This window comes from Paraburkholderia aromaticivorans, from assembly GCF_012689525.1.
In the GTDB taxonomy this organism is placed as follows: domain Bacteria; phylum Pseudomonadota; class Gammaproteobacteria; order Burkholderiales; family Burkholderiaceae; genus Paraburkholderia; species Paraburkholderia aromaticivorans_A.
In genome coordinates this window covers 1,835,811-1,945,457 of record NZ_CP051516.1, presented here as the reverse complement: position 1 = coordinate 1,945,457, position 109,647 = coordinate 1,835,811, and the positions used below count along the sequence as shown (strand labels likewise).

The 109,647-nt window shown below is 62.0% G+C and carries 126 protein-coding genes and 1 pseudogene (2 of these 127 running past the window's edge); 41 read left to right on the top strand and 86 right to left on the bottom strand.

Features of this window, described 5'->3' with window-relative positions:
* From HF916_RS36870 to HF916_RS36855, 4 genes are all read left to right on the top strand, one after another.
* On the top strand, nucleotides 1-780 hold the 3' portion of the coding sequence (locus HF916_RS36870) for a zinc-dependent peptidase (RefSeq protein WP_168793700.1). The gene continues 54 nt to the left of window position 1, outside the view; the window shows 780 of its 834 coding nt (coding positions 55-834); its start codon lies beyond the left edge, outside the window; it ends in the stop codon at nucleotides 778-780.
* Nucleotides 781-1,018: 238 nt separating this feature from the next.
* Nucleotides 1,019-1,285, top strand: a complete 267-nt coding sequence (locus HF916_RS36865) for a type B 50S ribosomal protein L31 (RefSeq protein WP_168793699.1) — start codon at nucleotides 1,019-1,021, stop codon at nucleotides 1,283-1,285.
* Between the two features lie 296 nt (nucleotides 1,286-1,581).
* Nucleotides 1,582-3,339, top strand: coding sequence for an ArnT family glycosyltransferase (locus HF916_RS36860; protein WP_168793698.1), 1,758 nt, complete (start codon nucleotides 1,582-1,584; stop codon nucleotides 3,337-3,339).
* 2 nt (nucleotides 3,340-3,341) lie between these two features.
* Entirely contained in the window at nucleotides 3,342-4,721 is a 1,380-nt protein-coding gene (locus tag HF916_RS36855) for an MATE family efflux transporter (RefSeq protein WP_168793697.1), read from the top strand.
* Between the two features lie 182 nt (nucleotides 4,722-4,903).
* Here the strand turns inward: HF916_RS36855 and HF916_RS36850 are convergent, their stop codons facing one another.
* Together HF916_RS36850 and HF916_RS36845 are read right to left on the bottom strand one after the other, a co-directional pair.
* The gene (locus tag HF916_RS36850) at nucleotides 4,904-5,353 is read right to left on the bottom strand and encodes a carboxymuconolactone decarboxylase family protein (protein ID WP_168793696.1); all 450 of its coding nucleotides are present in this window, start codon (nucleotides 5,351-5,353) and stop codon (nucleotides 4,904-4,906) included.
* A complete protein-coding gene (locus HF916_RS36845; protein WP_168793695.1) occupies nucleotides 5,305-5,799 on the bottom strand; it encodes a MerR family transcriptional regulator in 495 nt (164 codons plus the stop codon). Before HF916_RS36845 ends, HF916_RS36850 begins: the two co-directional genes overlap by 49 nt.
* 322 nt (nucleotides 5,800-6,121) lie before the next feature.
* On the opposite strand from HF916_RS36845, the gene HF916_RS36840 reads away from it, so the two are divergent.
* A complete protein-coding gene (locus HF916_RS36840; RefSeq protein WP_168793694.1) occupies nucleotides 6,122-6,712 on the top strand; it encodes a ComEA family DNA-binding protein in 591 nt (196 codons plus the stop codon).
* 219 nt (nucleotides 6,713-6,931) lie between these two features.
* Entirely contained in the window at nucleotides 6,932-7,360 is a 429-nt protein-coding gene (locus tag HF916_RS36835) for a YidB family protein (protein ID WP_168793693.1), read from the top strand.
* A gap of 141 nt (nucleotides 7,361-7,501) precedes the next feature.
* Here HF916_RS36835 and clpB read toward each other — a convergent pair whose 3' ends face one another.
* Entirely contained in the window at nucleotides 7,502-10,099 is a 2,598-nt protein-coding gene (gene clpB, locus HF916_RS36830; RefSeq protein ID WP_168793692.1) for an ATP-dependent chaperone ClpB, read from the bottom strand.
* Between the two features lie 119 nt (nucleotides 10,100-10,218).
* The gene (locus HF916_RS36825; RefSeq protein ID WP_168793691.1) at nucleotides 10,219-10,719 is read right to left on the bottom strand and encodes an Rrf2 family transcriptional regulator; all 501 of its coding nucleotides are present in this window, start codon (nucleotides 10,717-10,719) and stop codon (nucleotides 10,219-10,221) included.
* 305 nt (nucleotides 10,720-11,024) lie between these two features.
* Here HF916_RS36825 and HF916_RS36820 point away from each other — a divergent pair, with 305 nt between their 5' ends.
* Nucleotides 11,025-11,570 carry a group III truncated hemoglobin gene (locus HF916_RS36820; RefSeq protein WP_168793690.1) on the top strand — a complete coding sequence of 182 codons (546 nt, stop codon included), beginning with the start codon at nucleotides 11,025-11,027 and terminating at the stop codon, nucleotides 11,568-11,570.
* A 155-nt stretch (nucleotides 11,571-11,725) separates the two neighbouring features.
* Here HF916_RS36820 and HF916_RS36815 read toward each other — a convergent pair whose 3' ends face one another.
* From HF916_RS36815 to HF916_RS36790, 6 genes are all read right to left on the bottom strand, one after another.
* Nucleotides 11,726-12,202: a molybdenum cofactor biosynthesis protein MoaE gene (locus HF916_RS36815; protein WP_168793689.1), complete on the bottom strand. Its 477-nt coding sequence runs from the start codon at nucleotides 12,200-12,202 to the stop codon at nucleotides 11,726-11,728.
* 42 nt (nucleotides 12,203-12,244) lie between these two features.
* Nucleotides 12,245-12,502, bottom strand: coding sequence for a molybdopterin converting factor subunit 1 (gene moaD, locus HF916_RS36810; RefSeq protein ID WP_012432823.1), 258 nt, complete (start codon nucleotides 12,500-12,502; stop codon nucleotides 12,245-12,247).
* Nucleotides 12,503-12,532: 30 nt separating this feature from the next.
* The gene (locus HF916_RS36805; RefSeq protein ID WP_168795769.1) at nucleotides 12,533-13,786 is read right to left on the bottom strand and encodes a molybdopterin molybdotransferase MoeA; all 1,254 of its coding nucleotides are present in this window, start codon (nucleotides 13,784-13,786) and stop codon (nucleotides 12,533-12,535) included.
* 241 nt (nucleotides 13,787-14,027) lie between these two features.
* A complete protein-coding gene (gene thrC, locus HF916_RS36800; RefSeq protein WP_168793688.1) occupies nucleotides 14,028-15,482 on the bottom strand; it encodes a threonine synthase in 1,455 nt (484 codons plus the stop codon).
* An 8-nt stretch (nucleotides 15,483-15,490) separates the two neighbouring features.
* Complete coding sequence (locus HF916_RS36795) at nucleotides 15,491-16,822, bottom strand: homoserine dehydrogenase (RefSeq protein ID WP_168793687.1); 1,332 nt, start codon at nucleotides 16,820-16,822, stop codon at nucleotides 15,491-15,493.
* 97 nt (nucleotides 16,823-16,919) lie between these two features.
* A complete protein-coding gene (locus HF916_RS36790; RefSeq protein WP_168795768.1) occupies nucleotides 16,920-18,170 on the bottom strand; it encodes a pyridoxal phosphate-dependent aminotransferase in 1,251 nt (416 codons plus the stop codon).
* A 404-nt stretch (nucleotides 18,171-18,574) separates the two neighbouring features.
* Here HF916_RS36790 and HF916_RS36785 point away from each other — a divergent pair, with 404 nt between their 5' ends.
* The 12 genes from HF916_RS36785 to HF916_RS36730 all read left to right on the top strand — a co-directional run bounded on the left by HF916_RS36785 (nucleotide 18,575) and on the right by HF916_RS36730 (nucleotide 32,137).
* On the top strand, nucleotides 18,575-18,949 hold the full coding sequence (locus HF916_RS36785; RefSeq protein ID WP_168793686.1) for an Mth938-like domain-containing protein: 375 nt from the start codon (nucleotides 18,575-18,577) through the stop codon (nucleotides 18,947-18,949).
* 408 nt (nucleotides 18,950-19,357) lie between these two features.
* The gene (locus HF916_RS36780) at nucleotides 19,358-21,109 is read left to right on the top strand and encodes an ArnT family glycosyltransferase (RefSeq protein ID WP_168793685.1); all 1,752 of its coding nucleotides are present in this window, start codon (nucleotides 19,358-19,360) and stop codon (nucleotides 21,107-21,109) included.
* A 25-nt stretch (nucleotides 21,110-21,134) separates the two neighbouring features.
* On the top strand, nucleotides 21,135-21,506 hold the full coding sequence (locus tag HF916_RS36775) for a DMT family transporter (protein ID WP_168793684.1): 372 nt from the start codon (nucleotides 21,135-21,137) through the stop codon (nucleotides 21,504-21,506).
* A 248-nt stretch (nucleotides 21,507-21,754) separates the two neighbouring features.
* The gene (locus HF916_RS36770; protein WP_168793683.1) at nucleotides 21,755-22,906 is read left to right on the top strand and encodes a DegT/DnrJ/EryC1/StrS family aminotransferase; all 1,152 of its coding nucleotides are present in this window, start codon (nucleotides 21,755-21,757) and stop codon (nucleotides 22,904-22,906) included.
* Nucleotides 22,907-22,912: 6 nt separating this feature from the next.
* The gene (locus HF916_RS36765) at nucleotides 22,913-23,956 is read left to right on the top strand and encodes a glycosyltransferase (protein ID WP_168793682.1); all 1,044 of its coding nucleotides are present in this window, start codon (nucleotides 22,913-22,915) and stop codon (nucleotides 23,954-23,956) included.
* Entirely contained in the window at nucleotides 23,953-24,888 is a 936-nt protein-coding gene (locus HF916_RS36760) for a formyltransferase (protein ID WP_168793681.1), read from the top strand. The genes HF916_RS36765 and HF916_RS36760 overlap by 4 nt, the downstream gene beginning before the upstream one ends.
* The gene (locus tag HF916_RS36755; RefSeq protein ID WP_168793680.1) at nucleotides 24,885-25,931 is read left to right on the top strand and encodes a bifunctional UDP-4-keto-pentose/UDP-xylose synthase; all 1,047 of its coding nucleotides are present in this window, start codon (nucleotides 24,885-24,887) and stop codon (nucleotides 25,929-25,931) included. The genes HF916_RS36760 and HF916_RS36755 overlap by 4 nt, the downstream gene beginning before the upstream one ends.
* A 10-nt stretch (nucleotides 25,932-25,941) precedes the next feature.
* Entirely contained in the window at nucleotides 25,942-26,835 is an 894-nt protein-coding gene (locus tag HF916_RS36750; RefSeq protein ID WP_168793679.1) for a polysaccharide deacetylase family protein, read from the top strand.
* Between the two features lie 141 nt (nucleotides 26,836-26,976).
* Complete coding sequence (locus tag HF916_RS36745; RefSeq protein ID WP_073426815.1) at nucleotides 26,977-27,438, top strand: peroxiredoxin; 462 nt, start codon at nucleotides 26,977-26,979, stop codon at nucleotides 27,436-27,438.
* A 353-nt stretch (nucleotides 27,439-27,791) separates the two neighbouring features.
* Nucleotides 27,792-29,642 carry a PhoH family protein gene (locus HF916_RS36740; RefSeq protein ID WP_168793678.1) on the top strand — a complete coding sequence of 617 codons (1,851 nt, stop codon included), beginning with the start codon at nucleotides 27,792-27,794 and terminating at the stop codon, nucleotides 29,640-29,642.
* Nucleotides 29,643-29,847: 205 nt separating this feature from the next.
* Nucleotides 29,848-31,101 (top strand): NlpC/P60 family protein, encoded by a 1,254-nt coding sequence (locus tag HF916_RS36735; protein WP_168793677.1) that lies wholly within the window; start codon nucleotides 29,848-29,850, stop codon nucleotides 31,099-31,101.
* A 229-nt stretch (nucleotides 31,102-31,330) separates the two neighbouring features.
* Nucleotides 31,331-32,137, top strand: coding sequence for an SDR family oxidoreductase (locus tag HF916_RS36730; RefSeq protein ID WP_168795767.1), 807 nt, complete (start codon nucleotides 31,331-31,333; stop codon nucleotides 32,135-32,137).
* Nucleotides 32,138-32,195: 58 nt separating this feature from the next.
* On the opposite strand, the gene HF916_RS36725 is transcribed toward HF916_RS36730, so the two are convergent.
* The gene (locus HF916_RS36725; protein WP_168793676.1) at nucleotides 32,196-33,206 is read right to left on the bottom strand and encodes an inorganic phosphate transporter; all 1,011 of its coding nucleotides are present in this window, start codon (nucleotides 33,204-33,206) and stop codon (nucleotides 32,196-32,198) included.
* Nucleotides 33,206-33,832, bottom strand: coding sequence for a DUF47 domain-containing protein (locus tag HF916_RS36720; protein ID WP_012432805.1), 627 nt, complete (start codon nucleotides 33,830-33,832; stop codon nucleotides 33,206-33,208). The genes HF916_RS36725 and HF916_RS36720 overlap by 1 nt, the downstream gene beginning before the upstream one ends.
* Nucleotides 33,833-34,289: 457 nt before the next feature.
* On the opposite strand from HF916_RS36720, the gene HF916_RS36715 reads away from it, so the two are divergent.
* Together HF916_RS36715 and HF916_RS36710 are read left to right on the top strand one after the other, a co-directional pair.
* Nucleotides 34,290-34,616 (top strand): hypothetical protein, encoded by a 327-nt coding sequence (locus tag HF916_RS36715; RefSeq protein ID WP_168793675.1) that lies wholly within the window; start codon nucleotides 34,290-34,292, stop codon nucleotides 34,614-34,616.
* On the top strand, nucleotides 34,616-35,104 hold the full coding sequence (locus HF916_RS36710; RefSeq protein ID WP_168793674.1) for a hypothetical protein: 489 nt from the start codon (nucleotides 34,616-34,618) through the stop codon (nucleotides 35,102-35,104). Before HF916_RS36715 ends, HF916_RS36710 begins: the two co-directional genes overlap by 1 nt.
* 60 nt (nucleotides 35,105-35,164) lie before the next feature.
* Here HF916_RS36710 and HF916_RS36705 read toward each other — a convergent pair whose 3' ends face one another.
* Complete coding sequence (locus HF916_RS36705) at nucleotides 35,165-35,701, bottom strand: hypothetical protein (RefSeq protein WP_168793673.1); 537 nt, start codon at nucleotides 35,699-35,701, stop codon at nucleotides 35,165-35,167.
* A gap of 92 nt (nucleotides 35,702-35,793) precedes the next feature.
* Between HF916_RS36705 and HF916_RS36700 the strand changes: the two genes are divergently transcribed.
* The gene (locus tag HF916_RS36700) at nucleotides 35,794-36,381 is read left to right on the top strand and encodes a hypothetical protein (protein ID WP_168793672.1); all 588 of its coding nucleotides are present in this window, start codon (nucleotides 35,794-35,796) and stop codon (nucleotides 36,379-36,381) included.
* 104 nt (nucleotides 36,382-36,485) lie between these two features.
* On the opposite strand, the gene HF916_RS36695 is transcribed toward HF916_RS36700, so the two are convergent.
* From HF916_RS36695 to HF916_RS36680, 4 genes are all read right to left on the bottom strand, one after another.
* On the bottom strand, nucleotides 36,486-36,623 hold the full coding sequence (locus tag HF916_RS36695) for a hypothetical protein (protein WP_168793671.1): 138 nt from the start codon (nucleotides 36,621-36,623) through the stop codon (nucleotides 36,486-36,488).
* A gap of 65 nt (nucleotides 36,624-36,688) precedes the next feature.
* A complete protein-coding gene (locus HF916_RS36690; RefSeq protein WP_168793670.1) occupies nucleotides 36,689-36,916 on the bottom strand; it encodes a hypothetical protein in 228 nt (75 codons plus the stop codon).
* Between the two features lie 112 nt (nucleotides 36,917-37,028).
* Entirely contained in the window at nucleotides 37,029-37,208 is a 180-nt protein-coding gene (locus HF916_RS36685) for a hypothetical protein (protein WP_168793669.1), read from the bottom strand.
* Between the two features lie 265 nt (nucleotides 37,209-37,473).
* Nucleotides 37,474-37,797 (bottom strand): hypothetical protein, encoded by a 324-nt coding sequence (locus HF916_RS36680; protein ID WP_168793668.1) that lies wholly within the window; start codon nucleotides 37,795-37,797, stop codon nucleotides 37,474-37,476.
* A gap of 11 nt (nucleotides 37,798-37,808) precedes the next feature.
* On the opposite strand from HF916_RS36680, the gene HF916_RS36675 reads away from it, so the two are divergent.
* Nucleotides 37,809-38,237, top strand: coding sequence for a hypothetical protein (locus tag HF916_RS36675; protein ID WP_168793667.1), 429 nt, complete (start codon nucleotides 37,809-37,811; stop codon nucleotides 38,235-38,237).
* Between the two features lie 308 nt (nucleotides 38,238-38,545).
* Here HF916_RS36675 and HF916_RS36670 read toward each other — a convergent pair whose 3' ends face one another.
* The 23 genes and pseudogenes from HF916_RS36670 to HF916_RS36565 all read right to left on the bottom strand — a co-directional run bounded on the left by HF916_RS36670 (nucleotide 38,546) and on the right by HF916_RS36565 (nucleotide 54,742).
* Complete coding sequence (locus HF916_RS36670; protein ID WP_168793666.1) at nucleotides 38,546-38,893, bottom strand: hypothetical protein; 348 nt, start codon at nucleotides 38,891-38,893, stop codon at nucleotides 38,546-38,548.
* 78 nt (nucleotides 38,894-38,971) lie between these two features.
* Nucleotides 38,972-39,460 carry a hypothetical protein gene (locus HF916_RS36665; protein WP_168793665.1) on the bottom strand — a complete coding sequence of 163 codons (489 nt, stop codon included), beginning with the start codon at nucleotides 39,458-39,460 and terminating at the stop codon, nucleotides 38,972-38,974.
* Nucleotides 39,461-39,604: 144 nt separating this feature from the next.
* Nucleotides 39,605-39,790, bottom strand: coding sequence for a hypothetical protein (locus HF916_RS36660; RefSeq protein WP_168793664.1), 186 nt, complete (start codon nucleotides 39,788-39,790; stop codon nucleotides 39,605-39,607).
* 1 nt (nucleotide 39,791) lies between these two features.
* Complete coding sequence (locus tag HF916_RS51170) at nucleotides 39,792-41,519, bottom strand: hypothetical protein (RefSeq protein WP_240975824.1); 1,728 nt, start codon at nucleotides 41,517-41,519, stop codon at nucleotides 39,792-39,794.
* A 99-nt stretch (nucleotides 41,520-41,618) separates the two neighbouring features.
* The gene (locus HF916_RS36650) at nucleotides 41,619-41,810 is read right to left on the bottom strand and encodes a hypothetical protein (RefSeq protein ID WP_168793663.1); all 192 of its coding nucleotides are present in this window, start codon (nucleotides 41,808-41,810) and stop codon (nucleotides 41,619-41,621) included.
* Complete coding sequence (locus tag HF916_RS36645) at nucleotides 41,807-42,127, bottom strand: helix-turn-helix transcriptional regulator (protein WP_168793662.1); 321 nt, start codon at nucleotides 42,125-42,127, stop codon at nucleotides 41,807-41,809. Before HF916_RS36645 ends, HF916_RS36650 begins: the two co-directional genes overlap by 4 nt.
* Nucleotides 42,128-42,891: 764 nt before the next feature.
* Nucleotides 42,892-43,317, bottom strand: coding sequence for a hypothetical protein (locus HF916_RS36640; protein WP_168793661.1), 426 nt, complete (start codon nucleotides 43,315-43,317; stop codon nucleotides 42,892-42,894).
* Nucleotides 43,318-43,386: 69 nt separating this feature from the next.
* Nucleotides 43,387-43,518, bottom strand: a pseudogene (locus tag HF916_RS52160) (hypothetical protein); the annotation flags it as partial.
* A 132-nt stretch (nucleotides 43,519-43,650) separates the two neighbouring features.
* Entirely contained in the window at nucleotides 43,651-43,872 is a 222-nt protein-coding gene (locus tag HF916_RS36635) for a hypothetical protein (RefSeq protein ID WP_168793660.1), read from the bottom strand.
* A gap of 1 nt (nucleotide 43,873) precedes the next feature.
* Nucleotides 43,874-44,554 carry a hypothetical protein gene (locus tag HF916_RS36630; protein ID WP_168793659.1) on the bottom strand — a complete coding sequence of 227 codons (681 nt, stop codon included), beginning with the start codon at nucleotides 44,552-44,554 and terminating at the stop codon, nucleotides 43,874-43,876.
* Between the two features lie 232 nt (nucleotides 44,555-44,786).
* Entirely contained in the window at nucleotides 44,787-45,188 is a 402-nt protein-coding gene (locus tag HF916_RS36625) for a hypothetical protein (protein ID WP_168793658.1), read from the bottom strand.
* Complete coding sequence (locus tag HF916_RS36620; RefSeq protein WP_168793657.1) at nucleotides 45,185-45,382, bottom strand: hypothetical protein; 198 nt, start codon at nucleotides 45,380-45,382, stop codon at nucleotides 45,185-45,187. The genes HF916_RS36625 and HF916_RS36620 overlap by 4 nt, the downstream gene beginning before the upstream one ends.
* A gap of 251 nt (nucleotides 45,383-45,633) precedes the next feature.
* Nucleotides 45,634-46,368, bottom strand: coding sequence for a hypothetical protein (locus HF916_RS36615; protein ID WP_168793656.1), 735 nt, complete (start codon nucleotides 46,366-46,368; stop codon nucleotides 45,634-45,636).
* Nucleotides 46,369-46,582: 214 nt separating this feature from the next.
* Nucleotides 46,583-46,774 (bottom strand): helix-turn-helix transcriptional regulator, encoded by a 192-nt coding sequence (locus tag HF916_RS36610; protein ID WP_168793655.1) that lies wholly within the window; start codon nucleotides 46,772-46,774, stop codon nucleotides 46,583-46,585.
* Nucleotides 46,775-47,271: 497 nt separating this feature from the next.
* The gene (locus HF916_RS36605) at nucleotides 47,272-48,402 is read right to left on the bottom strand and encodes a tyrosine-type recombinase/integrase (RefSeq protein ID WP_168793654.1); all 1,131 of its coding nucleotides are present in this window, start codon (nucleotides 48,400-48,402) and stop codon (nucleotides 47,272-47,274) included.
* Nucleotides 48,403-48,733: 331 nt separating this feature from the next.
* Nucleotides 48,734-50,122 carry a replicative DNA helicase gene (locus tag HF916_RS36600; RefSeq protein WP_168793653.1) on the bottom strand — a complete coding sequence of 463 codons (1,389 nt, stop codon included), beginning with the start codon at nucleotides 50,120-50,122 and terminating at the stop codon, nucleotides 48,734-48,736.
* 134 nt (nucleotides 50,123-50,256) lie between these two features.
* Complete coding sequence (gene rplI, locus HF916_RS36595) at nucleotides 50,257-50,709, bottom strand: 50S ribosomal protein L9 (RefSeq protein ID WP_168793652.1); 453 nt, start codon at nucleotides 50,707-50,709, stop codon at nucleotides 50,257-50,259.
* A 27-nt stretch (nucleotides 50,710-50,736) separates the two neighbouring features.
* Nucleotides 50,737-51,012, bottom strand: coding sequence for a 30S ribosomal protein S18 (gene rpsR / locus HF916_RS36590; protein WP_012432802.1), 276 nt, complete (start codon nucleotides 51,010-51,012; stop codon nucleotides 50,737-50,739).
* 2 nt (nucleotides 51,013-51,014) lie between these two features.
* Nucleotides 51,015-51,314: a primosomal replication protein N gene (priB, locus tag HF916_RS36585; RefSeq protein WP_007182110.1), complete on the bottom strand. Its 300-nt coding sequence runs from the start codon at nucleotides 51,312-51,314 to the stop codon at nucleotides 51,015-51,017.
* A 50-nt stretch (nucleotides 51,315-51,364) separates the two neighbouring features.
* Nucleotides 51,365-51,739 (bottom strand): 30S ribosomal protein S6, encoded by a 375-nt coding sequence (rpsF, locus tag HF916_RS36580; protein WP_168793651.1) that lies wholly within the window; start codon nucleotides 51,737-51,739, stop codon nucleotides 51,365-51,367.
* A 288-nt stretch (nucleotides 51,740-52,027) separates the two neighbouring features.
* Nucleotides 52,028-52,963 (bottom strand): anti-sigma factor family protein, encoded by a 936-nt coding sequence (locus tag HF916_RS36575; RefSeq protein WP_168793650.1) that lies wholly within the window; start codon nucleotides 52,961-52,963, stop codon nucleotides 52,028-52,030.
* Nucleotides 52,953-53,687, bottom strand: a complete 735-nt coding sequence (locus HF916_RS36570; protein ID WP_168793649.1) for an RNA polymerase sigma factor — start codon at nucleotides 53,685-53,687, stop codon at nucleotides 52,953-52,955. Before HF916_RS36570 ends, HF916_RS36575 begins: the two co-directional genes overlap by 11 nt.
* Nucleotides 53,688-53,827: 140 nt before the next feature.
* Complete coding sequence (locus HF916_RS36565; protein ID WP_168793648.1) at nucleotides 53,828-54,742, bottom strand: LysR family transcriptional regulator; 915 nt, start codon at nucleotides 54,740-54,742, stop codon at nucleotides 53,828-53,830.
* Nucleotides 54,743-54,946: 204 nt separating this feature from the next.
* Between HF916_RS36565 and gcl the strand changes: the two genes are divergently transcribed.
* From gcl to HF916_RS36545, 4 genes are all read left to right on the top strand, one after another.
* Nucleotides 54,947-56,722 (top strand): glyoxylate carboligase, encoded by a 1,776-nt coding sequence (gene gcl, locus HF916_RS36560; protein WP_168793647.1) that lies wholly within the window; start codon nucleotides 54,947-54,949, stop codon nucleotides 56,720-56,722.
* A 113-nt stretch (nucleotides 56,723-56,835) separates the two neighbouring features.
* The gene (gene otnI, locus HF916_RS36555; protein ID WP_168793646.1) at nucleotides 56,836-57,645 is read left to right on the top strand and encodes a 2-oxo-tetronate isomerase; all 810 of its coding nucleotides are present in this window, start codon (nucleotides 56,836-56,838) and stop codon (nucleotides 57,643-57,645) included.
* Between the two features lie 95 nt (nucleotides 57,646-57,740).
* Entirely contained in the window at nucleotides 57,741-58,649 is a 909-nt protein-coding gene (locus HF916_RS36550) for a 2-hydroxy-3-oxopropionate reductase (protein ID WP_168793645.1), read from the top strand.
* A 555-nt stretch (nucleotides 58,650-59,204) separates the two neighbouring features.
* Nucleotides 59,205-59,606: a DUF3597 domain-containing protein gene (locus tag HF916_RS36545; RefSeq protein ID WP_168793644.1), complete on the top strand. Its 402-nt coding sequence runs from the start codon at nucleotides 59,205-59,207 to the stop codon at nucleotides 59,604-59,606.
* Nucleotides 59,607-59,766: 160 nt separating this feature from the next.
* On the opposite strand, the gene HF916_RS36540 is transcribed toward HF916_RS36545, so the two are convergent.
* The 6 genes from HF916_RS36540 to HF916_RS36515 all read right to left on the bottom strand — a co-directional run bounded on the left by HF916_RS36540 (nucleotide 59,767) and on the right by HF916_RS36515 (nucleotide 66,202).
* Entirely contained in the window at nucleotides 59,767-60,810 is a 1,044-nt protein-coding gene (locus tag HF916_RS36540; RefSeq protein ID WP_168793643.1) for an asparaginase, read from the bottom strand.
* 221 nt (nucleotides 60,811-61,031) lie between these two features.
* Nucleotides 61,032-61,958 carry a CysB family HTH-type transcriptional regulator gene (locus HF916_RS36535; RefSeq protein WP_007182122.1) on the bottom strand — a complete coding sequence of 309 codons (927 nt, stop codon included), beginning with the start codon at nucleotides 61,956-61,958 and terminating at the stop codon, nucleotides 61,032-61,034.
* An 83-nt stretch (nucleotides 61,959-62,041) separates the two neighbouring features.
* Complete coding sequence (locus HF916_RS36530) at nucleotides 62,042-63,100, bottom strand: sulfate/molybdate ABC transporter ATP-binding protein (protein WP_168793642.1); 1,059 nt, start codon at nucleotides 63,098-63,100, stop codon at nucleotides 62,042-62,044.
* A complete protein-coding gene (gene cysW, locus HF916_RS36525; protein ID WP_168793641.1) occupies nucleotides 63,100-64,119 on the bottom strand; it encodes a sulfate ABC transporter permease subunit CysW in 1,020 nt (339 codons plus the stop codon). Before cysW ends, HF916_RS36530 begins: the two co-directional genes overlap by 1 nt.
* Nucleotides 64,116-65,018, bottom strand: coding sequence for a sulfate ABC transporter permease subunit CysT (gene cysT, locus HF916_RS36520; RefSeq protein WP_168793640.1), 903 nt, complete (start codon nucleotides 65,016-65,018; stop codon nucleotides 64,116-64,118). Before cysT ends, cysW begins: the two co-directional genes overlap by 4 nt.
* A 143-nt stretch (nucleotides 65,019-65,161) precedes the next feature.
* Complete coding sequence (locus HF916_RS36515; protein ID WP_168793639.1) at nucleotides 65,162-66,202, bottom strand: sulfate ABC transporter substrate-binding protein; 1,041 nt, start codon at nucleotides 66,200-66,202, stop codon at nucleotides 65,162-65,164.
* Between the two features lie 313 nt (nucleotides 66,203-66,515).
* Between HF916_RS36515 and lexA the strand changes: the two genes are divergently transcribed.
* The 3 genes from lexA (at nucleotide 66,516) to HF916_RS36500 (ending at nucleotide 68,353) form a co-directional block, all read left to right on the top strand.
* A complete protein-coding gene (gene lexA, locus HF916_RS36510; RefSeq protein WP_168793638.1) occupies nucleotides 66,516-67,166 on the top strand; it encodes a transcriptional repressor LexA in 651 nt (216 codons plus the stop codon).
* Between the two features lie 71 nt (nucleotides 67,167-67,237).
* Complete coding sequence (locus tag HF916_RS36505; protein ID WP_106307789.1) at nucleotides 67,238-67,582, top strand: hypothetical protein; 345 nt, start codon at nucleotides 67,238-67,240, stop codon at nucleotides 67,580-67,582.
* Between the two features lie 108 nt (nucleotides 67,583-67,690).
* Nucleotides 67,691-68,353 carry a DUF2939 domain-containing protein gene (locus tag HF916_RS36500; protein WP_168793637.1) on the top strand — a complete coding sequence of 221 codons (663 nt, stop codon included), beginning with the start codon at nucleotides 67,691-67,693 and terminating at the stop codon, nucleotides 68,351-68,353.
* Nucleotides 68,354-68,402: 49 nt separating this feature from the next.
* Here HF916_RS36500 and HF916_RS36495 read toward each other — a convergent pair whose 3' ends face one another.
* A complete protein-coding gene (locus HF916_RS36495; protein WP_012432786.1) occupies nucleotides 68,403-68,867 on the bottom strand; it encodes a universal stress protein in 465 nt (154 codons plus the stop codon).
* A gap of 288 nt (nucleotides 68,868-69,155) precedes the next feature.
* Here HF916_RS36495 and nodI point away from each other — a divergent pair, with 288 nt between their 5' ends.
* Together nodI and HF916_RS36485 are read left to right on the top strand one after the other, a co-directional pair.
* The gene (gene nodI / locus HF916_RS36490; RefSeq protein WP_168793636.1) at nucleotides 69,156-70,070 is read left to right on the top strand and encodes a nodulation factor ABC transporter ATP-binding protein NodI; all 915 of its coding nucleotides are present in this window, start codon (nucleotides 69,156-69,158) and stop codon (nucleotides 70,068-70,070) included.
* 89 nt (nucleotides 70,071-70,159) lie between these two features.
* A complete protein-coding gene (locus HF916_RS36485) occupies nucleotides 70,160-70,987 on the top strand; it encodes an ABC transporter permease (RefSeq protein ID WP_168793635.1) in 828 nt (275 codons plus the stop codon).
* Nucleotides 70,988-71,073: 86 nt separating this feature from the next.
* Here the strand turns inward: HF916_RS36485 and HF916_RS36480 are convergent, their stop codons facing one another.
* Entirely contained in the window at nucleotides 71,074-71,496 is a 423-nt protein-coding gene (locus tag HF916_RS36480) for a hypothetical protein (RefSeq protein WP_012432783.1), read from the bottom strand.
* Between the two features lie 341 nt (nucleotides 71,497-71,837).
* The gene (locus HF916_RS36475) at nucleotides 71,838-72,800 is read right to left on the bottom strand and encodes a LysR family transcriptional regulator (RefSeq protein WP_168793634.1); all 963 of its coding nucleotides are present in this window, start codon (nucleotides 72,798-72,800) and stop codon (nucleotides 71,838-71,840) included.
* A gap of 226 nt (nucleotides 72,801-73,026) precedes the next feature.
* Between HF916_RS36475 and HF916_RS36470 the strand changes: the two genes are divergently transcribed.
* A complete protein-coding gene (locus HF916_RS36470; protein ID WP_168793633.1) occupies nucleotides 73,027-74,430 on the top strand; it encodes a M20 family metallopeptidase in 1,404 nt (467 codons plus the stop codon).
* 75 nt (nucleotides 74,431-74,505) lie between these two features.
* Nucleotides 74,506-75,789 (top strand): MFS transporter, encoded by a 1,284-nt coding sequence (locus tag HF916_RS36465; protein WP_168793632.1) that lies wholly within the window; start codon nucleotides 74,506-74,508, stop codon nucleotides 75,787-75,789.
* 221 nt (nucleotides 75,790-76,010) lie between these two features.
* Here HF916_RS36465 and HF916_RS36460 read toward each other — a convergent pair whose 3' ends face one another.
* The gene (locus HF916_RS36460; protein WP_168793631.1) at nucleotides 76,011-77,063 is read right to left on the bottom strand and encodes an NADP(H)-dependent aldo-keto reductase; all 1,053 of its coding nucleotides are present in this window, start codon (nucleotides 77,061-77,063) and stop codon (nucleotides 76,011-76,013) included.
* 156 nt (nucleotides 77,064-77,219) lie between these two features.
* On the opposite strand from HF916_RS36460, the gene HF916_RS36455 reads away from it, so the two are divergent.
* Both HF916_RS36455 and HF916_RS36450 read left to right on the top strand, forming a co-directional pair.
* On the top strand, nucleotides 77,220-77,432 hold the full coding sequence (locus tag HF916_RS36455) for a DUF3820 family protein (RefSeq protein ID WP_168793630.1): 213 nt from the start codon (nucleotides 77,220-77,222) through the stop codon (nucleotides 77,430-77,432).
* A gap of 206 nt (nucleotides 77,433-77,638) precedes the next feature.
* Nucleotides 77,639-77,884 carry a hypothetical protein gene (locus HF916_RS36450; RefSeq protein WP_168793629.1) on the top strand — a complete coding sequence of 82 codons (246 nt, stop codon included), beginning with the start codon at nucleotides 77,639-77,641 and terminating at the stop codon, nucleotides 77,882-77,884.
* 185 nt (nucleotides 77,885-78,069) lie between these two features.
* Here HF916_RS36450 and cysC read toward each other — a convergent pair whose 3' ends face one another.
* Both cysC and HF916_RS36440 read right to left on the bottom strand, forming a co-directional pair.
* On the bottom strand, nucleotides 78,070-78,609 hold the full coding sequence (cysC, locus tag HF916_RS36445; protein WP_168793628.1) for an adenylyl-sulfate kinase: 540 nt from the start codon (nucleotides 78,607-78,609) through the stop codon (nucleotides 78,070-78,072).
* A complete protein-coding gene (locus HF916_RS36440; protein WP_168793627.1) occupies nucleotides 78,606-80,195 on the bottom strand; it encodes a tetratricopeptide repeat-containing sulfotransferase family protein in 1,590 nt (529 codons plus the stop codon). Before HF916_RS36440 ends, cysC begins: the two co-directional genes overlap by 4 nt.
* A gap of 351 nt (nucleotides 80,196-80,546) precedes the next feature.
* Between HF916_RS36440 and HF916_RS36435 the strand changes: the two genes are divergently transcribed.
* From HF916_RS36435 to HF916_RS36425, 3 genes are all read left to right on the top strand, one after another.
* Nucleotides 80,547-80,894, top strand: a complete 348-nt coding sequence (locus HF916_RS36435) for a hypothetical protein (protein ID WP_168793626.1) — start codon at nucleotides 80,547-80,549, stop codon at nucleotides 80,892-80,894.
* A 345-nt stretch (nucleotides 80,895-81,239) separates the two neighbouring features.
* A complete protein-coding gene (locus HF916_RS36430) occupies nucleotides 81,240-81,551 on the top strand; it encodes a hypothetical protein (RefSeq protein ID WP_168793625.1) in 312 nt (103 codons plus the stop codon).
* A gap of 108 nt (nucleotides 81,552-81,659) precedes the next feature.
* Nucleotides 81,660-81,956, top strand: coding sequence for a hypothetical protein (locus HF916_RS36425; RefSeq protein WP_168793624.1), 297 nt, complete (start codon nucleotides 81,660-81,662; stop codon nucleotides 81,954-81,956).
* A 108-nt stretch (nucleotides 81,957-82,064) separates the two neighbouring features.
* On the opposite strand, the gene HF916_RS51575 is transcribed toward HF916_RS36425, so the two are convergent.
* The 12 genes from HF916_RS51575 to HF916_RS36365 all read right to left on the bottom strand — a co-directional run bounded on the left by HF916_RS51575 (nucleotide 82,065) and on the right by HF916_RS36365 (nucleotide 89,776).
* Nucleotides 82,065-82,892 (bottom strand): patatin-like phospholipase family protein, encoded by an 828-nt coding sequence (locus HF916_RS51575; protein WP_168793623.1) that lies wholly within the window; start codon nucleotides 82,890-82,892, stop codon nucleotides 82,065-82,067.
* Nucleotides 82,889-83,398, bottom strand: a complete 510-nt coding sequence (locus HF916_RS36415; RefSeq protein ID WP_168793622.1) for a hypothetical protein — start codon at nucleotides 83,396-83,398, stop codon at nucleotides 82,889-82,891. The genes HF916_RS51575 and HF916_RS36415 overlap by 4 nt, the downstream gene beginning before the upstream one ends.
* Nucleotides 83,399-83,408: 10 nt before the next feature.
* On the bottom strand, nucleotides 83,409-83,741 hold the full coding sequence (locus HF916_RS36410) for a hypothetical protein (protein WP_168793621.1): 333 nt from the start codon (nucleotides 83,739-83,741) through the stop codon (nucleotides 83,409-83,411).
* Nucleotides 83,738-84,052, bottom strand: a complete 315-nt coding sequence (locus tag HF916_RS36405) for a hypothetical protein (RefSeq protein ID WP_168793620.1) — start codon at nucleotides 84,050-84,052, stop codon at nucleotides 83,738-83,740. The genes HF916_RS36410 and HF916_RS36405 overlap by 4 nt, the downstream gene beginning before the upstream one ends.
* 110 nt (nucleotides 84,053-84,162) lie before the next feature.
* Nucleotides 84,163-84,378: a hypothetical protein gene (locus HF916_RS36400; RefSeq protein WP_168793619.1), complete on the bottom strand. Its 216-nt coding sequence runs from the start codon at nucleotides 84,376-84,378 to the stop codon at nucleotides 84,163-84,165.
* Nucleotides 84,375-85,613 carry an SGNH/GDSL hydrolase family protein gene (locus HF916_RS36395; protein WP_168793618.1) on the bottom strand — a complete coding sequence of 413 codons (1,239 nt, stop codon included), beginning with the start codon at nucleotides 85,611-85,613 and terminating at the stop codon, nucleotides 84,375-84,377. Before HF916_RS36395 ends, HF916_RS36400 begins: the two co-directional genes overlap by 4 nt.
* A 3-nt stretch (nucleotides 85,614-85,616) precedes the next feature.
* Nucleotides 85,617-86,540 (bottom strand): hypothetical protein, encoded by a 924-nt coding sequence (locus HF916_RS36390; RefSeq protein WP_168793617.1) that lies wholly within the window; start codon nucleotides 86,538-86,540, stop codon nucleotides 85,617-85,619.
* A gap of 3 nt (nucleotides 86,541-86,543) precedes the next feature.
* Complete coding sequence (locus HF916_RS36385) at nucleotides 86,544-86,852, bottom strand: hypothetical protein (RefSeq protein WP_168793616.1); 309 nt, start codon at nucleotides 86,850-86,852, stop codon at nucleotides 86,544-86,546.
* The gene (locus HF916_RS36380; protein ID WP_168793615.1) at nucleotides 86,849-87,199 is read right to left on the bottom strand and encodes a hypothetical protein; all 351 of its coding nucleotides are present in this window, start codon (nucleotides 87,197-87,199) and stop codon (nucleotides 86,849-86,851) included. The genes HF916_RS36385 and HF916_RS36380 overlap by 4 nt, the downstream gene beginning before the upstream one ends.
* A gap of 106 nt (nucleotides 87,200-87,305) precedes the next feature.
* The gene (locus tag HF916_RS36375) at nucleotides 87,306-87,872 is read right to left on the bottom strand and encodes a glycoside hydrolase family 19 protein (RefSeq protein WP_168793614.1); all 567 of its coding nucleotides are present in this window, start codon (nucleotides 87,870-87,872) and stop codon (nucleotides 87,306-87,308) included.
* A gap of 79 nt (nucleotides 87,873-87,951) precedes the next feature.
* Nucleotides 87,952-88,347 carry a hypothetical protein gene (locus HF916_RS36370; RefSeq protein ID WP_168793613.1) on the bottom strand — a complete coding sequence of 132 codons (396 nt, stop codon included), beginning with the start codon at nucleotides 88,345-88,347 and terminating at the stop codon, nucleotides 87,952-87,954.
* 65 nt (nucleotides 88,348-88,412) lie between these two features.
* Nucleotides 88,413-89,776, bottom strand: a protein-coding gene (locus tag HF916_RS36365; RefSeq protein WP_168789116.1) for an IS3 family transposase whose coding sequence is annotated in 2 segments (ribosomal slippage) — nucleotides 88,413-89,314 and nucleotides 89,314-89,776 — 1,365 coding nt in all. Because the reading frame shifts where the segments join, the coding sequence is not laid out codon by codon here.
* Between the two features lie 210 nt (nucleotides 89,777-89,986).
* On the opposite strand from HF916_RS36365, the gene HF916_RS36360 reads away from it, so the two are divergent.
* Both HF916_RS36360 and HF916_RS36355 read left to right on the top strand, forming a co-directional pair.
* The gene (locus tag HF916_RS36360) at nucleotides 89,987-90,280 is read left to right on the top strand and encodes an XRE family transcriptional regulator (protein WP_168793612.1); all 294 of its coding nucleotides are present in this window, start codon (nucleotides 89,987-89,989) and stop codon (nucleotides 90,278-90,280) included.
* Between the two features lie 2 nt (nucleotides 90,281-90,282).
* Complete coding sequence (locus HF916_RS36355; RefSeq protein WP_168793611.1) at nucleotides 90,283-90,996, top strand: hypothetical protein; 714 nt, start codon at nucleotides 90,283-90,285, stop codon at nucleotides 90,994-90,996.
* Between the two features lie 7 nt (nucleotides 90,997-91,003).
* Here the strand turns inward: HF916_RS36355 and HF916_RS36350 are convergent, their stop codons facing one another.
* The 22 genes from HF916_RS36350 to HF916_RS36240 all read right to left on the bottom strand — a co-directional run.
* The gene (locus HF916_RS36350; RefSeq protein WP_168793610.1) at nucleotides 91,004-92,113 is read right to left on the bottom strand and encodes an acyltransferase family protein; all 1,110 of its coding nucleotides are present in this window, start codon (nucleotides 92,111-92,113) and stop codon (nucleotides 91,004-91,006) included.
* A gap of 239 nt (nucleotides 92,114-92,352) precedes the next feature.
* Nucleotides 92,353-93,324, bottom strand: coding sequence for a hypothetical protein (locus HF916_RS36345; RefSeq protein ID WP_168793609.1), 972 nt, complete (start codon nucleotides 93,322-93,324; stop codon nucleotides 92,353-92,355).
* Between the two features lie 7 nt (nucleotides 93,325-93,331).
* Nucleotides 93,332-93,922, bottom strand: coding sequence for a YmfQ family protein (locus tag HF916_RS36340; protein ID WP_168793608.1), 591 nt, complete (start codon nucleotides 93,920-93,922; stop codon nucleotides 93,332-93,334).
* A 3-nt stretch (nucleotides 93,923-93,925) separates the two neighbouring features.
* Nucleotides 93,926-95,089 carry a baseplate J/gp47 family protein gene (locus HF916_RS36335; protein WP_168793607.1) on the bottom strand — a complete coding sequence of 388 codons (1,164 nt, stop codon included), beginning with the start codon at nucleotides 95,087-95,089 and terminating at the stop codon, nucleotides 93,926-93,928.
* Nucleotides 95,089-95,544: a phage GP46 family protein gene (locus tag HF916_RS36330; protein ID WP_168793606.1), complete on the bottom strand. Its 456-nt coding sequence runs from the start codon at nucleotides 95,542-95,544 to the stop codon at nucleotides 95,089-95,091. The genes HF916_RS36335 and HF916_RS36330 overlap by 1 nt, the downstream gene beginning before the upstream one ends.
* Nucleotides 95,541-96,140, bottom strand: coding sequence for a phage baseplate assembly protein V (locus HF916_RS36325; protein ID WP_168793605.1), 600 nt, complete (start codon nucleotides 96,138-96,140; stop codon nucleotides 95,541-95,543). The genes HF916_RS36330 and HF916_RS36325 overlap by 4 nt, the downstream gene beginning before the upstream one ends.
* Complete coding sequence (locus HF916_RS36320) at nucleotides 96,137-97,144, bottom strand: phage baseplate assembly protein (protein WP_240975823.1); 1,008 nt, start codon at nucleotides 97,142-97,144, stop codon at nucleotides 96,137-96,139. The genes HF916_RS36325 and HF916_RS36320 overlap by 4 nt, the downstream gene beginning before the upstream one ends.
* Before the next feature lie 66 nt (nucleotides 97,145-97,210).
* The gene (locus HF916_RS36315) at nucleotides 97,211-98,647 is read right to left on the bottom strand and encodes a DNA circularization protein (protein WP_168793603.1); all 1,437 of its coding nucleotides are present in this window, start codon (nucleotides 98,645-98,647) and stop codon (nucleotides 97,211-97,213) included.
* Nucleotides 98,644-100,476, bottom strand: a complete 1,833-nt coding sequence (locus HF916_RS36310) for a phage tail tip lysozyme (RefSeq protein ID WP_168793602.1) — start codon at nucleotides 100,474-100,476, stop codon at nucleotides 98,644-98,646. Before HF916_RS36310 ends, HF916_RS36315 begins: the two co-directional genes overlap by 4 nt.
* 106 nt (nucleotides 100,477-100,582) lie before the next feature.
* Nucleotides 100,583-100,888: a phage tail assembly protein gene (locus HF916_RS36305; protein ID WP_168793601.1), complete on the bottom strand. Its 306-nt coding sequence runs from the start codon at nucleotides 100,886-100,888 to the stop codon at nucleotides 100,583-100,585.
* A 3-nt stretch (nucleotides 100,889-100,891) separates the two neighbouring features.
* Nucleotides 100,892-101,275 (bottom strand): phage tail tube protein, encoded by a 384-nt coding sequence (locus tag HF916_RS36300; RefSeq protein WP_168793600.1) that lies wholly within the window; start codon nucleotides 101,273-101,275, stop codon nucleotides 100,892-100,894.
* Between the two features lie 64 nt (nucleotides 101,276-101,339).
* Nucleotides 101,340-102,854 (bottom strand): phage tail sheath subtilisin-like domain-containing protein, encoded by a 1,515-nt coding sequence (locus HF916_RS36295; RefSeq protein ID WP_168793599.1) that lies wholly within the window; start codon nucleotides 102,852-102,854, stop codon nucleotides 101,340-101,342.
* Entirely contained in the window at nucleotides 102,855-103,121 is a 267-nt protein-coding gene (locus tag HF916_RS36290) for a DUF2635 domain-containing protein (RefSeq protein WP_168793598.1), read from the bottom strand.
* A gap of 10 nt (nucleotides 103,122-103,131) precedes the next feature.
* Nucleotides 103,132-103,686: a hypothetical protein gene (locus HF916_RS36285; protein WP_168793597.1), complete on the bottom strand. Its 555-nt coding sequence runs from the start codon at nucleotides 103,684-103,686 to the stop codon at nucleotides 103,132-103,134.
* Complete coding sequence (locus HF916_RS36280; protein ID WP_168793596.1) at nucleotides 103,683-104,000, bottom strand: head-tail joining protein; 318 nt, start codon at nucleotides 103,998-104,000, stop codon at nucleotides 103,683-103,685. The genes HF916_RS36285 and HF916_RS36280 overlap by 4 nt, the downstream gene beginning before the upstream one ends.
* Nucleotide 104,001: 1 nt before the next feature.
* Complete coding sequence (locus HF916_RS36275; RefSeq protein ID WP_168793595.1) at nucleotides 104,002-105,039, bottom strand: major capsid protein; 1,038 nt, start codon at nucleotides 105,037-105,039, stop codon at nucleotides 104,002-104,004.
* A gap of 70 nt (nucleotides 105,040-105,109) precedes the next feature.
* The gene (locus HF916_RS36270) at nucleotides 105,110-105,766 is read right to left on the bottom strand and encodes a head decoration protein (protein ID WP_168793594.1); all 657 of its coding nucleotides are present in this window, start codon (nucleotides 105,764-105,766) and stop codon (nucleotides 105,110-105,112) included.
* Between the two features lie 41 nt (nucleotides 105,767-105,807).
* Complete coding sequence (locus tag HF916_RS49995) at nucleotides 105,808-106,416, bottom strand: hypothetical protein (RefSeq protein WP_206002042.1); 609 nt, start codon at nucleotides 106,414-106,416, stop codon at nucleotides 105,808-105,810.
* Between the two features lie 65 nt (nucleotides 106,417-106,481).
* Nucleotides 106,482-107,366 carry a S49 family peptidase gene (locus HF916_RS36255; RefSeq protein WP_168793592.1) on the bottom strand — a complete coding sequence of 295 codons (885 nt, stop codon included), beginning with the start codon at nucleotides 107,364-107,366 and terminating at the stop codon, nucleotides 106,482-106,484.
* Nucleotides 107,363-109,015 carry a phage portal protein gene (locus HF916_RS36250; RefSeq protein WP_168793591.1) on the bottom strand — a complete coding sequence of 551 codons (1,653 nt, stop codon included), beginning with the start codon at nucleotides 109,013-109,015 and terminating at the stop codon, nucleotides 107,363-107,365. The genes HF916_RS36255 and HF916_RS36250 overlap by 4 nt, the downstream gene beginning before the upstream one ends.
* Nucleotides 109,015-109,284, bottom strand: coding sequence for a gpW family head-tail joining protein (gene gpW, locus HF916_RS36245; RefSeq protein WP_168793590.1), 270 nt, complete (start codon nucleotides 109,282-109,284; stop codon nucleotides 109,015-109,017). The genes HF916_RS36250 and gpW overlap by 1 nt, the downstream gene beginning before the upstream one ends.
* Nucleotides 109,285-109,289: 5 nt before the next feature.
* Nucleotides 109,290-109,647 carry the 3' end of a terminase gpA endonuclease subunit gene (locus tag HF916_RS36240; protein WP_168793589.1) on the bottom strand. Its footprint extends 1,736 nt past the window's final position, so 358 of the gene's 2,094 nt are visible here — the last part of the coding sequence; its start codon lies beyond the right edge, outside the window — the gene reads right to left on this strand; its stop codon occupies nucleotides 109,290-109,292.

The window sequence follows — 109,647 nt, the reverse complement described above, 5'->3', positions numbered from 1 at the left end:
CGCGACTACGCAATCGACGATTGGCTCTGGCAAGCCACGCTCGACGTCCTGCCATTCCTCGCGCACCTCGATGCGCCGGACCTCGTGCGTTTGCGCGAACTGACGAGTCTGTTCCTCGCGCAAAAGGAATTTTCGACCGCGCACGAGCTGGAGCTCACCGACGCGATGACCGTGGCGATCGCCGCCCAGGCGTGCTTGCCGGTGCTGAACCTGAGCCTCGATCTGTATCGCGGCTGGGTCGGCGTGATCGTCTATCCGGGCGAGTTCGTGATCCGCAAAACCGTCGAAGACGAAGACGGCGTGGTGCACGAAGTCGAACAGGACGCAAGCGGCGAGGCATGGGAAGGCGGGCCCGTGGTGCTGTCGTGGGAAGACGCGCAGATGACGGACGGCACGGACGCCTACAACGTCGTGATTCACGAATTCGCGCACAAGATCGACATGCTGAACGGCGAAGCGGACGGCCACCCGCCGCTCATGCGCCGCTGGCACGCCCCGCTCGATTCGCAGGCTTGGGCCGACGTGTTCGACCACGCTTACGACCACTTCTGCGCCAAGGTCGACGCGGTGCCGGAGCGCCGCTGGGCGCGCTTCGAGCGCGACTCGCTGATCGATCCGTACGCGGCGGATCATCCGTCGGAATTTTTTGCCGTTTGCAGCGAAGCGCTATTCGTCCAGCCGCAGGCGTTCGAAGCCGAGTATCCGCAGCTGTACCGGCTGCTCGCGCAGTATTACCGCCAGGATCCGGCGCGGGTCGGTGTGACGTTCACGTCCTCCTGACGCGCAACGCCCGCCAGGCAAGGGCGGCCGCCCAGCGCGCGGGCCGGCCGCGAGCGGGCAAGACAGGCGTTAAAACGGCACGCACTGCTAGCAAAAAGCCACCGCAAAAGTCGTCAAGCGACTGATTTTCTGGCATAATCGCCGTTTTTCGACCATAGGCAAGTGGCTCGCGCCTAGATGCGGATCGTTTAAATACGGCCGCACGCGGGTTGGCTACCGCCAGATTAAAGGAAAGACCATGAAAGAAGGCATTCACCCGGATTACCGCGAAGTCCTGTTCATCGACATGTCGAACGACTTCAAGTTTGTGACGCGCTCGACCATCCTGACGCGTGAAACCGCCGAATTCAACGGCAAGACCTACCCGCTCGCCAAGATCGAAGTGTCGTCGGAATCGCATCCGTTCTACACCGGCCAACAAAAGATCATGGACACGGCAGGCCGCGTCGAGAAGTTCAACAAGAAGTTCGGCTCGCGCGCTACCGGCAAGGCAGCAGCGAAGTAATACCTGGCTCGTCGCCGGCGCTGGCCGGCAGCGAAGCAGGAGCAAAAAGGGCAGCGCGAGCTGCCCTTTTTTGTCGCCTGGCGGATCGTCCATAGCCAATGCCGCGGCGACAAACGCACGAGCACGGCGCGGCGCCAATACCGTGCTACAGCTTTCCCGACGACGTTGCGAGCCGTTACCGGCCGTGACGCGCATCGCACGGCACGACTACAATGCCGGATGCTCCAAATTGGCCATTCCAGCCGGACATGCCGTCCGGTCCCGGGTGCACCGCTTATCCGATATCCACATACCGCATGAGACCTGTCGTTCGCCTCACTGCCTCAGCGACCAGTGCGTTGCCACGCTGGCTGCTGCTGACCATCTGTATCGTCTACGCATCGTTCGGGCTATTCGGCCGCGATCCGTGGAAGAACGAGGATGCAGCTGGCTTCGGCGTCATGTGGACCATGGCGAACGGCGGCGCGCACGACTGGCTGCTGCCGAATCTGGTCGGCAAATACCTCACTGAAGACGGTCCGTTCGGCTACTGGCTCGGCGCCGGCGCGATCCGCGCGCTCGCGCCGTGGGTCGACGCGAGCAACGCCTCGCGCGTCTTCACCGGCCTGATGTTCTGCGCGGGCTGCGCGTTCGTCTGGTATGCCGCTTACCTGCTCGGCCGGCGCGCCGAAGTCCAGCCGTTCAAATACGCATTCGGCGGCGAGCCGGAACCGCGCGACTACGGCCGCACGCTCGCCGACGGCGCGCTGCTGATCCTGCTCGCCTGCTTCGGCCTCGCCGAGCGCGGCCACGAAACCACGCCGCAGCTCGCGCAGTTCTTCGGCATCGCGATGCTCGTGTACGGGCTCGTGCGCATGATCGACAAGCCGATTCAGGGCGCGCTCATCTGGGGTCTCGCCATCGCGCTCGTCGTCCTGGCCAGCAGCCCGGTGCTGGTCGGCGCGCTGCTGCTCGGCACCCTGGCGATGACCCTGATCGTCCGCGAAACGCGCTCGCGCTGGCTGCTGCTGGCGGGTCTGCCGGTGGCGCTCGTGCTGTCCGTGGCGTGGCCGATCGCCGCGCTCGCCGCCTTCCCCGACGACGCCGTCTGGTACCTCAATCAATGGGTGCACGTCAGCTTGAGTTCGTTCGCCGGGCCGCCCGGCTCGGTCGCGGGCTATGCGCTGAAAAACCTGCCGCTTTTCACGTGGCCGGCGTGGCCGCTGGCACTCTGGGCGTGGTTCAGCTGGTCGGGGCTGCGGCGCGCGCCGCACGTCGCCATTCCGCTTTCGGTGATCGGGCCGCTGTTCGTGCTGGTCGTGCTGCAGAGCCATCAATCGAACCGGCTGTACATGCTGCTGCTGCCGCCGCTCGCGGTGCTGGCCGCGTTCGCGCTGCCCACCCTCAAGCGCGGTGCGATCAACGCGATCGACTGGTTCGCGCTCCTGAGCTTCACGATTCTCGGCAGCTTCGTCTGGCTGGTCTATATCGCGGGGCTGACCGGCTTCCCGCATCCGCTCGCGCGCAACCTCGCGCGTCTCGCGCCGGGCTTCGCGCCGCAGTTCAAGATCCTGTCGTTCGTGTGCGCGGTTGCCGTGACGATCTGCTGGTTCGTGCTGGTGCAGTGGCGTCTCGCGCGCCATCCGAAAGTCTTGTGGCGCAGCGTGGTGCTTTCGAGCGCCGGCACCACCTTGATGTGGGTGCTGCTCATGACGTTATGGTTGCCGGTCGTCAACTACAGCCGGACCTATAAGGACGTCGCCGAACAGATCGCCGCCCATCTGCCGGACGACTACACCTGCATCTCGCCGGTGCGCCTCGGCAATGCGCAGATCGCGACCTTCGCCTATTTCGGCGACATGCACTTCTCCTTCGACCAGGACTGCGACGTGATTCTGCGTCAGGATACGCAGGACTACGGCGAACCGAGCGCAATGTCCGACTTCGTCTGGAAGCTGGTGTGGGAAGGCCGCCGCGTGGCTGACCGCGACGAACGCTTCCGTCTGTACGTGCGCATCGACCGTCCGAAGCCGCCGGTCGTCAAACGCCGCAGCTGGCACAAGAAGTCCGACTGAGCATGTTCGCCGACGTACGGAAAATCGCCGGCCTGGCCTGGCCGGTCCTGATCGGCCAACTGGCGATCATCGCATTCGGCGTGATCGACACGGCGATGGTCGGCCGCTACTCGGCTGTCGATCTGGCCGCGCTAGGCCTCGGCTCGTCGATCTATATCTCCGTGTATATCGGCCTGACCGGCATTCTGACCGCGCTGCAACCGATTACCGCGCAACTGTACGGCGCGCGCCGCTACATCGAGATCGGCGAGGAAGTTCGCCAGTCCTTGTGGCTCGCGCTGGCGCTGACCGTGATCGGCTTTTTGATTCTGTTCTTCCCGGGCCCCGTGTTGCAGGTGGCGCGCGTGCCCGAGGCGCTGCACGACCGTACCGTCGCGTACCTGCGGATTCTGGCCTTCGGCTTGCCGGCCGGCCTCGCTTTTCGCGTCTACAGTTCGATCACCAATGCGGTCGGCAAGCCGCGGCTCGTGATGATCCTGCAGATCGGCGCGCTGCTGCTCAAGGTGCCGCTCAATACGTGGTTCATCTTCGGCGGGTTCGGCGTACCGGCGCTCGGCGGGCCGGGTTGCGCGCTCGCCAGCACCACGATCAACTGGGGGCTGGCCGCGCTCGGCATGCTGCTGCTGACGCGCGTCGACGTCTTCAGGCCGTTTGCGATTTTCGCGCAGTTCTGCTGGCCGGTCTGGCGGCGCCAGGCGGCGCAACTGCGGCTGGGCATTCCGATGGGCCTGTCGTACCTGATCGAAGTCACCTCGTACACGTTCATGGCGCTCTTCATTGCGCGCTTCGGTACGACGACGCTGGCCGGCCACCAGATCGCCGGCAATATCGGCGCGGTGCTGTACATGACGCCGCTGTCGATCGGCATCGCTTCGTCGACGCTGGTCGCGCAGGCGCTCGGCGCACATCGTCCGGAAGCGGCGCGCACGCTGTCGCGTCACGGCATCATGATGGCCGTGGCGATCGCCTGCTGTTACGGCGCGATCGTGCTGGTGCTGCGGCCGTACATCATCGAAGGCTATACGCCGAATGCGCAGGTCGTGGCGGCGGCGTTGCCGCTGGTGTTGATCGTCGCGTGTTATCACCTGTTCGATGCCTTGCAGATCACCACCGCGTTCGTGCTGCGCGCCTACAAGGTGGCGGTCGTGCCGACCGTGATCTACGCGGTGGCGCTGTGGGGCGTGGGGCTCGGCGGCGGCTACGTGCTCGGCTTCAACGTGACTGGCGTCACGCCGGAATGGCTGACCGGCGCGCGCGGCTTCTGGGTGGCGAATACCGCGAGCCTGGCGATTGCGGGCATTGGTTTGCTGATGTATTGGCGTGTGGTGAGCAAGCGGTATTTGCCTGCCGAGGCGGTGCTTCGGGTCGATTCGGCGGCTTGACGGGGCTATTGCAGGCGGCAAAATGGCCGGCTGTCTCGCTGATAAACCGCGTTTTGATCCCGGCCGCACGCCCGCTGTCAAAGTGGTTAGTAATAATTGACCGTTAGTTGCGTTACTAACTCTTTAAAAAGCGGCCACGCAAAGCAGCCGCTTGCCCTACCCTTGCCGTCGCCTCGCGGACATCAACCCGCGTGGGCTTCCTGCTCCGGCGCCCGCGCCGCGCTCGCCGATTGTGCGTGATGCACCGCCTGATCATGGCGCTCGAAGATCTCGCGCGCGGCAAACAACGCATTCAGCGCCGCCGGAAAGCCCGCATAGAGCGCCATCTGCATGAACACTTCGACGATCTCCTCGCGCGTGCAGCCGACGTTCAACGCCGCCTCGATATGCACCTTCAACTGCGGCTGCGCGCAACCGAGCGTGGCCAGCGACGCGATCGTGGCAATCTCACGCGCGCGCAGATCGAGCTGTGGCCGGCTGTAAATATCGCCGAAGCCGAATTCGATCAGCAGACGGCCAAAATCCGGCGCGATCGGCGCGAGCGCGGCGATCACCTGTTCGCCGGCCGAGCCGTCGATCTGCTTCAGTTTGTCCCAGCCTCGGGTGTAGCGATCGTTGTGTGCGTGGTCCATGGTGAGTCCTCTTCCGAATGTGAATGCGCCTGGGTTTCGTCGGTCTGTCGTGTCGAGTGCGCCACGGCGGGTGCGCGCCCGGCCGCTTCGTAGTACGCGATCTTGTCGACGATGGCGCCGAGGTTGCTCTGCAACTCGGCGATCCGCGCCAAAACCGCATCCCGATGCGCCACCAGCATGTCGCGGCGCGCGCCCACCGTCGGCTGGCCTTGCGCGCGCAGCGCCGCGAACGCCTGCATGCCGGCGATCGGCATGCCGGTCGCCTTGAGCCGCATCACGAACCGCAGCCAGTCGAGATCGGCCGGCGAATACAGCCGATGCCCCGCCTGCGTGCGGCCGACCGCGCGAATCAGCCCGGCCTGTTCGTAGTAACGCAGCGTATGCGTCGAGACGCCGATCGTTTCAGCGACCTGCCCGATGGTGAGTGCTTTCGAGATATTCGACATAACGGAACTCAGGTTAGGACTTCGAGTGCACTCTAAGTCAAGCGCGTCTTGCTGTCATTTGTCTGTGCCGTCATTTTTTATGGCGCGTGGATTTGATCGATAAACTCATAACAGCCTAATTACGCGGCAAAAGGTTTAAATCTTGTCCACACTGATTTACTTGTCACGAATCGATCGGTATAAATCGTCCGCGTTCGCAAATAAGGGCGCGCAATTTGTTCTATGCTTAAGCGCAGTGAAAGCTGACAGGATGCTGTCGTCCGAGTTTTGTAAGAGTCGTCCCTTGGCGGCTAACTTTTTTGCCCACAATGGAGTGCTTGCCATGCTGAAGAAGCTTTTAATGCTTTGCGTTGCTTTGGCTTTGTCGCTGTCGGCCGGATTTGCGGCGGCCGTCGAAGTGAATTCCGCCGATCAGGCGGCGCTCGAATCGGTCAAGGGTATCGGCCCGGTGCATGCGAAAGCGATCATCGACGAACGCACCAAGAATGGCCCGTTCAAGGACGCCGACGATCTCGCCACGCGCGTCAAGGGCATCGGCGCGAAATCGGTGACCAATCTCGAAGCGGCCGGCCTGACGATCAACGGTGCATCCACGCCGCCGAGCGGCGCCAAGCCCGCCACGAAGCCGAGCAGCACGGCCAGTACGAAGGCAGCGCCGGCCGCCGCGCCTGCGGCGACTACCGCGGCGCCAGCCACGGCCGCGACCACGACACCGGCCGCGCCGGCGGATGCTTCCGGTGCGGGGGCGTCGAAGTCGAAGAAGAAGAGCAAGGCCGCAGCGTCCGAGGCGGTAGCGGCTTCCGCGCCGGCCACCGCGGCGGCACCGGCTAACGCCTCCGACAGCAAGGCTGCGAAAAAGAAGGCGAAGAAGAGCAAGGCCGCATCGGCAGCGGCGGCCTCGGGCGGTGCCTGACCGCACGAAACGAGGACCGGACAGAATGAAACGGAGTACGAAACAGGATTGAGCGCCGGCAGCGCAACGGCCCCGGTGATACGCGCGTGCTCCCCACGCGAATGAACCCGTCGGCGCCGTCTCGCCGCCGCCCGCCTTCCTTCCACGGCGCCGCGCAACCGCGCGGCGTTTTCACCCGCTGACCCGTCACGCACGTGTCGGCATTCAAGAGAGACCGTCATGAGCCTACTCGACACACTCGGTTCCCTGGTTGGCAAATCCCCCGAAGGCGATGGCCAGCAAGCCCTGGTTTCGGCCGCACTCGAATTCGTCAATAACCAGCCGGGCGGCCTGAACGGCCTGATCGACCGTTTCAAGGAAAAAGGCCTCGGCGACGTCGTGACGTCGTGGGTCAGTAACGGCGAAAACCAGCCGATCGCGCCCGACGCACTGCACAGCGTGCTCGGCTCGGACACCGTCACCAACCTAGCGGCGAAGGCTGGCGTGCAGCCGGATCAGGTCACCGGCCTGCTGTCGCAGATTCTGCCGCACGTCGTCAACGCGGCCACGCCGGAAGGCGAAGTGCCGGCTGAAGGCAAGCTGAACGCCACCACCGTGCTCGGCGCGCTCGGCGGCCTGTCGGCATTGTTCGGCAAGGGCAACGCGTAACAACGCGGCCTCGCCTGCCCGTTTGCGTGATCAGAGCGGGCAAAAAATAAGCGGCAACGAAGTCACCTTCGTTGCCGCTTTTTAACGTCGTCGGGAATGGCTCGACTGCTGCCGCTACCTTCCTCGAAGAACGCGTTTCGCTTAATGCACGACGCGTTCGAACACCAGCTTGCCTTCTTCCAGTTCGACCGGAATCACGTCCTTCGGACCGAACTTGCCGGCGAGTATCAGCTTGGCGACCGGATTCTCGATCTCCTGCTGGATCGCGCGCTTCAACGGCCGTGCGCCGAACAGCGGATCGTAGCCGACCTTGCCCACATGCTCGAGCGCCGAGTCCGACACCACCAGTTGCATGTCGAGCTTGGCCAGCCGATCATGCAGACGTTGCAACTGGATCCGTGCGATCGACTGGATATTCGAGCGGTCGAGTGCATGGAACACCACGACGTCGTCGATCCGGTTCAGAAACTCGGGCCGGAAGTGCAGCTTCACTTCCTCCCAGACCGCGTCCTTCACCGCTTCCTGCGGCTCGCCGACCATCGCCTGGATCACTTGCGAACCGAGGTTCGACGTCATCACGATCACCGTGTTCTTGAAGTCCACGGTACGGCCCTGCCCATCGGTCATGCGGCCGTCGTCGAGCACTTGCAGCAGCACGTTGAACACGTCCGGATGCGCCTTCTCGATTTCGTCGAGCAGGATCACGCTATACGGCTTGCGACGCACGGCTTCCGTCAGATAACCGCCTTCTTCGTAGCCGACGTATCCCGGCGGCGCACCGATCAAACGCGCGACGCTGTGCTTCTCCATGAATTCGCTCATGTCGATGCGGACCAGATGATCTTCCGAATCGAACAGGAACGACGCCAACGCCTTGCACAGCTCGGTCTTGCCCACGCCGGTAGGACCGAGGAACAGGAACGAACCATACGGCCGGTTCGGATCCGACAGACCCGCGCGCGAGCGGCGGATCGCATCGGCCACCGCGGTGATCGCTTCGTCCTGGCCGACCACGCGCGCGTGCAGCTTCTCTTCGATCTGCAGCAGCTTTTCGCGCTCGCCCTGCATCATGCGCGACACCGGAATGCCGGTGGAACGCGACACGACTTCAGCAATTTCTTCCGCACCGACCTGCGTGCGCAAGAGGCGCGGCCGCGTCGGATTGTTCTGCTCGTTCGCCTCGGCCTTGGTCACTTCCTTCAACTGCGCTTCGAGACCCGGCAGCTTGCCGTACTGCAACTCGGCGACTTTCTCCAGCTTGCCTTCACGTTGCAGGCGGATGATTTCCGCGCGCGTTTTTTCGATCTCTTCCTTCAGTTGCGCGCTGCCCTGCACCGCGGCTTTTTCCGCCGTCCAGATTTCTTCGAGGTCCGAATATTCGCGATTCAGCCGCTCGATTTCTTCCTCGATCAGTTGCAGACGCTTTTGCGACGCTTCGTCTTTTTCCTTCTTGACGGCTTCGCGCTCGATCTTCAACTGGATCAACCGACGGTCGAGCCGGTCCATCACTTCCGGCTTCGAGTCGATTTCCATCTTGATCTTCGAAGCGGCTTCGTCGATCAGGTCGATGGCCTTGTCCGGCAGGAAACGATCCGTGATGTAGCGATGCGACAGTTCCGCCGCCGCCACGATCGCCGGGTCGGTGATATCGACGCCATGGTGCAGTTCATACTTTTCCTGCAGACCGCGCAGGATCGCGATGGTCGCTTCCACCGTCGGTTCGTCGACCAGCACTTTCTGGAAGCGGCGTTCGAGCGCGGCATCCTTTTCGATGTACTTGCGATATTCGTCGAGCGTGGTCGCGCCGACGCAATGCAGTTCGCCGCGTGAAAGCGCCGGCTTCAGCATGTTGCCCGCGTCCATCGCGCCTTCGGCCTTGCCCGCGCCGACCATGGTGTGAATTTCGTCGATAAAGACGATGGTCTGGCCTTCGTCTTTCGCGATGTCGCTCAGCACGGCCTTCAGACGCTCTTCGAACTCGCCGCGATACTTGGCGCCGGCCAGCAACGCCGCCATATCGAGCGACAACACACGCTTGCCCTTCAGTGTTTCCGGCACTTCGCCGTTGACGATGCGCTGCGCCAGACCTTCGACGATCGCGGTCTTACCCACGCCCGGTTCGCCGATCAGCACCGGATTGTTCTTGGTGCGGCGTTGCAGGATCTGGATCGAACGACGGATTTCATCGTCGCGGCCGATCACCGGATCGAGCTTGCCGGCCCGCGCGCGCTCGGTCAAATCCACGGTGTATTTCTTCAGCGCTTCACGCTGGCTTTCGGCGTCCTGGCTATGCACCTGCGAGCCGCCGCGCACCGCGGCGATCGCGCTTTCCAGCGACTTGCGCGACAAGCCGTGCTGACGCGCGAGACGGCCGGCCTCGCCTTTGTCGTCCGCGACCGCGAGCAGGAACATCTCGCTCGCGATGAACGTGTCGTTGAGCTTTTGTGCTTCCTTGTCGGCCTGGTTCAAGAGACCGGTCAGCTCGCGGCCGATCTGCACGTTGCCGTCCGTGCCCTGCACTTGCGGCAGACGCGTCATGGCGTCGCCGAGCGCCGTTTGCAGCGCCTGCACATGCACGCCGGCGCGCGAGAGCAACGAGCGCGCCGAGCCGTCGTGTTGGGCGACGAGCGCCGACAGGACGTGAACCGGTTCGATGTATTGATTGTCGTGGCCGACGGCCAGACTCTGGGCATCCGCCAGTGCTTCCTGGAATTTAGTGGTGAGTTTGTCGATTCTCATCAAGAGACCTCCAATTTTCGATTACCACCAAAATGAGGCGTTTTATCCAGCTTTCAAGCGTTTTTTTGCCTCAAGCAGCAACTATTTAACATTTGACGCGAGAGAAATGCCGGGCGCATTCAGGCCGGAGACGTCGAGTCGCCGCCGGCCGGCGCGACCGGCGTGATCGGAATGACGTTGCTCAAGCCGAGCAGTGCGGCCAGCGGGCCGTGCGGCTGCGCCACCTCGCCAATGGTATGACGGTCGAGTTCGGCGAGGAAGGCATTGCGCGCCGCCTCGAGCGCGCCTCGCAAACGGCATTGCGCCGTAATGACGCAACCTCGGCGCTCGCCATGCTGGTCCGGAAAGCAACCGACCAGCGCAAAATCGCTTTCCGTCGCGCGCACGATTTCGCCGACTGTCAGCGCATTCGTCTGCTCGGCGAGCCGCAGGCCGCCGTTGCGGCCGCGCACGGTCTCGACCCAGCCGAGTTCGCCGAGTTGCTGCACGACTTTCATCAAGTGGTTCTTGGAAATGCCGTACGCGTCCGAGATGTCCTGGATCGTCGACAACCCTTCGCCACGAACGGCGAGGTAAAGCAGAACGCGTAGTGAGTAATCCGTATAGTCGGTCAGTCTCATGAGTGCAGGTATCGCAATGAGCGCAAGCCGCGATCCGGGAGATAACCGCGTCGATGCAAGGGTTGCCGTGGGCCGTCGCTTCGCCCTAAGATGCAGGCGCCACGCATATTTTCCAGTTCTGCGCAGACAGGCGGAGTACGTGATTCGGCAGTAATGGTAACGTTTCCTGCCTGGGGCATTCTTACGAAAAGCGGGGTATTCGCATCCTACTTCCGTCCGTTCGGGCTCAATTTGAGGCCATTCCTGACGCTCCGTGGCGCCATGGGGCGATACGCGATGAATCGCCGCACTTTTTTGGAATTTGCATGAACCCGTCCTTCCCTGCCGCGCCGGTGGTCGAGCGCGCCGCCGAGCCCACCGAGGCGAATATCCGCGATCTCGTCTACGGCTTCTACGACCGCGTGCGGGCCGATACGCTACTCGGCCCGGTCTTCGACGCGACGCTGGCGGGCCGCTGGGACGATCACCTGCCCAAGATGTGCACGTTCTGGGGCAGCCTCGTGCTGGGCGCGAAGCAATACCGCGGCAACGTGCAGCAGGCGCACCAGCCGCTCGAGGGAATCGAGCCGCAGCACTTCAGCCGCTGGCTGTATCTGTTTCTGGATACGGTCGAATCGCGTTATCAGCCGGCGGCGGCGGTACGCTTCATGGAACCGGCGCTGCGTATCGCGCAGAGTCTGCAGTTGAGCCGTTTCGGCTGGGACTACAAGATTCCGGAGGAACAACAGGCGCTGCTGGACCGCGTCGCGCCGAAACGGCGTCCGCGCGACGGAGAGGATGCCGCTCACGCGGCGCGCCCGTCCGGCGAGCCGTTTCCGACGCGGATTGTCGGCCGGGCGCGGGACGAATGAGCTGGGTTCAGGTTTCAGGGCCGCTTCAAGCCTTACGGCGGGCCGGCCTTCAACGCGCCCGAGCGGCTACGTCTTACGAGCGCTTGAGAACGGCGCGAGAGACGTCAAGACGCTTGGCCTGACCCGCGGAATCCGGCAAACCTGAACCGTTGCGCCTACTCCGCCGTCCGATTGTCCGAGTCAATCCCCCAGCGGGCGAGCGCCGCATCGTCGGTGACGCGGGCATCGACCCAGCGCTCGCCGGCCTCGGTCTTCTCTTTCTTCCAGAACGGCGCCTGGGTCTTCAGATAGTCCATCACGAATTCGCACGATGCGAAGGCTTCCCCGCGATGTACGGCCGTGGTCGCCACCAGCACGATCTGGTCGAGCGGATAGAGCTTGCCGACCCGATGCACGATCGACACCTCGATGCCCGGCCAGCGCTCGCGCGCGCTCACGATGATCACTTCCAGCGACTTCTCCGTCATGCCGGGATAGTGTTCGAGCTCCATCGTCTCGATCGTGCTGCCGTCGTTCAGATCGCGCACGGTGCCGATGAAGCAGGCCACGGCGCCGATCTTCGGATTGCGCGCGCGCAATGCGGCGACCTCGGCGGTGAGGTCGAAGTCTTCCGTCTGGACGCGAACGGGCATCTCGGGCTCCTATGCGGTTAAGCGGCGCGGCCGCATGGTGACTCAGCCGCCGGTGACGGGCGGAAAAAACGCGACTTCGCAGCCTTCGGTCACGCGGGTGCCGGCGCCGGTCATCACGTGGTTGCAGGCCATGCGCAGCGCGCGGCCTTCAGCCAGCGTGTCGGCCCAGATGCCACCGCGCACGCGCAGCCATGCGCGCACATCGCCGACCGTCGCGATGCCGTCGGGCAGATCGACGGTTTCGTCGGCCAGGTCGAGCGCTTCACGCACGCTCGCAAAATATCGGAGTTGAATCTTCATCGGGGTGCCGCCGGCGGTTGCCGGCCTCGCTCAGTTCAGCAATTCGGAAAAAGGTATGAAGCGCACGGGCTCGCCGGCACTGATCGCGTGATTCGGCGGATTGTCGATCAGGCCGTCGCCCCAGACCGTCGACGTCAGCACGGCCGAACTCTGATTCGGAAACAGGTCGAGGCCGCCGGCCGGGTTGATCCGCGCGCGCAGGAATTCGTTGCGGCGGTCGGCCTTGCTCTGCGTGAAATCCGCCCGCAGCGACAGCGCGCGCGGCGCGACCGTCTGCACGCCGGCCAGGCTCAGGATGAATGGACGCACGAACAGCAGGAAGGTGGCGAAGCTGGATACCGGATTGCCCGGTAAACCGATAAAGAAGGTTTCAGCCGAAGCCGAAGCGGATGCCGCCCCCGCCGCGCTCTCACCGCGCTGCGCCGCACGCCGCACCGCGCCGAACGCGAGCGGCTTGCCCGGCTTCATCGCGATCTGCCACATCGCAAGCCGCCCCTCCGCTTCCACGGCGGGCTTCACGTGATCTTCCTCGCCGACCGACACGCCGCCGCAGGTCAGGATCAGGTCGTGCGCCTCGGCGGCTTCGCGCAGCGTCGCGCGGGTCGCGTCGAGCTTGTCCGCGACGATGCCGTAGTCGGTGACCTCACAGCCGAGCTTCTCCAGCAGGCCGCGCAGCGTGAAACGGTTCGAGTTGTAGATTGCGCCCGGCTTCAGCGGCTCGCCGGGCATGGTCAGTTCGTCGCCCGTGAAGAACACGGCGACCTTGACGCGCCGCCGCACCGCGAGTTCGGCGCAGCCGACCGAGGCGGCGAGTCCCAGCGCCTGCGGCGTGAGCCGCGTGCCCGCCGGAAGAATGACCGAGCCGCTGCGGATATCCGCGCCCTGCGCCGTGATCCATTCGCCCGGTTGCGGACTGTGCAGGATCGCGACGTCCGCGCCGGCGGCGTCGGTTTGCTCCTGCATCACGATCGCGTCCGCGCCGGGGGGGACCGTGGCGCCGGTGAAGATTCGCGCGGCCGTGCCGGGCTTCAGCGGCTCCGGCGCGTGACCGGCGGGAATCCGCTGCGAGACCGGCAAGCGGCTGTTGCCCGGCGCCGTCAGGTCCGCCGTGCGGATCGCGTAGCCGTCCATTGCACTGGTGTTCATCGGCGGGACGTCGAGCGGCGACGTGACGTCGGCCGCGAGCACGCGGTTCAGCGCTTCCAGCGTGGGGATCGACTCTGTGCCGGCAATCGGGCTCGCTGCGCTGAGGAGAGTCGCCAAGGCTTCGGCGGTGGCGAGCATCGGCGCGCGGGGCGTGGGTGTGGACATCTCAGGTCTCGAAGCCGCAGGATAAAAGAATATTGTAGCGGTCGAAGCAGATAGCCTGGGTGGCTCGGCGTTATGGGGGGATTTCTTGGAGTTTGAGCGCTGCCGCGAGGGTTCGCGGCAAGCGTCGTTTTGCGTCAAGCGCGTGGAGCGTGTCGGACAGGCTGCGTGAGCCCTGGACAACGCGCTCACGCTTCATGTCGACGGCGACGGCGACTTAATGAGCGCCCGCGTTCGCCACAACGAAGTCCTTCACGCGCTGCACGTCCGCCGGCAGCACTTCGAAACGCTGCGGCAGCGACTCGAGGCCCGAGAACGCCGCCGGCCGCTCCGGCTCGCGCAACAGCGCCTCGCGGATCGTCTCGCCGAACTTGATGGGTTGTGCCGTCTCCAGCACGATCATCGGAATGCCCGGCTGCAGATGTTCGCGCGCCACCTTCAGGCCGTCGGCCGTGTGCGTGTCGATCATCGTGTCGTAACGCTCGAACACGTCGCGGATCGTGTCCACGCGGCTGTCATGGCTGCTGCTGCCGGACACGAAACCGAACTCCTGCACGCGCGCGAAATCGCCGCTCGCCGCGAGGTCGAAGCCACCCTTCTCTTCGACGTCGCGGAACAGTTGCAGCACGCGCGCGGGATCGCGGCCGAGCAGATCGAACACGAAACGCTCGAAATTCGACGCCTTCGAAATGTCCATGCTCGGGCTGCTGGTGTGATACGTCTCGGCCGCCTTGCGCACGCGGTAAATGCCGGTGCGGAAGAACTCGTCGAGCACGTCGTTTTCGTTCGTCGCCACGACCAGCTTCTCGATCGGCAAGCCCATCATGCGCGCGATATGACCCGCGCACACATTGCCGAAGTTGCCCGACGGCACCGTGAACGACACGCGCTCGTCGTTCGACTTCGTGGCCGCGAAGTAGCCCTTGAAGTAGTACACGACCTGCGCCACGACCCGCGCCCAGTTGATCGAGTTGACCGTGCCGATCTTGTACTTGGCCTTGAACGCGTGATCGTTCGAGACGGCCTTGACGATGTCCTGCGCGTCGTCGAACACGCCTTCCACGGCGATGTTGAAGATGTTCGGGTCTTGCAGGCTGTACATCTGCGCGGTCTGGAACGCGCTCATCTTCTTGTGCGGCGACAGCATGAACACGCTGATGCCCTTCTTGCCGCGCATCGCGTATTCCGCGGCGCTGCCGGTGTCGCCCGAAGTCGCGCCGAGAATGTTGAGCGTTTCGCCGTGCTTGGCCAGCGCGTATTCGAACAGGTTGCCGATCAACTGCATCGCCATGTCCTTGAACGCGAGCGTCGGACCGTTCGACAGTTCCAGCAGCGACAGCGGCGCGCCGTTTTCGACGCCGAGCGTCTTCAACGGCGTGATCTGCGCGGCGCTTTCGTCGTCGCGCACATTGCAGTACGTGGCCGCCGTGTACGTCTTGCGCGTGAGCGCGCGCAGGTCTTCGGCGGGAATGTCGTCGCTGAATTTGGACAGGATCTCGAAGGCGAGATCCGCGTACGGCAGCGTGCGCCAGCGCGTCAGTTCGTCGGCGCTGACGCGCGGATATTCCGCGGGCAAATACAGGCCGCCGTCTTTCGCGAGACCGCCGAGCAGGATGTCAGAGAAGGTGTGGCGCTCGCCGGCTCCGGCGCCGCGCGTGGAGAGGTAGTTCATAGTTCGGCCTAGTTCAGCGCTTCCATGCGCAGCTTCGTGACTTGCGAGACAACGGTCTTCAGCGCCTCGATCGTTTTGATCGCGGCGTTGACGTTCTTCTCAACCGTTTCGTGCGTAATCAGGATGATGTCGGTTTCGCCCTTGCCGTTCGCGTCGACCTGCTCCGATTCCTTCTGCAGCAGCGCGTCGATCGAAATGCCAGTGTCGGCCAGAATGCGCGTGATGTCGGCCAGCACGCCGGTCACGTCCGCCACCCGCAGACGCAGGTAGTAGCCGCTCGTGATTTCGTCGATCGGCAGGATCGGGGTGCTCGACAGGCTATCCGGCTGGAACGCCAGATGCGGCACGCGATGCTCCGGGTCGGCCGTGTGCAGACGCGTCACGTCGACCAGATCGGCCACCACCGCCGACGCGGTCGGCTCAGCGCCCGCGCCCTTGCCGTAGTACAGCGTGGTGCCGACCGCGTCGCCGTGCACGACGACCGCGTTCATCGCGCCTTCCACGTTCGCCAACAAGCGCTTTTCCGGAATCAGCGTGGGATGCACGCGCAATTCGATGCCCTTGTCGGTGCGGCGCGCGATGCCGAGCAGCTTGATGCGGTAGCCGAGTTCCTCGGCATATTTGATGTCGATCGCCGCGAGCTTGCTGATCCCTTCGACGTAAGCCTTGTCGAACTGCACCGGCACGCCGAACGCGATCGCGCTCATGATGGTCGCCTTGTGCGCGGCGTCCACGCCTTCGATGTCGAAGGTCGGATCGGCTTCGGCGTAACCCAGTTCCTGCGCCGCTTTCAATGCGGTCGCGAAATCGAGCCCACGATCGCGCATTTCCGAAAGAATGTAGTTCGTCGTGCCGTTGATGATGCCCGCGATGTACTGGATGCGGTTGGCCGTCAGACCCTCGCGCAGCGCCTTGATGATCGGAATGCCGCCCGCCACCGCCGCCTCGAACGACACCATCACGCCGTTGGCGCGCGCCGCTTCGAAGATCTCCGTGCCGTGCACCGCGAGCAGCGCCTTATTGGCCGTGACCACGTGCTTGCGGTTCTTGATCGCGCGCAGAACGAGGTCGCGCGCCACGCCCGTGCCGCCGATCATTTCGGCCACGATATCGATCGACGGGTCGTCGACCACCGCGTTGAAGTCATCGGTCAGCGCCACTGTGCTGGCTTCACTGCCGAGCGCCGCGGTCGCTTTAGCGGGATTGCGCACGGCAATGCGCGCAATCTCGATGCCGCGGCCCGCGCGGCGTTTGATTTCTTCCTGATTGCGGCGCAGTACCGTGAAGGTGCCGCTGCCTACCGTGCCGAAGCCCAGCAGTCCAACTTTGATCGGTTCCATGCAGCGTGTGTTTTCGAGTAGATGATTAAAAGGAAACGGGTGGCGCCTTGCGGACGGCGCGACGCGGTGGGAGCCGCGTCGTACGCTCTATTGTGCGCTAGGCAGTGTGACGCTTGCGGTAACCGTCGAGGAAGCGCGCGATCCGGTTGATGGAATCCGCGAGATCGTCCACGTTCGGCAGGAACACGACGCGGAAGTGATCCGGCGTTTTCCAGTTGAAGCCGGTGCCCTGCACGAGCAGCACGCGCTCTTCCAGCAGAAGGTCGAGGATGAACTGCTGGTCGTCCTGGATCGGATACACCTTCGGATCCAGACGCGGGAACATGTACAGCGCCGCTTCGGGCTTCACGCAGCTCACGCCGGGGATGGCCGTCAACATGTCATACGCGAGTTCGCGCTGTTTGTACAGACGCCCGGTCGGCACGATCAGGTCGTTGATGCTCTGATAGCCGCCGAGCGCGGTCTGGATCGCGTACTGGCCCGGCACGTTCGGGCACAGGCGCATGGACGCCAGAATGCCGAGCCCTTCGAAGTAGTCTTTGGCGTGACGGCGGTTCTCGCCGGCGGTCAGGCCGGAGATGGACATCCAGCCGGCGCGATAACCGCACGAACGGTAGCTTTTCGACAGGCTGTTGAACGTGACGGTCAGCACGTCTTCGGAGAGCGCCGCCATCGACGTGTGCTTCTTGCCGTCGTAGACGATCTTGTCGTAGACCTCGTCGGCGAAGATCACGAGGCCGTGCTGGCGGGCAATCTCGATCAGGCCGAGCAGCAGTTCGTCCGAATACAGCGCGCCGGTCGGATTGTTCGGGTTGATGACCACGAGCGCGCGCGTGTTCGGCGTGATTTTCGCGCGAATGTCGTCGAGGTCGGGCATCCAGCTATTCGATTCGTCGCAGATGTAGTGCACCGGCGTGCCGCCCGACAGGCTTACGCCGGCGGTCCACAGCGGGTAATCGGGCGCGGGCAGCAGCACTTCGTCGCCGTCGTTCAGCAGGCCTTGCAGCGCCATCACGATCAGCTCGGAGGCGCCGTTGCCGATGTAGATGTCGTCCAGCTCCACACCGTGCACGCCCTTTTGCTGCGTGTAATGCATGATCGCCTTGCGCGCGGCGAACACACCTTTGGAATCGGAATATCCCGACGAACCCGGCAGATTCAGGATCATGTCCTGAATGATTTCGTCCGGCGCGTCGAAGCCGAACGGCGCGAGATTGCCGATGTTCAGCTTGATGATGCGGTGGCCCTCTTCTTCGAGCCGCTTCGCGTGTTCGAGGACGGGCCCGCGAATGTCGTAGCAGACATTCAACAACTTGTTGGATTTGAGAATCGGTTTCACGGCGGGCACTTCATCCTGGTTGATGGCTGGGGCGAACAGGCGTGCGTTCCTCAGGCGCACCAGCGGTGAATTGCACCGGTACAGCTGCGAGAAGAACCACACGACAAAAGCAGACGAAAGCGGCCGAAAGCGGGCAAAACCAGGCGGGTAGCCGGTGGGCCGCACCCGTGAACTCATTGCGGCTTGTGGCGGCACATGAGCGGGGGGCGCCGCAAGGCGGCTAAAAAGTTATAATTTAGCGGATTTTGGCCGACTTCCGCAATGCACCAACCGCAACGGCAAGCCTTTTCGACTGCTTCTGTCCCGCTTGTGCCCCATGCGCGTGTCCGACTCGCGTCGAATCGCCCTGCCCCGGCTGCACCGGTCAGGCCGCCCACACGCATGATGTCTCACGACGACTTCGGAAAACCAATTTGAAACTACATCAGGATTCGAGCGGCGCCCTCAACACCGTCACCGGCTACGGCGCCGACTATGTCGAAATCAATCTGGTGCGCCACTCGGGCAGCATTCTCGTGCTGCCGGACGCGCCGGTCATTCCTTGGCCCGTCTCCTCGTTCGAGCAGTTGAGCGCCGAGCACTTCGCCATGCTGGTCGACGCCGCGCCCGAAGTGGTCGTGTTCGGCAGCGGCGAACGGCTGCGCTTTCCGCATCCGCGCCTGACCGCCGCGCTCACCGCGAAGCGCATCGGCGTCGAAACGATGGACCTCAAAGCCGCCTGCCGCACGTACAACATTCTGATGGCCGAGGGCCGCAAGGTCGCGGCCGCGCTGCTGATCGAGGCCTAGAGCCGGGCCGCGATGCCCTGCGCGCGTATGGGTTGCGGTGCGCGTGCAGGCCGCCCCGCGCCGTATCCGGGGCGTTCGCGCCGCCGGGCTGAACTGCGCGCCCTGGCCGCGTCACGGCCGATAACGTACACTGCGCGCCATTGATCGCCAGACCGGCAGCCTGAGCACGATCGCGCGCGCCGGCAGCGATCTGTCGACGGAAGGTGAAGCAACCGCCGCCGTCGAGGCTGGCGGCGCATGGCAAGGCAACCAGATCGTGGCGCGGACAGTCTCATACACGCGCGCCCCGAGGATGACCGTCCGGCAAAGCGCCGGCCGCCTCACGGACAGCCACCCGCCCGACCGGTCGCCATTTCCGAACAACACCGCTTCGCCGCCTGCGCGGCGTCGCCACAAAGGTTGAAATCCATGAACGATACGCCGTCCAGGCTACCGCTCAACCGCACCACGATTCTGCTGCTGGTGCTGGCCCTTGCCGTGATCTGGTTCGTGCCGCTCGGCTGGCGCCATCTGCTGCCGAGCGACGAAGGCCGCTACGCCGAAATGGCGCGCGAGATGTTCGTCACCGGCGACTGGATCACGCCGCGCTACAACGGCTACAAGTATTTCGAGAAGCCGCCGCTGCAAACCTGGGCGAACGCGCTCACGTTCGCGTGGTTCGGCATCGGCGAATGGCAGGCGCGCCTCTACACGGCGCTGACGGGCTTTGCCGGCGTGCTGCTGGTCGGCTTCACCGGCGCGCGCGTGTTCAACGCGGCGACTGGCGTGTTCGCGGCGATCGTGCTGGCGACTTCGCCGTACTGGAACCTGATGGGCCACTTCAACACGCTCGACATGGGCCTGTCGTTCTGGATGGAGCTGACGCTGTGCGCGCTGATGCTCGCGCAGCGCCCCAACCTGCCGACCGGCAGCGTGCGCGGCTGGATGTGGGTGTGCTGGGGTTCGATGGCGCTGGCCGTGCTGTCCAAGGGTCTCGTCGGCGTGATCCTGCCGGGCGCCGTGCTCGTGCTTTACACGGTGATCGCGCGTGACTGGGCCCTGTGGAAGCGCCTGCATCTGATCGGCGGCCTGATCGTGTTCTTTGCGATCGTCACGCCGTGGTTCGTACTGGTGCAGCAGCGCAACCCGGAATTCCTGAACTTCTTTTTCATCGTTCAGCAGTTCAATCGCTATCTGACGCCTGAGCAGAACCGTCCGGGGCCGTTCTACTACTTCGTGCCGGTGATGATCGTGGGCTTTCTGCCGTGGCTCTCGGTGACGCTGCAAAGCGTGCGCCACGCGTGGCGTCTGCCGCGCCAGCCGAACGGCTTCGCTCCAGTCACGTTGATGCTGACGTGGACCGTCTTCATCTTCCTGTTCTTCAGCGCGTCGCACTCGAAGCTGCTGTCCTACACGCTGCCGATCGCGCCGCCGATCGCACTGCTGATCGGCATGTATCTGCCGCTCGTCACGCGCGACCAATTGCGCCGCCATCTTGCCGGTTATGCGCTCTTCCTCGTCGTGGCCGCGTTCGCCGCATTGTTCATGGCGCGCTTCGGCAGCGCCCGCAATCCGGCCGAACTGTACGCCGAATACCGCACGTGGGTGCTGGCGGCGCTCGCCGTCGCTTTCGTGCTGACGCTGGCCGCGCTGTGGCTGAACCGCCGCAGCCGGGCCGGCAGCCTCGGCGCCGTCGCCACCTTCGGCGCGGCGTGGCTGCTGCTCGGCACCATCGCCGGCACGGGTCACGACGTGTTCGGCCGGCTCAGCTCCGGCGCGCCGCTCGCGCCCGCCATCAAGACCGAGATCGCGAAGTTGCCGGCGGATACGCCGTTTTACTCGGTCGGCGTGCTCGACCACACGATGCCGTTCTATGTCGACCACACCATGATCATGGTCGAGCATCCCGACGAACTGGCGTTCGGCGTGTCCGTCGAGCCGCAGAAATGGATTCCCGCCGTCGATGCCTGGATCGAGCGCTGGAAGGCCGACCGCTACGCGCTCGCGCTGCTCCCGCCGCCGACTTACGACCGCCTCCTCAAGGAAGGCCTGCCGATGCAGGTGATCGCCCGCGACTCGCGCCGCGTGGTGGTGGAAAAGCCGATGGCCACGCCCACGGCGCCCGGCACGCCGGCAGCCGAAGCGCCGGCACCGACGCCAGTAGAAAAAGCACAACAATGACCCCATATCAGGATCTAACCGTTCGATGAACCCGATTTCCCTCTTTTGCATTCTTGCAGGCGTCACGTTGAACGCCGGTGCGCAGTTGCTGCTCAAAGCCGGTACGAATGCCGTTGGACACTTCGAATTCACCCGTGCGAACATCCTGCCCATCGCCTTTCGCCTGGCAACCCAGCCGCCGATCATCGGCGGCCTGACCTGTTATGTGATCAGCGTGGCAGTGTGGGTCATCGGGCTGTCGCGGGTGGACGTGTCGATCGCCTATCCGATGCTGTCGCTCGGCTACATCGTCAATGCGTTCGCGGCGTGGTACCTGTTCGGCGAAGTGCTGTCGGTACAGAAGCTGATCGGCATCGGCATCATCCTGGTGGGCGTGGTGGTGCTGGCGCGCAGCTAGTTGCCGCGGTCCGGGGCAACGGTGTGCCGGACACAATTTATTACTGTTTATCGCCAGCGCCGACTGAGAAGATGCAGACGGCAAAAGATACCGTAAGCGGACAACCCGCCCGCCCAAGGAATCCGTAAGGTTGGCCACGGTATGCTGTGCGGTTGCGCCCTTTTTTGCCGCGGCCCGGGTTTGCGCACATAGTGTGTGGTGTACTTCGCGCCCTTCGGGTTGCGCCCTTTCAATCGAGCGAAGCATTCATGACCCAGTCAACAGTCCCGTTCTTGCCTTTTGTCAAACCCGAGATCGATGAGGAAACGATTCAGGGCGTCGCCGACGTGCTGCGCTCCGGCTGGATCACCACCGGTCCGCAGAACCAGAAGTTCGAAGCGGCGCTTTCCGAGTTCTGCGGCGGCCGTCCGGTGCGCACGTTCAACTCCGGCACGGCGACGCTGGAAATCGGCCTGCGTATCGCCGGCGTGGGCGAAGGCGACGAAGTCATCACGACACCGGCCTCGTGGGTGTCGACCAGCAACGTGATCTATGAAGTCGGCGCGACACCGGTGTTCGTCGACATCGACCCGGCCACCCGTAATATCGACCTCGACCTGCTCGAAAAAGCCATCACGCCGCGCACCAAGGCGCTGCTTCCGGTGTATCTGTCGGGCCTGCCGGTGGATATGGACCGTCTGTACGAGATCGCCCGCGCCCACAAGCTGCGCGTGATCGAAGACGCCGCGCAGGCGTTCGGCTCGACGTGGAAAGGCGAGCGCATCGGCAAGCTGGGCGACATGGTCTCGTTCAGCTTCCACGCGAACAAGAACCTGACCTCGATCGAAGGCGGCGCGCTGGTGCTGAACAACGAGGAAGAAGCGATCCTCGCGCAGAAATACCGGCTGCAAGGCATCACGCGCACCGGTTTCGACGGTATGGACTGCGACGTGCTGGGCGGCAAGTACAACCTGACGGATGTCGCCGCGCGTGTCGGCCTCGGCCAGTTGCCGCATCTGGAGCGCTTCCTCGCGCAGCGCAGAAAGCTCGTGCGCGCGTATTTCGCGGGTCTGGAAGGCGGCGCGGCGCTGAAACTGGGAGTCGGCCTGCCGTTTGCTGACCATGAAAACAGCAACTGGCACATGTTCCAGATCACGCTGCCGCTCGACAAACTGTCGATCGACCGCGCCGGCTTCATGGGTCAATTGAAAGAACGCGGCATCGGTTCGGGCGTGCACTACCCGGCGATCCACCTGTTCTCGCTGTACCGCGCGCGCGGCTTCAAGGAAGGCATGTTCCCGCATGCGGAGAAGTTCGGCGCGACCAACGTCACGCTGCCGCTCTTCACGTTGATGAACGAAGGCGACGTGGAGCGGGTGTGCCGCGCGGTCAATGAAATTTGCGAACAATACGGAAAATAAGCGGAAATGATTTATTCGGAACATCGCGCTGCCGCACCGGAAGTGTCGGTCATCGTCCCGGTGTACAACGAGGAAGCCGGTCTGGCTGCACTGTTCGCGCGCCTGTATCCGGCGCTCGACGCCCTCGGCACCGGTTATGAAGTGATCTTTATCAACGACGGCAGCCGCGACAAATCCGCCGCCCTGCTCGCCGAACAGTTCCGCGCGCGTCCCGACACGACCCGCGTGATTCTGCTGAACGGCAACTACGGCCAGCACATGGCGATTCTGGCGGGCTTCGAGCAATCGCGCGGCGAGATCGTCATCACGCTCGACGCCGACCTGCAGAATCCGCCGGAAGAAATCAGCAAGCTGGTCAACAAGATGCGCGAAGGCTACGACTATGTCGGCACGATTCGCCTGCAACGCCAGGACAGCCTGTGGCGCCGCAAGGCGTCGCGCGCGATGAACCGGCTGCGCGAGCGCATCACCCGCATCAAGATGACCGACCAGGGCTGCATGCTGCGCGCATACAGCCGGCACATCATCGACACGATCAATCGCTGCGGCGAAATCAACACGTTCATCCCGGCGCTCGCCTACACCTTCGCGCAGAATCCGGTCGAAATCGAGGTCGCGCACGAGGAGCGTTTTGCCGGCGAATCGAAGTACTCGCTGTATTCGCTGATCCGCCTGAACTTCGATCTCGTGACCGGCTTCTCGGTCGTGCCGCTGCAATGGCTGTCGTTCATCGGCGTGATCCTGTCGCTCGGCTCCGCGGCGCTGTTCGTGCTGCTGCTGATTCGGCGCTTCATCATCGGCGCGGAAGTGCAAGGTGTGTTCACGCTGTTCGCTATCACCTTCTTCCTGCTCGGCGTGATCATCTTCGCGCTCGGCCTGCTCGGCGAATATATCGGCCGGATCTATCAGCAGGTGCGCGCGCGTCCGCGCTACCTCGTGCAGACCATTCTCGAACAGCGCGACGGCACGACCGTGACCGAAGCGCCGCGCCAGGCCGTCGTGCAGGCCGTGCAGGCCGCGCCGCTCCTCGATCAGGGCCCGAATCCATGAAGCCACGCGCTGTCGTATTCGCGTATCACAACGTCGGCGTGCGCTGCCTGCAGGTGCTGCTCGCGCGCGGCGTGGACGTGGCGCTCGTTGTCACGCACGAAGACAGCCCGACCGAAAACATCTGGTTCGGCAGCGTCGCCTCGGTCGCGGCCGAGCACGGCATTCCGGTCGTCACGCCGAACGATCCGAAGAGCCCCGAACTGCGCGCCGCGGTGAGCGCCGCGCATCCGGACTTCATCTTCTCGTTCTACTACCGTCACATGCTGCCGGTCGACGTGCTGGCGCTCGCCGCACGGGGCGCTTACAACATGCACGGCTCGCTGCTGCCGAAATACCGTGGCCGTGTGCCGACCAACTGGGCGGTGATTCACGGCGAAACGGAAACCGGCGCGACGCTGCACGAAATGGCCGCCAAGCCGGACGCGGGCGCGATCCTCGCGCAAACGCCGGTGCCGATCCTGCCCGACGACACCGCCGCGCAAGTGTTCGACAAGGTCACGGTGGCCGCCGAGCAAACGCTGTGGCGCGTGCTGCCGTCCCTGCTGGCGGGCGAGGCGCCGCGTCTGCCGAACGATCTCGCGCACGGCAGCTACTACGGCGGACGCAAGCCGGAAGACGGCCGCATCGACTGGACGCAATCGGCGCAGCAGGTCTACAACCTGATCCGCGCGGTCGCGCCGCCCTATCCCGGCGCTTTTACGGACCTCGGCGAGCGGCGTTTCATCGTCACGCGCGCGCGGCTGGCCGCGCCCGGCGCGCTTCGTTCGGATTTGCCCCCGGGCCTGCACGTAAGCGATAATGCCGTTTTCGCGATATGCGGCGACGGCCGCGCGATCGCCATCCACGAATTGCGGCACCAGCACGACGGCAGCGAGGCTGTCGTCACTCCGGCCGAATTTGCCCAGCTCATCCAAACTCCCCGTCATCAATGAAAAAAGTCCTGATTCTGGGTGTGAACGGCTTCATCGGCCATCACCTGTCCAAGCGCATTCTCGAAACGACCGACTGGGAAGTGTTCGGGATGGACATGCAGACCGAACGTCTGGGCGACCTCATCAATCATGAACGGATGCACTTCTTCGAAGGCGACATTACGATCAACAAGGAGTGGGTCGAATATCACGTCAAGAAGTGCGATGTGATCCTGCCGCTGGTCGCGATCGCCACGCCCGCCACGTACGTGAAGCAGCCGCTGCGCGTGTTCGAACTGGATTTCGAGGCGAACCTGCCGATCGTGCGTTCGGCCGTCAAGTACGGCAAGCACCTCGTGTTTCCGTCCACCTCCGAGGTCTACGGCATGTGCACGGACGAGCAGTTCGATCCGGAAGAATCGCAACTGACGTACGGCCCGATCAACAAGCCGCGCTGGATCTACGCCTGCTCCAAGCAGTTGATGGACCGCGTGATCTGGGGTTACGGCATGGAAGGCCTGAACTTCACGCTGTTCCGTCCGTTCAACTGGATCGGCCCGGGCCTCGACTCGATCTACACGCCGAAGGAAGGCAGCTCGCGCGTGGTCACGCAGTTCCTCGGCCATATCGTGCGCGGCGAGAACATCAGCCTCGTGGACGGCGGCGCGCAAAAGCGTGCGTTCACGGATATCGACGACGGCATCGGCGCGCTGATGAAGATCATCGAGAACAAGGACGGCATCGCCACGGGCAAGATCTACAACATCGGCAACCCGACCAACAATTTCTCGGTGCGTGAACTCGCGCACAAGATGCTGACGCTCGCCGCCGAATTCCCGGAATACGCGGAAACGGCCAAGCAGGTGCAACTGGTCGAAACCTCGTCGGGCGCGTACTACGGCGCGGGCTATCAGGACGTGCAGAACCGCGTGCCGAAGATCGACAACACGATGCAGGAACTCGACTGGGCACCGAAGTCGACCTTCGACGAAGCACTGCGCAAGATTTTCGAAGCGTATCGCGGCCACGTCGGCGAAGCGCGCGCGCTCGTCGAACAGCAATAAGGGCTGATCCTTGGCTCGCATCGTCCTGAAGATCGACGTCGACACGCTGCGCGGCACCCGCGAAGGCGTGCCGAACCTCGCACGCATTTTCGACCGCTTCAAGGCGCGCGCCACCTTCCTCTTCAGCCTCGGGCCCGACCACACCGGTTGGGCAATGCGCCGCGTGCTGCGGCCGGGCTTTCTGAAGAAAGTGTCGCGCACTTCGGTGGTCGAACACTACGGGGTCAAGCAGTTGATGTACGGCGTGCTGCTGCCCGGTCCGGACATCGGCGCCAAGGCCTCGGCGGAGATGCGCGCGATCCATGAAGCCGGCTTCGAATGCGGCATTCATACGTGGGATCACGTCTACTGGCAGGACAACGTGCGCACGAAAGATCGCGCATGGACGGCGGCGCAGATGCAGCAAAGCCACGACCGTTTTGTCGAGGTGTTCGGCGCGCCGCCGGTCACCCATGGCGCGGCGGGCTGGCAAATGAACGGCCATGCGTTCGAACAGATCGACGCCTGGGGCATGCACTACGCGTCCGACGGACGGGGCCACTCGCCGTATCTGCCGGTGCTCGACGGCCGTACGCTCTCGCATGTGCAGATGCCCACCACGCTGCCCACGCTCGACGAAGTGCTCGGCGTGGACGGTGTCGAAGCGCACAACGTCGCCGCATGGATGTTGAAGCACACGGAAAACAATCCGCACGACCAGGTGTTCACGCTGCACGCGGAACTCGAAGGGCAAAAGCTCGCGCCGATCTTCGAGCAGCTTCTGGAAGGCTGGCGCGCGCAAGGCCACACCTTCGCGACGATGGGTGATTACTACGCGACGCTAGACCGCAGCACGCTGCCATCGTACCCTGTTACATGGGGCGAAATTCCAGGGCGCTCCGGCGAGTTGATTGTCCAGCCCTGACTGGTCGATCCGCAGCCGGCCCTGACAGACCCGCCGCCGCGCGAGAGCATGCCGCGCGCCGGCCGCCCCTCCCCCAAGTCTCGATGCCAGGCCGACGCCGCCGCACTCATCCGGCGCAGGCCATCACAACCGGAGAACCTCGTGCCCATTGCAGTCGACCAACCCATCCCCGACTTCACCGCCCCCGCTACCGGTGGCGAGATCACGCTGTCCAAGCTGCGGGGCAAGAAGGTGGTGCTGTATTTTTATCCGAAGGACAACACGCCGGGCTGCACGACCGAAGGTCTGCAGTTCCGCGATCTGTATCCGAAGTTCAAGAAGGCCGGCGCGGAAATCCTCGGCGTGTCGCGCGACAGCCTGCGCTCGCATGACAACTTCAAGGCAAAGCTCGAATTGCCCTTCCCGTTGATCTCGGATCCCGAGGAAACGCTGTGCGCGCTCTTCAACGTCATCAAAATGAAGAAAATGTATGGCAAAGAAGTACGGGGGATTGAACGCTCCACGTTCCTCATCGACGCTGAAGGCGTGCTCCGCCAGGAGTGGCGCGGCGTGAAAGTGCCGGGCCACGTCGACGATATTCTGGAGGCTGTACAAGCGCTTTGAGGCGCGTTATATTGGGTTGCAATGAGTGCCTGTACACCCCAAATTTTTGCCGCTGCGCCAGACTTGACGGCCGCTTCCCGTTTCCTGGGTTCCGTCGGAGTCGCGAGGTGCAACGCGAGCACTGTAGGCGAGCCGCTTGCCCCGTACGCCGGGGCGGCGGCTTTTTTAATTGCGCGCAGCCGTTCGTTCACTCGGCCACGCGCATCCGTTAAGGAGCCGATCGAAGACCAGGCGAACCGGCATCTCTAGACCGAATGCGCGCCTCCGGGCGCAATCTGCGTGCGCACTCACTGGCACCGGCAGAATGCGACAGGCGGCGCACGATATGTGACCCGATTAATTCGAGGGAAACCATGCCTTTGCCTACCCCCCCCAGCAAGCTCGGCAATCTCCTGCCGCCTGACGAATACAAGGCCAAAGCCGCCAGCCCGGCGCGCTCCGCCGCGAAGAAGCAGGCTGTCGAAGGGGAATCCGCAGAGTCGGCCGATTACGGCCGCGCGAACGTCGCCACGCCGATGGCGCACGCCGCCAATGCCGCGACCACCTTGCGGCCTGTGCCGGCATCGTCGGCTGCCGCAGTTGCGTCCGCATCCGCTGAACAAGCTGCTCCGGCGCGTGGTCGCAAAACGAAGCAGACCGCCGCACTGCTGCAACCGGTTCCCGCTAGCCGTCCGCAAGCCGAGCCGGCTGCGCAGCCTGTCGTCGCCCGCGCGCCGAGCGCGAAGCAGGCTGAAGCAAGCACGCCCACGGCTGCCGCGCCGAGCACGCGTGGCACCACCAAGAAACGCGGCGCGGGCACCGAGCCGGTTGAAATCCAGAAGCTCTTCGTGCTCGACACGAACGTGCTGATGCACGACCCGAGCTGCCTGTTCCGTTTCGAGGAACACGACGTCTATCTGCCGATGATGACGTTGGAGGAACTCGACAACCACAAGAAAGGCATGTCGGAAGTCGCGCGCAACGCTCGCCAGGTGAGCCGCACGCTCGACGCGCTGGTGGCGAACGCCGGCAACATATCCGACGGCATTTCGCTGGCCCGTCTGGGCAGCCGCGAGGCTTCCGGGCGTCTGTACTTCCAGACCACGCTCAACGCCATCGAGCCGGTGGAAGGCCTGCCGGAAGGCAAGGCCGATAACCAGATCCTCGGCGTGGTGCGCGCGTTGCAGCGCGACCGGATGGATCGCCAGGTCGTGCTGGTGTCGAAAGACATCAACATGCGCATCAAGGCGCATGCGCTCAGCCTGCCCGCTGAAGACTACTTCAACGACCAGGTGCTCGAAGACAGCGATCTGCTGTATTCCGGCATCCGCGCGCTGCCGCAGGATTTCTGGACCAAGCACGCAAAGGGCATGGAGAGCTGGCAGGACACCAAGACCGGTACGACGTACTACCGTGTCACAGGTCCGCTGTGCGCCTCGATGCTGGTCAACGAGTTCGTCTATCTCGAGCCGCAAAACGGCGAGCCGGCGTTTCACGCGCTGGTGCGCGAGCTGAACGGCAAGACGGCGCTGCTGCAAACCTTGCGCGACTACGGCCACCACAAGAACAACGTGTGGGGCATCACGGCGCGCAACCGCGAGCAGAACTTCGCGCTGAACCTGTTGATGAATCCGGAGATCGACTTCGTCACGCTGCTGGGTCAGGCCGGCACCGGCAAGACGCTGGTCGCGCTCGCCGCCGGCCTCGCACAGGTGCTGGACGACAAGCGCTACAACGAGATCATCGTGACGCGCGCGACGGTGCCGGTCGGCGAAGACATCGGCTTCCTGCCGGGTACGGAAGAGGAAAAAATGCAGCCGTGGATGGGTGCATTCGATGACAACCTCGAAGTCCTGCAGAAAACCGACGACGCAGCCGGCGAATGGGGCCGCGCCGCGACGCAGGAACTGATTCGCTCGCGCCTGAAGGTCAAGAGCATGAACTTCATGCGTGGCCGCACGTTCGTGGACAAGTATCTGATTATCGACGAAGCGCAAAACCTGACGCCGAAGCAGATGAAGACGCTGGTCACGCGCGCGGGTCCCGGTACGAAGATCATCTGCTTGGGCAACATCGCGCAGATCGATACGCCTTATCTGACGGAAGGCAGTTCGGGCCTGACGTACGTGGTCGATCGCTTCAAGGGTTGGGCGCACAGCGGACATGTGACGCTGGCGCGTGGCGAGCGTTCGCGCCTTGCCGACTACGCGTCGGAAATTCTTTAAGTTTCAGTTAGCTAGCTTTAAGCAAAAGCCGCGTCCGGAGTAGTCCGGACGCGGCTTTTTTCTTGGCCGCGCGTTCCCGCCGGGCAACACTTAGCGCACGAACTTCAAGTAATTTGTCAAGAATTCTTGCCGGAGGAAGGGCCCAAGGGCTACCATCCCGACATCGTTCGCCGTTAAATGGGCTTTTACCGCTCTCCTCGTCTTCATGCGCCGACTCGCCTTTTCGCTGCTGACCGTTCTGCTGCTCGCCGCCTGTGCCGGCACACCGCAGAAGACGTCGTCGCGCTCGGGCAGTTCGGTCGTGGTGGCGAACGGCGCTTATCATGCTCCGCCGCCCGGCTTCCCGAATTTCGTCGATCACAGCATCGGCCGCGAAGAAATCTCGATTCAGGCGATGAGTCTCGTCGGCATTCCATATCGTTGGGGCGGGAATACGCCGGATAGTGGCTTCGATTGCAGCGGACTGGTTCGCTATGTGGTTTCGCGTGCGGCGTCCGTGAATCTGCCGCGCACGACGGCGGACATGAGCGGGCGCGGCGAATCGATCGAACCGGAAGAGATCGCGCCGGGCGACCTGATTTTCTTTAATACGACGGGGCGCGCGCATTCGCACGTCGGCATTTATGTGGGCAAGCTGCGCTTCGTCAACGCGCCGTCGACCGGCGGCACGGTGCGGCTCGACTATCTGACCAATCCGTATTGGGCCAAGCGTTTCGACGGGATCCGCCGCGTGGCCGGGCCGGCCGCGACACCGGCGCCGTTCGATACGCCGAGCTATCAGGCGGCGACGCCGCAGCCTGAACGCGTCGCGCCGGTGGCGCAGACGGCGGCGCCAACGTATGCGGGGGTGGCGGGTGCCGCGGGGACGGCAGGTGCGCCGGCGTATGCAGGTAAGGCGGCGACCGTGGCGCCGACGTCGGCGAAGACAGCTACACAGCCGCCGGTTTATGCCGCAGGCGCGCTGCAACCCCAATCGCAATCGCAACAGACAGCCCGCGTCGTGGCGACACCACGCTCGCCGTTGACCACTGAGGCGCAACCGACAACGACCGCGGCGACGCCGCAAACCGATCCGTTCGAACCACCACCGCCGGGCCTGAGCGCGGCGCAGATGCAGGCGCGTGCGGCAGGCGCGGTGTCGCCGACGCCGGTTCCGGCCGCTCAAGCCAGCGCCTATGACGCCAACGCCGGCGCACCCGCTCAACAACAGTCGGCCGCTTCACGCACGGCTCCGCCGATGGCGACCTCCCGCGCGCCCGATCCAATCGACGCCGCCGCCGAGGCGTTCGAGCCACCGCCGCCCGCGTCCGTTGCCGCGCGTCAAGCTCGGCAGGCGCAGCAAGCCGATGAGAATGGCAGCGTGCAGATCATGCGGGCTTCGACAGGCTCGCGCGGCATGCCGGCCCCCACGCAAACCAACGACGACCCGATCGCCCGCTTCGCCAACGGCAATTTCTGACGCCGCGACGCCGGCCTGACCGTCGACGCGTCCCGGATCAGCACGCCAACAGCCTCGGAGCACCCTGGCTCGGCGTCATGCTTCGCGGCCCAGGCCGGCCATAACCGCACGCGCCGGACACCAACACCCAGCCGCTCGCTATCCTGCGCCTGACCACTAACCCACACACCACAGCGACGCCGCCGATCTGCTATCGTCATCGATATTCTTCCGACAGCGGGTGATGACGATGGATCTCGGGCTTAAAGACAAGGTGGTGTTGATCACGGGCGGCAGCAAGGGAATCGGGTTCGCGTGCGCCCGGGCGTTTGCGCTCGAGGGCGCGAAAGTCGCGATCGTGTCGCGCGATCCCGCCAACCTCGCGCGTGCTTACGAGCAGTTGAAGCAGGAAGGCCTGCATGTACACCGGACCCGAGCCGATCTGCATGAACCGCACAGCGCCGCCGACATCGTCGAAGAAGTCAGCACCGCGGTCGGCCCGATCGACATACTGATCAACAGCGCCGGCGCCGCGCGCCGCTACGACCCGGAAACGCTCGACGCCGACGCGTTCCGCGCCACCATGGAAGCGAAATACTTCCCCTACATCTATCCCCAACAGGAAGTGCTGCGCCGTATGGCCGAGCGCGCCAAGGCCAGCAGCGGCGGCGAGCCCGGCACGATCGTCAACATCATCGGCATGGGTGGCAAGATAGCGAGCGATATCCATATTGCTGGCGGCGCCGCGAACGCCGCGCTGATGCTCGCCACCGTCGGCCTCGCCCACTATTACGCGCGCTATGGCATCCGCATCAACGCGATCAACCCTGGCTCGACGCTGACCGAGCGTGTCGAGGAAGCGGTCAAGCTCGAAGCGACGCAGCAAGGCATCGAGAGCGCGGAAGCGCTCGCGCGCGGGCAGGCCAAAGTGCCGCTCGGACGCTATGCCAAACCGGAGGAAATCGCCGACGTCGCGCTGTTCCTGGCGAGCCGCCGCGCGAGCTATGTGACGGGCGCAATCGTCCCGATGGATGGAGGCAGCGCGCCGCTGATCTAGACGGCGCGCTTCGAACCCAGACAGTTTGATAGCGCGGCAGGCAGCGCCGCCGCGCGCTTTACAGGAAACGGTGGCCGAGCCACCAGGCAGCGCCGGAGAGCGCGGCGGAAGCCGGGATCGTCAGAATCCAGGCCCACACAATGTTACCGGCCACGCCCCAACGCACCGCACTCAGCTTCTGCGTCGCGCCGACACCGACGATCGCGCCGGTAATCGTGTGCGTGGTGGACACCGGAATGCCGAGCCACGAGGCGGTAAACAGCGTGATCGCGCCACCCGACTCCGCGCAAAAACCACCGACCGGCTTGAGCTTGGTGATCTTCTGGCCCATCGTGCGGACAATGCGCCAGCCGCCGAACAGCGTGCCGACACCCATGGAGAGATAGCAGCCGCCGATCACCCACAGCGGCGGCGCATCCGCGAAAGACGACGCATAGCCGGTCGCAATCAGCAGCATCCAGATAATGCCGATGGTCTTCTGCGCGTCGTTGCCGCCGTGGCCGAGGCTATACAAGCCCGCCGACACCAGTTGCAGGCGCCGGAAACGCCGGTCGACCTTGCTCGGCGGCGTGCGGAAGTAGATCCACGACACCGCCAGCATGAAGAACGAGCCGAGCACGAAGCCAAGCAGCGGCGAAATGAAGATGAAGGCCACCGTCTTCATCAGGCCGTCGAAATTGAGCGAGCCCCAGCCCGACTTGGCGAGCGCCGCGCCCACCAGGCCGCCGATCAGCGCATGCGAGGAGCTCGACGGAATGCCGTAATGCCAAGTGATGATATTCCAGCCGATTGCGCCGACCAGCGCGCCAAAAATCACGTAATGGTCGACGATGTTCGGGTCGATTGTGCCCTTGCCGACGGTTGAGGCCACTTTCAGGTGGAACACAAAATACGCGATGACGTTGAAGGCCGCCGCGAAAGCCACCGCCTGCTGCGGCTTCAGCACGCCGGTCGAGACGACCGTGGCGATCGAATTCGCCGCGTCGTGGAAGCCGTTCATGAAGTCGAAAATCAGCGCGACGGCGACCAGGCCGGCGACGACCCAGATTGAGAGTTGTATCGATTGCATTATGCGTTTTCCAGCACGATGCCTTCGATGATGTTCGCTACATCTTCACACTTGTCCGTGATCGTTTCGAGCAATTCGTAGATCGCTTTGAGCTTGATCAGGGTCTTGACGTTGTCTTCTTCGCGGAACAGTTTCGACATGGCCGAGCGCAGCACACGGTCGGCTTCCGATTCCAGACGGTCGATGTCCTCGCAGGCCTTCAGGATCTGGCTCGCCTGCTTCATGTCGGACAGCAGGCTCACGGCGAACTGCACACGCTCGGAGGTTGCCGTGCAGATGTGCGCCAATTGGCTCGCCTCGGAGGTCACGGCCTGCACGTCGTACAGCGAAATGGCGGTGGCGACGTCTTCCATCAGGTCGAGGATGTCGTCCATCGTGGTGATCAGCTTGTGGATCTCGTCACGGTCGAGCGGCGTGATGAACGTCTTGTGCAGCAGGTCGATGGTTTCGTGCGTGAGCTTGTCAGCGGCCTTCTCGGCTTTCTGCACGTTTTGCTTGTGGGTCTCGGCGTCCTGCAGGTTGTCGATCAGCAGCTCGAGTTCGCGGCTTGCCGAGACGATGCACGTTGCGTGTGCATTGAAAATTTCAAAGAACTTGCCCTCGGTGGGCATGAATCGACCGAACATAAATGCCTTTTTTCTCATTAGAATCAAGCACTTAGTTATTGCCTAGAATGCTTGTACTAAATCGGGACGAAAAATAATTTGCCCGGTGTTGCGCGGTCGCGACAATGTGACCGGACGATGACAGTCGCGATTCTATCGGAAATGGTCCCGCTCGACGTCCCTCCCTGCCTGTCAGCTGAATCCCTAGGGTCATTGAAACTCCGTACGCGCCGACTCCGTTCGGACATTTCGGTGCGCACTACGGTTCTTCGACGCCAAAGTCATTGGCTGGCATGCCTCTACATCATTCCGCCGCCCCCCCGCTATAGGGCGCTGAACCGCTACGTGGGTCGGTCGAATGGTCTATGTTTCGGCGGTCCGGAGCTTTTCGAATTCGCACTGTCAATCAGACTTGACCTATTCTGAATTGAGATGCTCTAGAGGTCACACGTTACGTAAGTTGCGCGGGGAGAGGACGATGGCCGAAGACACAGGAACGCCCGCCCGGGGCAACTCATCAAACAATGCAAGCGACCACTGGATTGTTGCCCTTGTAAAGCTGCTGCTCGGCAGTCTGTTTGGTCGGCTGCTAATAGTCGTGATTGTCGTTTATTACATTTTCGCTACGTTGGGACAGGCGTTCTTGCCATTTAAGGTTTCTTGGTATGGCGGGTGGTTCCCCGTAATGACCTACTCAGCCGACAGCAGCGCGCCGATCTCTCATCAAACTGTCGCGCCCGCTGAGGCCGCTCCGCCTAATCCATGCTCTGGCCCAAAAGAAGATCAACCAATCGTTTGCCGATAATGAAAAAATTGCAACGGAATATCTACGTTCTCGTTTTGGCGACTGTCACATCAATCCCTGCGCTTGCAGACTGCCGATCAGTGCTCTTGGACAATGATAAAGCGGCCGACGTACGACAAAACTTACAATGCCTTGCTAACCAAGTTTCTGACCTGAGGAATCAACTGACCACTGCGCAGGCTGCGTTGCAGGCCTTGCAGACAGAGATGAGCGAGGGTCCTCACGTCATTTTTGGTATGCATCCACAACGCTTCCCCAATCCGGGGGTCTGCCAAACTTGGGCAGTAGGCTACTTAAACAACAATGGGTTCGCTGATGTAACTCCATTTGGTCAAGCCGGGGCAGTCGGGAAAAAACCTCCTACCAAGGCGGTTTTACTGTGCACTCCGACAGGCGAGTTAGCACTTTATCTAACAGGGCCGGATAATGCAGTTCTCTTGAACCTGCAAGGTGTTTTTGATGCTGCATTTGCACAGAGCTTTCATTAGCCTGATTCAAACGCGGCCCACCTACGACATTGCGCCGTCAGGAGCAAGACAGTGGCACAACTATCGTTTTGACATCTTCACACGCAAATTGGATTTGTCTAGTTCTACAATTGCTGCCTCTGCCCTAATACGCCAATCCTCATAACCACTTCCCTGCCGCCCGCCATCACTGAGACGGCGGTCCAGTTCGGCGAGATAGCCTCGCATCAGTTCGGCGCGGTGCCAATCGTCAACTTCCTGATTTAACTGCTCAAGCTCAAGATACTCATCAAGGATTCGCCTCCGCTCATCTGCACGCCGCTTCTCCAATTCGGGGTTCTTTCGTCGCTTGGGACGCTCCTGCTTCAACAAATCCGCCCGAGTGATTGAGCTACGCTGCCCTCTTGCAAGCGGCAGTAGCGACGGGCGCGGGTCGCGCGGATGCCCCTTCCAAAGATGAACCCAGTAGGCCTGCGGTGGACGTGGTATGCCCAGCTTGATACACGCCCACCTCACTGTTTCGCGTGAAATGCCTAGATTCTCGCCAACTTCTGCCATCGGAACGCGCCACACTTCGTCGTACAGCCATTGCCGCTTTACGTCATTGGCTTTAGTCATCGCACCTTCCTAGATTGATGCTTGTATACCGCGCCCAATCCGGATATTGTGTCGCGGCAACGCTACCAACTACAACGCATTCGGGGGATCACATGAACACGGAGCAGACGCAAGCCGAGATTTACGCAGCGCGCATGAACAAGCAGCACGAACAGAAGCTCAAGGCAAAAAAAACAGCAACGGTAATCGTGCTCATTGGCTTCCTGTTCGTTGGCGGATGCATTGCAGTCATCTCAAACCAGCCTGATACGCCAACTGCATCGCCCCAAAGTGTCGCCACGGCCCCGCCTGATGCTACGCCCGCGCCAGTATCTTCTCCCGTCATTGAAGCGCCTGCAAAGCCGCTCACGCGCAACCAGCAAGATGACGAAGCGGTGCAAGGGTTGGTCGGAGACATGAATCCAAACGATGCGCACGATCGAACGGCATGCTCGCTTCTGGCTGTTGGCTCCGTCGCAATGAAAGAATCGCTATCGTCAAACACGGATGAAGATGATTTCGTCGCAATGGCAGTCACTGCAAACTCAGGCGCATCGCCTGATGTCATGCGCAGCGTTGGCGCAGCGGCGCGTGACATATTCGAGAATGACGACATTCGTCACATGTCGTCAAAACGCATGAAGGCAGCGGTTCTGCGCGTGTGCATGGGTAGAGATTTGGCGCACGGCGTGGCAGGCTAAACCGCGTTTGCTTCGCGTTCATAAGGCCGCTGCTGATTGTAGAGACTGTAGAGACGCAAAAAAGCCCGCTCGATGGCGGGCCTTGTCACGCGTGCTGCGGTACTTCAGGCGGTAGCGGCATCCTTAACCGCTGCGCGCATCGCCTCCATCAATGCGGCGCGTTCTTCCGGCTTGAACATCGTCAGCGTTACTGCGAAGTCTTGTTCTGTCATGGCGGCGATGTTTGCTTGTTGTTCGTTCATTTTTCTACGGTCCAGTCATTGATGTGATGCCGGGAACCCCGTTCCGGCGCGGTCCTGCAAATTCGTTACTGCACGACGACAACGGGGCGCGGGGCCATCATCGGGGACAAGCCAGCGGCTTCGCGGTCGGCGCTGTACGCTTCCCGCTCCGCGTCGCACGGTCCCGCCTTCGCCATCAAGCACGCTTTGTAGGCGTCGCGGGATTTCGCCATAGTCAGGCGCGTTTCGAGGGGCGAGCCGGCGCAACCGGCAAGCGTGGCAACAGTCAGCAGAAGTGCGATAGTGGTTTTCATGTATTCAGTGCAGTTAGGTAAATTGGCGGCTGGTGCGTCGCCCGCACTGCGCGCCCTGATTATCAATCGGTCGCGCGGCACTCTAAGCCGCGAAAACCGGGTGAAAAACGGCCTATTTGGCCGGATGCGAACGTGATACACCCTCCGGTAGGCCAGCAATCGCCGCCCAAGCATTTGCCCACTTAGCGGCGCGCATCTTGTCTGCCGCCGAAGTCGCCAGAATCAAGCGATCAACAGCGGCGCTAATACGACGCAGCGCGTACGGCTTGCGCCGGTTGGCGTCTTTTTGCATGGTCATTCCCTCATGTGCGCGTATCCGGTTCGTTGAGGCTCGCCGTGAGCCAGTGACCGAACTATGAACTATTTTACTCATTTGATCAATACATCATTTACTCATTTCTTCAAACACGGATGTTTTTCCGTACAGCGTTCCGTATGCGACGCTCGAAGCCCTGCCCCGCTTGGTCGTTCGTCGCCCTAAGTAGGCAAATCCGCGTACAGCCGTAAAAAAGCCCCGTCAGTGCGCGGCTAGTGCGGTGCAGTTCCGGCGCTGTTCGTCAGTCGCGCAACGTGGCGATGTACTCGCGCAAAATGTCCGATATGGTGCGGCCTTGGGTAACGGCGTGAATCTTTAACCGCCGGTGTTCTTCTGGCGTCACTTCGAAATTGACTCGCACCATCTTTGCGGGTTCGACTGCCGCACTTGACGGCTTTGCACTGGGTTTCTTCGTGGTCATGGCATGCCCTGCTTCGTTGGTTCTGCGCATCATCGCATCATTTGAGTGTTTGAGCAAAGCAGCGGCGTAGAGCGGCAATTCGCGGGCAACTTTGCGCCCTGCTATGCTGGTTTGGCGCGCAACTTCACGCAGCGCGTCAAACAATGAGGGGCAGCATGCGATACACCAAACAGGAAGCCGCAGAGCGTCAGCTAAACACGTCGATCCGGCTGTTTTTCGAAGGTGATTACCTGTCGTCGCTTACGCTTGCAGGCGCTGCGGAAGAAATTTTCGGGAAGCTGTCATTGCGTGCGGGCTTGCCGGTCGCACTTGATGAAGTTGCAGAATTTCACAGGGGCGATACAGACCCGGCGCTTACAGACAAGCAACATCGAACGTTAATCGCCGACATACTGAACAAGGCGCGCAACCAAGCGAAGCACGCAAACGACCCGCTAGAAACAGAACTTGATGTTAGCGAGTGGGAGCCCGCGTATCTACTCATGCGAGCCGTACCGATGGCTCAAAAGCTAGGCGTAACGGATACGGACGAAATGAAGGCGTTCGCGGTTTGGGTTCAGCAGCATCAAGACGGGCCGCCATAGACCGCGCCTTCGTGGCAGCAATCAGACGAGCCAGAAACGACAAAAGGCGGCGCAACACCCGGTTAAGAGTGCCGCGCCGCCGTTGCTCAATGCCCTCTTTCCCGCCAGGTGATTACGCGGGCAACTGCGCAAAGCGGTGCGGTTGTGTGGACTTGCCCCTGATGGGCGTGTGATCGTTGGTGGACAGAAGGAAAATAGCTTTACGAATCAGGCGCATCGAAGGCGGCAATCATGCCAAACGTCGCCCATCCGTAAAACGGTACTAAAAACCGCGTGCTGGCGCGCAATGTCCTGTGTTCAGCCAGGTATCATTCCGATGCGTGGACGCCTGCCAGCTTCGTATCACGCGCCGGACGATAAGGCTTGCGCAACAGGTCGCGCTTTGCCGCCTCGTAATCGCCCGCGCTCAAGTTCTTAGCGAGGACTTCCAGCCGATTATCCTGACCCGCTACGCTGTCGGTTTCCGGTTGGTCGGCGCGGGCTTCATAGCGGCGTGCTTGCGCCTTGCGGATAGCTTCGCGTTTCAGCGACTCATATTCGATTGCGCTTGCTGCCTTGGTGCGCGCCCGCGCTGCGGCGTTGGCTTCGGCGTTACCGTTCTCAGCGTAGGCGGCTTTAAGACGGGCTTCGAGTGCTGCCTTGTCGGCTTGGCTCATGGTCGGCATAGTGTGTTACTCCAAAGTGTTTTGCGCCCCGTCAGCGGGATTGCTGACAGGTACGCGGGGTATTACTCTTTAGGCGGCGCTCACTGCGGAAACCGGCGTATGGTCAAGGCGAAGGCCGGACGTTTTGCCAATCGCCTTGTACGCGTCTTGAAGTCGTTTTGCTGCCGCGCCAACTTCGCCGCCAATCACGTCGAGCCAAGCCAGCGTTGCGGCCTCAAATTCAACTTCTGCGCTGCGGTTCGATGCGCTCACAGCCGCAACCTGCATGGCGAACGATTGTGTATTCAGGCGCGGGATTTCCACGCGATTCAGGTTTTCGATTTCCGCCTTGTTGGCGTTGATCGCAACCACTTCGGCGCGCAAGCCCGCTTCGAGCGCGTCAAGGTCAGCTTGCGCAGCGCCCCAAGCGCGTTTTTGTGCGTGCTCGTTGCAAATCAGCGTGCAGGTATTGCCCCGCTTCGTGTTGTCGGCTTCGAGTGCCGCAAGGCGTGCATGCGCTTGGGAAACGTCAAAAGCGGCTTGCGATGCGCGTTCGATGGCGTGTTGGGTCGTGGTCATGCTGCTGTGTTCCTGTGTCATGTTGGTTGTGTGCGCCCGCATCGTTTGCAGGGCGCGTGCAGGGTTTGCTTAGGTGAATCAGTGCGTAGGTAGCGGGTCAGTGTGTCAGCGGCTTGGGCGGCGAGTTGTTCAATGACGCCGTTGTCATTCCGGCGTTGGCATGCCGCCCTTCGCCCAATCCGGAGCGGCAGCATAGAAAGCCGCATAACGAGAATCTGAGGTCGTCATCTCTTCTTGCGTCGGCCACGTTTCGCGGGCTTGCTCCCAATTCGACCAGCCGACCACAGTCGCCTCGATCGCATCTGAGTACATTAGCCAAATCGTTTGCATATCAGAACTCGTATTGGTTGACGGTTGCGCCCAGGGTCACAGTGCCCGATCCGCTGCCGGTGTAGTACGCACGTTGCGCGGTGACGATTCGGAGCCGTTCGAATGGCACTGCAATCGATCCAGAACCCGAGATGGTTTGAGCCAAGATTTTCGCGCCCCCGCCCGCAGATGTGGCGTAAAGACTGAGCGCGATGTTGCCAGCCGCGCTAGCGCCCGGCTGCATGAAGCCAGAGCAGAAGCGCGCGTTCAGCGGGACAGCCAAATTGTTGACTATCGTCGGCGTGCCCGCCGTGGTCGATGTGCTAAACATCGCTACGCCCAGCATGGACACCGTGCGGTCCTGCTGATTCAGAATGACGAACTGACCGCTCGCATTCGTCGGCACGACCGACACCAGCGCCGACGCGGCGTAGCCAGCAGGCATGTTTGCGCCGCCATACACTTCCGGCTGAACTGCGCTTGTCGCGTTGGTAGCCAGAAGCGCGCTTGCGCCAGTCGCGGGGCTGTAGATCGCGTACAGAGCGACGAAGCCAGATGCGGGCGGCGTGCCCGTATCCATGCCGCCTGCGCCAGTCGTGGCGAGGTTGATCGTCTTGTTGAAGTTCGGAATGCAGTAGCGCAATCCGCCCAACGCGCTTTCGACAATGATTTCATCAGCGGTCGCGGTGGCCGAAGCACTCGCAGCCGAGACGTTCATTGCGAGGTTGCGCACTTGGCCCACAACACCCGAAACCTGCCCGAACTGAACCGCTTGCCCGCTAGAAACGGCAGCGCCGACCTGCACCGATGCGCCGGTACACTCCAACACAACATAGCTGTTCAGCGTCGCATTCCAGTCGATCAGTGCCCAGCCGTTTGCGACAAGTTCGTTACCTTGCAGCGGCGAATGAGCGCCACCAACCAGCGGGTAAGCGGTGCCCGTCGCATTGAGCGTTGATGCGCCCGTATTGGTCGTCTTTACCTTCATCCAGAACGGCGCACCAGCTACAGGAGCGCCGAGCGGGGGCGAGAACGTCAGGGCGTACGCGTTGGCGGTCCCGGTATCGCTCGCAGTCGAGGTAGTCGCGGTTTGGATCGCGGCCAGAAGGCTAGACGGCAACGTTGGGGCGCTCGATACCTTCGTGATGTTCCCGGCTGTTACGGTCGTTTGCCCATAGGCAACCGTGACCACATAAAGCGCCGTTTGACCCGCTGGCGTTGCTGGGGTTGTCTGCGTTCCGGTCGTCGCAGCAATGCCCGCCGTAAGCGTCAGCGAAACCGTGTTTTGGCGGGTCGTCGTGTTAGGCGCACCCAAGCCACCCGGACCACTCCACGCCTGTTGCGGGTTGCTCGCGTTGTAATACGGCAGCACGACCGCGTTAATGTCGGCTTCGAGGAACGCCGCCGAAATTAGGTAGTTGACAGAAAATCCATTGGTCGCGGGGGCGGGCGTTGCGAGGTTGACGGCAGTCGCTAGAATGCCTTGCTTCATCGTCTGCTGTGCCGTGTTCAACGGCAGCGAGCTATACGCGGTGTTGTCGATATTCTGTTGCGAATAGACGCCACCCGGATTCACGGTAACGTTGAGCGTTGCCGGGATTGTCGGGACGCAACTCAATCCGCTGTAAGTGTTGCCAGTGCCGAAAATGTCGCCAATCAGACCGCCGAGCGCCAACATGATATTGCGGTTTGTGTTCAGCAAGTCCGTTTCAAGCGGGACTTGACCGGGATACACTAGTTGTCGATCCAAAAAAATTCTCCATATTGACCCAGCCTAAGCGCTGCTTTGGCCGGGTTGCAATCACTGTTGTGGGGGATGCGGCTCTTATGAACCGCGTCATTAAAAAAATCAGGCTGCGCCCTCGGCAGGCCCCATTTGCGGGTTGTCGGACGGCAAAGCCTGTTCGCCGGCGAGGTCGGACGAACGCGCGTAGCCGATACCGCCTCCATAAGCGCAGATGCGCAGCAAGTCTATTGAGCGCTCGACGCCATCAAGCTCGGTGGCACTACCGTCGATAGCGCGTTTAATCGGTTCAGTCATTTGGTGTTCCCGTATAAATCGCCCGCATCGTTTGCAGGCGCATGCCTGAGTTGGTTTAAGTGAATCGGTGCGTAGGTAGGCTTGGAAGGCGTCTTGCGGCTTGCTTCGAGCGTCGCGAGCAACGCGGCGCTGCCTTCACGTCTTGAGTGCAACCATGCGGCTAGATCGGATTCAAGGAAGGCGATCCGGGAAGGGCTTAATCGAACTACGGGCGCAAACTCGCCGCGTGCGATTAGCCTGTAAATATTTGTGCGGCAAATACCTGTGCGCTTGACGACTTCGGCCATCGTCAGCAGCCTTGCGGGTTGATCGGTCATGGTTGGCTCAATAAAAAAAGCCCGCCATGTAGCGAGCTTGTGAAGGTGGATGGCGGCACGTGTTTATTCGTGTTCGTTCGTGTCCGCAGCGGGCGAAAAAAAAGGCGCAACACCTATGAAGGTGTGCGCCTAACCCAATGCTACTCAGAATGACAACACTAAAATGCTTTCCGCCCTGCAGCAAATCCGCCGTAAGGTTGAAACGATTTTTGACGGATTTCCACCACTAGCCGAATAGTACTCCTATCTATTCATCCAGTCAAGCGCTCCGACGAACAAAAACTCACGAAAAGCCTATCAAACAAGGCGTTTTATAGCTAAGTCGTTGATTGAGCAACTAAAAATAATTCGCAGGAATTGCACGCATTGTGTCGCCAGCCATCCAGACGCCACCACACGATGCAAGCGCACAGTAAAGATGCGTGAAAGGTCGGAACGATTCGCCGACACGCCGGGAAGGGGCAGTTTTCCGTATAGTTTTTAGTATCTGCCCGCAAAGGCCCGCCCCGCTTGAGTACGGCTTGCGCTGCAAAGGCAAGTATCAAATGTCCGCTACCTACCCAGGTGCTTCCATGTCCTGCCGGTGACTGCGCACCACACGGCGTTATGAGAAACGCCGTATAGCGTTGCCAGCGCCTTCGCGCCGTACCGGCGACTATGCGGTATGTACGCGGCACGGCAAGCCCGCACGATGCGCGCCGTTAGCCGTGCGCGTATGCAACCGGTCCCGGCTTCATTCGTTGATTTCGCCATCGTGCGCCCCGTCACAGAATTGGGTTTTCAGGTCCCGGCTCATCGGGCGAAATGAATGTGTCTGTGCGAGTTATCCCGCCGTCGTCATCGCCGCCAATCTCGCCGCGCTCGATCGCCGCCAGCAACAGCGTTGCACGATCCTTTTCGAGTTGCGCGACGTGCCGCAAAGCCGCGATGATCTTTGTCGAGTAGTCCACGCGCTCATAAACCACTTCGTCACCCGGCCCGTATTCACTAGATTCCCGGTCGTGCCGCTTTTGCAGTTCAAGCCCGCCATGGGCGTTCGATGCTGCGTCGTCGCGTGCGGCCTGCAAGCGGATCAACTCGAAGCGCGCTTGCTCCAATTCCTGATCGATGCCACCAGTCGCCGCACGTACAGCAGGAAGCATGGCGGCTTCGTCGGGCGTGCGGTATTTCGAGTAAATGCCGTGCTTCATGGCATTGCAGTTGCCCAATGGTGCGCCGCCTGCCCCGCCATGTCTGCGGCATCGGTTGCTGTTCGGCACTACTGGCGCGTTGCAGGGATTGCCTGCCCGCGTGTGCGCGCCGCAGCGCTGTTTTTGTCGCGCCCGCGTGCGCCCGTCTTGCGGTCGTTCTACAGGTGGTACACATTTTTCTTTTTCTTCACGTCGATTCATGTCACTCCATCCACACTCGTTCTGCCTCGCGCGCGTCACCTGCGCGTCAGGCGGTCCGTTTTGCAAACAAGCCGCAGAAAAATATTTCCACGGCTCGCATAGTTGTTTTGCTTTGGCTCATGCGAGCAAGCTTTACGCGCTACCGCGCAGCGCGTCGGATTGTTCCGATTTCAGCGCTTTCCGTTGCGCTTTCAGTTCCTCAATCCGCGCGTACAACGCGCTGTGATAAGCATCCGTCAACGCCAACATACGCGGCGTGAAGTGCGCTTCGATGGGTTGCCCCTTGAGTCGTCCGCGCGCCGATTGCAAGTTGTTCAGCGCCTTTTCCAATACCTGTTTCGTGTTCGTCGTCATTTCAATTCCCGTATCCGTATTGAGCCGTTGCGTCGAGAACAAAGCGCCCTAGCGCATTCGACCGTTCGGCGCTTACCTTCATTTCCACTTCCAGTGCTGCGCCGTTCTCCGCTGTTCGCGGCTCGCCCAACAGCGCCTTCAATCGTTTTGTACTGTTCCGCATGGCAAGGCGAAGGCTTCGGTATGCGTGGCCTTCCCACCAATGCGGGGACGGCTCGCAAGGCCGATGAAATTCGCCATGACCTTCCTGTGACGCAGCAACGTACGCAGCATGCGCAGCTTCCGCCGTCGCAAAATATCCAAGGTGGCGACGCTTGCCATCAACACGTATCGATGCCTGAAACTTACCGACGCGCTTGTGATACGTCGCGCCCTTCAATCCGGTAGTGCTGTTCGCCTTGACGGCTTGGTTGGCCCCGTTCTGCACGCTGGTTGCGATCCGCAGATTGGAGCGCCGATTGTCGTAACGCTTGCCGTTTTCGTGGTCCACGCGGCGCGGGTCGTGTTTCGTGAGTCCAAGCACTTCCCGATGCATGCGAACCAGCTTCCGGCCTTCCCATCGGCAAATGTAGCCCTCCCGGTCGTGCCAAGTGTGCGCACTCAGCGATTCAAAGTCTTGCGCGTCAACCAGCGCCAAGCCACCATTCGTTAGATAAATCACTTTCGTTTTCGCGTCGTTCATTTTCGTGCTATTGTTTATCTTGGGTTAATTTGTCTACAGGCCGTACAGCCGCCTTCTGCACTTCGGCCTACACCTGCCTAGCCAGCCGCCCCTACAAAGGCCGCCCAGGTGCCTTCCGTATGCCTAGAAATCGATTCCCACACATCCTTAGGCATACCCGCGCTGTTCGAACACTGGTTTCAGCGACGAATGCACCCGTTCGCCTAACTCCCGCATCGCCAGTCGGACCCGCTCAGCAAGCCGCCACGCCGATGACTGCGAAACGCCATGTTGCTTCGCGATACGGGCCGTCGATTTGCAGTAGGCTTCCCCCGATGACTAGCTCGCGCTCGATCACTGCCCGCAACAGATCCGGGTTCGCCTTCGCCGTCATCAGGTGCGCCGTCAGAATGTCGATTGCCGCCTGACGCGCCTCGCCGTGCCCGTCATACGTTGCGATAACGAACGCGTTACCGATGGCGTCTAGTGCGACTTGGGTCGCCTGAATCACCCACAAAGCCTGTAAAAACCGCTCGCCGGTCGAAAGCTGCTGCGCCGTCGATGCCGTGCTTACTGCGGAGTAGCCAGCGATCCGCACAGCGCCGCGTGTCGCCAGTGCGTGATAGGCATGCTCCAAGGTACGCTGAACGCTCATGCTGCCAACCCCCGCAGCGCTGCACGCGATTTGATTGGCTTGCCCGCATTCTTGCGCGGTTCCTCGCTGAAACTGAACGGCAGCGCGTGGACGTGCGCCTTATCCTTCGGCCAATCGGTCGGCGCTTTTACGCCCGGTTCGCCTGCCGGGTAGGCTGCCAGCGCCGCCAGAAGCCTTTCGTATGGGGCAGTCATTTATGTTTTCCTGTTGATTTTTCGCTACTATCTAGGTAGCATGTGGATATTCGGCACGAGCTATTAATTCAACATCTATATTTTACCGGCGCTTGTTCGCGCTGTCTTAACGCAACACGCAGCAAATCGGCACCGCGTTCGTATTCACTTCGTACACAGGGCGCAAAGCCCCATCCCGCTTAATTGTTCGCTGCCCCCTTACGGCAAATGCCCCTACTTCGCTAGGTGTTCCCCGCACTTCCCTCGCGGGTTCAGTGCGCCAAGCCGTGTTTCATCAACCGCGAGCGCTCAGTGTTTAGATGCTTCACGAACGCCTTTTCCGGGTCGGGGTAAAGGTGCGTGCGTTCTGCGTACCAAACGTTGAAGCGCGTCAGCGAGTCGGCGGGCAGGCCGCTATGCGAATGACGCGACCGCATGTCGTCAGTGAGGAAGCAAACCGCATCAGGCAGAATGACAGGTTCAGCAGCGGCAACCGGTTCGGCAGCAACAGCAGCAACTTCCAGTTCAGCAGAAGCAACGACTTCGGCAGCGTGTTCGGGTTGCTCGATTTCCCGCTTTTCTGCGCTCGCGAAAATAATATTGGTCACTTCAAGGTTGGTGGTCACTTCCTTGGTTACTTCAAAGTTCAGATTCCGAACCATTGGAAGTTCAGATTCCGAACTATCAGCCGTTTGATGGTTCAGATTCCGAACCATCGGCGTTTCCGCATCCGCTAACCGTTTGGGCATTGCCGGGATGCACAAGTCAAAAACATTTGAGCGATTGAAACGGCGCTCGCGGGTAAGCCAACCCAAATCTTCGGCCACCCTCAAGTAACCCATGAAGGCGGTTTTCTTACTGGACGACAAGTGACACAGGCGCTCAATGCCAGGCCATACCTCTTCACCTTCTTTGTTGCGATGGCGGTCTATGGTTATCAGCGCCATCTTTACGCCCATCGGCAAGTCTGAGTCTAGGACCGCGTTGTGAAATGCAAGCACTGTCATGCCTGATGCCCCTCGGGGATTGTCGGGATGAACCCGTAACAGTCGCCATGAAATCGGACGACCTTAAGCCAGCCGCCCCGCTCCGCTGTAGCGATATGCCTGCGAAGCGTCTTTACTGACATACTCGACTCGCGCGCCAAGGTTTCGAGCCTGGCGACTACCAAGCCGTCAACCGCGCCCGCCTCTGGCCCTGCCATCACCATTAGGTGGCCGCTCATGCCGCGCCCCGCGTCTCGATCCACGTCTGTACAGCGGGCACGCTGAACGCGACACGGCGAGCGGACAAGCTGACCTTGGGCACGAACTGCCCGCCCTCGATCAAGCGATGCAGGGTTGTTCTGCCGATACCAAGGACTTGGCAGACTTCACGGACGGAATAAAAAGCTGGCTGGGGTTGGTTCTTCATGGCGTTCCTGTCGGGTAAACGGAAAAACCCGCAGGCCGGTTGCGCGGCTGTGCGGGTCAGGTGTGGTACTGCGCATCGTAAACGACAAAGCCGCCCACTGTTTCCAGTAAGGCGGCTTGCGGCGTGATTCGGACTACTTTTGTCTAGGCGTCAAAAACCACGGTAGCTGAATGATAGTGGAATCGGTCGGGGCCGTCAACAACCTTTTGCGTTCCTTTTTGTTCCCAGCCGTCCAAAGTTGTGTGCATATTCAGATAACGCATTGATTTTGCTACAAAAATCATTTTTTAGAGTATTTCTATAGTTCAAGTGTTTCCGTATCCACGTTCGTATGTCGCCCGTAAACCAGCACTGACGGGCTCTGATCCTGCCCACTGATGGCAAGTAAGGGACATTGTGACCTTAGGGTCAAACCGCGTGGCATGGTGATACTCGGTTTGCTGCACGCACAAAAAAGCCCGCACGCAGCGGGCTTAGTCTTTTGTGGCGAGCGGGGGTTACATGACGGCAACGCGGTCGAGCCGTTCAACGATGTTATCTGTCAACGCCCCGTAATTGCTCTGAATGATGGCAACGCTTGTACCGGTCAGCTTAGCGACCGTGAAAACGTCGATGCCTTGGGCGATGGCTTCGCTAATGTACGTGTGACGCATGCAGTACAAAACCGCGTCAGGCAGACTTGCCGCATCGCGCGCTTCCCGGAATGCCTTGCCCCATTGCGCCGCCGTCCAGCGGCTTGCAAACGCGTTCGTCAGCAACGGCGCATTGCCGATCTTGTCTTTCGATTGTTCGTCAAAGAATCCGCGCGCCGCCGTAGACAACGGCACTTCCCGGCGTCCTGTCTTGCCGTCGAGCCAAAGCCGTCCGGTGTTGCGGTCGTAGTCCGACGCGTTCGCGTTGGCTACTTCGCCCGGTCGCGCGCCGGTCATCAGAAGCGCGGTTGACAGTGCGCGCATTTCAATCGGCATGGCTTCCAGTAGTGCGCGGCGCTGCGTGACCGTCAACAACCCTTCCCGGCGTGCGCCTACCTTCGGAAACTTGTTGACGCCCTTCCATCCCGTATCGGTTGCCGTAAGCTGGCACTTCAACGCGTAGTTGAGCGCGGCCTTCAACGATGCCAAGTTGCGGTTGGCTGAATCCTTCGCCCGGTTGTAGCTTTCTTCGTCGTCGGGGTCGTCAGCGTCAAGCTGACCATTGCGCCAGCCTTCGACTTCAAACGCGCGCAACTTCGACAGGTCGAGCGTTCCGAAGCGATGACCGTACACCAACCGCTTAAAGCGATAGTCAGCATCTTTGGAACTGGCGGGGGAATTATCGACTAGCAGTTTCTTAACGTAGGCTTCGCACGCATCGCTTACGGTGGTGCTTTTATTCTGTACGCCGCCGTCGAGCGCTTCCGCCCACTTTTCGACCGCTTTGCGCGCATCGTCAAATTCGGCTAAGTCATCACCAAAGGATTTAAAGGTTTGCTTACCATCGGCCAACCGATAGCGACCGATCCACGTCCCGGCCCCTGATTCGAGTTTGCGGAACCCAACGAACACGCCCTTGCGGATCGCTTCGAAATACGGTTCGCGGCGTGCGGTCAGTTTGGCGCGTGAGGTCTTGGTTTTGATGCTGTCGGCCATGTCGGCTCCCGGTTGGTGTGACCGGAATATACGCCCGATTTTTCGTTTCGTACGAACGCTGTACGAAAAAGCATCGTGGAATCACACGAAACAACATGAACCAAAAACACTGTGTTTTCAACGACTTAAATCATGTCTGTGGAACGTGGTGAAACTATATGACACCAGCAATTTTTCCCTCGGTGGGCATGAATCGACCGAACATTGGGATCCCGAAAATTGGTCACATATGGCTGACATAAAACCGCCACATTGTACCGTTGCGAGACCCAAGCCGCACTTTGGAAAGCGCCGTTACAACGGCGCTCCAGTTATCGCTTCACTTCTTCGCTTAGTCGCTGTAGAAATTCTGCGCGCCGGCAAAGTTGTCGAACTTCGTGAATTGACCATGGAACGTGAGCCGAACAGGGCCGATCGGACCATTCCGCTGCTTACCGATGATGATCTCGGCCGTGCCTTTGTCCGGGCTGTCCGGGTTGTACACTTCGTCGCGGTAAATGAACAGGATCACGTCGGCATCCTGTTCGATAGCGCCGGATTCGCGCAAGTCGGACATGATCGGCCGCTTGTTCGGGCGCTGTTCAAGACCCCGGTTGAGCTGCGACAAGGCGATCACCGGTACGTCGAGTTCCTTGGCGAGACTCTTCAGCGAACGCGAGATTTCCGAGATTTCGGTCGCGCGGTTTTCACCTGCCGACGACGACCCGCTCATGAGCTGCAAATAGTCGATGATAATCAGCCCCAGTTTGCCGCACTGGCGCGACAACCGGCGCGCACGCGAGCGCAATTCCATCGGGTTCAGACCGCCGGTTTCGTCGATGAAAATTTGCGCCTCGCTCATTTTCTGCACGGCATGCGTGAGCTTCGGCCAATCCTCGTCGGTCAGACGCCCGGTTCGCATACGGTGCTGATCCAGCCGCCCGACCGAGCCGAGCATACGCATGGTGAGCTGCGACCCCGGCATTTCCATCGAGAACACCGCGACCGGCAAGCCGTACTCGACCGCCACGTATTCGCCGACGTTCATCGAAAACGCCGTTTTACCCATCGACGGACGACCGGCGACGATGATCAACTCGCCGCCATGCATGCCCGACGTCATGCGGTCCAGATCGACGAAGCCGGTCGGCGTGCCAGTCACGTCGCTCGGATTGGCGGTGTGATAGAGCGTGTCGATCCGCTCGACGACTTGCGTGAGCAGCGGCCCGATTTCGAGGAAGCCTTGCGTGCCGCGCGCGCCGTCTTCTGCGATCGAAAACACCTTCGACTCGGCCTCGTCCAGCAACTGACGGACTTCCTTGCCCTGAGGATTGAAGGCGTCGGCGGAGATTTCGTCGGCGACCGATACCAGCCGGCGTAGCACCGCCCGATCGCGCACGATTTCCGCATAGCGACGAATATTGGCCGCGCTAGGCGTGTTCTGCGCCAGCGCATTCAGATACGCGAGGCCGCCGACCTCTTCCGCTTTGCCGGCGGTGCCGAGCGCCTCGTACACCGTAATCACGTCGGCCGGACGCGTGGCCGCGATCAGCTTGCCGATGTGCTCGAAGATGATGCGGTGGTCGTAGCGGTAAAAATCGCTCTGCGACAGGAAATCGGCGATGCGGTCCCACGCGGCATTGTCGAGCAGCAGGCCGCCCAGCACCGATTGCTCGGCCTCGATCGAATGCGGCGGGACTTTCAGCGACTCGAGTTGGGGATCTTTGGACGGTGCGTTCATGGAGAGGAATTATCGGGTAATCAGGCGGCCGCGGCGAGCGGGAAAAACAAAAAAAACGGGCACAAAAAAAGCAGGGGCCGGTTACCCGGCCCCTGCCTTTCGCCAGCAACGTCCTGGCAAATACTACCTGATGCTTAGACGTGTTCGCCGATCACAGCCACCGTCACATCGACCAGAACGTCGGTGTGCAGCGAGATTTGAACTGCGTGCTCGCCAACCAGCTTCAGCGGGCCTTCCGGCAGACGCACTTGCGCCTTTTCCACTGCGAAGCCTTGCTTGACCAGGGCGTCAGCGATGTCCGCGTTCGTCACCGAACCGAACAGACGGCCGTCGACGCCAGCCTTCTGATTGATCTGAACCGTCGAGCCACCCAGCTTTTCACCTTGAGCTTGAGCTGCAGCCAGCTTTTCAGCGGCGACTTTTTCGAGTTCTGCGCGACGCACTTCGAATTCAGCCAGGGCTTCCTTCGTTGCACGGCGAGCTTGCTTGTTCGGGATCAGGAAGTTACGTGCGTAACCGTCCTTGACCTTCACGATATCGCCCAGGTTGCCCAGATTGACGACTTTTTCCAGAAGAATAATTTGCATTCGGAGACTCCTTATCGCGTCGTCGGGTTAGGCCTTGTGCTGGTCGGTGTACGGCACCAGCGCGAGGAAGCGTGCGCGCTTGATTGCCGTGTCCAGCTGGCGTTGATAGTGCGACTTCGTACCCGTGAGACGCGCCGGCGTGATCTTGCCGTTTTCGCCGATGAAGTCCTTCAGCGTTTCGAGGTCCTTGTAGTCGATATGATCGACGTTAGCGGCCGTGAAACGGCAGAACTTCTTGCGCTTGAAGAGCGGATTTTGTTGCTGACGACGCTTGTCGAATTTCTTACCAGTCGGGCGGGGCATGTTCAGTCCTTTCCAATGTCCTGCAATGCTGTGATGTGAAATACCAGAGTTCGTGCGTTGCGGTGCTTTTTTGCCAGAAAGCCTGTGAAGAGCGTTTCCACGCCCATCTGACAGCTTTCCAGCTTACCGCTCGCCTCGCCTGCGGCTACCGCCTGCATGGTCAGTTCGACTTGCCGGGCAATGCCCGCTTCGACGACTTCCGTGCGGTGGTGCAACGTGCAGCCTGCAATCGGAACGCCGGCGGGGGTATACCGCACCGGTTCGCGTTCGACGACGCTGGCCGTAAGTTGCAGCCGATTCATGTAGCCTTCGACGAGAACGACGCTTTGATCTGGTAGCTTAATAGTGTGTCTTAAGCCTGCGCTTCGGACGGTTGCGTAGCAGCCGACTTCTTGGCTTCTTCGCGCTGCACTTCCTTCATCATCGGCGACGGGCCGGTTTCGGCCTTCTTCAGCTTGACGATCAGGTGACGCAGAACAGCGTCGTTGAACTTGAATGCGTGTTCCAGCTCGTCGAGCGTGGTTTGGTCACATTCGATGTTCATGCAGACGTAGTGAGCCTTCGCGAGTTTCTCGATCATGTAGGCCAGTTGGCGACGGCCCCAGTCTTCGATGCGGTGGATCTGGCCACCGTGCGAGGTGATCGTGCCCTTGTAACGCTCGATCATGGCGGGCACTTGCTCGCTTTGATCCGGGTGCACGATAAATACGATTTCGTAATGACGCATATTCACTCCTTGTGCTGACTTATGGATTAAAGCCACCCGGGCGTCGAACCGGTGTGGCAAGTGAGAAGCCAAAGAGTGTAACCCGATTAGGGCCGGGTTGCAAGATATCCCGTTATTGCGGCGCGCGAATCGGGTGTGTTTTCAAGGGTTTAGGCGGTGGCGCCGCGAAGTGAATGGACACAGCTTCTCGCGCCGGGCAGCCTGAAACGGTCAGTGAAGCCGGAGCAGCCAACCCGCACGGCCCCGCGGCCTGCGGGCCGCCAGGGCCGCGCCGCGGCCGTTTGCAGTCTATGAGCCGGTTTCCGTGCGCTCACTGCCGCTTTGCAGACGCGCCTTCAGCGCTACCTCCAGCCCCTTCAGCGCATCCGGCGCGGCGTCCGAAATCGCCCACCAAGTCATGCCTTCCGCGTTCCAGTGCGCAATCGAGTAGCCTTCGCGGCCGAGCGTCGCCGGCACCGTGCCGCCGGAGCCGGTCTGCGGAAAGACGTAGACGTCGATCACGTGCTTTTGGTAGCGGTACACCAGCACGGCCACCCGCTGATGCGCGAGGTAATCGAGACGCCCGCCCTCCAGCGCGAAGCCGTTCGCCGCGAGATCCTCGACCGGCGGCGAATAGTCGAGCCGGCCGTTGAACCACGGCTTGACCGTATGCCGATCCGTCGAAATCACGTCGATGTCGCGTCCCGAGACCTGCGCGCGCACGTGACTTTCTATCAGCTCGTCGGTGAATGGCCCGAAGTCCGCCGGCCGGCGCAGGTTCAGCGCCACACCCGCCGCCGCCGCGCACAGCGCGACCACCAGCACCGTCAGCCAGCCGCGCCCGAACACGCCGCCTGAGCCCACCGCGCCGCCGCCCGAGCCGCCCGCGCCCGTCGGCCAGCCGAAGCCGCCTTGCGGGGCGCGCCAGCCGTCCAGCAAACGATCGAGCCAGCCGCGCCGCGCACGCTCGCGCGGTGCCGCCTTGACGTTGGTAACCGGCGCCTCGGCCGCCGCAACCGGCTCGTCGACGGACGGCAATCCGGCGATGATCCGCTCGCGCAGCGACTGCGGCGCACGATGGTAAGGCGCCGCGCGCACCGCGCCGCTCAAGGCCCGCAGGTTCTCGCTTTCGCTCCGGCAGGCGTCGCAGCTCTCGATATGCTGCTGGACGCGCCGGGCATCCGGCGCGGGCAATTCGTGATCGGCGTTCGCGTCGAGGAGCGGCCGCGCTTCGTTACAGTCCATCTGGCGTCTCCTGAGCGCTGCCGGCGGCCGTGCCGCCTGGCGTGTTGAGTGGCCGGCCGTTGGCGGACGCCCGCAATGGGGTCACGCTCGCCGTGGCCGATCTGCCGGGGCCGGGCGCCGCGCACGCTGACGACCTGTGCGATGCAGTTCCGCCCCCCTGATTCTCCATGAGCAGCGCGGCAAGCTTGCGACGCCCCCGAGCGAGCCGGGACATCACCGTGCCGATCGGCACGTCGGCCACCGCCGCGATCTCCTTGTAGCCCATTTCCTCCAGTTCCCGCAGCATCAGCACTTCCCGATATTCGACCGGCAACTGCGCGAGCGCCTCGTGCACGAGCTTCGTGTCCTCGTCGCGGATCAGCAGCGCCTGCGGGTCGGCGCCGCCGACGCTCCAGCCTTCGAACGAGGCGTCGTCCATGGTGTCGTCGAACTCCACCGTCTCGTGCGACGACGCTCGTCGTCGCCATTCCGTGTACCAGGTGCGTCGGACGATCGCCAGCAGCCACGGCCGCGCCGAGTCGCCGCGAAACGTGTCGAAGAAGCGGAATGCGCGCATGAACGCTTCCTGCACGACATCGTCGGCATCGCTGGCGTTACCGCACAACCAGCGCGCAAGGTTGTACGCGGCATCAAGGTGCGGCAGCGCCATCTGCTGAAAGCGCCGGCTCCTCGCTGCTTCGGACTCGCCGTGCGCGCGGACAGGTTCTGAATCGGTCTGGACCACCTCGGCCCTCCAGGGCATTGCGGGCTATGCGATGTAGCTCGTCGGGACACTCTCTACAGCGGATAACCGGCGATTTGCCGAGTTTATTCCCGACGCCGCGCGGAATCTGCAAAAAAATCCCATCGGGCCTCCGCCGGCCGTCAGTAAGCCGGGCGGTTCCAGTAGTCCTCGCTGGCGTACACGTCTTTCAGATAGTCGATGAAGTACCGCACCTTGGCCGGCACATACCGCTGCTGCGGGTAGACGGCGAGAATGTCGTAGTCGGGCAGCGCGAACTCGTCGAGCACGGTTTCCAGCTCGCCGCGCGCGAGTTGCTGCTGGATTTCCCACGTGGAGCGCCAGCCGAGCCCAAGCCCTTCCGACACCCAGCGGTGCAGCAATTCACCGTCATTGCAGTCGAGCGTGCCACCCACCCGCACCGTCGCCAGCTTGCCGTTGCGGCGGAAATACCAGCCGCGGTTCTGGCCCCCTTGCAGATTGAACGCGAGACAGTTGTGCTGCGGCAGGTCTTCGAGCGTTTTCGGCCTGCCGTGCTGGTGGAAATACTCCGGCGTGCCGCACACCACGCGCCGGTTCGACGCCAGCTTGACCGCCACGAAGTTCGGATCGACCGCGCCGCCGATGCGGATCGACAGGTCGTAACCCTCGCGCACCAGATCCACCACCCGGTCGGTCAGATTGAACGACACCTGCAGTTCCGGCTTGTCGGCGAGAAACACCGGCGCAAGCGGCGCGACGTGCTTGCGCCCGAACGCGGCCGGCGCCGACACGATCAGATGGCCGTTGACCGCGCGCCGCCCGGCGCTCAGTTCGTTTTCCGCCTGATCCCATTCGGTGAGCAGGCCCCGGCAGCGCTCCAGAAACGCGGCGCCGTCCTCGCTGACCACCAGCCGCCGCGTCGAGCGATACATGAGTTTCACGCCGAGGCGCTTTTCCAGCGCGTCGATGCGGCGGCCGAGAATCACCGGCGACACGCCCTCCTCCAGCGCGGCCGCCGCGAGGCTGCCCGCGTCCGCGACGCGCACGAAAGTTTCGATCTGTTTGAAGCGATCCATTGGTGTCTCCTATGTCGATCGGAGTTGGCGCTTCAGCGCTTACTCCGATCCCACGCAGCGCGCTCCGATGTCAGGCTGCGGGCCACTCGATACTTTTTGTTTCGAAATAAGCGACCCGAACTGATCTTATCAAACCTTTCCGTCAGGCCTAAAGTTCACTCAACACTTTTAATTCGCCCATTCCCAGACATTCAGGAGACATTCATGGCCAAGATGAGAGCCGTCGACGCAGCCGTGCTGGTGCTCGAAAAAGAAGGCATCGACACCGCATTCGGCGTTCCGGGCGCAGCGATCAACCCGTTCTACTCGGCCATGCGCAAGGCAGGCAACATCAGCCACGTGCTGGCCCGCCACGTCGAAGGCGCGTCGCATATGGCCGAAGGCTATACGCGCGCTCAACCGGGCAACATCGGCGTGTGTATCGGCACGTCGGGCCCCGCCGGCACCGACATGATCACCGGTTTGTACTCGGCTCAGGCCGACTCCATTCCTATTCTTGCTATCACGGGGCAGGCGCCGCGTGCGCGTCTGTACAAGGAAGATTTTCAGGCTGTCGATATCGAATCGATCGCCAAGCCCGTCACCAAGTGGGCCGTCACCGTGCGTGAGCCGGCGCTGGTGCCGCGCGTATTCCAGCAGGCTTTCCACCTGATGCGCTCGGGCCGTCCGGGTCCGGTGCTGGTCGACCTGCCGATCGACGTGCAGCTCGCCGAAATCGAATTCGACATCGACACGTACGAACCGCTGCCGGTCTACAAGCCGAAAGCATCGCGCAAACAGATCGAAGCCGCCCTCACATTGCTGAACGACTCGGACAAGCCGCTGATCGTCTCGGGTGGCGGCGTGCTGAACGCAGCCGCTGAAGACCTGCTCGTCACGTTCGCCGAAACCGTCGGCGTGCCGGTGATCCCGACGCTGATGTCGTGGGGCGCGATTCCCGACGACCATCCGCTGATGGCCGGCATGGTCGGTCTGCAAACTTCGCACCGCTACGGCAACGCGACGATGCTCGCCTCCGACTTCGTGCTCGGCATCGGCAACCGCTGGGCGAACCGTCACACGGGCAGCGTCGAGGTGTACACGAAGGGCCGCAAGTTCGTGCACATCGACATCGAGCCGACGCAGATTGGCCGCGTATTCGGCCCGGATCTCGGCATCGTATCGGACGCGAAGGCCGCACTCGAACTGTTCGTGGAAGTGGCGCAGGAATGGAAGGCCGCCGGCAAGCTGAAGGATCGTAGCGCGTGGGTCGCCGACTGCCAGCAACGCAAGAAGACGATGCTCCGCAAGACCCACTTCGACAACGTGCCGATGAAGCCGCAGCGCGTCTACGAAGAGATGAATCAGGTGTTCGGCCGCGACACGTGCTACGTGAGCACGATCGGTCTCTCGCAGATCGCCGGCGCGCAATTCCTGCACGTCTACAAGGCGCGCAACTGGATCAACTGCGGTCAGGCCGGCCCGCTCGGCTGGACGATTCCGGCAGCGCTCGGCGTGCGTGTGGCTGACCCGCAACGTCCGATCGTGGCGCTCTCAGGCGACTACGACTTCCAGTTCATGATCGAAGAGCTGGCTGTGGGCGCGCAATTCAAGCTGCCGTACGTGCATGTGGTGGTGAACAACTCGTACCTCGGCCTGATCCGCCAGGCACAGCGCGCGTTCGATATGGACTTCTGCGTGCAACTCGGCTTCGAGAACATCAACGCGCCGGAAACGAACGGCTACGGCGTGGACCACGTCGCGGTTGCGGAAGGTTTGGGTTGCAAGGCAATCCGCGTGCTCAAGCCGGAAGAACTGAAGCCCGCGCTGCTGAAGGCGCAGTCGATGCTCTCCGAGTTCAACGTGCCGGTGATCGTCGAAGTGATTCTCGAACGTGTGACCAACATCTCGATGGGCACCGAAATCGACGCGATCAACGAGTTCGAAGAACTGGCTGAGAAGCGCCAGGACGCACCGACCGCGATCAGCATGCTCGATTGATTTGCTGAGTTGCCTGACGCGCTGTACCGATGAGCATCACGTGAGCGCGGTTCTCCAACACCGAACCGCCTCACGAAGTTATTCCATTGACCGACCAGAGAGACAGACGCACCATGCCGAAATTCGCAGCGAATCTCACCATGCTGTTCAACGAAGTCCCGTTCCTCGACCGCTTTGCGGCTGCGGCGGACGCGGGCTTTCACGCCGTCGAATTCCTGTTTCCGTATCCGTATCAGATCGCTGAATTGAGCGAGCGTCTGCAGCAGAACCGCCTGAAGCTGGTGCTGCACAACCTGCCCGCGGGCAACTGGGAAGCGGGCGAACGCGGCATCGCGTGCCTGCCGGATCGCGTGAGCGAGTTCCAGGAAGGCGTCGGCCGCGCGATCGAATACGCGAAAGCACTGAAGGTGCCGCAACTGAACTGCCTCGTCGGCATTCCGACGGCCGGCGTCGATGCGGACAAGGCGCGCTCGACGATCGTCGACAACCTGCGCTTCGCCGCGGGCGAACTGAAGAAGGCCGGCATCAAGCTGCTGGTCGAGCCGTGCAACTCTTACGATATTCCGGGCTTCGCACTGAACCGCTCGGGCGAAGGCCTCGATGTGATTCGCGCGGTCGATTCGGACAATCTGTTCCTGCAATACGACATCTATCACATGCAACGGATGGAAGGCGAACTCGCGGCGACCATCAAGAAAAATCTGCCGCAGATCGCGCACATCCAGCTCGCCGACAACCCCGGCCGCAATGAACCGGGCACCGGCGAAATCAACTACCCGTTTCTGTTCGAGCTGCTCGACTCGCTCGGCTACGACGGCTACGTCGGCTGCGAATACAAACCGCGCACGACGACCACCGCCGGCCTCGGCTGGGTGCAGAGCGTGGCCGGGCAAACCCGCGGCGCGGCGCACGCCGCCGCCTGAGCGCCGCATTGCCTGATTGCCGGGCGGGATCAGGCGCTCGACGCCCCAAAGGAAGTCCCTAGAGGGACACCTAACAACACTGGAGATTTAGACACATGGCAAAGATCGGTTTCATCGGCCTCGGCATCATGGGCGCGCACATGGCGCGCAACCTCATCAAGGGCGGCCACACGCTGTTCGTGAATGGCGCGTACCCGGTGCCGGAAGATCTGAGCAAGACGACGAGCGTCGTCGCGAATTCGACCGCTGTCGCGCAGGCCGCCGACATCGTCATCATCATGGTGCCGGACACGCCTGACGTCGCCAACGTGCTGTTCGCCGATGACGGCGTCGCCGCCGGCCTCTCGCAAGGCAAGCTCGTGATCGACATGAGCTCGATCTCGCCGCTCGACACGCAAGCGTTCGCGAAGAAGATCAACGCTCTCGGCGTCGACTACCTGGACGCGCCGGTCTCCGGCGGCGAAGTCGGCGCGCGTGAAGCATCGTTGACGATCATGGTGGGCGGCCCGGAAAAGGCGTTCGCCACGGCCAAGCCGCTGTTCGAACTGATGGGCAAGAACATCTCGCTGATCGGCGACAACGGCGCGGGTCAGACCTGCAAGGTCGCGAACCAGATCATCGTCGCGCTGAACATCGAAGCCGTGGCCGAAGCGCTGCTGTTCGCGTCGCGCTCGGGCGCCGATCCGGAACGCGTGCGCAAGGCTTTGATGGGCGGCTTCGCCTCGTCGCGGATTCTCGAAGTGCACGGCGAGCGCATGACCAAGCGCAAATTCGATCCGGGTTTCCGCATCGAACTGCACCAGAAGGATCTGAACCTCGCACTCGACGGCGCGCGCAAGCTCGGCATCGCCCTGCCGCATACGGCGAGCGCACAGCAACTGTTCAGCGTATGCGCGGCGAACGGTGGCAAGGCATGGGATCACTCCGCGATGGTGCGGGCGCTTGAAATCATGGCGAATTTCGAAGTCGCGCAAGCGCCGGGTAGCGAAGCCAAGGCTGCTTGAGGAAGCAATACGGACTGCCGTGATCGTTGCATGATCAACGTCATGGCAGTCGCAGGTGGGGCGCCCGGTTCGTCGTGCGGTAGGCATGGCGGAACGGGCAAATCGTGCCGCTCTGGGCTGAGAGCGGCAAGTGGGGTCCGCAGCGGCACCCGGCGGCGCCGGGGAAGCCTTGGTCGGTCAGACGTCGTCGTCGGGTGTCCGGCTGTCGGATTTCATGTTTAACGATGCTTATGCTTTTTCGGCCAAACTCTCGCAGCGGGTGCATCACGCACGCCACTCGCCGGCACCTCTCTTAGCAGTTCCCCTCGTACGCGTGCTCGCAAGTCCGCTTGCATTTGCTTGCAACTCCGTCCCCTTTGCTCGACCTTTTTTGACACATCGGTCCGCGCTTTTCTCCTACACTCGTTGAGTCTGGTTGCGGGCGTGTCAGCGTTCAAGTGCGGCTTGCCGATCAAGGCAACGCATGTCCTCTGCATCATTCGCCCGATTCCAACCGGTGTTCAACCCGTAAGCGGAACGTGCTTGCGCCAGTAACCCATCTGCAAAGGATTCAGAATGAGCATCTTCGGTACCATCGTCAACAAGCTCTTCGGCAAAGCGAAGCCCGACCAGCCTGCTCCCGCGGTTGAGGCGACACCGGATCCGGCAGCGGCGCAAGCTGCCGCACCGGCGGCTACACCGGCGCCCGCGCCGCTGGCTGATGTCGACGTCGCTGCCGTCATGGACCAGTTCGTGAGCGAGAGCGGTCAAACGTTGAACTGGCGCACGTCGATCGTCGATACGCTGAAAGCGCTCGGCGTGGAGAGCAGCCTCGATCATCGCAAGGAGCTCGCAAAGGAACTGAATTACAGCGGCGACACGAACGATTCGGCGAGCATGAACATCTGGCTGCACAAGCAGGTGATGCAAGCACTGGCGGCGAACGGCGGCAAGTTGCCGCCGGATCTGGCAAACTGACTGCTCGCCGACGTCGCCTCGTTGCGGCGATAGCGATAAACCTCAAGCTGAAACGACAACGCGGCGCTCCGGTCGATGACCTGGGCGCCGCGTTGTCATTCAAGCTTCATGAGCGGGACACGGTTCTGACTTTGAACCGGGCCTGTCCTCGCTGAATCGATCAGTACGTATCGAATAACTTCTGCAACGCCACCGGCCCCGTGGCGCCCGCGGCCAATGCCAGCATCAGCAGCACGCGCGCCTTGTACGGATTCAGCGAACCCGCGCTGACGAAACCGAGTGCGTCGTCGGCGGCCGCGCCGTTGCGCATCACGTGTCCCGAACCCACGCGCGACGCACGCACCACCGCGACACCTTGCGAGGCGGCATCGGCAAGTGCCTGCTGCAGCGAGGCGTGAATCGAGCCGTTGCCCGTGCCCGCCACGACGATTCCCCGCACACCAGCGGCGACCAACGCATCCACGGCAATGCGCGAAACGCCCGCGTAACTCACGACGATTTCCACATGCGGCCACTTCGCGCCGATCACGAACTCGGTTGCGAGCGTATGCGGACGCACCACGCTGCGCTGGAATTCGACGCGGCCGTCCTGCACCCAGCCGAGCGCGCCGATCTCGGGCGAATGAAACGCATCGACCGCATAGGTGCTCGTCTTGACCACGTCGCGCGCGCTGTGGATCTTGTTGTTGAAGGCAACCAGCACGCCCTGCCCGCGCGAACTCGCCTGTGCCGCGACCGTCACGGCGTTCAGCAGATTCAGCGGACCGTCGGCGGAGAGCGCCGAGGCCGGGCGCATGGCCGCCGTCAGCACGACCGGCTTGTCCGACTTGATGGTCAGATGCAGCAGGTAGGCGGTTTCTTCGAGCGTGTCGGTGCCGTGCGTGACCACCACGCCGTCGATATCATCGTCGGCGAGCAGCGTGTTGATGCGTTGCGCGAGCGTGGTCCATAGCGGCATCGCCATGTCCTTGCTGTCGACGCTGGCAATCTGCTCAGGCGCGATGCGCGCCACCGTGGACAAGGCCGGCACCACGGCCAGCAGTTGCTCGACGCCGATCACACCAGCCTGATAACCCGATGTGTTGGTGGCGCTCGCGGCCGCGCCGGCGATCGTGCCGCCGGTCGCCAGCACGGCGATGCGCGGCAACGGTGGCGTCGCGCTTTCGTCTGAAGGCGCGGCGGAAGAAGAAGTCGAAGTATTCATGGCGGCGATTGTAAGCGATGCGCCGCGCGCCGCCATGCGTGAAAAAACGGATGTCCGTTCGTTTTGAAGCTGGATGAGGCCGGCGCTCAGTGCGCCACGAGCTGACCTGACGTTTGTATCGAGGCCAGCCGCAGCGCATATGAAGTTCGCACTGGCATCGCGATGAGTTCACGCGGCGCCGTTCGTGCCCTGCGCCGGACCGCCACGATCCGGCGCATCCGTCAGACCGCTTCGCGCAACTGCGCGGCGATATCCGCTTCGTTCAACTGCGGCGCGAACATCTCGATCAACCGGTACGCGTACGCGCGCAAGAACGCGCCCTTGCGCAAACCGACCCGCGTCGTGCTCGCCTCGAACAGATGCTGCGTGTCGAGCGCGACCAGTTCCGTGTCGCGCTTCGGATCGTAGGCCATCGCCGCGACCACGCCGATGCCCATGCCGAGTTCGACATAGGTCTTGATCACGTCGGCGTCGATCGCGGTCAGCACGACGTCGGGCAACGCGCCCGCTTTCGCGAATGCCTGGTCGATATGCGACCGGCCCGTGAAATCCTGGTCGTACGTGACGATCGGGAATTCGGCGATCTCGTCGAGCGTCAGATTCGGCCGGCCCACCAGCGGATGCCCCTTCGGCACGACCACGACGTGATGCCATGAATAGCACGGGAACGTGACGATATCCGGGAAACGGTCGAGCGCTTCGGTGGAGATGCCGATGTCCGCTTCGCCGTTGATGATCATCTGCGCGATCTGTTGCGGACTGCCTTGACGCAGCGCCAGATGCACTTTCGGGAACACCTCGGTGAATTGACGGATCACCTTCGGCAACGCGTAGCGCGCCTGCGTGTGGGTGGTCGCCACGACGAGGTGACCGCTGTCCTGATCGGCGTACTGGCGCGCGACGCGGCGCAGATTCTCGGCGTCGAGCAGCATCCGCTCGATCAGTTGATGCACCGCCTTGCCCGGCTCGGTGAGGCCCGTCAGACGCTTGCCGCGTCGAATGAAAATGTCGACGCCGAGTTCGTCCTCCAGATCCTTGATCTGTTTCGATACGCCCGACTGCGACGTGTACAGCACGTTCGCCACCTCGGTCAGATTCATGTTCTGACGCACGGCTTCGCGCACGAAGCGCAATTGCTGAAAATTCATCTGTATGTCTCCGGTTCGGCCAGAGTTGAGTTATTTGAGTTTGATTGAAACACCGAGTTGTATTGCTACGCGTTTGACCGCGCTTACTGCGCCGGGAAAACGCGCAAAGCGCGCGGCACCGCCGTCACGCCGTCGCCGATGGCGAGTTGCAGATCGCGCCACGCTTCGCGATCGAGTTCGGCTTCGAGCAGATTGCCCTCGCGGCCCGCGAGTTCGACCCGCACCGAGCCGCCCAGCGTCACCACGCGCCGCACATCGACGACGATGCCTTCGCGATGGCCCGACGCCTGCGGATACAACTGCAGATCGTGCGGACGCACATAGGCGAACGCCGGGCCGCTGAAATCGGCCTTGATGGAAACCGGCAGCGCCGCGCCGTCCACCACGAAACCGCTCGCGTCGACGTTGCCGTGCAGACGGTTCGCCGCACCGAGAAACTCATAGACGAACGAGGTCTGCGGATGGTCGTACACGTCCTGCGGACTACCCACCTGCTCCACGTGCCCGCGATTCAGCACGACGATACGGTCGGCCACTTCGAGCGCCTCTTCCTGATCGTGCGTGACGAAAATCGTCGAGATATGCAGATCGTCATGCAGACGACGCAGCCAGCTGCGCAATTCCTTGCGCACCTTCGCATCCAATGCGCCGAACGGTTCGTCGAGCAGCAGCACTTTCGGTTCGACGGCCAACGCGCGAGCGAGCGCGATACGTTGCCGCTGGCCGCCCGACAATTCCGACGGATAGCGTTGCGCGAGCCAGTCGAGCTGCACGAGCTTGAGCAGTTCATGCACCTTCTCGCGGATCACCGCTTCCGAAGGACGCTCCTTGCGCGGCTTCACGCGCAAGCCGAACGCCACGTTCTCGAACACCGTCATATGGCGGAACAGCGCGTAATGCTGGAACACGAAGCCCACTTCCCGCTCGCGCGCGCCGACCGTCGCTACGTCCTGGCCTTGCAGCACGACCTGGCCGCCGTCGGCGTATTCGAGGCCGGCGATCACGCGCAGCAAGGTCGTCTTGCCACAACCCGATGGCCCGAGCAGCGCAACCAGTTCACCCGGCGGAAAGTCGAGCGAGACGTTATCGAGCGCGACGAAATCGCCGAAGCGCTTCTGCAGGTTACGAACGGTGATACCCATTACAGCTCTCCTTGCTTGAGCGGGTGTTGCTGCGATGCATGCGTGGCGCGCGTGGCGTGTGTTGCGATAGCCGGCGGCGTGACGGGACCGGCGTACGCGGGCACGTCGCGCGCGGCCGACAGTTCCGCCGACATATGACGCTCGGCGAGCAGTTTCAGGCCGAGCGTCACGAGTGCAAGCAGTGCCAACACCGACGCCACGGCGAACGCCGCCGAGAAGTTGTATTCGTTGTAGAGAATTTCGACGTGCAGCGGCATCGTGTCGGTCTGCCCGCGAATATGGCCCGATACCACCGACACCGCGCCGAACTCGCCCATCGCCCGCGCGTTACACAGGATCACGCCGTACAGCAGGCCCCATTTGACGTTGGGCAGCGTGACGCGGCGGAAGATCTGCCAGCCCGACGCGCCGAGCACGTGCGCGGCTTCTTCTTCGTCGTTGCCTTGTGCCTGCATCAGCGGAATCAGTTCTCGTGCGACGAACGGGAACGTGACGAAGACCGTCGCCATCACGATGCCCGGCACCGCGAAAATGATTTGCACGTCGTGCGCTTGCAGCCACGGGCCGAACCAGCCCTGCGCGCCGAACATCAGCACATAGATCAAGCCCGAGATCACCGGCGACACCGAAAACGGCAGATCGATCAGTGTGGTCAGCAGCGCCTTGCCGCGGAACTCGAACTTGGCGATACACCATGACGCCACGAGACCGAACACGAGGTTCAGCGGCACCGCGATCGCGGCGGTGATCACGGTGAGCTTGATCGCCGAGAGCGCGTCCGGATCGGCGAGCGATTCCAGATAAAAACCGAGCCCCTTGTTCAACGCCTGATAGAACACGGCGGCGAGCGGCACGACGAGAAACAGCGCGAGAAACAGCAGTGCGACGCCGGTCAGAAGCCAGCGCACGAGGGGCGGTTCGGTGACCGGATCGGGCCGGCGCGCAACGTTCAGCGGCGCGCGCGGCGCCACGGCTACGGTGGCTGCTGCACCGGCATTCTTCACGGAATCGCGGCTCATTGCGCACCTCCGCCAACGCCGATCGCGGCGACACTCGCGGCGGCAGGCGCCGGACCCGCTCCACCGCGGCTCGTACGGCGCTGCAAAAACCACTGCAACGTATTGATGAAAAGCAGCATCAGGAACGACACGACCAGCATCACGACCGCGATGGCCGTAGCGCCCGCATAGTCGTATTGCTCCAACTTGGTGATGATGAGCAGCGACGTGATTTCCGATTTCATCGGCACATTACCGGCGATGAAGATCACGGAACCGTACTCGCCGAGCGCGCGCGCAAAAGCCAGCGCGAAGCCCGTCAGCAAAGCCGGAAACACCGCCGGCAACACTACGCGGCGAAACGTCAGCCAGCGCGAGGCGCCGAGGCAGGCCGCCGCTTCTTCCTGTTCGCGTTCGAACTCTTCGAGCACCGGCTGCACCGTACGCACGACGAACGGCAAACCGATGAACGTCAGCGCGACCAGCACGCCCGCCGGCGTAAAGGCGATCTTCAGGCCGAGCGGTTCGAGGAACTGCCCGATCCAGCCGTTGCCCGCGTACACGGCCGCGAGCGAAATGCCGGCGACCGAGGTGGGCAGCGCGAACGGCAGATCGACCACGGCATCGACGATGCGCTTGAACGGGAACGTGTAGCGCACCAGCACCCACGCCACCAGAAAGCCGAACACCGCGTTGATCAGCGCGCCGCCGAGCGCGGAAAAGAATGTGAGCCGATACGACGCGAGCACGCGCGGCGAGCTCACCGCGCGCACGAACTGGCTCCAGTCGAGCGTGGCTGTCTTGAGAAAGGTCGCCGCAAGCGGAATCAGCACCACGAGGCTCAGATAAGCCACCGTGATGCCGAGTGTCAGGCCAAAACCAGGCAACGCGCTCGGTTTTCGGAAGGTCAACGTCGTCATGCTCGTTACTCGTTCAGGTTGATGCTCGTGTTGCCGGCCGCCGGGCCCTGGCGGCCAAAAGCGCGCCCCATGGGGCGCGCTCGGGAGTGACGCGTTGCCGCGTCGCTTCGTTGCCTATGCCGGTGAAGGCAACGGCTCAATAGTTACTGCGGTTGATAGATCGAATCGAACACGCCGCCGTCGGCAAAGTGCGTCTTCTGCGCGTTGGCCCAGCCGCCGAACGAATCGTCCACCGTGTACAGCTTTAGCTTCGGAAACTTGGCGGTCAGCTCGGCCGGCACCTTGTTCGAACGCGGACGGTAGAAGTTCTTCGCCGCGATCTCCTGCCCTTGCTCGCTGTACAGGAAGTTCAGATACGCTTCGGCTTCCTTGCGCGTGCCGTGCTTGTCGACCACCTTGTCCACCACCGCGACCGGCGGCTCAGCCAGAATGCTGACCGATGGCACCACGATCTCGAACTTCTCCGGACCGAATTCCTTCAGCGACAGGAACGCTTCGTTTTCCCATGCGATCAGCACGTCGCCGATACCGCGTTGCACGAAGCTGGTGGTCGCGCCGCGCGCGCCCGAATCCAGCACGCCGGCATTCTTGTACAGCTTGCCGACGAATTCCTTGGCCTTCTGATCATTGCCGCCAGGTTGATGCTCGGCATACGCCCAGGCCGCGAGGTAGTTCCAGCGCGCGCCGCCCGACGTCTTCGGATTCGGCGTCACGATCGACACGCCCGGCTTGGTCAGATCGTCCCAATCCTTGATGTGCTTCGGGTTGCCCTTGCGCACCAGAAACACGATCGTCGACGTGTACGGCGACGCGTTATCCGGCAAACGCTTCTGCCAGCCCTTGTCCAGCAAACCCTTACCGGCCAGTGCGTCGATGTCATAGGCCAGCGCCAGCGTCACGACATCGGCCTGCAGACCGTCGAGCACCGAGCGGGCCTGCGCGCCAGAGCCGCCGTGCGACTGCTTGAAGGTGATCGTCTCGCCCGTCTTCGCCTTCCATTCCTTGCCGAACGCCTGATTGACGTCCTGATACAGCTCGCGCGTCGGGTCGTAGGACACGTTCAGCAGCGTCGTGTCGGCGGCGTGCGCCTGCGCCATCACGCCGAGCGCGCCCGCCGCGCCCAATGCGAGCGCCGCGATCAGTTTCTTCGTCCTGCCTGCCAGCCCCGTACCTTGGTGAATCATGTCAACTTTCTCCGCGTTGTCCGCTGAAACAGCGTGTGGTGTCTTTTCTTGCGTCGCGGTCACGTGCACATGAGCGCCAACTGGAGGCCAGTCTATCGAAGGGCTTTCATCATTAAAAATAATGTTTCTTCATTCTTTAATACTCAAAAGTGGTAATGACAGCTGGATAAGGCGTTGCGGCGTGAAAACGGGTGTTTGAGCATCGCTTGACGGCGCTGCAACGCCACCCTTCGCCCCGAACTTAAAGTAAAGCTTGAATTGCGCCGAATACTGTATAAAAATACAGTCACCTGTTCATACATACAGTGGCGCCATGACCAAACTCACCGCACGACAGCAGCAGGTTTTCGATCTGATCCGCAGGGCTATCGAACGCACCGGCTTTCCGCCCACCCGCGCGGAGATCGCCGCCGAACTGGGTTTCAGCTCGGCCAACTCGGCAGAAGAACATCTGCGCGCGCTGGCTCGCAAGGGCGTGATCGAACTCGCGGCCGGCGCATCGCGCGGCATTCGCCTACTGGCCGGCCCGGAAGACTCGCCGCACCAGTTCACCCTGCCGCACGCCAGCATCATGCAACTGTCGCTGCCACTGATCGGGCGGGTTGCCGCCGGCAGCCCGATCCTCGCGCAGGAACATATCTCGCAGCACTACGTCTGCGACCCGGCGCTGTTCTCGAGCAAGCCCGATTACCTGCTGAAGGTGCGCGGGCTGTCCATGCGCGACGCGGGCATCTTCGACGGCGACCTGCTCGCGGTGCAAAAGCGAAGCGAAGCGAAAGACGGCCAGATCATCATTGCCCGGCTGGGTGACGACGTCACAGTCAAGCGCCTGAAGCGCCGGCCGAACGGGCTCGAACTGATCGCCGAGAACCCCGATTACGAAAACATCTTCGTTGAAACCGGCAGTGCGGAGTTCGCGCTGGAGGGCATCGCCGTGGGGCTGATTCGCCCCGGCGAGTTCTAACCCTCTCGCCCGTTCGACAGAATAAAAGCCGCGCCAACGCCGCATCAACGTCGCATCGTCTGGAGAGTCTCATGGAACGTCTTGCCCGCCTGCTGCCCTTTCGCCAGTTCGGTCGTCTGCGTCATCTTCGCAAGCTGGTGCCCTGCTCATTGATCGAGGCCGCCACGCTCAGCACGCCGTCGCTGTTCGACTCGCCCGAGGCTGCGTCGAGCTTGCCGTCGTCGTTGCCGGCGTTTGCGCGCGTGTCGTTGAATTCGGGTTTGAATACGGCCGAACCGGCGCGTCGCGCACCGGTGCGGGTCTATCACGGGCCGTCACGCCTCATCATGGTCGGCACGATGGACGCGGTTTGCCGCATGATCGACCGCTGCATCGCCGATGAAGCCAACGTGCACGGCGCGGTGTTCGAGTCTTGAGGGGCTTTGTCGGGTCTTGATCGGGGCGGCGAGAGATTGCATTGCGTGGGATCGTTTTCGCGTGGCCGCGGTCCACGTTAGATCACACCTGATAGAGAGTCCCACTCGATGGCAGTTCCAAAACGTACCCAACGTGGCAGCAGAGGCGGCGCCACAAAGCCGCTGATCGTCACGCTAATCGTGATCGTGGTAATCGCCGCACTGGGCTTTGCTTACGCGTCACCGTACATCGCGCTGAACAATCTCAAACGCGCGGCCGATGCGCGCGACGCGCAAACCGTCAATCAGTACGTCGACTTCCCTGCGTTGCGTGAGAGCCTGAAGGAACAGGTCGCCGGTTTGCTGACACGCCGGCTTGGCGCGCACAGCAACGGCAATCCATTGGCCGCCATTGGCGCGATGATCGGCGTCGCATTGATTGGCCCGCTCGTGGATGCCTATGCCACACCGGACGGTGTGGCGGCCTTGCTGAACGGCATGCCGCCGCGCGGCGATCCGGGTGAGCGGCCGCCCGCGCCGGCGGCCGCGAACAATCCGCCCGACGCCACGGCGACTTCACCGGCGCCGGCAGCGCCCCCCGCCGGTAACGCAGTGAATGGGAATGCCAACGCCACGCCCCCGGAGCCGCCGCAAACCACGGCGGGCTATCGCGGCCTCAACGAGTTCGTCGTCACGTACCAGCATGGCGCCGGCGACGCGCGTTACTCGGCGATCTTTCAGCGCGAAGGGGTATTCACGTGGAAGCTGGCCGCGGTCAACCTGAGCGAGTGATCACCTGATGCCGTCAGGCCGAGGCGGCCGGTCACGTGACCACTAGGCCTCACGCCGCCGCTTGCTGCTGTTCCTGCGCCGAAGAACACGCCACCAGAATGCTGCACGAGACACGGTCGAGCAGCGGCGTATTACCCGCGCCCATCCACCATCGTGACAAGCCCGTGCGGCAGCGGTGCCCGACCACGACCAGGTCGACATGCAGTTCATTGGCGAGGTTGGCGATCTCATCGATCGGATGACCGAACGCAAAGTGCCCTTGGGCGGTCACGCCTCGCTCCGTGAGCCAGTCCACGCCTTCCTGCAGAATATCGCGCGCCGTCTTTTCGAAACTGCCACAGGCCACGTCGGTCAGCAGACCCGCGCTTTGCGCAATACTCGAACGCATGTCGACGACCGACAGCAAATGCGTTTCCGCTTTCAGATCCAACGCCAGGTCGGCGCCGCAACGTAGTGCTTTGCGGCCTTCGCGCGAGCCGTCGTAGCACAGCAGGATTTTCTGGTAGCTCGCCATGATTTTTCTCCCTTCGCGCGGGACGCGCGATCTGAATTAATCATGGTGCGCCGCAATTCAGGTTGCAAGGGATGGAAAACGCTAACTGCGCGCTAATTGCGCCCTAACGCCGCCCTAAACAGGTGCGCAAGCCGCCCGGGGATCCTCCGCGGGCCGATGCCGCAGTGCAAGAAACCCGCTTCGGGCTGTCGGCCTCGAACCGACACCGTCCCGCCGATGCCCTAGAATAGGCGGCCTCTCCCGGCCATTCGCGTCATTCACGTCTTTTCCCGGAGTCTCGTTCGATCCATGCCCGAAGTCGCCATCGAATTTCATCAGGTTAAAAAAAGCTACGGCGAAAAAACGGTCGTCGATGGACTGTCGTTTCATGTCAACGCCGGCGAATGCTTTGGCCTGCTCGGCCCCAACGGCGCGGGCAAGACCACCACGTTGCGCATGCTGCTCGGCATCGCTGCGCCGGACGCGGGCGTGATCCGTCTGTGCGGCGAGCCGATCCCCGGCCGCGCGCGCGTGGCGCGGGCGCGCGTCGGCGTGGTGCCGCAGTTCGACAACCTCGACCCCGACTTCACGGTGCGCGAGAACCTGCTGGTATTCGGCCGCTACTTCGGTTTGAGCGCCGCGCAATGCCGTGCCATGGTGCCGTCGCTGCTCGAATTCGCGCGTCTGGAGAGCAAGGCGGACGCGCGCGTGAGCGAGTTGTCCGGCGGCATGAAGCGGCGTCTCACGCTGGCGCGCGCGCTCGTCAACGATCCCGACGTGCTGATCATGGACGAGCCGACCACCGGCCTCGATCCTCAGGCGCGGCATCTCATCTGGGAGCGGCTGCGCTCGTTGCTTGCACGCGGCAAAACCATTTTGCTGACCACGCACTTCATGGAAGAAGCCGAACGCCTCTGCCACCGGCTGTGCGTGATCGAAGAAGGACGCAAGATCGCCGAAGGCGCGCCGAGCGCGTTGATCGCTTCCGAGATCGGCTGCGATGTGATCGAAATCTTCGGACCCGATCCGGTGGCCTTGCGCGATGAACTGGCGCCGTTCGTCGAGCGCACGGAGATCAGCGGCGAGACGCTGTTCTGCTACGTCAACGACGCGCAGCCGGTGCATGCGCGGCTCAAGCAGCGCGCGGATCTGCGCTATCTGCATCGACCGGCGAATCTGGAGGATGTGTTCCTGCGGCTCACGGGCCGCGAGATGCAGGATTAAAGGCGCATCGAGACCGGTATCGCACGCAACGCGCGCGCTATAACAGACCCAAAGGAAGTCCCGTTCAGGGACACCGCACGAGACACGCAATGGACGCACGCACTTACGAAACGCCGGGCGATACGCCATCGAAACAGGAAACCTTCGCCGCCTTTCCCGCGAACGCCAGCAACTGGATCGCCGTGTGGCGCCGCAACTATCTGGTGTGGAAAAAACTCGCGATCGCCTCGATGTTCGGCAACCTGGCCGATCCGATGATCTATCTGTTCGGCCTCGGCTTCGGGCTGGGGCTGATGGTCGGCCATGTCGACGGCGTGTCGTATATCGCGTTTCTCGCGGCGGGCACGGTGGCCTCGAGCGTGATGATGTCGGCGAGTTTCGAGTCGATGTATTCGGGCTTCTCGCGCATGCACGTGCAACGCACATGGGAAGCGATCATGCATACGCCGCTGACGCTCGGCGACATCGTGCTCGGCGAGGTGATCTGGGCAGCCAGCAAGGCTGTGCTCTCGGGCGCGGCGATCATGCTGGTGGCAGGCGCATTGGGCTACGCGAATTTTCCGTCGATGCTGCTGGCGTTGCCAGTCATCGTATTGACCGGGCTCGCGTTCGCGAGCATCGCGATGGTCGTGACGGCGCTCGCGCCTTCGTACGACTTCTTCATGTTTTACCAGACGCTGGTGTTGACGCCGATGCTGTTGCTATCCGGCGTGTTCTTTCCGGTGTCGCAGTTGCCTGCCGTTGCGCGAGGCGTCACCCAGGTGTTGCCGTTGGCGCATGCCGTCGAGTTGATGCGGCCGGCCATGCTGGGTCGGCCCGTCGATAATGTGGTGTTGCATGTGGCCGTGCTGGCGGCGTATGCGGTGGGCGGGTTTATCGTGTCGGCGATTCTATTTCGCCGCCGGATGATGAAGTAGGTTTTCCGGCGTGCAAAAACAGCGGACCGCAGGCGCTGATACGCGCAATCAACAAAGCATCAGCGCCTGCCGCTAACCGGGCTCGCTCAGTCCTCGTCATCCGTCCACGGAATGTCCACGTCGGAGATAAACGCCACCGTGGCGAACGGACCACCGTCCTGACGCCCGATCTTACCGTCGGCGCGTTGCCACTCGACCCGGAACACCGTGCCCGGATCGTCGGAGATCAGGCGGACCGTGCGCACTTCATCCGGATCGGCTTCTTCGACGGGACCATCGAGCGAGACTTGCAGTTCCTGCGGCCACAGCCCATCGGCCGGATCGTAGATCTTGTCGCCGTCGGGAATCAGTGTGAAGGCTTCCACGCCGATCGTCGCCGACGCGTCCACGATCATCTTGCCCAACGCGCGCAGCAATGCCGTGGCCCGCGCCGAATTCGCCTGACGGATTGCCAGATCCCCGCGCGTCAGCGCCTGCTCAAGTTTTGGGTTTGTTTTTTGTTGCGCCATTCGATGTCCTGAGTCCTATCGCTCTGTTGTGGATGGCGCGCAAATTCGAGCGCGCGCCGCTCTCCATTTTTCGGGCTGAATCCTACCATTGGTGTCCTCAAAAGGACTTCCATCGGCGCGTGCACTGCAGCATTGCCCGCCGTGCAGTTCGCGCCCTCAGCCGCCCCGTCCACCACAGTTTAGGTCGTGATTCGCGATCCGGCTGGGACATTTGCCTTTCAATTGGTCGCGAATGGATCGCTATCGCACGCATGCAGCCCGCCTGGTTCGTGGCGCGCGGGCGATCGCAAACGTTGTCTCGCCGGCTTGATGCCACGTGGATTTTCCAGGCCCTGCTGCCATCAGCGCGTGCTTCTGCTGCGCTTTCGCGCGGCCTTCGAGGCAGTCGCATCAGCCGGCTTCGCACCCGCGATTTCCGCGATCAGATGATCCCGGAACGCCCTCACCGACTGCGGCAGCTCACGCCCCGCCATGGTCTGCACCTGAATGCTGCGCTGGCGCATCTGCGGATGTGTCAGCGGCATCACGACGAAACCATCGCCGGCGTAGCGGTCGCGCACGGACAGCAGACCCGTGAACATGATCGCGCCGGACTTCTGCGCGTAGCGATACATGGCGCCGCTGTTGTTGCAGGTCAGCTCGGGCTCGAGCAGGACGCCTTCGAGCGCGCAGGTAATGTCGATCAACTGACGAATCGTCGTGCCGGGCTCCGGCAGCACGAGCGGATAGCGCTGCAAGTCGGCGAGCGACACCTTCGCGCGCGCGGCCAACGGATGATCGGCGCGCAGCAGCGCCAGCACAGGCGCGCGCTCCGTGTGCTCGACCTTGACGCCCTTTTCCGGCGCGAGGCTGAACGTCAACGCGAGATCGGCGTCGCCGTCACGCACCTGGCGGGTCGCCTCGCCTGGCGACATGACCGAGAGCGTGAAGTCGATGCCCGGATACTGAACCCTGAAGCTCGCCATCGCGGTAGGCAGGAAGTCGGCGGCGAAACCTTCGGAACTCGTCACCTTGATCATGCTGCCGTGCAAGGTCTCCAGGCCGCCGATCTCCTTCATCACATGCTCGGCCTCCAGCAGGCTGCGCTGCGCATAAGCGAGCAGGCGCTCACCGGCTTCGGAGAGCGCCATGCCGCGCGGACGCCGCTCGAACAGCGCGACGCCGAGATCGCTTTCGAGCCGCGCCACCTGCCGGCTGATGGCCGACACGGCGACATGCAGCCGCGCGGACGCGTCGCTGAGCGAACCGGTGCGCGCGACTTCGACGAAATAGCGCAGCGCGATGCCATGCAGCGAAAGTGCCATGTGTGATGTCCCATTCAACGGTCAGCGCCGGCGAGCCGATGTCCGCAAGCGCCTCTTCGCCTATCGTGAGCTTTGCCTTTTCGGCAACGCAAGCTTCGAAAGACGATCATTGTGACAAAAAAAACGGCCTCCTAGAATCGGTTTGAAGCTGCAGGCCGCGTCCGAGCGTAATCAGACAGAAAACCACGCGCCGCCCGCCCCCACATTCGCCCGCATTGGAGACACCATGAGCCGCACCCAGGCCATCGATCACGCCACCCACCATTTCGAATCCGGCGCCTTTCTCGAAACGCTCAACCGCCGCGTTGGTTTTCGCACCGAAAGTCAGGAGGACGATCGCGCCGCGACGCTGCGGTCGTATCTGACCGACGAGATAACGCCTGAAGTCGAAGGCATCGGTTTCACCACGCGCATCGTCGCGAACCCGGTGGACGGCTTCGGGCCGTTCCTGATCGCGGAGCGCCACGAGGGCGACCATCTGCCGACCGTGCTGATCTACGGTCACGGCGACGTGGTGCGCGGCTACGACAGCCAGTGGCGCGCGCCGCTGACGCCGTGGGCCGTGACCATCGAAGGCGAGCGCTGGTTCGGCCGCGGCACCGCCGACAACAAAGGCCAGCACAGCATCAACCTGGCCGCGCTGGCGAGCGTGCTGGCCGCGCGCGACGGCAAGCTCGGCTTCAACGCGAAGCTGTTGATCGAGATGGGCGAGGAAACCGGCTCGCCCGGACTCGACGCGGTCTGCCGTGCGCACCGTGAAGAACTGGCCGCCGACGTGCTGATCGCCTCCGACGGCCCGCGCCTTGCCGCGCGCCGCCCCACCGTGTTCCTCGGCTCGCGCGGCTCGGTGAACTTCAAGCTGTCGTTGAATCTGCGCGACGGCGCGCATCATTCGGGCAATTGGGGCGGTCTGCTGCGCAACCCGGCCACGGTACTGGCAAACGCGTTGGCGAGCCTCGTCGACGCGCGCGGCGTGATCGCCGTCGACGGTTTGCGCCCGCCGCCGATTCCCGAGGCGGTGCGCCGTGCGCTCGCCGATATCTCGGTAGGCGGCGGCCCGGGCGATCCGGCCGTCGACGACAACTGGGGCGAGCCTGGCCTTACCGCGCCCGAGCGCGTGTTCGGCTGGAACAGCTTCGAAATACTCGCGTTCAAGGCCGGCAATCCGGAGAACCCGGTCAATGCGATTCCGTCGTCGGCGTTCGCGCATTGCCAGTTGCGCTTCGTGGTCGGCACCGATTGGGACAACCTCGAACGGTATCTGCGCACGCATCTGGATGCGCATGGCTTCTCGCAAGTGCAGATCGACGTCGAGCGCGGCGCGCCCGCCACGCGCCTGAACCCGGACGATCCGTGGGTCACGTGGGCGATCGCCTCGCTTGAACAGACCACCGGCAAGAAGACCGCTGTGCTGCCGAATCTGGGCGGCACGCTGCCCAACGAAGTGTTCGCCGACACGCTCGGCCTGCCGACCATCTGGGTGCCGCATTCGTATCCGGCCTGTTCGCAGCACGCGCCGAACGAGCATCTGCTTGGACCGGTCGTGCGCGAAGGCCTGCAGATCATGGCGGGCCTCTTCTGGGATCTCGGCGAGAACTCGCCGCGCGCGACAACCGTCAGCGGATCCTAAGCGCAATCTGAACGACGCCCGAACCAATCGGGCGCAACACGCCGTCATCCGCATCCGTCACGAGGCACGTCCAAGATGAGCACGTCCATTCTGCAAGCCAGCGCCGCGCGGCCGTCCGCCGCGAAGGTCCATCGCATCATTCTCGCGGCGTCGATCGGCAACGCGCTCGAATGGTTCGATCTCGTCGTCTACGGTTTCTTCGCGGTGACCATCGCGAAGCTGTTTTTTCCGGCACGCACCGAAGCGATTTCGCTGATGCTCACGCTCGGCACCTTCGGCATCTCGTACATGATCCGGCCGCTCGGCGGACTCGTACTCGGTTCGCTCGCAGATCGCGCCGGACGCAAGGCGTCGCTGCTGCTGTCGATCGCGCTGATGATGATCGGCACCTTGACGATCGCCGTGATGCCGCCGTATGCGGCGATCGGCCTGTGGGCGCCCGCGGGCATCATGCTGTCGCGCCTCGTGCAAGGTTTTTCGGCGGGCGGAGAGTTCGGCGCGTCCACCGCGTTTCTGGTCGAACATGCGCCCGAGCGCCGCGGCTTCATGGGTAGCTGGCAGTTCGCGAGCCAAGGCATGGCGACGTTGCTCGCCTCCGGTTTCGGCGCGCTGCTGACGAGCCAGCTCACGAGCGCGCAACTCGAATCATGGGGATGGCGCGTGCCGTTTCTGTTCGGCCTCGCGATCGGTCCGGTGGGTTTCTATATCCGCCGTTACGTGGATGAAGGCGCCGAGTTCAACGCCGAGTCCAAAGCCCGCACGCCGCTGCGCGACCTGTTCGGCACGCAGAAGGTCCGCATGCTGCTGGCGGTCGGCTCGCTGATCATTTCGACGGCGGCCAATTACATGATCCTGTACATGCCGACTTACGCGATCAAGCAACTGCACTTGCCCGCCTCGACCGGCTTCGCGGCGACGCTCGCCACCGGCGTGGTGCTCACGGTGCTGACGCCGTTCGCGGGTCATCTGTCCGACAGCCTCGGACGCATCCGCATCATGGCGACGGCCGCCGTGCTGATGCTGGTGACGGTGTATCCGGCTTTTGTGTATATGAACGCGCATCCGTCGTTCGCGACGATGCTGCTCGCGCTGATCTGGATCGGCGTATTGAAGGCCACGTATTTCGGCGCGCTGCCCGCGTTGATGTCGGAGATTTTCCCAACGCAGACGCGTGCGACCGGCCTCGCGGTGAGCTACAACATCGGCGTGACGGTGTTCGGCGGCTTTGCGCCGTTCGTGATCACGTGGCTGATCGATGCAAGCGGTAATAAGCTCGCGCCGGGTCTCTATCTGATGTTCTGTGCAGTGGCGAGTTTGTTCGCGCTCTACGCGGTGCGGAGGAAGTTGATGATCCGCTGAGGACACGGGAATGCCGACTCGCCTAGAGCGCCGTGGCGAAGCTGCTCGCCATCACGGCATACGCGGGAAGTGGAGTACCGGCTGAGCACGTCTGCCGACGCGACAGCGTCGCAGAAGCGAAGCGCGAATCCCCTTGCGAACGCCCCGGCCGTGCAGCCGGGGCAAATCAAACGTTCGCATGATTCGAGCCGCACTAGAACCACACGCTCAACACTCACGCATCAAGGCGCCGGATTCGGCTGCAACTCATGCAGCGCATCGATTTCCGCGAGCACTTCCGGCGAGAGTTTCACCTCGACGCTGGCGATGTTTTCCTTCAATTGATCGAGCGAGGTCGCGCCGATCAGATTGCTGGTCACGAACGGCCGGCTATTGACGAACGCAAGCGCGAATTGCGCGGGCGACAAGCCGTGACGCTTCGCCAACTCGACGTAACGCGTGATCGCCTGGACGGCTTGCGGCTTGCTGTAGCGCTGAAAACGCTCGAACAGCGAGATACGAGCGCCAGCCGGACGCGCGCCGCCTTCATACTTGCCCGTCAGCCAGCCGAAGGCCAGCGGCGAATAAGCCAGCAAGCCGATGTTGTCGCGATGCGCGTACTCGGACAGCCCCGCTTCGTAAGTGCGATTGACGAGGCTGTACGGATTCTGAATGCTGACGATGCGCGGCAACCCGAGTTTTTCAGCCGCGCGCAGAAACTGCGCGACGCCCCACGGCGTTTCGTTCGACACGCCGACGTGGCGCACCTTCCCCGCCTTGACGAATTCAGCGAGCACCGACAGCGTTTCTTCGATCGGCACCGTATAGGCGTCGTCGACCCACGGATACGCCGGGCGGCCGAACGTCATCGTGCTGCGATCCGGCCAGTGCAACTGATACAGATCGACATAGTCCGTTTGCAGGCGCTTCAGGCTGTCGTCGAGTGCTTCGGTCAGATTCTTGCGGTCGAACTGGTTGCCCTCGCCACGAATATGGCGCGGGTTGTGCGGCTGACGCGCCGGGCCGGCAATCTTGGTGGCAAGCACGATTTTCTCGCGCGCGCTGCGATGCTGCGCGAGCCATGTGCCGATGAAGCGTTCCGTCGAACCCTGCGTCTCGGCGCGCGGCGGCACCGGGTACATTTCAGCGGCGTCGATCAGGTTGACGCCTTGATCGAGTGCGTAATCGATCTGCGCGTGCGCTTCCTGTTCCGTGTTCTGCTCGCCCCACGTCATGGTGCCGAGACCGATCAGGCTAACTTGCACATCGGAGTCGCCGAGTCTGCGGTATTCCATCGAACTTGTCCTGTTGATTGGTTGAACGAAAAGCGCCGACGGTACCATGTCCGTCCGACCTCTGCTTAGCGCGCTAAAATGCGGTTCCAGCGCGCGTCACCCGTTTTTTCCGCGCGAAATGTTTCGCTGCGGTTTCCCTGCGTCGACCTGTCTGCCATGAATCCCGAACACCTCGAACTGCTGGTCACGCGCATCATGCCTTACGGGAAATATAAAGGCCGCGTGATTGCGGACCTGCCCGGTCATTATCTAAACTGGTTTGCTAGCCAGGGCTTTCCGCCGGGCGAAATCGGCCGGCTGCTGGCGTTAATGCACGAGATCGATCACAACGGTTTGAAGCCGCTGCTCGAGCCTTTGCGCAAGCGCTGATCGCCTCGCGGTGAAAGCCGTGTGAAGCGCCGTGAAGCACGGATGAAAGTTGCCCTGTAGGCATTGTGCAAGCAATGTCAGCCTGTACAAATTTATACAGTCTTTTGCTTGTACCTTGCCCGCTGAATGGACTTTAATCCACGTAGGTCTTCGCGCGAATTCCATGGTTCGCGCCATCATCCGCATGTCATCTTGCCTGTCTGTCCATGTCTGAATTCAGCTTGTCCGCGCTGCTCGAATTTATCGGCCACGACCTCTCGCCCGTGAGGGCGGTCATCGTCTTCTTCCTGATCGGCTACCTCATCGTCGGACTGCCGGTGCATTTCCGCCAGGGCGCCGCATCGCGCGACATCTGGGGCACCGCCGCCGGCGTGACGATGGCCGCGATCTATGCGGCGTTCATCATCGGCGTGTATCCGGCTTTGCATCATTCGGCCGGGTTGTTGCGGTAACCCGAAGCGGCTTCGATGCGCGTGCGCATGTGCGTGTGTCTACCGTCGACGCACACGCATCGACGCTTCACCCCTTCTGTCCCCCGAGAAATCGAAACGGTATGGTGAAACGTCGCGGGCGGGGCGAAAAATCTGCGTGTACGGTTACGCGCTGCGCGTGACTCGCCGCGCTTCAGGACGAAGCGCTAACTGCTCAGACGCCCCATCGCGGCCAGATGCGCGAGCAGGCGGCCCACTGACTCGTCGACCGGCATCCGGTCGCTCTCGATCACGACATCCGACGCGAGCGGTGCTTCGAAAGGTCCGGAAATGCCGGTGAAATGCGGGATCTCGCCGCGCCTTGCGCGAGCGTAAAGCCCTTTGGCATCGCGAGCTTCGCAGACGTTCAGCGGCGCATTCACGAACACTTCGACGAAACCGTCACCGACGATTTCACGAGCAGAACGCCGATGCCGATGCTCCGGCGAAATCACTGCGGCAATCACGACGAAGCCCTGCTGCATGAAGAGCGCCGCGACGTGCGCGACCCGTCGCAAGTTCTCAGTACGGTCCTCGGGCGTGAAGCCGAGATCGGCGTTCAGTCCGCGCCGCAGCACGTCGCCATCGAGCACGATCGCGGCATGTCCCGCTTCCTTCAGACGCTGATGCAAGGCGTTGGCGAGCGTCGATTTGCCGGCGCCGGAAAGCCCCGTCATCCAGATCACGGCGCCACGCGATGCGCTCATGAGCGATGCTCCGTGCCGCTTGCCGCGACCTCGTCAGCCTCGCGGCGATGCGCCGGCGCCAACTCCGCGCCGAGGCCATCGAACAGCGGTTGCAGCAACGCGTGCTGCGGCTGCCAACGTTGCAGCGACGTCTTATACAGCGGACGGCGCACCTGCGCGGAACTGGCCGTATTCACCTGGCGCGTGGTCTGATAAAACGACAGGCAGCGTTCGTCCCAGTCGAGCCCGCAATGCGCGAGCACGCGGCGCACATTACCTTCGAAATCGTCGACCAGTTCTTCATACTTGACTTCGATCATCACACCTTCGGGGAGCACGCGTTGCCAGTGAGCCATTAACTCGTCGTACGCGCGGTAGTAGCGGCCCAGTTCGCCGAGATCATAGCTGAACGGCACGTCGTGAAAGATCCGCGAAAAAATCGACAGGCAGGTTGGCAACGGCGCGCGGCTGCTGTGAATGAAGCGGGCGTTCGGTAACGCGAGATGGATCAGGCCGAGGTTGATGAAGTTGAACGGATACTTGTCGGTGAAGTGCGTGTAGTTCGCAGGATTGCGTTCGTCGTTTTGCGCCAGGCTCTGGAGTTCCGGCAACGCATTGCGCATCCGACGCAGATAGTCCGCGCCGAGCGTGCGCAACGGCGCGGCGCCGACGTCTTCCAATGCTTCGATGTCGATCCGCAACGGATCGCCCGGATCGCGGCGGATGCAGTTCACCAGCGCCTCGCCGAATTCCGTGCGCTCGCCTGCGCCGAAGACTTGCGGATGGCTCGCGAGAATCTGTTCGATCAAGGTCGAACCCGAGCGCGGCATGCCGACGATAAAAATCGGCGCCTGCGATGCGTCGCCCAGACCGCGCTTCGCCGCCAGCAGATCGGAAGTCATCAGTTCGGGCAGATGTGCGAACAGGCCGAGCGTTTCCGCTTCGTTGTAACGCACGCCGGCGCGGTGCAGCGCATTGCCCTTCAGGAAGTGATCGAACGACGCGTCGTTGCGGCCCGCATCGGACAGCGCCTGGCCGTACGCGAAGTGAAGCTCCGCCTGATTGGCCGGCGTGAGCGAAGCGGCATCGTCGACGAGACGCTCCATCGCGAGGAAGACCGGATCGTCAGCGGCAAGGCGCTTGGATTGCACGAAGTTGCGGTAGTACAGCAGCACCTGCGGCGCGGCCTCGATTGCGCGGCGATACGCTTCGTGCGCTTCGTCGAAACGGCCGAGTGCCTGCAGGCAGTTGCCCATGTTGTTGTGCGAGCCGTCGGCTTGCGGATTCACGCGCGTCGCCTCGCGATAGGCGTCCACTGCCTGTTCGAGCCGATGCATCTGCTCAAGCGTCCAGCCGAGGCCATGATGCGAATCCGTGTCGCGCGGATCGAGCGCGATCGCTTCGTGATAGCGAACGACGGCTTCGGGAAATCGGTTCAGCGCGGCGAGCGTGGCCGCTAGGCGCTGCTGGACGAGCGCGTCGGCGGGGTCGAGCGCACGGGCGGTTTCGCAACGTTGGAGCGCGGCCTCGAGTTCGCCGCGTGCGGCGCAGGCGTCGCCTTCGGCGCGCCATTCCGATGCGGCAGCCGGCTGTGGATCTTGCTTCATTGACGGCTGGATTCTTGCAGGCTTCGCATCGAGCGGTCCTGACAGTAAGCGAGTGCGATCTTTTCATCCAGCCCGGCAAGCGGCACACGGTCGGGAGTCGAAGGTAATTGTCTGAAGGGAACTTAACAGCCGCGCCCTACAGTTTCGTTTCGAAAATTTAACTAACTGTTACAGCGCGGTGTAGGGGTAAGGTTTGGAAAGCTTGTCGCCGCGCCTCACTGCCATGGCCTTCGATCGCCATGCGTGTCCGATCGACGCGCCATCGCATGCGCAAGCCGTAATTTGCGGACACAAATGCTGCTGAACTCTTGAGCGTGCGTTTTTTCTCAATCACATACGAAGGAGAAAATCGTGAGCAGGCTCATTGCATCAATGGCACTGTTGGCGGTGACGGCCAGTTTGACCGGATGCGTGGTCGCACCGGGATACGACTATGGCTACGCGCAACCTTATTACCCTGGCTATGGCTATGCGTACGGGCCACCGTATGCGCCGGTTTATGGCAGCGTCGGCATCTATGGCGGCTGGGGTGGATCCTGCTGTTATCACGGCGGCGGGTATTGGCATGGCGGCCATGGGTGGCACGGCGGTGGCGGTGGCGGCTGGCATGGCGGCGGATATGGCGGATCTCACGGCGGCAGCAGCGCTAGCGGCGGGGGAAGTTCGTGGAGCAGCGGCGGTGGCGGCCGTGGGCGTTGAAATCGCAAACCCAAAATAAAAACGGCGCTGTGATTTCTCACAACGCCGTTCGCAAAACTTTTACTGCCTGAATTCTTTGGGGTGGCTGATGGGGCTCGAACCCACGACAACAGGAATCACAATCCAGCCGTCAAAACCGCGTCGAGCCTTTACCAGCAAGCATCCTGCCTTCAGGATTCGGAACAAAAAATAGGTTTGACCTCACGGTTTTATGCGGTTCTCCGGGCGCCCGTTCCGAAATTAGACATGATTTAAACGGACTCAGGAAAGTCCATTTCGGGAATAAAAGGCGGTTTTCGAAGCGGCGCTATACTGTTCATCCATACAGTATTTTGTCGTTCTGCCATGCGCCACCGCCGCCCTTTAACCGCCGCCGACCTGGCCGAGATTTACGATCGCGAGCCGACCGAGACCGTGCTTCGCCCGCTTCAGGAGATCCATCGTCTGCGATCGACGATCCTTCGCGCGGACCAGATCCGCCGGATGATTGGCAAGCACGGCAGTGCGTACGTGGCCGGAACTGTGTGGGAGTGCTTCGAGCGGGAACTGGATGAGGAGCCGTGCTTGACGGATCCGCGCACGCCGAGGCAGGAAAAGAGGATCGAGGCAACGATGCGCCGCCTTGACGAATGGCGGAAGAACGGCCGGAGAGATTGATGTGCGCCAGCGGCGCGAAGGAAAGTTGTACCCAAAGCCGAGCCCGCCGGTCACCTATTCATCAGGCCCACTGATTGCGGCTTGCTCTTCAAATCAACAGGAGCGAGCATGCAATTGACCATCGATCAATTCAAAACCCAACTGGCAGAGTTTCTTCGCGATCTAATGCCATGCACATCCGCGGATTTGACGGACAACGCCATTGCCTATTGGGATGGGCAGCGGGTCGTCTACTGCTATCTGGATGACGATACCGACCTAATCGACTATGAGTTCGACCTTGACAATGGCCTCTGGAAAGATTGGGAGGAGTATCTGTCAGAGTGGACAGCGGAACCGAAATTCAGCGTCAGGCCTGAGTTGCGGGACCGGCTAAATCAATTCCCGACTAGCGAGGCGGGATAGTTGATGTGCACAGTGGAAGGGATGACCTTCGCAGCGCCGGCGGCCGCCTTTCGGGCAGAGCACCGCCGGCTGTTCGCGCTGCAGGCACAGGATACGCTGCCCGACTGGCTACGCCGGCGGATATCCCATTACACAGACTGTCTCGAGCGCAGTCTTCGCTGCTGAATAGCCGTCGTCATAGAGCCTCTGACGTACCGCTGCTGGCATGTTTCGATCAAACGAACTCGCATAGCCGGTGGACACGCGCACGATGGTCGCGCCGTTCTTCGTGTCGAGCTCGACGTGCGCCGCCTCGTTGGCGGCGAGCATCAAGTCAATGATCCGCGGCGCCAGCGTGCTCAAGCCATAGTTGCCCGGCCGGAGCGGCGTGTCATCCGACACGAGGTAAATCCCAACCCGCGGCACGTCGTCGACGGTCAGATCACTCGCCGGCACGTTATCGCAGGTGCCCCCGTCGACGAGTAATGCGCCGGAACATGCGACCGGCGGAAACACGATCGGGATTGATGCGCTCGCACGCGCCGCCACCGCGATCGGCACGTTCGGCGTGGTTTGCCGGCTGAACAGGAATTCCCTTTCGGTCAGCAGATCAGCCGCGATGACCTTCAGATCGATCGCCGTATCGGCGAACGTCTTGCCTCGCGTGCTTTGCTCGAGGAAGGCTTGCAGAGCGGTGCCGGTGCACAGGGACTGATGGCGCACCACCGCCCAAGGCGAGAACCGCATCATCGGAGACCAGTCCATCTGCATGCACAGCTCGTGCATGTCCGCGAGCTTCATGCCGCCGGCAAACATCGAAGCGACGATCGAGCCGCCGGACGTCCCGGCCAGCTCGACCACGTCGAATCCAGCGTCGACGATCGCCTGCAGCGCGCCAAGGTGCGCGCCGAGGCGAAAGCCGGATCCGCTCAACGCGACGCGGATCCGATTGCTCATGATGCGACCGTCCCGCTCGCCGCCACGGGCGCCGGCGACGTTGGTGCCGTCGACGTGCCGTATTGCTGGATCGCGGCCGACAGCGTCGTCTGAAACGCGATAATCGCGATCTGCCACGTCTGATACTTCGCGGCGGTTACGGAGTCGGCGCCGGCCTTCAACTGCTCGAGCGCGGCGATCGCATCGGGGACGATCGACTGTACGAAGTTCTGGACGCTCGACGGATCCGCCGCCGCGTTGGCCGAGCAGATATCGCTCGCGCCGCCAGTCAGCTTAGCGAGCACCGCCTGCTGGCCAGTTGCGCTCGTCGGCGTCATGGCCTTAACGGATGCGAGCGTGGGCTGCGCAATGTTGCACGCCTTCGTCACGTTCGCCTTGACCGCGGCAAGAATCTGCGCCGGCGTCTGGGTAGGATCGGAAGGCTTCTCGGTAGGCGTGGAAGAACAACCAACGAGGGCGACAGCCGCGACGAGGCCTGCCGCAAGCAGCATGGATAAACGTTTCATGAGGGATCTCTTACTTGAGGGTTTTGATTGCCGTAACGGCTGCCGAAGCGGCCGCCGCTGCGACGTCTGATGCCGCGGCTGCGGCGGTTGCTTGCCCCTGGAAGGCCTGTACGTCGGTCTCCCGGAGCGAGATGCTGTAGTCGCCGGCGGCCGTGCGCGTGAAGGTCGCGTCGACCGTGGCCATCTGTTTGCCGTTCCAGACCTTCAGGACGCAGCAGCTGGTGGCCACGCCGCTCGAGTTGATGATTGGCTCGATGTCATAGCGCGCGGTACCGGCGTACCAGAGCGATGCGCAACCCTGCAGGGCCGCGCATGCGGTCAGCGCGATCGCGACGCGAATCACTGCAGCGTCGCTGGCGTTGCCGCCGACGCCTGCGCAGTCGCCGCTGGCGCAGTTGCTGCCGGCGAAGAAACAGCTACGGCAGGAGGGTCGATCACGGCGGGCTGCAAAAACGCCTCCGCGCTCGAGGCACCTCCGGAAAGCGTGACGCCAGGCGTCGACATCGTGGCGCCGTGGATCCCGAGTCCGGTAATCGTCAGCGCGATAGCGCCAATGAGCTGATCAGCGGGCGCTTTACCGATGACCACAAGCGCGAGCCATGCGCCGAACAGAAGCACGGCAGCCGCGAACTTCAATAACTGAGTCGAATTCAAGATGCTCTCCTAGGTAATGCCACACGATTGCGGCGAAGTGAATGCAGTCGGTAAACGACAAAACCGCCCGAAGGCGGTCATGTGGGGTGATGAGACTCAGCGCAAACGTGTTACGTCAAACCGTCCGGAGGCGACCACGCGGCCCCGATCACCACGCTGGCTGTGTCCGAAACCTGCAAACCTGAAAAGCTGGTCGGCGCGGCGCCGGGTGCATACATGAGCCCGTCGACGGTGCCGTCATCGTGAACGCTGCCTACGATGCCCAATGCAACCGTATTTGCATCGACGCGAATCGCGATGCTCGATCCCAATTCGACGGTGCTCATTTGAAGCCTCCTAGCATGCGTTGCATGTCTGGCTGGATGATAGTTGCGGCCTTTGGCCAGCCGACATCGTTCGGGTGATTCGTATCGGTGGTATAGATCGTCAAATAACGCTCCGGTCTTGCGCCGTCGCCCAATCCGGCCATGCCGAGTGACCACGTGAGATTGCTTATGCCATCGAGCCGGGACATGCGCAGGTTCTGATCCTGCCGGTAGACGTCGCCCGGGACCGTTCCTGTAGGCGTCGCCGTCAGCGTGCCTTGTTGCCAGTTGTCGGCGACTACCGAGTGCGGCGCCCATCCGCGCAACAGAACACGAATCCCGAGGCTCAGTGCGAGCGCGGTCACTTGATCAATCAGGAAACGATTGGAGCGTTGACCGGGCAAGGAAGGCACGCCGTCATTCGGTGTTCCGACCGTAAGCACAAGCACATCGGGCTTGATGATCGGCAGCATGTAAAGCATGCGCGCAAGGTAGGTCGCCGAGTTCTGGCCGCCCCAGCCCGCCGCGATATAGCCTAGAGGTAGCGTCGGCTTCGTCAGATTGATTGCCTGCATTGCGCGATAGACGTCCGTCTTGCCGAGCAATGTTTGCCCCGCGCCGGCCGCGATGCTGTCGCCGCCCAGCATGAAACTGACGCCGCTCTGCGTTTCACAAAGCGCCTCGATGCCGGCGATCGCACCGCGCAACTGGATCGTCGAGCTCGAAAACGTGCCGGGGTTCGTCGCCTGATCACCTGACTGATTTCGCTGCGCCCAGTAACCGCCGCTTGCCTTGGCCTCGGACTCCATCCACGAGAGGTCATAGCTGTTGTTCGAGTAATTGGCCTGCGACGGATCAAGGTAGGCGTACACCATGACCGGGAACGTTCCCGGATCGTCCACCGATTCCTGCGGATACACCGGAATCCATGGGCCGACAAACATTGACGGTTGGTTCACGCCTTGCGTTGGCGGCACGTTGCATGCGCCGCCTGCCGTCCATTCCGTCGACGTTGCGGGTGACAAACTGGCGTTGTATGACTTGCATGTAGCCGCGCCCGTCTGCGCGAAGTTCACTGCAACGGACTGATTGTTGTAGAACACGAGCCGCACTTGTGAGGGCGGTTTCAGGAAGGAGTGCGCGGCGCGAAATGTCAGGCCCGCCGGATTATTGGCTTGCGACAGGGACTCAACGGCCGTGATGAACGAGTGACGTCGAGACGCGGTCGTCGTCTGTATTAGCGGTGTGTTCAGCATCGGTCAGCCCTCGAACATTGTTACGGGCTGCCCAGCCACTGATCCATAAACGTACACCGCGCCCTGATGAGGAATCGGCGGCTGCCATGACCCGCCGGCGGCGATCGGGATGCTGCCAGGAACTCCCTGTGCGGGATTGTTTATCGTCGTTGCGGCATAGAGAGGCAACGTGCCGGGATTGATGATTTCAAGGGACTTGCGCGAAGCGTTCGCCGCTGCGAACAGAGTGGCAACTCCGACCCATGTCAGGATGAAAGTGGCGCCGGTGCCAGATCCGCTAGACGACGCCTGGGCGACCGGATTCGTCATCGCCTGCACGTTTGCGTAGGAGACGTTTCCCGGCGTTGTAAGCGCGACTGTCGCGACCGCGCTGCCGTTGACCGTGGCAACGGTGAGCACGATCCCGTTTGCCAGCGTAATGGTGTTTCCAACCGCATAGCCAGATCCACCCGCAGCAATGGCCGCCCCGCTAACTGCGCCATTGATTGTTCCAGAGCGGTCAGGCGTGGCGCTGGCCGGTACCGGGGTGCTTGTGACCTGGAGGTCTGCGGCATTGCCGTTCTTTACGCCAACATGCGCTGGCGCTGCGGTCCCGTTTGCGACGACGGTGAACGAGCCCGAGGTGATAGCGCTCAGCCGCGCGCGAACCTGCTTCGCACCGCCGGCCGAAACGTTATAGACGCCGGCCGCAGCTGCAGTCGTGCTGCCGGCCGCGCCAGTGCCGCCTTTCGGATACGCCTTAGACGCAACCCAGTTCGTACCGTCAGAGGTCGCCTCAAACGCGACCGTTGCGCCGACTGGGGAGCCCGCGAGAGCGAAGTCAACCGACCCAAGCGTATCGGTGGCGAGCGTTACCGCCGAGTTGACCGTAGACAGCGTACCCGATGCCGATTGATTGGGCGCGCCTGAGGGAAAGAATGCTGTCATCTTTTACGCGTCCTGAACCATCGCCACCCAGTAACGGTGCGATGCGGTGAAAAGATAGATTTGCGGTGCACCGCCCTTCGTCTCGTCAGCGAGCACGAGAAAAAGGCCCACTGGATTGGCGGGCAACGAAGCGAAGGTGGCCGACTGCTGAACCACCAATGAAGGGAGTTCGGCCGCGTACGCGGCGGCTTGCTCCGCGCTCGCCGCGGCCGCCGAGACCGCCTGTGCAATCTGCGCGCTTGCGCCGGCGCCAAGCGAACCGACCTGCAGGACCTGAACCGCCCCGTTTATCGTTATCGTCAGTGAGCTCATATGGTCACTCTCGGCTCGAGGTAGCCTGGGCCGGCGAAGAGATAACCGATGTCGGCATTCGGATCGACGTATTGCAGGTCATGCACGCCGATCTGAAAAATTCCGGGTCCACGCAGATTCGTCCCTGGAAGCGGGAGTCCTGTCGGCGAAATCAAAGCAGTGTCAGCGCGTGCGAAGACAAGATCAATCTCGCCAGATGTGCCCCCGAGGACAATGCGGCTGCCGCTCTGCGACCCGCTGTCGAGCGTAATCAGCGGCGTCGGGCCCAGCCCAATCGTGCGTATTTGCAGGCGCATCGAATAGTGCGTCAGGTCGATCGGATTGCCTTGATCGTCCGCCCATACCATCGAGATCTTCAGATCCGCGCCCTGCTTTAGCGTGATAGGGAAAATTGCGATTCGCGAGGTGTCTGTGCTTGTCATCGACGAGTCCGGTGAAAATGCCGCGCGGCGGCTAAGCGACGCCGAGCGCGTCTTTACAGCTCGTCCAGAGCTGCTCGCGATCATCCATGCCGTTCGGCGTCGCCGTGCTGTTCGGGTTGCCGATGTTGATGGCGCGGCTCAGCGTCAAAAACTCGCTCGCGTCGGCGTATGCGTTGAAACTGCGGTCTGTCCAAAATTGCGCCGACGCGAGCGATGCCACGTCGGGCCGTACGATGAGTTCGGGGTTGCCCTCGAGGTCGAAGCCGATCTTCTGCCCCATCACGCGAAAGTTGTAGCGGCCGGTGATGCCAATGAGACCGCCGCCGCGATATCGGAAACCGTCGCCAGCCGTCGTGTTACCCAGCGCGCGCGACTTCGGCGTGAACGGTTCATATAGCTTCTGCTCGGCCGTGGGACCCCAGAGTTCGCGGAGCCACTGGAAGCGGCCGCACTCGTGGCCGCACTGCGCAAGAAAGGCGGCCTGGCGCACCGGCGTATCGATCGAATACAGCGCCATAGCGGCCGATAGCGGATCGGCCCATAGGGAAGCGCGGGCGAGCTGAATCTGCAGCGCCGCAGCGAGCGTTTCGGGTGACATAGGGATCTCCAGCGCGACGATCCGTGCGCGGATTAGAAACAAGGAAATTGCGTGACCAGCGGCCGATATGCGTGCGACCCTACCCCATCAGTTTGAAGATCGCACTTGCCCACTCCGGGATCTTCGCGCCCCACAGAATGGCCTTCACGATCACCAGGACCAGCACTGTGACCAGCCCGGGAAGAAAGACCTTGCGCAACAGGAAAGTCCATGCGTCGGCTAGCCTGCAAAAAAAGCGTTTCATTGCGACGCCGTCGGCCCAGGCGTCGCGCATCGCTTTCGTATCGTCCGCAATCTGGCGGGTCAGCGCTGTGTTTTCGGCGACATCGTTTTTGATGTTCGCCATCTCGACATCCGTATTGCTCTGTCTAAGGTTTAACGCTTGGAATTGTTTGTCGACGTTCCGCTTCCACTGGTCCCCGTGAGTGAGGCTGGATAGTTCGTCATCGCTCAGGCTCATCGCGTTGTCTTCCATGAATCCCCGGAAATAAAAAAAGCCGCTCCCAGTGAACTGACCCCGCAAAGTTGGACAGTTTTCGGCTAGGGCCGGCAGGCCTGGGTCCTGTACATCACAGGACTCAGGCCGTTCAGTTTCAACGTGATGCGTTTGTGGTTGTAGTAACGGATGTACTGTCTGATACCCGCCTTTAACGCCTCAATACTCTCGAACCTGTTCAGAAGAAAGAACTCGGATTTGAGCGTGCCGAAGAAGCTTTCCATTGCCGCATTGTCGTAGCAGTTTGCCCTGCGCGACATACTCTGCGTCAGGCCGTGTTGATCCAGCAGCCTTCGATAAGCGCGCATCTGGTACTGCCAGCCCTGATCCGAATGCAGCAATGGCCTGTCCTCGTCTCCCAGTTTCGCCAGTGCTTTCCTGAGCATGCCGTTCACCATTTCAAAGACCGGACGCGTGTTCATCTGGTAAGCCACGATTTCGTTGTTATACAGATCCATGATCGGCGAGAGATACAGTTTCTGTCCGAGCACGTTGAACTCCGTCACGTCCGTCACCCATTTCTGATTGGGCTGCGACGCGCTGAACTCGCGGTTCAGCAGATTCGGTGCGATACGCCCGACTTCGCCGCGCCATGAGCGGTATTTCTTCGCGCGCACCAGCGATTTCAGGTTCAGTTTTCCCATCAGACATTGCACTGTCTTGTGGTTGACCAGCTGACCCGCCTTCCGGATCTCAAGGGTGATGCGCCGGTAGCCATAACGGCCCTTGTGGCGCTCATACACCGTCTTGATCCTGGCTTTGAGGTCCTTGTGCCGGTCGACGCCGTCCATCACCTTCAACTGATAGTAGAACGTGCTGCGCGCCAGACCCGCAGCCTTGAGCAAGGCCAGCGTCGCATGGTGCTGCCGCAGTTCCTGCACTATTTGCGCTTTTTCTTTTGCGCGCCCTGCTTCTTCGCCTGAAGCAGGGCATCGAGCTTTTTTAGGTACGCCACCTCCGCGCGCAGGTACTCGTTTTCCTTGAGCAACTGCTCACGTGTGCGCTCATCCGGCGCACTCTCTCCGGTCGGCTGTTCGGGTGTCGGGTGGGTCATTGTTTTGGGGCGCCCTCGTGGGCGGGGCGCCAGAGCATCCATACCGCCCTCATGATACCGGCGTTCCCATTTCCCTACACAACTGGGGTTGCGAATGTCGAACACCACAGCCACTTGCCGACACGACAGATCCTTGCGCCACATATGAGTGAGGACCGACATCCTGAACTGCGCGTCGTAGTGACTGAATTTCTTGCGTAATCCATCACGGCCATGCTGCTCGTAAGTCGCCACCCAGTGCCGCAAAACAGAGGGACCCACACCGTACCGCTGTGCAATTACACCTGCACCGGCGACGCCAGCCAGGTATTGCTTAACCAGCTTCAGCTTTAACTGCTCACTGTACTTCGCCATGAAAAACACCCCAAAGGTTGGATTGGTGTCCAACTTTTGGGGTGCAGTTCACAGGCGGCTGTTTATCGAATCGTTGCTCCCATGCTTGACGCCTAGGCCGATTAGGCCTACCTTGTCGACTAGCGGCTGCGCAATCGCGCGGCCCACATCCGATGAGGAAAATCATGGACCGCTTTCGTCACGCCGCGATCGGCGCTGGAATCACACGTCATGCAATATCAACCGCCGTCGCCGGACGACCTGGCTCGTCTCAAGGACGAGTTGGGCCTCAGCAGCGCGCAGATGGCCAGACTGTTCGGACTATCGGGCGGACGACACTGGCGCAAGTACACCGGCGGGGGCGATCCTCAAGGCATCAGTCCACTCCCCCTCTTCTTCGCAATGGCCCAATTGGAACTCGACAACGAAACGATCGAGCGAGTGCTACAACGCATGCGCCGAGTCGGAGCAACGATCGACTTGAGCGCCGACTCCCCGGAGCTCGATGGCGAGCAGCAGCCGTAGCAATGTCGCTCGGCTGTGCAGCAGCAAGCGCGCACGCGGACAACATCACCGACTACATCCACTTCGAGGCCGGGATCGGCGGCGCTGCGTACCGCAATGGCCCAGACGGCCTCTGGTATCAACAGGGCTTCTCGCACAGCCTCAATCTCACCGCCCCATCGTTCGAAATCGGCTTCACCGGGCCGATCATCCAGCGAGAATCCTGGGGCGTCGATTGGCATTTGGGCTGGGCATGGCTCGGCACCGTCCATACCAACGCGCTTGTGCCGTCCGCAAACACGAACACGACGTCCGGCCGCTGGGTTGGGCCGGATCTCGTAGGCGTCAACAAGTCTGATCCCTGCAGCGGTCCATGCAACAACCTGAGCCGCTTCATCGGCAGCGGCCACGATCAAGGGTTCATGCTGACCGTCGAGCCGCACTATGACTATCGCGAATGGCGATTTGGCATCGAAGCCGGCCCCTATCTGCATCGCTCAACATGGAGCGAAGACGTCATCAACTGGGTTCCAGAAGCTGGTGCCGCGCCGCGAAATATTCACGTCGATTACAAGCCTCAGTGGCTGGTGGGATATGTGGTCGGCGCATCAGTCGCGCGCGGCAACATTTCAGTCGCCTACCAGTACTTCGCGAATAAGATCAACGGAAGGGCGAGCAATCCCTACCAGCCCATCTGGCAGGGCACGCACATGCTGATGGCGAAGTATCGGTTCTGAGGGCGGCCTACGTCGGAGTGTGTCTACGGCGACTCGCTCTTGATAGTGCAAGAGTCACCGTGGGCACGATCAGATATTTGTCGAGCAGGATCGGAACCGACAACCCAGCGAGCACGTAGACGAACCACATGTGCTCCGGATGCCACTGATAGTACTGGTTCACGACGGTCGCCGGCTGAATGATGCCGAGCGCGCACAATGCGGCGTTGACCAGGAAGAAGCCGAACAACTGGTGCAGTACGATCGGCATCCCGTTCTTCCCAACGAAAGCAACGACGCGAGCGGCCCTATTGCCAGATACAAGGATCGCAGCGCCATAGAAAAAGCCAATCCCGAGAATACTCGTGACGATCGGAAGGATCGTCGTCTCAAACTTCATTATCTGCATCCAGAAATCGAGCACCTTCCCGGTGGTCGTCAACTGCTGGCCAGCCACATAAATCACGGCAAGCATAATGATGCTCGTTAGCGCGCGATTCACGCGGTAGGTGGCACACAAGTAGCCGAGGTAGTAGAAAAATGCGCCGAATACGATTCTCAGCGGAATGATGATGCTCCACTGAATGTCACCGAATTGATACATACGGCGGCACGCATGAACAGCCGCTAGCGCTGCCAACAGGTAGCCCAACCCGAACAGCGCGTGAAGCGCCTTTTCTCTGCATCCCAGGACGCGCTGAGCGAAGATAGCGAGCTGCGCGTGGACAACGCAAAAATACAGTCGGGCGAAGAACAAAACCGGGATGAACCAATATGGCGAAGTGAAGCGGTACGCGCCGGAACCAAAGAATTGATCGAAGAAAATGTCTCGCAGCGACAGTGGCCTAGACAGTCCGGTGAAGCCGAATGCCCCCAAGACTTGGCTAATGAGTGCATATCCGATAAAACAAAGCGTCGTCGGCAACAGCAACGACCTCACTCCCTTAAACACCGATGCGCCGAATCTCTCGGGCGCGCCCTCGCTGAAAAAAAGCCCTGACAGAAAAAAGAAGAGGGGCATGTGAAACGAGTAGGGTGAGAATGCTGCGAGTCCCGTCCCGCTGCCCGCGTGGCCAGCCACAACGAAGATGATGCCAATGCCCCGCAGGACGTCTATGCTTTGGTCGCGCTCTGCCATCTGGATGCAGCCCTGAGGAAGGAGCCACATTATAGCTAGCACGTAACTTATGCAGTTGGAACGGGGAGATTTCCAGTCATGGTGCCGGGCAATAGCGCTTCCCACCATGCCTTATACCTTGGGTCGGATGCATCTAGCACGCCTTGAACCGGCACTACATCATCAGGCTGCGCGCAGCTAAAGACGCCGCAGATCGTCGTTTTGCTCGAATCCGTAAATTGCACAAAAATGTTCATCGATCAAAACTCGAAAGAGTTAGTGGAGATAGTGAATCCGGGCGTACCGGCGCTGTTCGACGACTGCTGATAGATCGTCTGTGGAGTAACAACCGCAACCCGGAACGGAATGGCCTGTGAGGCACCAGACTGAATATTGACCGTGTTGTACTGTCCACCGGCTCCGGCGATCGAGGTAGGCGTAATGACTTGCGATACCGCACTGGCCGTCGTGCTGCCAACTTGATTGAAGCCGCTAATAAAGCGAGCATTTAGCGGAATGAATGCTGTCGACGGCCGTGCCGTAGGGCCGCCGACAAATGTGGAACTGGTCAGCAAATTGCCGCCACCCCAATCCACCTTCCGATCCATCAGCAAAAACGGCGCGAAGTTGGCCGTCGTTGTGCCCATCGGAACGATGCCGATCAGCGCCGACGCTGTGTATCCAGATGGAAGTGTCACGCCGGCCACTTCCGATGCCTTCGCTGCTGTCGCATCGGTCACAAAGATGCCGGCGCCCGCCACCAAGCCGTAAGCTGCATAGACCGCTGCGAATCCGTTGGCTGCGGGCGCAGTGCCAACAACGCCTCCGATGCCAGTGCCACCAAGTGAAACGGCCTTACTGAACGGACTGAGCATGTAAGACTGTCCGCCGAGTGCCGCTTTGACGACGATCTCGTCGGCGTTGAAGGTCACAGTCGGACCGGTCGTGCCGAGAAAGGCCGATACATTGCGAGCGAACCCAATTACAGGCGTGTACATCTTGCGCAACGCTGCGTTGATCTGATTGTTTTGCGTTCGGTCTGGCGTAACGCCAGCTGCAACCAGAATTGCAATGAGCTCTTCCTGAAGCGCGTTGTACTGATACGCCGGCCATTGCGTAGCCGGGGTATTAGTCGCCGGATTGCCGTCCGTTGCAAACTGCGGCGTCCCTGTCGCCGGCGCCGCATCCGCTTGTGCTGCAATGACCGAGTTCGGCGCGATTAATCGATCCATGAAGACCTCAGGAGTAGGAAAAGAGAACTGTCGTGTGTGCCGGGGCGAAGCGCTGCAACTCGCATTGCAGAACGTTGTTGCCCCATGAGGCGAAAGGCGTGCCGAACGCGCCGCCAAACTGCAAGGTGGAAATCGTGAAGGTCGGTGCGTTGACCTGCCAGGCAAACGCCCAGGCCGTCCCGCCAAAGAGCGTTCCGAAGTTCTTGCCGAACCTGGACGGCACAAACTGCGTGATCGTGATTGCGTATCCCAGCGCCGCCGCGACGGCTGTGTAGTACGCGATGGACTGGCCGCCCGTGGCTGTCAGGCGCGCAACGACCTGTGCTACGCGTTGCTGAGTGGTCGGCGCCTCGCCGGCGCACGGATCGGGAAGCCCGAGCGTCGCCTCCCACTCCGGCAACAGCTCGTAGGTGGTCGACGGAAACGCGTCGACGAGAAGATTGTTCGCGCGCGCGTTCAACTGAGCAAAAACCGGCGTGAATCCAGACAGGATCGCGGTCTGCTGCGCGTCCGGATCTCGCGGCCAGACGCGGCCGCGCGGAAGATGCGTCTGCAGAGCGCGCAGATAATCCGCGGCACTATAGTTCGGAGCTGGCATGGGCTAGACGAGAGCGACGGCGCCGAGCACGGGCAGCTGGCCGGTGCCGTTGGTGATGTTTGTATTCGCGGGATAGGTCGTGGTGACGCCGCCCACCGTGCTCGTGATGGCATTGATCAGATAACCGGCTGATCCGGGTACCGAGCCGATCGCCGAATTGACGTCAGAGAGGTCGATCTCGCCCGCCGGCGCTCCCTCCCGGATCATCAGGTCGGAGAGCGCGGCTTCGATCGCAGCCTGGGTAGCGCTCGAAGCCCCGCTTAGGCCGCCGATCGTGAAGCCGATCTGGTTTTGCACCGGCGCGCAGAGATAGACGAGCGCGGTTACCGGTTGTTCAGTGATGATCGCGTTCGCCACGGTCAACTGATCACCGGTCGCCGGCGTATCGCGAGGCGCGCCGCCGGGCCCCTGGTCATATTGGGAGACGCCGTTCGTGCCCTGCGGAAATCCAGCGTGCGCCGCCTCGGCGGCGTCCATCATGAAATAGACGACGACTGTGCCCGGCCCGAATCCGTTCGGAGAACACCATGCCCGAGTCACGCCCGCGACGTCGCGCGCCCATTCGACATAGTCGTCCTGATCACCGCCCTGCACCGGCTTCTGGAACGCGAGCATCACGCGATCGCGGAAATCATCCTGCGTCTCGACGTCGGCGCCGGACGTGACCACAGCCGTCACCGTGCCAGTCGACTGAATACCTGGCACCGCGCTTGCAAGTACGACAGCCGTGCCGACGTCGCAGTTGCCGGCACTGCCCGCCGTCACTGCCGTGATGTTGACCGTGACGGTCGTGCCGCTGACGTCAGCGTCGCTGTTCGTGGTGTAGGCAAAGCCATCGCCCCGGTTCACACCGGTGGCACCCGGAAGTCGCGTGGCGTTTGCCCCGGTGAACTGCACGGTCAGGACCGTTTGCGTCGCGGCCAGGAGGTACGTGTTCTTCAGCGCGCCCCACCCGGCTAGAAACTCATCCGTCGACGTGAAGGGGACAGCCTGCTTCGCAATCCAGTCCAGATAGCCATAGAGCCCGAAAACGAGCGCGGCGAGCGCCGACCCGACTATCTTGAGGACGGCCTTCTGCAAAAGCGACACGACAAGGCCAGCCGCGCCAGTGATGTCGGACCAGATCTGCGTACGAAGCGCGGTAAGCGTAGGACGTGAATATGGCATCAGCTCACCCCACTCCAGGCCCAGTTGAACGTCTGCGGCGCGCTGCCGTCAGGCGCATAGGCGGTGATGGAAATTCCGAGCATGTCCGATTTGACCCATTGGGTAATAACGTCGAACTGCGACACGACGTTTGTATCGATGAGCCACTGGATCGCCTCGACCACATAGTCATAGGCATCCGTCAGCGTCTTGTCCGTAGGTGAGGTTCTACGGGAGAGCAGCCACAGTCGTGAGCCGGTCGGTCCGGTGCCATCGTCAACGCCGTCATCGCCCCACCATCCGCGGCGATCGCTCGATCCGTCCGGTATCACGTCGTCGGGCGCGGCCTCGCGATCGGTGAAAAGGCTGAAGAGCAACGCCGTCTCGAGGTCACCGCCCGTTGCGATATCGCCGGCGATGAGGGACCAGTCGCCGCGTGCGTTTGCAGCGTCCCAGACAATCTTGATGTCGCTCATTCGATGAGATTCGGTGTAGACGTCGTGATCGTGCTACCGCCCGTTTGCACGTTGACGACCTGGTGATCGTGGCCATCGTGCGCCGTACGCAGCTCCGCGAGCGTGCTAGTTTGCGTATCGCAGTTGTCGATGATGTCGCCGGTACATTCGAGGCGCGGCGTAACCGCGCGGATCTTCGTGGCCGCATTGATCGTGACTGTCGTCGCGCCGTCGATCTCAACGGGTTGCCCATTCGCTTTCACGAGGATGCCGCCGGAGGCCGTCAGATAGATCTGCTTGCCGTCCAGCGTGTAGATCATTGTTTCGCCCGCCTGCAGGCCTGTAGGCCGCGACGGCTGGTGGTTCGACGCGACGATTACGCCGTTGCTACGGTCACCACCGATGAAGGCGATCGCGACGTCGGAGTCGCGCGGCAGCATGGACGTGAAACCGAACTCGGCAAGCCGACGCAGGTTGTCGATCGTCTCGAGCTCGTTGATTTGCACCTGCGCGAGCTGGACGGGACCATCGTCGTTCGCAGTCATCACGCGGCCGCGGCCAAACAGCAGCAGAACCCGACGCGCGAGTCTGTTCAGAATCCCATTCGATCCACTCATCGCGCCCCCGGCGGAACACTCGCGTCGACGAACATCGGCTGCAGCGCCACCGGCTCGGGCAGATACGCTGAAGGCCTCATGATCGTCAGCTCCGCGGTGGTGCCCTCCTCTTCGGAGCGCATGTAAGTCACTTCGCCAATCAGCCAGACCTCGTTCTCGAGCTTCAGCTTGGGCAGCGAGATGGCCACGAGGGTGTTCGGCGTCCAGAGCGCGCCGGCTGCATCCCGCCAGCTATCTGTCACGACCGTGACCACCGCAGCGCGCCCGATGCGACGATTCATTTCCCAGTTCGCGCGCCGCGTGGCGAGATCTGCATATCCCTGAACCGCCTCCGCGACGATGTAATGCTCGCGCACGCGCTTCACGCCCACGTCTTCTACCGTGGCGATAACGTTAGGACCGACGCCCACGTCGCTGAAGGTGAGCACCGACTGGGTGAAAACCGTGTACTTCGAAAACCGCTGCTCGGCTGCATAGTCGATATAGGCGCTTTGCACGTTGACGCCCTGGCTGAGGCCGCCGGCCGCCTGCACGGTGCCGGCCTGCGTGAGCCTGAGACTGCCGTCCGGCTGATCGTAGACGAGCAACTGGCTGTACCGGCTAATCCGCTCGATGATCTCGAAAGACGTTTCCCCGATGAAGATGTTGAACTGGGGAATTGCGATCAGGTCGCTAACGTCGCACGTGACGGCGATGCCGTAGTGGGCAGCCAATTTCGAAGCGACGTCGAGTGCAGATGTGCCACTGATCTGCCCGTTCGGCCACACCGCCGCGCAGTCGACGAGGTCCTGACACTTGCCGCGGCCGGTCGCGCGGATCGCATGACCGTCAGCATCAAAACCGGGCCGGTACCGGTCGACGTAGCCAGTGATCACGAGGTCGCTCCCGATCTGCACCTGGCACTCATCGCCGGGCTGGACGACGACCTCGCTGAGCTCGCCGGGGAACGATTCGGTCAGGCCAATGGAGAAATCCGACGGACAACGCTCGATGCCGCGCGTCACGCGAATATCAGTCCAGCCACCGACGGTCTGATTCCCGACGCTTAGATACAGATCATCGTCCATGGATCAGCTTGCGAGTGCCTGAAACGTCATCGGCATAAACAGGGGGTGAATCGGCTGGACCTGTTGCACGAGCTGGTCCACACGCGTGACATCGTCGTAGATACGGTGGGCCAGAACGAGCGCCGGCATCGGAGCGTTGAACCTCATCGTCTGGAGCGGCGCGAGATCCCCACCCCGGGACTGAAGATCCGTCACGACAGCGTTACGAAGCACGCGCAGTGCTGCAAAGCTCTCGTCGTCTCCAACGTCACCGGCATTTTCTATCTCTGCATCGAGCAGCGTTGTCACGTTCTCGATCCGCGTGGTCGCGTCGTCGTAGGACGATGGCTGATAGGTCGAACAGGCCTGTGCGACGCCGGCCAGCGCACACCGACGGAAGAGCGCGGCGCAACTCGTCTGCATCGAAGACATCGAGCTGCCGATAACGGAGCTCGTGAAGTCGTCACTCGGCGAAAAGGACGCCATACCGCTGGCGAGCCGGATCGCATCGGCGGGATTGGCCGCCGTGGCGAGCACCGCCGTCACGAGCTGCTGCGCGCACGCGGCGAAGGTGGCCGTGTCACTCACATTGGCAGCTGCTGTCTGCAGCGCTGTCCCAGCGGCGACGACGGCTGCCGCGTGCGCCGTATCGGCCTCGATCAGTTGCGCAGCGGTCGTGCCGGCGGGAGCCGTCTGGTTTGAGCCGGTATAGCCGCTGTTGCCGCCCCCGTACAGAGCGCCAAAGTTACCTGCCAGCGTTGAGACCGCGTTGATCACGCGCTTGACGTCGTGAATGGCAGCAAGTGCCGTCTGGTACCACGAAATTGCCGTGCCGACCGCCGTGCGAACGACTGCTGCGCCCTGCTGTATTACGGTCGCCGCAGCGCGCGCAAAATCAAGAAGCGAGCCGCCGGTCACGCCGGAGGCAGCCGAAGCAACCGCGCTTTGCGTTGAGGTCGTGACATTCGGATAGATCCGCGCGCCGCCGCGCACGAAGCGCAGTCGCACCATGATCACGCGACCATGGGCGATGCTTTCGCTGCATTCCGAGTCGAGACAGCTGACGTTCTGAACGGATCCGAACGTCGGATGCACGAGCGTTTGAGGGCCAGCGGTTTCGCATGCTGCGATCAACCGATCGCGCTGACCAATGACGGAACCACCGCCGTACACCAGGCTGTTCTCGATCAGAAAGCCCGTGATATCGAAGCTTCTCGCGAGCTTTCCCATCGGCTCGACCCAGACGTCATCACGATACGGATAACGGTGGACTACATTGCGGCCGCCGAACTTCGTGCGATTGTCCAGAACAGCAAACGGCACCCCACCGAAGGAGGCCTGTCGAAGCGAGCCCCACCAGGTATTCGCGCCAGGCCCCGTCAGAATAGATGCGAGCGAGCTCGCTGCCGAAGCCACGCCGCCGACGCTTCCGGCAAACGTCACCAGACTGTTCACGCTCATATTGCAGGTTCCATCAGTGAGGAGGTGCCGATGTTCGTGCTCGCGCTCGTGGCCCCCTTCGTCTTGACGGTGGCCTTCGTTCCGGGCGGCGCATTGTGCAGATCAACTTGCACGTGGACTTTCCCATTGACGGCCTGATCAATCTTCGACGCGTCTTCGCCGCGGTACTGCGCTTCACCATATGCATCGGCCGGGCGTTCGTACAGGCGCGACACAACTGCGCCGGCGTCGGCCGCGTTGCTCGCCTGCGCCAGCGCGTTCCCTGCCTTCTGTTCGCCGCCCTGTCTCAGCTCGTAGTCGACGAATTGCAACTGCTGATCGAGCGTTGACTTGCGGATATCGATGCCGAAGCGCTTCTTGAACGCTTCCTGCCGGTCCTTGTGCCACTGCCCGAGACCGAACGCTTCACCGTTGTCTCCGACGGCATTCGGGTCGAACTTGCTCTCTGCATACAGGTTCGACGCGATGCCCGCCGCTTGGGCTCCCGTCCATCCCATCGCCTTGAACTTGTCGACAATGCCGGCCGTCGCCTGATTTCCTGCGGCGCTCCCACGAAACAGGTTGGCGGCCCACCTGTATGCGCGGCCACCGAGGCCACCGTCTTTCGGACCCTGGACGTCAGGTGTGACTATCCCGCCAGCGACGGCATCCGCGACGTACTGGTCATGATTCGGGCCCGCCGGAATTGCCTTATCGAAGGCCTTCTGTCGAGCCGATTCGGCGATATAACTAGCGGCTCCCAGCGCTACCACGCCACCCGGTGCCGTCGTGGCCGCGATCGTGCCGAGCAGAGTGACGAGGCGCGCCGCCTGGGCGACCAGCGTGGCGATGCTTGCGATCGGCCCGGCGAACGTGAGCGCCGCCAGTCCGATTGCGATTGTCTTGAAACCGCCGAGGCTATCGACCACCGCCTCGATGCTGGAAGCCGTCTTATCCCAGTCGATACCACCGATCCAAGCCGCGATTTTCGGCCCGTATTCGTTGGCGATCGGCTGCAACTGATCCGCGAGCTTGGCGAGCGCCGGCGCCAGCGACGAACCGATCGAGTTCTTTAGCTTGTCCACCGAAGCATCGAGCGCAACCATGCTTTCGTTGAACTTCTGCCCCTGTGCAATCGCATCCGGCGACATCGCGGCGTTGAGCTTGTCGTACTTCTCAACATACGCGTCGATCGCCGCGCCGCCCTTTGAGAGCAACGGCGCCAGATTGCCGACGCCGAAGATCTCAAGGAACTTCGAGCGCGCCTGCGCATTAGTGATCTTGGACGCGGCGTTTGAGATATCGTGCAGCGCGCGCACCGTATCGACCGAGCCATCCTTCAGCCGATGGATCCCGATGTGTTTGCTGCTCAGCACGCCGGCCGTGAACGTATCGCGCCCGGCTGCAGCAGCTTCGAACGCAGACCCGATGGATTTCAAGCCGCTCGTCATGTCCTCATTCGACAGACCCGCGAGCCGCGCGGCGCCGCGGTATTTCTGAAGATCGTTCGTCGAGATACCGATGACGTTCGAGGTGTTGGCAATTTCCGTCGCGGCGCGTCCCCAGCTGTGGGCAAACGCCGCGATGCCAGCGACGGTGCCGGCGCCGGCGATCGCCGCGAGCGGCGGTGCAATCGACGCGATCTTGCGCGCGGCGTCGCTGGCATAGCCGCCGACCTTTCCGAGCCCCTTACCGAGCTGGTCGAGTCCAGTCTCTTTCGAGAACGCCGAAACTGACGCCTTGACGTCACTGATAGGCTTTGTGATCTTCGCGATCGACTGGTTGACCTTCTGCGCAACAGCCGTTGCCCGGTCGACCGCGCTGATCGTGATCGTGAATACATTTGCCATCAGGTTGCCCCAGATTCCTTCAAGCGCTTAGCGTTCGCAAACCAGTACTGGAACCGACTGAGCGGCATGCGCCGCGCGTCGTCTGGCCCCCACTTCCAGAAGTACGTCAGGTCGGCGACGCTTCGACCGAGCTCTCCTCGGACTGCGGGGGCGTCCAGGAAAAACCCGAGAGGTACGCAGTCGCCTCCTCATAATCGGTCTTGCCGATTTTGCGAACGACAGCGAGTGGAACGCCGGCGACCATCGAGATAAGCGCAGCGTTCGAGGCGTAGCCGGACCCCGCGGTCTGGACGCTTCGGTCAAGCTCGTCGACCGTCGGCTCGCGCAGCTCGAGGGTGTCGTATGTGACGGTGTCGCCTTTCAGCGTGATCGGATTGCGAAGCCGAAGAAGTTTCTGTTCAGGTTGAGGCATCGTTTAACTCGTAGTGGTTTCTGATACGCATTCGTCCGGACCTTCCAGACGAACGTCAAACTTCGCTTCCGTCGAATCGACTTCCTGTTCTTCGACGGTCCACATGTCACGGCCGATGATCGTCTTGCCGTTGGCCAGTTCAGCCATAACGGTAACGTCCGTCATCTTGGCGATATCCGCGACGGTCAGGCCGCCCCAGTCGCGCAGGTTAAAAGAGATGTACGGCGGCGAAATTTCTTCCCCGTAGCCGTGAACTCGATCCATGCCCGAGAGCGTCTTTCGTTTCTTGCTGGCCGGCTTGTACTTGAAGTCAGCTGTGATCATGTAGGTCGTACCATCGATCGACAGCGACGCAGTGCCGGCGAGCAACCCAGTGGGAGAAGGCATTGCTGGTCTCCAGAAAAGAGAAAAGCCGCCTCTCGGCGGCCGGAGTTGCGGTCAGGTTCTGGGTTTAGCTCGCGGTTGCAGGCACGATGTTCGAGAACTGCATCAGCAGCGCAAGGATGCGCAGTTGATCGATCAGGATCGCCGGATACAACACGTCGACGCGATTCGGATTCTGCGAGTTCTGCTGGACGATGAGACCCTGCGCAAACACCGAACTGCCCTGCACATAGCCGTTTTCCTCGAGCGTCTTATACCGTGCAATCAGATCGGCGCGGATCATGTTCGGCGTGACGACGTTCGTACCAGGCACGACGCGCGTGCCGTTTGCCGCGAGCTTTTTACGCGCGTACTTCGTCGTGACTACCGACTTCAGATCACGGAGAACGAACGTCAGGGTGTTCATCGTCTCAACTTCGAGATAGCTGTCATCCGCATTACCAAAGCTGTTCTTCTGGTACGTGGTGATCAGATTCTCGATAGAGACGGTGCCGTCGTCACCTACCGAAAACGTCGAGATGCCGTCATACAGCAAAGTGTTGCGGTCGGTGAGCGCGAAACGCAGGGGCAGCGGCGGAGCCCGCATGGTGGCGAGCGTCACGGTCTGCAGCGGCTGAGCCGGATCGGCGCGTGCGGAAACCGCGACAGCGGCGGTCAGATCCGCGGCAATGACCCAACATGGCGTCGGCGATCCGTTGAAGCCCATGATCGACACATGTTCGTCGTTGCGCGTCACACCGAACGTTGTGAGCGCGCCGAGCGTGCCGCGGTAGGCGGCGTATGCGCCGCCATAGAGCTGCTCGCTCCAACTCCATCGACCGGTCTGCGTGCTGAGGAACGACTTGATCGCATTCAGCGACGCGCTGTCCGTGTACGGCAACGCGATGAAATCGAATTCCCGATCGCCAAGGTTCGCTAGCGCTGCCGTCAGCGTGGACGGGTTCGTCGCGCCGCCGGACATTGGCGTGATCGTCACCGCCAAACCCGCAGGCGTTGCTTCGCCAGCGGCGGTGCCACCGTAGTTCAGTTGAAGGTCGATATCGTTGCCGGCGAGCCCCTTGTTCTTCGCCGTCAGATTGGCCTTCGTCGCCGTCGTGCCGTCGACCGCGGCCGTCACCGGAAGGTGAGGCAAGGTGCCGATCTGCGCGACAAGGGCCGTTGCGATTTGCGCGGCCGTCATGGACGGCGTCACCGCCAATGAAACTATCCGACCAGCAACATAGAGCGACAGGACACCGGTCACCGTCGGCACACTGGTGAAATTCAGACTGCCAGTAGCTGCGACAGAAGACGGATCATCGGCGAGCGGCAAGTACCAGACCTCGCCAAACGTATCCCGCTTGCGATAGGCAGCGGTCATCATTGCCAGCATCGATCCCTGGCCGCCGACTGATGCCGCGTCGGAGACACCCTGGCAGATCTGCGGTGTGTTGGGTGTGCCAGTGCCGCTCGACAGAATCTGCCCGATGATCAGCGCCCGCTGGGTCTGCTGGCCAGTGTTTGCCTTGCTCGGGTCAATATCTGCGTAGAACAGCGGGACGCGGATGTTCTGCGGGATATTCGGGAAAGAGATGTCGCCCATTTAGTTGGCTCCCTTTGCTTCGTCGTTGAGGACATCCGTGACAACTTCGGATGCGCTCTCGCCGGTTGCTACTGCCGGCGCTTCCTGCGTCACCATCACAGCGTCGCCATCGCGGACGCGGCGGACCCAGTAAAGGTCGTGATCTCCCACCTGCATGCCTCCAGCGGGCACGACCGTGGTCTTCACGCCCTCGACCGGCGCGGCCGACAGGAGCTGCTTCGTGACCGGGTCGCGCAAAAGCAAGCCCGGTGCGGGTTTCACAAACATTGTATTTCCTTTACTGGGGAAGGTTGATGGTCAGACCCGGCTCGGTCGTGCCGTTCGGTTCCTTAACCGTTAGGTCGATACCCTGCAGCGGCACCGCCGGCGGCTGATAGAAGTCGTGCGGTCCCTGTACGAACTCGAGCCCGATATCCAGAACCATCTGACCAATGGGGTTCGCGCCCTCACCCGATGGCTGCATCGACGATCGGAACCATGGGTATTGCTGAAGAAGCGACATCAGCGGCGGGTAATTCACGAGCGCGGCCTTGATCTGCTCGCGCAGTATCTCGAGCTGCTCCTCGACGATCACACCCGCCTGATCGTCCGTTCTCGCCGGCGCCTGCGCACGCGCCGTGATGCGCAACGTAGTCGTCACAGTGAACGCCGGCGGACCGTGCGGTCCCCAGGACTGCCCGTCCTCATCCGGTGTCTGCACGAGCAGCATCGGATAGGTCTGGTCCCAGGTCGCCCACGTGCGAGGCGAATAGACGTTCGGTCCCGCGTCTGTCGCGTTCAGTTCGAGAAGCCCCTGCACGGCCAATTCACGCAGATCACGTGACGTCGTCATTGAGCACCCAGGTCGAGATATGCCCACCCGAGCCCGTCGACCGCGGCATCCTTCACCACATACGTTGCGGTCCCCACCTGCACGGTGTCGCTTTGTCGCGGCATCGATGGCAACTGCGAGACCTGCAGGCCGAGCGTCGCCACGGTGATGTTCGCGTCTGGCGTGCCGTCCTCGTTGAAGGTGTGATCGGTGATGAGCGTGAAGATGCCGAGTACCGGCGTGCCGACACCCGGCTGCAGGAAATACACGAGCGAAACCTGATCGCCGAGCGCCGAGCTGATGGCGGCGTTCAGCGTTCCGTCGAAGTCGATCACGTCAGGATTCCAGGCGCCCGCTCTGCAGCATTTCCGGCCGCGTGCAGATGTGCAGCGGGTAGCTGTAACCCTCGACCTTCCACCAGGCATTGCGGTCACGATCCATGATCGGGATCATGTACATGGGCTTGCCCGGCGTATTGACCCATTCGAACGATTCGCCCGGCGCCAGCGCGCGGCGGAAGACACCGGGTGCACCGACCGGGAAAAACTTGACCTTGTCATCCGGGATCTTGATGGTCGTGTTGTCGTCCGAGCCGCGGTAGTTCATCCAGTAGATGCCGCCGAACTTGAAGGTATCGAACGCGGCGCCCTGGCTGTCGTCGCGCAGATCCGCAGCGGCCGACCAGTTTAGGAACGTACGGATCACGTCGGGGTGATTGACGAAATCGTCGTAGAACGCGTCGCCGCACATCGCATACACCTTCGTGGTCGGCAGCCATGCACCCTGCGCCTTGCGCATCATCGCGCGTCGGATGCCGTTACAGATCGGACGGATGCTGTTGGCCGTGCCGGCGGTGAGATTGAAAGGCACCTCAGTCGCCGGCGTGATGCCGAACTCGTCGAAGAAGTTGTAGATCACCGAGCCGTTTGCATCGAGCAGCTGGCCCTGGACAGCGGCAAGCCGGTGGAATTCCCACGTGTACTCGATGTTGCGCAGGATGCCTGTCGGGCCACTAACCCGACGAGCGAGTTCAGCCTGCAGTTGCATGAGTTCGGATTCCGTGCCGAACGCGCGAATATCCTGAATCTCGTTTGCGTAGATCGTGTCATCGTGCATCAGACGCGGCACCTTGAAGTACCGGGCCGCGCGTTGCTCGGTGACACGCTGCGTGCCTTCCGCACCGCGTGGCGACGTCGGAATCAGGATCAACTGACCCTGACGCTGTTCGACAGCGAGCACGGTATTGCGGATCGGCTCGTCCTCGAAGATGTCGAGATCGCCGAGCCCCACCGGCTGAAACGGATATTTGTCGACCGCAGCGGTGAGCTGGATGGTCGAGAAGGCATCCTGATGGAATACGTCCAAACTGGCCATTATCGGCTCCAGAAATAATAATGGCCGCGAACGCGACCAAGTGACAAGCGACGGAATTGAATGCGTCGGTTTAGCGGGTGATGATCCCGAGTGTGGCGAGTTGGCCCTTTGCAGCGTTCATCTGTGCCGTCGTGATACCCGCCGGCCAGATCAGTTCGCCGCCGTTCACCTCGGCATCACGGACCACCGCGAGTCCGGGCACGTCCGCCGACGTTGCGTCGTATGTGCCGAAACCGATGCCCGCGGCAATCTGCGTGCCGTCGGTTGCCGTCGGATTCAGCGGCACCAGTGATGCCGAAAGGAGCGACACCGTGACATCGAATTCGTCACCAACGACGAAGTCCGTCGCACCGTCCGCGATCGCGAACTTGATGCCGTCGGAAAACGTCTGGCCAACGACGATATCGCCGATGACATCGCCGGTCGGATCGAACACCCGGAACGTGCCGCTGTTCGTGGCGGTGGTCGTGCAGCGCACCACGTAAATTCCAGCCTGAGCATTCGGCAGTACCGGAGTCGTAGCGTCGAGCGTGAATACGCCGTTGCCCGTATTGCCGGCCTTAGCAGCTGCGGCAGCCGTACCAGCCGCCTTCTTCGCAACGACTTCGCCCGGAAGATGTTTCACCGCGCCGCTGAAGGTCATCGGGTCGCGCGAGCGGTGGCCGCGCGCTTCGGACACGAGAAAGCCACCGTCGTGCCGGTTTTCTGTGAGAGGGGTCTGAGCCATGATCGGATTCCAGAAGTAGAGAGAGGGATGCGCTGCCTTGCTTAGCGACGCCGTTTCGCACCAGCCTTCTGGAACGCCACGTCCCAGCTGGCCGCGATCGACTGCTCGCTGCTCACGCTGCGATCGCCGTCGATTCCGAGGTTCGGGTTTTGTCGACGTCCGCGGCTGCCTTCCGGCGCCGGCGCGCCATTCAACACCTCGATCGCCTCACTTCGCGGCATGGCTGAACTGAACGCCAGCTTGCAGGCCAGAACCGGATTGCGACCCGCCCCCTTGCTCGCGAAGATCGCGGCGCAACGCGCGCGCTCGCGGCGACGCGCGCGAGCAGATGCGCTGTTGCCGCGCATCTCTTCCTCGTCATCGTCATCTTCGTCGGCACGTTCGTCGTCATCGTCGTCCGAGGCACGCTTGCTGCGTTTGCCCTTGCCGCTGTCGTCGCGTTCGTCGTCCTCGTCGTCATCCTCGTCGTCGTCCGACTCGCCGCCTTCCGCGCGCTTGCCGCTCTTGCTGTTACCGTCGTCACGATCCTGCTGCTGATCGTCATCGTCGTCCGAGGCGCGCTTGCCTTTTTTGCCCTTGCCACTGTCGTTGTCCCGGTCGTCGTTGTCATCCGACGCGCGGGAGTTGCGACCGAGATGGGCGAAACTCAACCCACCTCGTGACATGAGGTTGCGTAACGTATTGCTCATTGGATTTACCCTGTTGGTGGGATGAATCAGCCCAGCTCTTCGAGCAGGGACGCGAAAGCTTCATCCGGTGCCATGACGGCATCGGCGAAGCCGATATCGACGCCGGCGGCGCCGAGAAAAGTGCCGGCCTCCGTGTCACGCACGATGGCCGTCTTGAGATCGCGATTGCGGGCGACAGTCTTGACGAAGATCTCTCCCATCTTGTTGACGTCGGACTGAAAGCGGGAGAGCGCATCTTTTGACAACGGATTGAACTCATTGCCGTCGGCTTTTTTTGCGCCGTAGTGGATGAGCGTGACGTCGATTCCCGCCTTTGAAAGTGCCTGCGACATGTCGACGTGCATGCAGATCACGCCGACGCTGCCGGTGCCACCGGTGCGCGGGACGATGATCCGGTCGGCCGCGCTCGCGATCGCATATGCAGCCGAGTAGGCGCTCTCGGTGAGCACGGCCCAGATCGGCTTCCGTCCGCGGGCGTCGTAGATCGCGTCGACCAGGTCGAAGCATCCCGCCACCTCGCCGCCCGGAGAATCGATATCGAGCATGATCGCGCGCACGTCCGGATCTCCCAGCGCCATGCTCAGCAGCGCGCGGATGCCGTCATAGCCGGTCATGCCGGAATATGGCTCGAGCGTCCCGAGCTTGTGCACCAGCGTGCCTTCGATCGGAATGCGCGCGACGCCTTGTGCCACGTCGTAGGGCTTGTACGATGCTTCCTCGCTCTCGTCCTCTGCGTCGAGAAACGCGCGCGCGCCGCCGTTTGCCAGCTCGAGGGACGAGCCGTCACCGCGAAAGAGATGCGAGATGCCGAATCGGTCTGCAAGGGCTGCCATCACGACTTCAGCCTTATGCGGCAGGATCGCGATCGGCACATTGAAAAGCCGCGTGGCCAGGTGAGGATAGTTGATCATGCCGCCTTCGGCTCTTCAGGAGGTTCGTCGGTGCGCGAAGCAAGTTCGCCTCCGCCCCACTCGGGCAGAGGCATGCCGCGTTTCTTGAAAGCCTCGATTTCGATCTGACGCTGGTCGATTACTTCCTCCCAGTCCAGACCCTGCTCGGCGGCTTCCTGCTTGAGCGTCGTGAGCGCCGCGTCCATCTTGAGAATGGAGCCTTGCGGTTCCTTGACCGGGTCAACCCACCCGCGCGCGGGTCCAAGCCACGAACAGGCCGCGTAGGCTGTGGCAGCTTCCAGGAAGTCGGGTGCGCCCTTCGGCAAAGGCAGCTCGTCGTTCTCCATCGACTCGCGAAGCCACACCGCATACATCGGCGTCGCCGTGCCGGCAGAAAAATCCAGACGACGCCGGATCAATGTCTTCCACCCCTCGAGCATCGAGCCGCGCATGTTCGAGTAGTTGCTCCGCGACCAGTCCTGCGTCACCTGTTCAATCGGGACGCCGAGCGCCGAAGCGACGCAACCCTGCATCTCATGCACGAACTCGGTAAAGCCGTTATGAGGATGGTCCGATGCGACCGACTTGATGTCTTCGCCTGGAGCCAGCGCCGGCACGCGCACGCCGTTGAACATCGCCGGTCGCTCGTCGTTCCAGTCCTTCCGTAGACTCTGATAGAACTTGAGCTCCTGATCGCCAGCTACTGCGTCCTGCACTTCAGCAGGATCGTATGGGCTGGTGACATACGTGCCGATCGATGCGGCGAGAGCTGCCGCCTGCAGTTCGATGCCGTAATAGCGCGCTAGCATCTTCGCGTGCGCGAGCACGGGAATGAACACGCCGATTCCGCGGTTCTGCCCGGCGCGATCGCGGTCGTAGTCGTGAATGACGCGCCGCCAGCCATCGTCATCTTCTCGCTCGACGCGCTCCCATTCCATGCTCTCGACGGCGTTGTACCAGTCGTTCTGGTGCGCCTTGCGAATGTGATACGCGATCGGCACACCGTCGTCGTCGACCTCGACCCCACCACGCAGGTGCTTCGTGTCCAGCATCTGCATGGGGTTCGACAGACGGTCCGGATCCACGACCAGAAAGGAGGTCGCATACTGTGCAGCACCGCGACCAACGCGCTCGGGCTTCCAGTAGTTGACGACCAGATTCTCTCCGTCAATCAGCTTGTGGCGCAGCGCCAGACGCAGCTGCTGCGACACGGTGAGCTGCCTCGACACGTCGTTGTAACGATTCAGGTCGTTCGAGAACATGCGCCAGCGCGCCTCGGCAGCACTCGCGAATTCCTTCGCCCACTGGATATCGAACTTCGCGCCGCTAATGAGGCGCAATGCGCGATAGTCAGGCGCAGCGGACAGGCGTAGCGACGCGCCGATCGCGCTGTCGAGGATCCGGGTGATGCCGCCGCTCGAGCGACCGTCATTGCGAACTTGATCGCGCGAGCGCGCGACCATGCGATCGCGAAACTGGGTGATCTCGGCGTCGGGCGAGCGTATCCATGGCAGCCACGCCCCCATCTCCTGCGTCTGCCACTCCGCAGCCTGATACGGGAAAAACGAGGCCCCGACCTGACTCCGCAGCGGCATGCCGTTCGGATAGTCGGCGCGCGCACGGCGGATCGGATTTCCGCCCGCGTCGACGAGCGTGATTTCTTTGCTCATCAGAACACCGGCGTGATGTAGCGGCGGTGACTGATGCGCACGCCCGGGTTGAGTGCCTGCTGCAGCTCAGCGATCAACATGCGCAGGTTCGCCATGTCGGTCTGCTGGAACGTCGCGCTGCGCGCGCCGCCGCCTTGCGCGTACGAGACGGTGACCAGCTTCTTACCCGTCCGCAGATCGATATAGGCCTGCTGCGCCGAGACGAGCGCGGCCTGCAGCTGCGCATCGCTCATGCCGTAATACGGCGAGCTGAGATCGGTAGTGGCCATTGGATTTAGCGGAAACGGTGAACTGCGGATTTCGACGTCTGCTGACCGGTGCCAGGACTCGACGTCGACTGAGGCGCGCTCGGCACCACTGCGGCTGATCCTGCGATCAGGGATGAATTCGTGTCCCACGGCGCCGCCCACGAAGGGGGCTTCGCCCAATCGATCTGCGCAAGGCCGTGGAGGTGCGCCATCACGTGCGTGAGGACCATCAGGTCGAGCGTCTCGTTGCGCCGGCTCTTGATGGACTTTTCCCAGCGCCCGTTCTTCATGCGCGTCTCAGCGGTCAGTTGCTCGAACCAGAGGTGAGGTTCTTCGGGAGACCGCAACGCGTACGGGAAATGCACGTACCACTCACCGACATCC

Coding starts and splice junctions, on each gene's coding strand:
- HF916_RS36295 (WP_168793599.1), bottom strand. CDS start 102,854: ATGGGCGACATCTCTTTCCCGAATATCCCGCAGAACATCCGCGTCCCG.
- HF916_RS36825 (WP_168793691.1), bottom strand. CDS start 10,719: ATGAGACTGACCGACTATACGGATTACTCACTACGCGTTCTGCTTTAC.
- HF916_RS36500 (WP_168793637.1), top strand. CDS start 67,691: ATGGCAGTTCCAAAACGTACCCAACGTGGCAGCAGAGGCGGCGCCACA.
- HF916_RS36315 (WP_168793603.1), bottom strand. CDS start 98,647: ATGAGCGTGAACAGTCTGGTGACGTTTGCCGGAAGCGTCGGCGGCGTG.
- priB (WP_007182110.1), bottom strand. CDS start 51,314: ATGAATCGGCTGCAACTTACGGCCAGCGTCGTCGAACGCGAACCGGTG.
- HF916_RS36775 (WP_168793684.1), top strand. CDS start 21,135: ATGAACCCGATTTCCCTCTTTTGCATTCTTGCAGGCGTCACGTTGAAC.
- HF916_RS36835 (WP_168793693.1), top strand. CDS start 6,932: ATGAGCCTACTCGACACACTCGGTTCCCTGGTTGGCAAATCCCCCGAA.
- HF916_RS36370 (WP_168793613.1), bottom strand. CDS start 88,347: ATGGAAGACAACGCGATGAGCCTGAGCGATGACGAACTATCCAGCCTC.
- clpB (WP_168793692.1), bottom strand. CDS start 10,099: ATGAGAATCGACAAACTCACCACTAAATTCCAGGAAGCACTGGCGGAT.
- rpsF (WP_168793651.1), bottom strand. CDS start 51,739: ATGCGTCATTACGAAATCGTATTTATCGTGCACCCGGATCAAAGCGAG.
- HF916_RS36760 (WP_168793681.1), top strand. CDS start 23,953: ATGAAGCCACGCGCTGTCGTATTCGCGTATCACAACGTCGGCGTGCGC.
- HF916_RS36360 (WP_168793612.1), top strand. CDS start 89,987: ATGCAATATCAACCGCCGTCGCCGGACGACCTGGCTCGTCTCAAGGAC.
- HF916_RS36345 (WP_168793609.1), bottom strand. CDS start 93,324: ATGGATCGATTAATCGCGCCGAACTCGGTCATTGCAGCACAAGCGGAT.
- HF916_RS36305 (WP_168793601.1), bottom strand. CDS start 100,888: ATGCCTCAACCTGAACAGAAACTTCTTCGGCTTCGCAATCCGATCACG.
- HF916_RS36400 (WP_168793619.1), bottom strand. CDS start 84,378: ATGAGCACCGTCGAATTGGGATCGAGCATCGCGATTCGCGTCGATGCA.
- HF916_RS36270 (WP_168793594.1), bottom strand. CDS start 105,766: ATGGCTCAGACCCCTCTCACAGAAAACCGGCACGACGGTGGCTTTCTC.
- HF916_RS36660 (WP_168793664.1), bottom strand. CDS start 39,790: ATGCAAACGATTTGGCTAATGTACTCAGATGCGATCGAGGCGACTGTG.
- HF916_RS36455 (WP_168793630.1), top strand. CDS start 77,220: ATGAATCCCGAACACCTCGAACTGCTGGTCACGCGCATCATGCCTTAC.
- HF916_RS36625 (WP_168793658.1), bottom strand. CDS start 45,188: ATGAGCGTTCAGCGTACCTTGGAGCATGCCTATCACGCACTGGCGACA.
- HF916_RS36335 (WP_168793607.1), bottom strand. CDS start 95,089: ATGCCATATTCACGTCCTACGCTTACCGCGCTTCGTACGCAGATCTGG.
- HF916_RS36600 (WP_168793653.1), bottom strand. CDS start 50,122: ATGAACGCACCGTCCAAAGATCCCCAACTCGAGTCGCTGAAAGTCCCG.
- HF916_RS36355 (WP_168793611.1), top strand. CDS start 90,283: ATGTCGCTCGGCTGTGCAGCAGCAAGCGCGCACGCGGACAACATCACC.
- HF916_RS36850 (WP_168793696.1), bottom strand. CDS start 5,353: ATGGACCACGCACACAACGATCGCTACACCCGAGGCTGGGACAAACTG.
- HF916_RS36685 (WP_168793669.1), bottom strand. CDS start 37,208: ATGCAAAAAGACGCCAACCGGCGCAAGCCGTACGCGCTGCGTCGTATT.
- HF916_RS36670 (WP_168793666.1), bottom strand. CDS start 38,893: ATGAGCCAAGCCGACAAGGCAGCACTCGAAGCCCGTCTTAAAGCCGCC.
- HF916_RS36285 (WP_168793597.1), bottom strand. CDS start 103,686: ATGACGACGTCACGTGATCTGCGTGAATTGGCCGTGCAGGGGCTTCTC.
- HF916_RS36845 (WP_168793695.1), bottom strand. CDS start 5,799: ATGTCGAATATCTCGAAAGCACTCACCATCGGGCAGGTCGCTGAAACG.
- HF916_RS36495 (WP_012432786.1), bottom strand. CDS start 68,867: ATGGCGAGCTACCAGAAAATCCTGCTGTGCTACGACGGCTCGCGCGAA.
- moaD (WP_012432823.1), bottom strand. CDS start 12,502: ATGAAGATTCAACTCCGATATTTTGCGAGCGTGCGTGAAGCGCTCGAC.
- HF916_RS36395 (WP_168793618.1), bottom strand. CDS start 85,613: ATGCTGAACACACCGCTAATACAGACGACGACCGCGTCTCGACGTCAC.
- HF916_RS36665 (WP_168793665.1), bottom strand. CDS start 39,460: ATGACCACGACCCAACACGCCATCGAACGCGCATCGCAAGCCGCTTTT.
- HF916_RS51575 (WP_168793623.1), bottom strand. CDS start 82,892: ATGAGCAATCGGATCCGCGTCGCGTTGAGCGGATCCGGCTTTCGCCTC.
- HF916_RS36725 (WP_168793676.1), bottom strand. CDS start 33,206: ATGCAATCGATACAACTCTCAATCTGGGTCGTCGCCGGCCTGGTCGCC.
- HF916_RS36505 (WP_106307789.1), top strand. CDS start 67,238: ATGGAACGTCTTGCCCGCCTGCTGCCCTTTCGCCAGTTCGGTCGTCTG.
- lexA (WP_168793638.1), top strand. CDS start 66,516: ATGACCAAACTCACCGCACGACAGCAGCAGGTTTTCGATCTGATCCGC.
- HF916_RS36755 (WP_168793680.1), top strand. CDS start 24,885: ATGAAAAAAGTCCTGATTCTGGGTGTGAACGGCTTCATCGGCCATCAC.
- HF916_RS36620 (WP_168793657.1), bottom strand. CDS start 45,382: ATGACTGCCCCATACGAAAGGCTTCTGGCGGCGCTGGCAGCCTACCCG.
- HF916_RS36690 (WP_168793670.1), bottom strand. CDS start 36,916: ATGAAAACCACTATCGCACTTCTGCTGACTGTTGCCACGCTTGCCGGT.
- HF916_RS36565 (WP_168793648.1), bottom strand. CDS start 54,742: ATGGATCGCTTCAAACAGATCGAAACTTTCGTGCGCGTCGCGGACGCG.
- HF916_RS36645 (WP_168793662.1), bottom strand. CDS start 42,127: ATGACCGATCAACCCGCAAGGCTGCTGACGATGGCCGAAGTCGTCAAG.
- HF916_RS36740 (WP_168793678.1), top strand. CDS start 27,792: ATGCCTTTGCCTACCCCCCCCAGCAAGCTCGGCAATCTCCTGCCGCCT.
- HF916_RS36710 (WP_168793674.1), top strand. CDS start 34,616: ATGAAAAAATTGCAACGGAATATCTACGTTCTCGTTTTGGCGACTGTC.
- HF916_RS36795 (WP_168793687.1), bottom strand. CDS start 16,822: ATGGAACCGATCAAAGTTGGACTGCTGGGCTTCGGCACGGTAGGCAGC.
- HF916_RS36470 (WP_168793633.1), top strand. CDS start 73,027: ATGAGCCGCACCCAGGCCATCGATCACGCCACCCACCATTTCGAATCC.
- HF916_RS36535 (WP_007182122.1), bottom strand. CDS start 61,958: ATGAATTTTCAGCAATTGCGCTTCGTGCGCGAAGCCGTGCGTCAGAAC.
- rplI (WP_168793652.1), bottom strand. CDS start 50,709: ATGCAAATTATTCTTCTGGAAAAAGTCGTCAATCTGGGCAACCTGGGC.
- HF916_RS36630 (WP_168793659.1), bottom strand. CDS start 44,554: ATGAACGACGCGAAAACGAAAGTGATTTATCTAACGAATGGTGGCTTG.
- HF916_RS36610 (WP_168793655.1), bottom strand. CDS start 46,774: ATGAAGAACCAACCCCAGCCAGCTTTTTATTCCGTCCGTGAAGTCTGC.
- HF916_RS36615 (WP_168793656.1), bottom strand. CDS start 46,368: ATGACAGTGCTTGCATTTCACAACGCGGTCCTAGACTCAGACTTGCCG.
- HF916_RS36865 (WP_168793699.1), top strand. CDS start 1,019: ATGAAAGAAGGCATTCACCCGGATTACCGCGAAGTCCTGTTCATCGAC.
- HF916_RS36735 (WP_168793677.1), top strand. CDS start 29,848: ATGCGCCGACTCGCCTTTTCGCTGCTGACCGTTCTGCTGCTCGCCGCC.
- HF916_RS36765 (WP_168793682.1), top strand. CDS start 22,913: ATGATTTATTCGGAACATCGCGCTGCCGCACCGGAAGTGTCGGTCATC.
- HF916_RS36300 (WP_168793600.1), bottom strand. CDS start 101,275: ATGCCTTCTCCCACTGGGTTGCTCGCCGGCACTGCGTCGCTGTCGATC.
- HF916_RS36575 (WP_168793650.1), bottom strand. CDS start 52,963: ATGGACTGTAACGAAGCGCGGCCGCTCCTCGACGCGAACGCCGATCAC.
- HF916_RS36635 (WP_168793660.1), bottom strand. CDS start 43,872: ATGACGACGAACACGAAACAGGTATTGGAAAAGGCGCTGAACAACTTG.
- HF916_RS36415 (WP_168793622.1), bottom strand. CDS start 83,398: ATGAAACGTTTATCCATGCTGCTTGCGGCAGGCCTCGTCGCGGCTGTC.
- HF916_RS36380 (WP_168793615.1), bottom strand. CDS start 87,199: ATGGTATGGGCGGACGATCAAGGCAATCCGATCGACCTGACGCACTAT.
- HF916_RS36705 (WP_168793673.1), bottom strand. CDS start 35,701: ATGACTAAAGCCAATGACGTAAAGCGGCAATGGCTGTACGACGAAGTG.
- HF916_RS36340 (WP_168793608.1), bottom strand. CDS start 93,922: ATGCCAGCTCCGAACTATAGTGCCGCGGATTATCTGCGCGCTCTGCAG.
- thrC (WP_168793688.1), bottom strand. CDS start 15,482: ATGAACTACCTCTCCACGCGCGGCGCCGGAGCCGGCGAGCGCCACACC.
- HF916_RS36860 (WP_168793698.1), top strand. CDS start 1,582: ATGAGACCTGTCGTTCGCCTCACTGCCTCAGCGACCAGTGCGTTGCCA.
- HF916_RS36605 (WP_168793654.1), bottom strand. CDS start 48,402: ATGGCCGACAGCATCAAAACCAAGACCTCACGCGCCAAACTGACCGCA.
- HF916_RS36255 (WP_168793592.1), bottom strand. CDS start 107,366: ATGATCAACTATCCTCACCTGGCCACGCGGCTTTTCAATGTGCCGATC.
- cysW (WP_168793641.1), bottom strand. CDS start 64,119: ATGAGCCGCGATTCCGTGAAGAATGCCGGTGCAGCAGCCACCGTAGCC.
- HF916_RS36450 (WP_168793629.1), top strand. CDS start 77,639: ATGTCTGAATTCAGCTTGTCCGCGCTGCTCGAATTTATCGGCCACGAC.
- HF916_RS36730 (WP_168795767.1), top strand. CDS start 31,331: ATGGATCTCGGGCTTAAAGACAAGGTGGTGTTGATCACGGGCGGCAGC.
- HF916_RS36540 (WP_168793643.1), bottom strand. CDS start 60,810: ATGAATACTTCGACTTCTTCTTCCGCCGCGCCTTCAGACGAAAGCGCG.
- HF916_RS36815 (WP_168793689.1), bottom strand. CDS start 12,202: ATGCCCGTTCGCGTCCAGACGGAAGACTTCGACCTCACCGCCGAGGTC.
- HF916_RS36650 (WP_168793663.1), bottom strand. CDS start 41,810: ATGACTGAACCGATTAAACGCGCTATCGACGGTAGTGCCACCGAGCTT.
- HF916_RS36485 (WP_168793635.1), top strand. CDS start 70,160: ATGGACGCACGCACTTACGAAACGCCGGGCGATACGCCATCGAAACAG.
- gpW (WP_168793590.1), bottom strand. CDS start 109,284: ATGGCCACTACCGATCTCAGCTCGCCGTATTACGGCATGAGCGATGCG.
- HF916_RS36805 (WP_168795769.1), bottom strand. CDS start 13,786: ATGCTCGCCACCGCCGAAGCCTTGGCGACTCTCCTCAGCGCAGCGAGC.
- HF916_RS36275 (WP_168793595.1), bottom strand. CDS start 105,039: ATGGCCAGTTTGGACGTATTCCATCAGGATGCCTTCTCGACCATCCAG.
- HF916_RS36250 (WP_168793591.1), bottom strand. CDS start 109,015: ATGAGCAAAGAAATCACGCTCGTCGACGCGGGCGGAAATCCGATCCGC.
- HF916_RS36390 (WP_168793617.1), bottom strand. CDS start 86,540: ATGACAGCATTCTTTCCCTCAGGCGCGCCCAATCAATCGGCATCGGGT.
- nodI (WP_168793636.1), top strand. CDS start 69,156: ATGCCCGAAGTCGCCATCGAATTTCATCAGGTTAAAAAAAGCTACGGC.
- HF916_RS36475 (WP_168793634.1), bottom strand. CDS start 72,800: ATGGCACTTTCGCTGCATGGCATCGCGCTGCGCTATTTCGTCGAAGTC.
- HF916_RS36330 (WP_168793606.1), bottom strand. CDS start 95,544: ATGAGCGACATCAAGATTGTCTGGGACGCTGCAAACGCACGCGGCGAC.
- HF916_RS36720 (WP_012432805.1), bottom strand. CDS start 33,832: ATGTTCGGTCGATTCATGCCCACCGAGGGCAAGTTCTTTGAAATTTTC.
- HF916_RS36425 (WP_168793624.1), top strand. CDS start 81,660: ATGCAATTGACCATCGATCAATTCAAAACCCAACTGGCAGAGTTTCTT.
- HF916_RS36440 (WP_168793627.1), bottom strand. CDS start 80,195: ATGAAGCAAGATCCACAGCCGGCTGCCGCATCGGAATGGCGCGCCGAA.
- HF916_RS36385 (WP_168793616.1), bottom strand. CDS start 86,852: ATGAGCTCACTGACGATAACGATAAACGGGGCGGTTCAGGTCCTGCAG.
- HF916_RS36480 (WP_012432783.1), bottom strand. CDS start 71,496: ATGGCGCAACAAAAAACAAACCCAAAACTTGAGCAGGCGCTGACGCGC.
- HF916_RS36770 (WP_168793683.1), top strand. CDS start 21,755: ATGACCCAGTCAACAGTCCCGTTCTTGCCTTTTGTCAAACCCGAGATC.
- cysT (WP_168793640.1), bottom strand. CDS start 65,018: ATGACGACGTTGACCTTCCGAAAACCGAGCGCGTTGCCTGGTTTTGGC.
- HF916_RS36695 (WP_168793671.1), bottom strand. CDS start 36,623: ATGAACGAACAACAAGCAAACATCGCCGCCATGACAGAACAAGACTTC.
- HF916_RS36465 (WP_168793632.1), top strand. CDS start 74,506: ATGAGCACGTCCATTCTGCAAGCCAGCGCCGCGCGGCCGTCCGCCGCG.
- HF916_RS36460 (WP_168793631.1), bottom strand. CDS start 77,063: ATGGAATACCGCAGACTCGGCGACTCCGATGTGCAAGTTAGCCTGATC.
- HF916_RS36430 (WP_168793625.1), top strand. CDS start 81,240: ATGCGCCACCGCCGCCCTTTAACCGCCGCCGACCTGGCCGAGATTTAC.
- HF916_RS36700 (WP_168793672.1), top strand. CDS start 35,794: ATGAACACGGAGCAGACGCAAGCCGAGATTTACGCAGCGCGCATGAAC.
- HF916_RS36550 (WP_168793645.1), top strand. CDS start 57,741: ATGGCAAAGATCGGTTTCATCGGCCTCGGCATCATGGGCGCGCACATG.
- HF916_RS36840 (WP_168793694.1), top strand. CDS start 6,122: ATGCTGAAGAAGCTTTTAATGCTTTGCGTTGCTTTGGCTTTGTCGCTG.
- HF916_RS36325 (WP_168793605.1), bottom strand. CDS start 96,140: ATGAGTGGATCGAATGGGATTCTGAACAGACTCGCGCGTCGGGTTCTG.
- HF916_RS36780 (WP_168793685.1), top strand. CDS start 19,358: ATGAACGATACGCCGTCCAGGCTACCGCTCAACCGCACCACGATTCTG.
- rpsR (WP_012432802.1), bottom strand. CDS start 51,012: ATGCCCCGCCCGACTGGTAAGAAATTCGACAAGCGTCGTCAGCAACAA.
- gcl (WP_168793647.1), top strand. CDS start 54,947: ATGGCCAAGATGAGAGCCGTCGACGCAGCCGTGCTGGTGCTCGAAAAA.
- HF916_RS36375 (WP_168793614.1), bottom strand. CDS start 87,872: ATGTCACCCGAAACGCTCGCTGCGGCGCTGCAGATTCAGCTCGCCCGC.
- HF916_RS36530 (WP_168793642.1), bottom strand. CDS start 63,100: ATGGGTATCACCGTTCGTAACCTGCAGAAGCGCTTCGGCGATTTCGTC.
- HF916_RS36290 (WP_168793598.1), bottom strand. CDS start 103,121: ATGTTTGTGAAACCCGCACCGGGCTTGCTTTTGCGCGACCCGGTCACG.
- HF916_RS36675 (WP_168793667.1), top strand. CDS start 37,809: ATGCGATACACCAAACAGGAAGCCGCAGAGCGTCAGCTAAACACGTCG.
- cysC (WP_168793628.1), bottom strand. CDS start 78,609: ATGAGCGCATCGCGTGGCGCCGTGATCTGGATGACGGGGCTTTCCGGC.
- HF916_RS36855 (WP_168793697.1), top strand. CDS start 3,342: ATGTTCGCCGACGTACGGAAAATCGCCGGCCTGGCCTGGCCGGTCCTG.
- HF916_RS36820 (WP_168793690.1), top strand. CDS start 11,025: ATGAACCCGTCCTTCCCTGCCGCGCCGGTGGTCGAGCGCGCCGCCGAG.
- HF916_RS36350 (WP_168793610.1), bottom strand. CDS start 92,113: ATGGCAGAGCGCGACCAAAGCATAGACGTCCTGCGGGGCATTGGCATC.
- otnI (WP_168793646.1), top strand. CDS start 56,836: ATGCCGAAATTCGCAGCGAATCTCACCATGCTGTTCAACGAAGTCCCG.
- HF916_RS36715 (WP_168793675.1), top strand. CDS start 34,290: ATGGCCGAAGACACAGGAACGCCCGCCCGGGGCAACTCATCAAACAAT.
- HF916_RS36640 (WP_168793661.1), bottom strand. CDS start 43,317: ATGAAGCACGGCATTTACTCGAAATACCGCACGCCCGACGAAGCCGCC.
- HF916_RS36310 (WP_168793602.1), bottom strand. CDS start 100,476: ATGGCAAATGTATTCACGATCACGATCAGCGCGGTCGACCGGGCAACG.
- HF916_RS36515 (WP_168793639.1), bottom strand. CDS start 66,202: ATGATTCACCAAGGTACGGGGCTGGCAGGCAGGACGAAGAAACTGATC.
- HF916_RS36545 (WP_168793644.1), top strand. CDS start 59,205: ATGAGCATCTTCGGTACCATCGTCAACAAGCTCTTCGGCAAAGCGAAG.